Below are 115343 nucleotides of genomic sequence, written 5' to 3' on the forward strand. Positions count from 1 at the left end.
ATAGATAGTCCGGTTTTAGATTGAAGAAGAGGCTTTTGTTGAAAGCCTCTTTTTTTTGTCAAAATATAAGAATCCAACTATCCCAAAAACTGGCCCAATCGCCAATAGGGCCAAAATTTCCTGGATTTCAAGCTTTCCTAGAAGAAAATCTGCTAGCGCAATACTGAAAATAGTCAAGGCAAAGCCGGCGCAATTGACTAAGGTAAGTGCGGTTCCTTTAAACTCAGCTGGGACACTTTGTGCTACTAAAGTTGAAAATTGTGGAGAGTCTGCCGTTACCAGGATTCCCCAAATCAAGAGAAAACTAATCCATATCCAGATAGAACCTTCTGGAATTAGTAAGACTGCAAGACAGCAAATGCCTGATCCTGCCAAAGCAAACAATGCCACTGATCTACTTGAGTATTTTTCGGAAAACCAACCTCCAATCGCACAAGAAATTCCGCCTATACCTATTACTGAAAAGGCGATAAATGAGGTTAGATTTGAGGGATTGCTTCCATCTTGAAAATACAGAATGAGTGCCGGGCAAAATGCCCAAAAGGTGTATAACTCCCACATATGACCAAAGTAGCCTGTGGCAGCACTTTTTAAACTGTCAATCTTGAGAAGGCTAGGAATTAGGTTCCAATCAAATTGGCCCAGAGGTTTTCTGTAGGGTCCATCTGGGACAAAGAATCCAACCATTGCACCGCCAAGAATAGCAAATAAAGAGGTCGACCAGAAAATCAACTTCCATGAGACATTGAAGTCTAAGCTTGCTATCAAATGAGGGGATGCTGTTCCCAAAACCAAGGCTCCCACCAAGAAGCCTAGTGCCATCCCGAGGCCTTTTTCAAAGTAATCAGCCGCTATTTTCATCCCTACGGGATAGATTCCGGCAAGAAAAAATCCCACCAGGAATCTCCCTGAGATCAGCACCCAAAAGCTAGGTGGAATTACAGCCAAAAGTAAGTTGAAGGCCGCTGCCATCACAGCGCTGAAAAAGAAGACATCGGAAGGTTTGTACCGATCCGGGATAGAGAAAATAGCGAAAGTTAAAGTCCCAAGGATAAACCCAAATTGCACAGCAGAGGTGATCCAACCAATGAGATTTTCTTCACCCAAAACTGCACTAAACTGTGGAGCTGCGGCATTTCCAGCAAACCAAAGAGAGGTTCCCAAAAACTGGGCAATGACTATAATCTTCAATGCCTTTCTTTGGCTCATTTCCTTCATACTCCGCTTAGGATGCTACGGATACCATTGATTTCGTCTGCTGAAAATGTAGTATTCTCCACAGCCTTTACATTATCGTCGAGCTGTTCTGGTTTGGATACTCCCACTAAAACCGAAGTGATTCTCGGATCTTTCAAAAGCCAAGCAATCGCCATCTGGGCTAAGGATTGCCCGCGCTTTTCAGCAATTTCATTCAATTGACTAATGAGCTGAATCTTATCTGCCGAAATCTGATCTGTGCTAAGATATCTCCCGTCTTTGGCAGCACGTGAATCTTTTGGTATTCCTTTTAAATATTTACTGGTCAATAATCCTTGTTCCAAGGGAGAAAAGGCAATACTTCCTACTCCTTCATTTCCTAAGACATCCAAAAGTCCATTCTCTACCCATCGGTCTAGCATACTATATCTGGGTTGATGAATCAATAGGGGCGTTCCCAAATCCTTTAAAATCCCGATCGCCTTTTCAGTATCTTCTGCTGAATATTGGCTAATTCCAACATAAAGTGTCTTCCCCTGTCTCACCAAGAGGTCGAGGGCTCCCATGGTTTCTTCAAGCGGTGTCTCAGGATCAGGACGATGATGATAAAAAATATCCACGTAGTCCAAGCCCATGCGCTGAAGACTTTGATCGCAACTTGAAATCAAATATTTCTTCGAACCCCAGTTTCCATAAGGTCCTGGCCACATATCCCAGCCCGCTTTTGAAGAAATGAGCAATTCATCTCGTAGAGATGCAAAATCCTTTTTTAAGATTCTTCCAAAATTCTCCTCTGCAGACCCGAATGGAGGCCCATAGTTATTTGCCAAATCAAAGTGACAAATTCCCAGATCAAATGCTTTGCGAAGGATCTTTCTTCCTAAAGTAAAATCAGCATTATGTCCGAAATTGTGCCACAAACCAAGACTGATTTCAGGTAGTCGAATTCCACTTTTTCCTGATCTTCTGTACTTCATTTGATGGTAGCGATCTGACACTGGTTGATAGGGCAGTAGGGGATTATGTTCGTTGATATCCATGAAATTGAGATTTAGAGTTTATGAAAACCAGAGGTAGCCCGAAAATACAGCAATCAAACTAATCGCCATAAGCAATAGCCAAGATTTCCATAGGTAGGCCACCCAATGATTGTATTTAATATTTGCAGCAGCTAAGATAGCCATAATGGTACCGTTGGTTGGGGTCATCATATCCATGAGCGTTGTGGGATACTGATATGAGAGAACCCCGATCTGACGTGACATTCCCAAGAGATCAATCAATGGAGTCACCAAAGGCATTGTTAAAACAGCCTGTCCTGAGGCACTGGGGACCGGAATATGAATCAATGCCTGAGAGAGGTAAAGTCCTAGAATAGCAACCTGATTTGGGAGTTGTTCCAAGGGTTGAAATAACCCATGGATAATGGGATCAATTGCCATTCCTTGATTCAGAATTAAGTAAATAGCCTGAGCAAGACCGATAATCACCCCGGCAAAAATCATCTCCGAAAAACCTGCTGAGAATGTTCGAGCCGTGCCATTTAGCCCTAATCCTCCCACGAGTCCACAAGCAAAACCAATTACAAAGAATAAGATCCCCATTTGATTGTAATCCCATCCCTGTATGGCGACTCCGTAAACCATAAAGCCAATTCCTGACAACATCAAAGCAAGAATAACGCGATGAGCCCAGGTTATTTGTGGTTTTTGAACTTCTTCTGCTTGTTCATTAACGGACTTGGATTTACCATAACGGATATGATAAAAAACCCATAGGATTAGCGCAACGAGCAAAAACAAAATCCGGAAGACTATCCCTTCAGCTGGATCAACTTGAGCAATATCCATTGCGAGAAGTGAACCAAAGGGATTGAAAGGAGAAAAGGCTGCACCTAAAATGGAAGATCCAACGGAAATGCATACAATCGCCCTCAAATCATACCGGGTCTTATTAGCCAGAAGGATGAGGACTGGCATTAAGCCAATGAATTCCTCGGACATATAAAACACGGCCCCACAAAGTGCGCAGAATATACCCAAAATGTAGAATAGAATTTGTGGATTACTTCGGAAGGTATAGATCAAGGATTCGATTCCGGCCTTCAATGCACCTGTTTTTTCGATGACAAAAAATGCCCCTCCCAGCAGAAGAATAAGAACCAAAACATCAGCCCGGGCTACAATTCCATCAGGAATGGATACCAGCATGTCTACTAAACTGACGTCTACATCGGGAAGAACTTTATAACTTCCAGGTACTACAATTTCTCGTCCTGTATTCTCATCCAAAACTCGCTCGTAGCTTCCTGAAGGGATAAAGTATGTTGCTGCACCCGAGATAAAAATAAAAGAAAGGAGAATAATTATAGGATGCGGAAAAGTAAGCTTCATGTCTTTGTATTAGTAGGCATTATGAGGAGGTCTCTTTTATAAATTCCTGCTTTGGGTTTTTTGACACGTAGTCTTTTGGCAGATGCTTTTTTAAAGCTTTTATAAATAAGTGATAATCCACTGTAATCGTGTGTCTTGGAGTATTCACTTGCTTAAAATGTGGGTTTTCCACTTCCTTTTGGCACAGTTCAGCTATGTTTTCAGGTCTTTGCCACTCACCAGTCAGCTGCCTTGCCATGATCTTACTTTGGAGCTCGGCACCAGGCCAAATGCAGCCCAGTGGCTGAAACATTCCGATAAAAAACAGATTCTCATATTTTTCATGGAACATCTTTAGGTAAAGTGGAACGGGCCCTTTGCTGTAGTCTATAAAATCTTTTTCAAAAAACGGATGGCTGAGCCAATAGCCTGTACAGGCCACAATGGAATCAAACTCTTCTGTTTTCCCATCCTCAAAAATCACTTTCTTTCCATCAAATCGTTCAATATCCATTCGAGGCTTCACTTTGCCATGACGTATTTTATGAAGAAGTTCGTCATTGATGGTAGGGTGCGTTGCGCCGAAAGGCTCTGTAACGGGACGAAGTCCGTAGGCTTCATTATCTCCAATCATTATCTTGAGTAGAACTTGATTTAAACGCATTCTAAGCCATACTGGAAGCCATTTGGTTTGTTCGGCGACCTTGTCGGAAGGTTTTCCAAAAAAGAATTTGGGCACAATTCTATACCCTCTTCTCCAGCTTATTGCTGTTTTTTTGGATACTCTGGAAGTTTCCACTGCCACATCACAGGCAGAGTTTCCTCCACCGATGACCAACACCCGCTTTCCTTCAAAGGGAGCAGCCTTTTTGAAATGGTGGGAATGCAAAAATTCTCCGGTAAATGTTCCAGGATAATCAGGGTATCTTGGTTTCCAATGATGTCCGTTGCAAACGGCTAAATCAGTAAATATTTCTTTGCTTTCTACTCCGTCTTTTTCTGTAGTAATTTCCCAAGTTTGATCATCGATCCACTTGCAGGAGCGCACCATGGTACCAAAACGGATATATGGATAGAGGTTGAATTTTTTGGCGTAAGCTTGAAAATACCCCCTCAATTCATCGTGTGAGGGATAGTCTGAGGTTTCGGGATCAAATTCGTCAAAGGTAAAATCTTCGTATTGAGAAAGGGTTTTGGAGGAAATGATGTGGGTGGTTTCAAAAACGCTGGAATGGCTTTCAGATTCTGAGTAAATCCAATTTCCTCCCACCTCGGTATTTCGATCAAAGGCAACAGCGTCGAGTCCTTGATCCAATAAGTTTTTAAGAGCAGTGATTCCGGATGGGCCTGCACCTATTACTGCAATTTTACGCTTCATTCCATTTACTATTTCAGAGATTACTTTCGAGTAGTTTTCTATCCCATTTTGCCACTTTGGTAGCTGCATGGTAAGTAGAATCTAGAAATTCTAATAGCTTTTTTTGACCATCGGAAGATTTCTGTACCGCTTCATAGGGAAGCATAAATTCACCCAATTGCTCATTCCAATAGGCTTCTTTAGGTTTAACTTTTTCTTCCCTGTAAGCTTCGAGGTTTGGATAGATGTAGGCATAGAAAGAAGGAACAGGGAAATCTGCATTGCCCGGCCAAAAGCCTACACTGTAAAGTTCATGAGAATAGGCTTCCTGCATGATATTCAAGGGCATGTTTGGCATTTGACCTTGAAATTGAGGTGCTTTCTTTCCCGAAAAACGGGTATAAGCCAAATCAAAGGAGCCCCAAAAGAAATGAACAGGGCTACTTTTTCCACAAAATCCTTCACCAAATGCCAGGTATGTACCTTTGATACAGATCAATGCCTTCCAAAGGTTCTTCGCAGCGGCAGGATGATAGGGGAGTCGTTTTGTGTTTTTTTCGAATGGGATGGCTTCAGGAAGCTCATTGGGCTTGGTGTGGATTTTCACATGAATACCCAAATACTCCAGTTTTTCCATTAGTTGCTCATAGAAGCTTGCCACCGTTTGTCCGGCAAGTGCAAATCGATCCTGTCGGCCTGCACTTGTTTTTATTTTCAAATCGTGCCGATTGAAGTCAAATTTGATCTCAAATATGCCGCCCTCATAAGGAATTGGACCTGTGGTGAGTCCTTCTGCATTCACATAGAGCGTCACATGCCAAGAATGGTTTTTCCTCGGTGTTAATTTTAGTCGGACCTTCCCAACGATCTGCGTCCATTGATGAAGTAGCTGAAAAGTAGATTCACTCTCTTTATAATCGAGTACTGGCCACTGCATTCCTTTACCTGCCATAAAAATTCATTTTCACGTAATTTAGGAGAAATACAACAAGGATAAAATTACTTATGATTTAAATAATTTTCCTTTAGGATTTCCATTCCCCTGATCGCTTTTTCTGCAATATGTATGACCTGACTCCCAAAATAAGGGAGGTCTTGAGAAGGGTCTATCAAATAAATTTCGGCTCTTTTTGGCACAAAATCAATCAAACTTGCAGCGGGATAAACTTGCATGGAAGTTCCGATAATCAGAAAAATATCTACCTTCCGAACCAGTTCTATGGCAGGAAACATCATGGGTACAGGCTCACCAAACCATACCACATGAGGCCTTAATTGACTTCCCTTTTTACATTTGTCTCCGATATTTATATCACTGGTATTCAGTTCATAAACTAGTTTTGGGTCAAGTGAACTTTGGGCTTTGAAAAGCTCTCCATGAAGATGTAGCACCTTGGTAGATCCTGCTTGCTCATGAAGGTTGTCAATGTTTTGGGTAATGATGTCAACTTCATAATCTTTCTCCAAGTCTGCCAGTGCGACATGGGCATTATTTGGTTTACAACTCCGAGCTTGAATTCGGCGCTGATTGTAAAAGTCCAGCACCAATTCCATATTCTTTGCCCAACCCTCGGGAGAGGCCACCTCCATCACATCATATCCCTCCCAAAGTCCGCCTGAGTCTCTGAAGGTTTTGATTCCGCTTTCAGCAGAAATACCGGCACCAGACAATACAACAAGTCTTTTTTTCATTGGTCTTTCCAGGAAACTTCCTCTGGAAGGTAATCCAAAGGCATCAAATCTGCTACTTTTTCCCAAGCCATATATCCCTCAAACATCAACCCGAAAGTATCTGAATAGCTCCCATTGACATAAATTTCCAAAGTTTCCGTGATTTGATCAATGATACTAACTTGGGCTCCTCTTTGACTCACATAGGCACTGCCTGTGAAATTTTTTGATTCTTTTTCTCGGGTATAGGTGACTTGAAGAAAGTCTTCAATCTGAAGAAATACCCTGCCCAGACTATCTCTAGAGACAAAATTCTCAGGTTCCAAAGGTTGATTGATGAGCTGTCTGACGGTAGGAGAAAGCGGTTCCTTCATGATCAAATTGGTGATCAGTGAATCTCGCTTATCCTTGTCTGATTCTGTCTTGAGTAGTTCTTTGGCCAAAGCAATCTCCTCATCTGTGGGGCGCTCTGGATTAGGGATTTCTCGAATCAGCCTAAATTCATATCCTTCTTCCTCCGATTTATCATAATAAAGAGACTGCATCAAGTGCTGAATGCTACCATAATAAGCCTCTTTACGGTTTTTCTCCCAGCGTTTTTGTTGGGAACCCGTCGCTGTGGAATCAGAAATAAAGAGCGGATTTCCTCCATAGAGAATTTTACCCTCCTTTGTATTAAGGGTGAATTGGCTCAAAAGATATTCGATTTGGTATCCAAGGTTTTCATTTTGGATTTGAATCATGTCCTTAGCCTTCACTTGCAGTACGTCGGGGTCGGTTTCAGAGTCCATTAAAAGCACCTGCTCGTTCAGGATTGTCGTTTTTTCGGCATTTTCAGAAAGACCAATGAAATGCTGTTTGAATCGTGCAAGGTTTCTATACCAAATGGGGTCTCGTTCCTCCTCAACTTCTACCAATTCTAGGTCTTTTTCCACTGGTATAAGTTCAATTCTATAGCCATTTGGAGCTAAATTGCTGGTATTTATAGCAAATGTGATTGGTTCATAGCCAAGAAGGCGAGCGATTACTTCATAATTTCCACTAGGAATCTCAAGCTCAAATTCACCATCTAGATTTGCAGCTACTCCGTAAGTGGTGTTGGTTAAAAATATGGTGGCATAGGGGATAGGTTCCATGGTATTGGCTTCCACCACTCGCCCATAAAATTTATGCTGTCCCATGGCGAAACCCACACAAAAAAACAGGATGAACGAAAGAAGTATTTCTTTGCTCATCCCGTTCAAATTCCAAAAGCTACTTGGACTATTTCTTCTTTGCGAATCTACCGCCACGCTTTTTAGGTTCTGGCTGATTTTCGATAATATCGATCGTTTCGGCATAGGTTAAGTCCTCGGCAACTTTATCCTTTGGGATTTTATAATTATTCTTTCCAAACTTGATATAAGGTCCCCAACGTCCATTCAAAAGCTGGATTTCTGGATTTTCGTCAAAAGTCTTGATATGCTTTTTGGCATCTGCTTCTCGCTTGTCTTTAATTAACTGAATAGCTTCTTCTTCGGTTACGCTGAGCGGATCAATTTCTTTTGGAAGTGAAACAAAAGATCCATCATGACGCACATAAGGGCCAAATCGACCTATGGCTGCTACAATCTTTTTGTCTTCAAACATTCCTACGTCACGTGGCAATTTGAAGAGCTCCAGAGCATCCTCAATCGTCAAATTCTCAATAAACTGGCCTTTCTTCAGGCTGGCAAACTTTTTATCCTCATCCTCCGCATCTCCGATCTGCACCAGCGGTCCAAATCGACCAAGTCTAGCGGTAATTGGTTTGCCATTTTCTGGGTGATTTCCCAACAATCGGCTCGTGTTGAGATCTTCACGGGCCACAAGTTCAGTTTCCTCGACCCGGTGGTGAAACTTCCCATAAAAGTTGTCGATCATGTCTTGCCAAACCTTCCCGCCATTTGCGATATCGTCAAATTCTTTTTCTACTCGAGCGGTAAAGCTGAAGTCGATCACATTTGGAAAATGCTCCACAAGGAAATCATTCACCACCATGGCAATATTGGTAGGGAAAAGCTTTTGCTTCTCTGCTCCAGTTACTTCGGTCTTGACTTCTTCCGCAAATTTCCCATTGGCGATCACCATTTCGGTGTATTTTCTATCCTTTCCATCTCGAGATTCCTTAATCACGTAATCTCTTTTTTGGATGGTGGAGATGGTAGGAGCATAGGTGGAAGGTCTACCGATTCCAAGCTCTTCTAGTTTCTTTACAAGGGAAGCTTCGGTGTATCTTGGTGCTGGACGAGTAAAGGATTCTCTCCCTTTCATTTCCAGGAGGTTTAACACCTGGCCCAGTGACATTGGCGGCAAAAGCCCTTTTTCTGTCTGATCATCCTCCTCATTTTCGTCGTCGGTATCTTCAAGATAGACCTTAAGGAAGCCATCGAATTTGATTACTTCACCGTTAGCTACTAGATTTTGATCTTGGTTGGAAATGGCAATGGTTACCGTAGTTTTCTCGAGTTGTGCGTCTGCCATCTGTGAGGCTATGGCTCGCTTCCAAATCAATTCGTATAAACGCTGCTCATTCCGATCACCAGAAGCTTGTAGCGTTGAAAAGTCTGTGGGCCTGATGGCTTCATGAGCTTCTTGGGCACTATCTGATTTGCTTTTAAATTTTCTAGGCTGATGATATTGGTCACCATAAGACCCTGTAATCTCTTTTTCAGCGGAACTCATGGCGTCATTGGATAGATTCACACTATCGGTTCGCATATAAGTTATCTTACCCGCCTCGTACAGCTTTTGAGCCACAGACATGGTTTGAGCCACAGAAAAATAAAGTTTTCTACTGGCTTCCTGTTGTAGGGTAGAAGTAGTGAATGGAGGCGCAGGAGTTTTCTTCGCTGGCTTCTTTTCAAGGTTTGCTACGCTAAACTCAGCAGAAAGACAGCCCTTGAGAAACTCCTCAGCCTCCTCCTTGGTCTCAAATTTCTTTGGAAGCTCTGCTTTGAAAGATTTTCCATCTGCTGAAAATTGAGCAGTGATTCGAAAGCTAGATTTCGCTTCGTGCTTCTCAATTTCGCGCTCGCGTTCTACAATGAGTCGAACTGCCACAGATTGAACCCGTCCGGCCGAAAGTCCTGTTTTTATTTTTTTCCAAAGAATAGGAGAGAGCTCAAAACCTACGAGTCTATCCAAGATTCTTCTGGCTTGTTGTGCATTGACTAAATCATAATCAATCCCTCGTGGATTTTCGATGGCTTTGGTAATGGCATTCTTGGTGATTTCCCGAAAGACAATACGCTTGGTGTTTTCATCTTTAAGGTTCAACACCTCTTTTAAATGCCAAGAAATGGCTTCTCCTTCACGGTCATCGTCACTCGCTAGGTAGATGGTCTCGGCATCTTTTACTAGTTTTTTGAGATTTTTGATCACCTCCTTTTTATCGGCAGTGACTTCATAGGTTGGCGCAAATCGATTGGCCTTGTCAATGGCTTTGTCACCCTTTGGCAAATCCCGAACATGTCCATATGAAGATGCTACTTTGTAGTCCTTTCCCAAGTAACCTTCTATGGTTTTTGCTTTGGCGGGGGACTCGACGATGACTAGATTTTTGGACATAAAAAAGGAAATTTAAATGGACTTCTGGGTCACTTGGACAAGTCAAAAATAGACGGCATTGTTTTCTCGTCCAAATATTAAAATTTTATGTCGATTCTTTTGGAGGAGTTTTTGCGCTCTATTCTGATCAAAATCGTATAAAAAACCTGCAATGAAAAAGCTCTTTTTATTAAGACATGGGGAGGCCGGATTTTCGGATGGTATGGATCATGAGCGAAACCTGACTGCTGCTGGGGTAGAGCAACTCAAACGTCTGAGCAGCAAGCTTTCTGAGGAGATCGATGAAATTGATTTACTGCTATGCTCCACTGCTAACCGAACGGTGCAGACTGCGGATTTAATTGCCTCGACAATCCCCATTCATCATAAAGAATTCACAAGAGAGATTTATGAGGGCAATTTAAATGTCTTGATTAATTTATTGTCAAATGTTCCCAAATCGGTGAATTCCTGTCTTTTGGTTGGACATAATCCCATCATTTCCTTGTTGCTTTCGCACCTTTCCGGATTGAGCTATCAAAATATGAGTCCAGGGACCTTTGCTCAATTAGAGATGGTGTTGGATACTTGGGATCTTATCGGAGCCGACACTTTTATTCTAAAAGAAATCAATTCTTGATCTCCCTTTCTCCCTGTTCAAAAAAAGAGGCAGTCTCATAAATGGTTAATGTCAGCCTGAGCGGAGTCGAAGGCTTTTTTAGCTTTCTGGGACACATTTCGATTCCGGATAATTAAAGGATCCAAAGTGTAAAACTTCAATTTTTGGACAACCCCTTTTTAGATTTGCTTTAGAAATTTCAAAAATCCGTGTTTGGACCCTTTAATTTCATTTCTTTGATCCAGATATTTTTATACAAAACACTATATCCTTCAGCCTGAAGCTTGAGTCCGCCTGGAGTATCCGTAATACCCTTTCCGCCATCATTTCCTCCGTCCAAACCGGAATTAGGTCCACCCCAGACTTGCTGAATTTCTTTGTCTTCATGGATTTTTACTCCATTGAAATAAACCGTGGCACGAGGTTTCTCTACCAATTTCCCATCTTTGAATCGGGCAGCTCGAAACATGATATCGTAGGCATTCCATTCTCCTACACCCTTGTACATTTCCTTAGTTGGCAAATGCTCATTAATCAAAGCGGCCATGCCATGAAGTCCATAATCTCCATCCAAAACCTGGATTTCATATCTATTCTGAAGATAAACACCGGAGTTTCCTCCCTCCTCAGTGACCATAAATTCGACATGAGCTCTGAAATCGCGGAATTTATCTTTCGTTACAATATCCGCTGCTCCATATTTTCCGCCTTTACCTGCTGGGTCATTGCTGCTGATGACCGGATCACCTGTAATTGGGTCCTTCGCTTCTGGCCATTTGATCGGCATTTCGGAAGAGAATCTCGGGCCTTCCCAGTATTCCCAATTTTGATCGAGCATGGCTTTAGTCCCATCGAGATATAGTTTTGCACCTTTAATTGGCGGAGTTCCTACTCCCACTTGGGCAAATAGAAGGCTAGAAGTCAGGAGAAATACGAATAATAGTGTAGCTTTTTTCAAAAGAATAGTCTGAGGCATAATGGGTTTTCTTAATGATAATATCATGAATATAAGATAATGGACTTAGAATATTTTGGGGATTCCCTAAATTTAGGAAACAAATCTTTTTGAAATGAAATGGCAAGGTAGACGTCGAAGTCAAAATGTAGAAGATCGCAGAGGTCAAAGCGCTCGTGGCTCTAGCAGTGGGATGAATCCATTGGTATTGATGTCTCTCTTTAAATTTTTGTTTTCTAAAACAGGCCTCGTCGTTGTGGGGATTGTCATTGTTTTATCAATTGTCACCGGGATCAATCCGCTTTCATTTATAGGAAATATGGCTGGGGGCTCCAGTCCACTTTCCAATACGACTGTACCTTACCAGCCCACAGCAGAGGAGGATATGTTAGCCGCGTTTTGTGCAACTATCCTTGCTGATACTGAAGATGTATGGAATAAACTGATCGATAATTACCGGGAACCGACATTGGTTATTTTTACTAATTCTGTTTCCTCGGCATGCGGAATGGCCTCTAGTGCATCGGGTCCATTTTATTGTCCTGCGGACGAAAAACTTTACATCGATCTCAGTTTTTTCCAAGAAATGGAAGACAAACTCAATGCACCTGGAGATTTTGCACAGGCTTATGTCATTGCTCATGAAGTGGGACATCACGTGCAAAATATTCTAGGAATCTCTGGAGAAGTTCAGCAAATGCGTGGAAAAGTAAGCCAAACCGAATACAATGAGTATTCTGTGCGATTAGAACTACAGGCAGATTTCTTAGCAGGAGTTTGGGCTAATCATAGTCAAAGAAGTGCAGCCATGATGGAAAAGGGAGATCTAGAAGAGGCGCTCAATGCGGCCAATGCGATCGGTGATGACCGTCTGCAAAAGCAGGCCACGGGGAGGGTGGTCCCAGATTCTTTCACTCACGGTACGTCGAAACAGCGCATGAAATGGTTTTCCAAAGGTTTCGCAACAGGTGATCTTAAGCAGGGAGATACATTTAGCGCAAAGGATCTCTGAGATAAAGCCAGAAATTAGATGGGGTAGTGAAGGTTTATTTGCATATCGGAATACCAATTGCATGGTTCAGTATTAAATTATGGGTATATCCGCTTTTCCGCCAGTATAGATCTGCAGGTAACAAATAATAAGCTAACTCGAGTTTTTAAGCGACTTCGGTCATCGGTCATCTGTCATCCATTCAGTCAAACAAAGAAAATAAGCCTACTGGCATGATTGCAGAGAGTCATATTAAATTAACTCAATACCAAAGAAACACTCTTGATGCCGAGCGCCAAGGTCACTAGCCAAATGATTACTCCAACAAACATCGCAGATGTGGAAGTTTTGTACTCACCCATATGCTCTTTCTGATAAGCAATCCAAAGAATCCAACCGCTCACTAAAGGTAAAAGAATCCCATTGGCTAGTTGTGCCAAAACAATCAGTTGGATAGGCTTGATTCCCAGCGAGGAGAAGAGAATTCCACACAGCACGACAAGAATCATAATAGTTCGCATAGCTTTGGAAGAGACTTCTTGACTCCATCCTAAGAGGCCACACACCACCAAACCTGTAGCAAGTGGCGCTGTGAGGGAGGAAGTAATCCCTGCACCGATTAGTCCGATCCCCATCATATATTTTGCCCAGCTGCCAAAGACACTTTCCAAACCTTTGGACACATCTACCGCATTGGTGATTTCCTGCCCCATATTTGAAGCGCCTACGATCATGATGGCCATAGACACTAATCCTCCTAAAACCACAGCCACCCAAATATCCAAGCGCATTTTGCCAATTTCATGAGTGCTATTCCATTTCTTTTTTGCCAAACTAGCATAGAGGAAAAGGTTGTAGGGGACCACCGTAGTCCCGACTAAGGAAGCGATGGTCAATAGGTTTTTAGCATTCGGGTTAGGGATGAAACCAGATAAAATCTGACTGAAACTTGGAGCCGTAATAAGTGCGGCAGCGAAAAATGCAAGTGAAAGAATGATGACTAGACCGACGAGCAGACGCTGTAGGATTTGAAAAGAGCCAAACCAAAGCAGGATTAGGGTAAATATTCCGATGGATAAATTGGCCAAATTCAATTCAAATGATCCGATATACTCAGTTTTCAATGACCAAATCACGTCCACACCTAAGGCAGCACCTGTCAGATTTCCAGATTCGTATGCAGCATTTCCAAGGCCAATGGCCAGTAAAACCAAGGGGATAGCGAAAAATTTGTAGAGTGCTTTGTCCTTTTGGAATCGAATTAATTCACTCAGGTCCATTTTGGTAACCATACCTATTCTTCCTGAATTTTCCTGTAGGATAGCAGTGATGAGGATGGAGAGTACCATGGCCCAGATCAGCTCTGTACCAAACTTAGCGCCAGCAAGAGTACAAACAGTGACCGTACCTGGCCCGATAAATGCAGCTGCAATAATGGGCCCTGGCCCGATGGATTGGAAGATTTTCTTTAAGTTCAAGCCTTATGTTTTTGGAAAAATAGAGAATTGACCTAGTTTTCGCATGATGATCGACTCATTTATATTGATCCTTGTTTTATGAAGGTATTTAAAAGAATTTTAAAGGTAGTTGCTTGGCTTTTTTTAGTCTTGATTTTTTTCTTGATCCTACTTTATCGATCAGATCTGTCTCCTGAATACATCGAATCAAAATATAAGACTCCAGAGTCTACGTATGTGAATATCGATGGGCAGAATATTCATGTTCGTTTTATGGGCGAAGGGGAGCCCATATTTCTCCTGCATGGAAGTTTTTCTTCCTTGCATACTTGGGAGCGTTGGCAGCAAGAATTGAGTCCTTACTTTCTGACGATTTCACTTGATTTTCCCGGCCATGGGCTCACGGGACCAAATGAGCTGAAGGCGTACTCGGTGAGTGATTATAGCCTTTTGGTTCAGCGACTCGCAGAGAAACTGGGTTTGGACGAATTTCACTTGGCGGGCAACTCCATGGGGGGAGCTGTGGCCTTGCAAATAGCGAGCGATAGACCAGATTTGGTCAAAAGTCTGAACCTTGTGAATTCGGCGGGTGCTCCCGCTATTAGACCCGAACCAAGACAATTAAATGAAAAAGAGCCCCAAAAGAGTGGTGGTGCGTGGATTTTTAAAGTGGCTCGAAATCCTGTTTTCTCGAAGTTACTGCTCAAGTGTACACCGAAATTCCTTTTCCGAATGAATATGAAAGAAGTATACTTTGACGAATCGAAGATTTCGGATGAGGTGATTGAGCGCTATTTTGAATTGATGCTTCGAGAAGGAAATAGACAGGCAACCTTGGATCGACTTACTGGACCTAGAGGCTCTTCGGTTGACTTTTCTAGGCTGAATATGCCCACCCTGATCACTTGGGGCGAATTTGATCGCTGGATAAATGTTCAGAACGGATATCGGCTTCAGGAGTCCATTCCGGGTTCCAAATTGAAGGTCTTTTCAAATGCCGGGCATGTGCCTATGGAAGAAATTCCGACGGAATCTGTCGCAGAATATTTGGGTTTTTTAGGGGTGGAAATCAGAAACGATTACTTTTCAGCTCCTAAAATGATTACCCATGCCGACTGACATTTTGTTGTATTTCGTCCTTTTCCTTCAGCTTGCCCTGATTATTTTCATTTTTGTTCGAGGTAATTCTAGACGCAGTGAAGATACCCTGAGACAAGAATTAGCTGGTTTTAGAAAAGAAATCTCAGATCAAATGGAACAAGTTCGGGAGTCATTTGCCAAGGGCTTGACGGCTCAGTTTTCACTTGTTTTTGAAAGTTTGGATAGGGCTGCTAACAATCAAAATGAAGCCTTAAAGGATTTTGGAAGGCTTTTTCAAGAGAATATCAAAGAGTTTAATGCATTGCAAAAAGAGCGATTCACGGATTTGACTGCAAGTCAAAAAGAATTACTGTCCAGTACCGAATTGAGGTTGGAAAAAATCCGAGAAACGGTAGATGAGAAACTGCAAAAGACCCTTGAGGCGAGACTAGGGCAGTCTTTTGAAATGGTGAGTAAGCAATTGCAAGCTGTGCAAAAAGGGCTAGGAGAGATGCAAAGTCTTGCCCATGGAGTTGGGGATTTGAAGAAAGTCCTGAGTAATGTAAAGAGTCGAGGGGTACTGGGTGAGTATCAGCTTCAAGCGATCTTGGAAAATGTGTTAAGTCCAGAGCAGTATGAAGTCAATGCCTTGATAGGGACGCATAGTCGAGATCGAGTAGAGTTTGCAATCAAGATGCCAGGAGATCAATTTCCGGTTCTTTTGCCGATCGATGCTAAATTTCCACAAGAACCCTATCTGAGACTCGTAGACGCCTACGAATTGGGGGATCTTGCCGGTATTGCCACCTATCGCCAAGAGCTTTTTCAAGCTATTCGGAAATCAGCGATGGACATTCGTCAAAAGTATGTGCATCCTCCTCATTCCACTGATTTTGGAATACTCTTTCTTCCAATGGAAAGCCTCTATGCCGAGGCTCTTCGTGAGCCCGGTTTTGTACAAAAAATCCAGCAGGAGCATCAAGTAATTATTACAGGACCGACCACTCTTTCAGCGCTATTAAATAGTTTACAAATGGGCTTTAAAACCTTGGCAATACAGAAAAGAAGTTCAGAGGTGTGGCAGATTCTTGGGGCAGTCAAAGGGGAATTTTCAAAATTTGGTGAGCTTTTGGAAAAGACTCAAAAGAAACTCAACGAGGCTAATACCGAGCTGGACAAGCTAGTGGGTACTCGCACGAGAGTAATTCAGAGAAAGCTCAAGGATGTGGAGGAAATGTCTGGCGATGAGGGGAGTAAACTGCTAGATAGTTGAGCTTTAAAAAGATCAATTTTGGTTAATTATTGAATTTTTAGCCAGCTCTAGTGTTTAGGAAAGTATATCAATCAAAAAGAAATGTCTTAAAGACTGATTAACATGTAGAAAGATGTTAATTTTGGCCTTTAATTCACTCATCAAACCTACATGGGGAGAAATATTGTAATTGCGGGTGCTGGGGATATGGGTTACCATCTGGCTGAGCAATTAAGTTACGACAACAAGGATATCATTCTCGTTGATACCGACCGAGAGGTTTTGGATTATGTATCTTCCAAGCTGGATGTATTGACAGTACAAGGGGATGCGAGTTCATTTGAAGTATTACAACGCGCGAATGTAGACAATGCAAGCATGGTGCTGGCTGTCACCACTTCCGAGAAAACCAATCTAGTTACGGCAATTTTAGCCAAGCAATTGGGTGCCAAGCGAGTTATGGCCCGGGTACGGAATCATAGCTACCTTTCCGAAGAAAATATCAAGTACTTTGAAAATGTCGGGATCGATAATTTGATTTCGCCAACGATGCTGTGTAGTCGCGAGATTTTCAACATGATCGAAAACTCGAGTTTTACGGAGGTTTTTGATTTTGGTGGAGGTAAACTTAATATCGTCGGGATTACACTTGACAAATCCAACTCACTGGTGGATCAGCGAATCATGGATACGAAGTCTAATCCTATCTTCGATGACATTCGCATTATCGCCATTCTCAGGGACCAAAAGACCATTATTCCACGAGGAAGTACGATTATTCGTAATAATGACCACGTTTTTTTCATTTCAAACAAAAAGAACACCGAGAGTATCCTCGAATTGCTAGGGCAGAAAAAGGTTCAGGTCAAAAATGTCATGATTATCGGTGGAGATGATATGGCCCTGAATACTGCTTTGAGGCTAGAGGATAAGTTCCGCGTGACCTTAGTCAATAAGGATAAGGAACGCTGTAAGTGGCTTGCTGAGCATCTAAAAAACACCTTGGTCATTACAGGCGACTACAAGAATATTGAGTTGCTCATGGAAGAAGGTTTGGAGCAAATGGATGCCTTCCTCGCACTTACTGATTCTTCCGAGACGAATATTATTACCAGCCTTTCGGCCAAAAATCATGGCGTATACAAAACTATTGCACACGTAGATACTCGCGAGTACATTCATATTTCACATAGTATTGGGGTGGATTCCCTGATCAATAAAAAACTGGTAGCGGCTAACGAAATTTCCCGATACCTCAAAAAAGGAACCGTAGAGGCTGTTTCCGGCATCTATGGTGTGGATGCTGAATTTATCCAGTATAGCGTCTGCAAGAATAACAGACTGACGAAATACCCCTTGCGTGAGCTTCACTTTCCCGATACGGCGATCGTGGCAGGTGTGATTCGCGGTGAAGAAGTCATTATTCCAGATGGTGACTTTATCCTAAATATCAATGATAAAGCCATTGTTTTGGCTTTGCCGCAGGCTAGACTTGCCTTGGAAAAACTTTTCCACTAAGCATGATTCACTTTAAAGAAATTGCCAAAATCATGGGAGCACTTATGGTGCTCATTGGGCTATTGATGCTTCCTGGAGCATTTTTTTCCATTTATTACGGAGAGAGCCCATTTTCTATTTTGGTTTCGGCTTTCATTTCTTTGATTATTGGCTTGATTTTCTTTTTCTCCTTTTCAAAGGATGATCGAAATATCAGAAAGAGAGAAGGTTATTTGATTGTCAGCTTGAGCTGGCTGGTAATGACCATTTTCGGGATGCTGCCCTATCTTTTAAGCAAGGAAATTCCTACTGTTTATGATGCCATTTTCGAGACTCTTTCAGGGTTGACGACTACAGGAGCTTCAATTTTAACAGATATTGAAGCCATGCCGAAGGGATTGCTCTTTTGGAGAAGTATGACCCAATGGATTGGTGGTTTGGGAATTATCGTTTTGACGGTTGCTATTTTCCCACTTTTGGGAATTGGTGGTATTGAGCTATTCGTAGCCGAATCTCCCGGTCCAACTTCAGATAAAGTACACCCTCGAATTTCAGAAACTGCAAAGCGACTTTGGTATGTCTATGTGGGCTTGACGCTCTTGGCGATGCTCTTGTATTGGATAGGGGGAATGACATTTTTCGACGCCATCAATCATGCATTGACCACTTTGGCCACAGGAGGTTTCTCTACCAAAAATGCCAGTATGGCCTATTATGATTCGGCCTTCATTCAGTACACGGCGATATTCTTTATGTTTTTGGCAGGCACGAACTTCACCATTATCTACTTTGGATTGTTGGGTAAGTTTAAGCGGGTTTTCCAGAGTGATGAGTTTAAAACCTATGCTTTTGCGCTGCTAGGAATCGCGGTGATTCTCTATTACCCGATGTTTGCAAAGGGCGGAGCGTCTGCCGAGGAGGCTTTTAGAAACTCTCTTTTTCAGGTAGTATCCTTGGTGACGACTACCGGCTATGTGACGGATGATTATACCCAATATGGAGAAGGAGTAACCTTTATCTGCTTTATGCTATTGTTTTTGGGAGGTTCGGCAGGTTCCACGGCAGGTGGTATCAAATTCGTTCGACACCTGACCTTCATCAAAAACTCTTGGCTTGAGTTTAAGCGTCTCGTGCATCCTAGGGCTATCGTACCACTTCTGATCAATGGCGATCGAGTAACTGGACGAATTATCACCCATATCATGAATTTCCTGTTGATTTACCTCCTCACTTTTGTGTTGGGTGCTTTGGTACTTTCTCTTGCGGGATACGATTTGCAGACTTCTTTGGGAGCGGTGGCGACTACTTTGGGGAATGTGGGACCGGCAATTGGTATGGTAGGTCCAGTGGATAATTTTGCCTTTTTCTCACCTTTTGCTAAGATCTTCCTGTCCTTCATCATGCTTTTGGGAAGATTGGAATTGTTCACCATCCTCATCCTATTTACTCCATTTTTCTGGAGAGCAAATTAATCTTGAATTTCAAAGCCAGCCTGAATCTTAGCTATTCGGTCTTCAATGCTTTCTGAGGAAATAGTTGTTCGGCTGAGTCGATCCACCATGATTGGGAATGAGAAAGGTGTGAATTGCACAGGTCTTTTGACTACGATTTTCTGACGATTGATTTTATTCAAAGCGTCCACGAGTTTATCTTCCTCCATCTGATCATTGATCGCTTCATTCTGTGCTTGTTTGAGGAGGAGATTATCTGGATCATAGGTTTCAAATACTTGAAAAAGCAAGCTGGAATTTGATTGAATATGCTTAAATGTCATGGGTTTACCGGGATATCCTTGAAATACCAATCCAGAGATTCCCGCAATTTCTCTGAATTTCCTTCGAGCCATCTCGCTTTCATTCACGCAGCTCAGAATATCTTCTTTGACATTTTTCACTGTAAATAAATCCTCAGCCAGCAATTCCTCTACATCCATGTACGTGTCCGACAGCAACTCAAAGCCATAGTCATTCATAGCGATACTGAATGACACTGGGTAGCTTACACTGATTCGATAGGCTACCAAGGCACTCATTAATTCATGAATCATTCTGCCCTCAAAGGGGTAGAAAAACAAATGGAAGCCCTCTTTTGATTGATGACTTTCAATCAGAAATGTATTCTGATTTGGAACAATGGACAGTTTGGATTGTAGATCCAAAATAGGAAGTACTTCGCGGACCTCGTCAGATTCTACTTTTCCATTGTTATAGTCCTCAAGAATTTCACGGATTTTGTCTGCGAGTTTGGAGGAAAGAGACATTCTAGCACCCATCCAGCTCACCACATTGCTGGTTTTCTTTTCGGAAACCTTCACAAGGGCGTTCATATCTTTCACTTGCAAAAGTTGCAGACTGCGCCCGGCAAAAAAGAAGCGATCTCCAACTTTCATTTTAGCAATGAAGTATTCTTCAACTGTACCCAAGAAAGCTCCATTTTTAAATTTCACCTTTAGCATGGCTTCAGACACGATGGTACCCATCGAAAGCCTATGCTTCATGGCAATTCGCTTGCTCGTAACTTGATAAAGTCCTCCTTCTAGAATATCTACCTTTTGGAAGTCTTCATAGCTGCCTAGTGAATCTCCTCCTTTGGTGATAAAGTCAAGAATCCATTGCATCTCCGCCCAGGACAGTTTGTCATAGGCATGGGTCTTTTTGAGAATAGGATATATTTCCTCTGGAAAAAATCCGTCTCCCACTGCCAGAGTTACCAGAAACTGTACCAGCACGTCATAGCAAAGGGTAGGGGCTTTTTGAATTTCAAGATCCTTTTCTTCTATGGCATTTCGAAGCGCCGCTGCTTCGATCAGTTCCAGACTATTCGTTGGAACAAAATAAGCTTCAGATGGAAGTCCTGGCTGATGCCCAGCTCTACCAGCACGTTGGATAAATCGGGAAACTCCCTTGGGGCTGCCGATCTGAATGACCCGATCCACTGGGCGAAAATCTACACCCAGATCCAAGCTCGAGGTACAAACCACTAATTTTAATCTTCCTTCATGGAGAGCTTGCTCTACCCATGATCTCACTTTCATGTCCAGTGAGCCATGGTGCATGGCTATCCACCCGGCCCATTCTGGTTTGGCTTCAAGAATTTTTTGATACCAGATTTCAGTTTGGGAGCGCGTATTGGTAAATAAGAGGCCCGTTCGCCCTGCTTCTATGATTGGAATAACCTTGTCCAACATCCGGATGCCCAAGTGGCCGGCCCAGGGATATTTTTCAATTTCGTCAGGGAAAACAGAATGAATCAAAATCTCTTTCTCCAAATTGGCTTTGACAGTGTGCAAGGGGAGGTCGTTGCCCAGAAGGACTTTTCCTGCTTGCTCCAAATTTCCCAAAGTAGCAGAAATGGCCCAGCGCTTGAATTGATTCGGACAAATCGCCTGAATGTAGGCTAAGGCCAGTTGAACTTGGACTCCACGCTTGTTTCCTACCAACTCATGCCACTCATCTACGATCACAGATTTGATGTTGGTAAAGAGCTTTTTATGATCCTTTTGTGAAATAAGGACATGAAGTGTCTCTGGTGTGGTGATCAGGCATTCAGGGGGATTTCGTTTGAGTGCAGCACGGGTTTTGGCATCTGTGTCTCCATTTCGCACGGCCACTTTCCACGGCAATCCTATGGCCTGACATACTTCCTCCATTGCCAGTTGGATATCTTGTGCCAAAGCACGTAATGGTGACACCCAAATGACTTGGATCCCATTTTTTTTGGAACTTTGCCAAGTCTCTGGATGATCACGAATATATTCTAAAATGACTGGGAACCATAGGGCGAAGGTTTTTCCCGAACCTGTAGGCGCATTGAGCAAACCAGATTTTCCATCTAGATAATCAATCCAGGTTTGAATCTGAAAGTCAAAAGGTTTCCATCCTTTACGGGCAAAATACCCTAGACCAATTTTTAAGCGATTATCCTCCATAAAGATTCAAAAGGTCTTTTAAGTCTTGAAGGGTATTGGCCTCCTCTTTGGGTTTGTCTTTTCTCCATCTGGATATTCGTGGAAATCTTAGGGCGATGCCACTTTTATGTCTGGGGCTGGCTTGGATTCCTTCGAATGCAATTTCAAAGACTAATTCGGCCTTGACTGTTCGGACTGGCCCAAAACGCTCTCGGGTATTCTTTTTCACGAAGGAGTCTACCTCCTTCATTTCGGCATCCGTGAGTCCAGAGTATGCTTTTGCAAAGGGAACAAGCTGATCATTATCCCAGACGGCTAAAGTATAATCGCTGTATAAATCTGCTCGACGACCATGGCCTTTTTGGGCATAGATCATCACTCCATCCACTGTCAATGGATCAATTTTCCATTTCCACCATCCTCCTTTTTTTCTACCTACTTCGTAAAAGGATGATTTTTCTTTGAGCATAAACCCTTCGGCAAAATACTTTCTCGATTCCTCCCTGAGTTCGGTCAGATCATCCCAGCTTTCGGATTGAATTTCTTTCGAAAGCGCAAGATTTGGATGTGCAATATCATTGGCTAATTTGCTGAGAATTCCTCGCCTTTCATGCAGTGCTCTCTGCCTGAGATCGGTTGATTCAAATTCGAGCAGGTCATATCCAATCAGACTCACAGGGGCATCATTTAGCAGCTTTTTACCCACAGATTTTCTCCCAATTCTAGTTTGGAGCAAATTAAAGGGCAATGGACTTCCGTCACGATAGGCTATAATTTCCCCATCAATCACTGTTCCGTCCGGCAGGTTTTCAGCCATTTCTACCAACTCAGGAAACTTTTCATTCACCAATTCTTCGCCTCTACTCCAGATAAAAACTTCTCCCTCCCTCTTGATCACTTGCCCTCGAATGCCATCCCATTTCCATTCTACTTGCCAAGCTGATACTTCACCTAAGGTCTGAACCTCCTTTTCCAAGGGATGAGCAAGGAAAAATGGATAGGGTTTGGAAATATTTTCTTTACTCTTCTCCAAGTCGAAAAGCTCGTCAAAACTAACCTGCTCCGGGTCCCAGTTTCCCATCAAGGCATGGGCTACCGTTGATTTGTCCATATTTAGATGTTCGGCTAAAGCACGAGTCATTAGATTTTGACTGACACCAATCCGGAATCCACCAGTAAGGATTTTATTGAAAATAAAGCACTCAGTTTTATCGAGCATGTCCCATGCTTTTTTTACTGCATGCTCTTTTTCTATATCTGATGCGTCTTTAAGGCTTGAAAGGAAATTGATCCACTGGGTTAGGCTTTGTTCTGTTGGATTTTTGGGATGGGGTAAAAGTAGAGAAATCGTTTCTGCCAAATCACCAACGCTATGGTATGATTCATCAAAAAGCCAGTTAGGAATTCCAGAGCTATTTTGACACCATTCTCGAAGTTGTTTGGTACTAATTTGTCGCTTAGGTCTGCGATGTGTAAACAAGGCAATCGCCCATACTTTATCTTCATCTGAGGCCGAATTTAAAAAATGACTCAGCGCTTCCAATTTATCCTTGGTCTTGTTGGATTGGTCTAGTGCTGAAATCAGTCGGGCGAAGTGAAGCATTTCTTTAAAATTACCCTCAATTTTAGATTTTGTTTACTTTTTAGGCAAATTGCATCAGTGACTAAGCACACAGAACAAATTTCCCGCTTAATTCGTTATTTTTCGTGATATGAAAAAATTAATCTACCTCATTCCTTTGGTGCTTTTGATCGTTTCTTGCAATAAAGATTCTGAACAACGAGGATATAAAAATAGTGTTCGATTTGAGCTGTTTCAAAGTAGCGACTTTGAATACACTGGATTTCTAGAAGTTTTTGAGCTTAATGATGGCAAAGTAAGAATGGATATTCAACTGACTGGTGCTAATTCACCTAGTCTTGATTTTCCCGCTCACCTTCATTTTGGTGCTTATGACGCTCCTGTGGCAGAAATTGCTGCTATGCTTAATCCGATAAATGGATCTGACTTGAAGAGTAGCACCATTCTACCAACTTTAGCAGACGGCGAGGTCCTTTCTTTTGAGGATTTCCAATCATTTGATGGGCATATCAAAATTCATCTTGCAGCTGAAGGTCCCGATTATGAGGTTATTTTGGTCTCTGGAAACATTGGATCTAATTACACGGCAGGACTTGGTTTTGATATGGATAAAATCACAACATGCAGTCCAAAATAAAAATCTAAAAGGCAAAAAAAAAAGCAACTCCTCGGAGTTGCTTTTTTTATGTTCTTTAGATATTAATTCAAAGTAACTGGGAATGTGATATCCAAATCTGAAGATCCGCCCGCCTGGACGAAGTTCTCAAAAGAAGGGTTACTAGCACCAGCAAAGCCTTTGTCTAGATCGTGTCTTAGGACAATTCGCATTTCTGAGCTGTTGATCGAGCTGTTTCCTACGACCACTGTTCCGTCTAGTCCTAGCTGTACGTCATTATAGGTATAAGTCATCGGTGCAGAAGAGCCTACGAAAGCAGATCCCAAAAAGAAGAACTGATGCTCATCATCTTCTTCCTCGATTTCTTCAGTGATGTCTTCGTTTTCGATTGAATTGAAGACTTCGATTTGCATTCGATAGGTTTTGTTCTTATCCAGCGAAACCGTCTCGATGGTTGGATTTCCTAACTCGATTCCCTGCGGGTCGCTTGCGGTAAATGTGAAAGTAAGTCCAGTTGGGTTACCACCAGCATCGAGTTCTGTAAATGCTAGAGTTACGTCTGTGATTACTTCCTCATCATTCTCTGGCTCCGGGTCATCACTTTCACAAGAAGCAAAGCCAAACACAAGAGCTGCTAACGCGTAAATCCAAGGTTTTTTGATTGTGTTCATTTGTAGTTTAGTTTAGAATTGGTAATTGATTTTTAAAAGAATATTTCTGCCCATATCATCTGTGAAGTACCTGAATCGATTCATGTATTCCTTGTATGAGGTGTTGAGTGCATTCTGAATTTGAAAGCCTAGATTGAGCTTGTTGTCTACCACTTCAAAGCCTTTTTGAAGACCTAAATTGACTAGTGCATAGCCAGGTGGAGCAGGGGCGAGGTCAAAGTCCGGTTCTCTTTTTTGTCTAGCAACTAGTACATTGCTTAGGGTTAGTTTTGTTCCTTTTGAGAATTCTCCAAAGCGATAGGAGAGCCCCCAATCCATGCGGTCTGATGGAATAAATGGGAAATAGGTATTCTCGCTTGTGTTTTTGGCTCGGATAATGGATCCTTTAAAGTAGCCACTCAGGCGATCGCTAAATTCATGGCTCCCAGAAAGATCCACACCATAAAAGAATGCATCAGCCTGTAAATACTCATACACATTGAATGTTCCTCTTAGGCTTACAAAAATCTCACCTGTAGGATTGAGGTAGATGTAATCATTGATTTGGTTCGCGTATGCGGTCAGTTCAAGCTGGCTTCTGTTCGTTGAAAACTCCAAGGAATTCACCCATTTGAATGATTTCTCTGAGTTCAGATTTTCATCACCAATTTCCACAGCAGCTGCTCCATGATGCAGCCCTTGGCTGAAAAGCTCATTGACATTCGGTGGACGCCAAGCGGAGCCTAGATTTGAGGAGAAGGTCAGAGTAGGGCTCAAGAAATAAACTCCTCCAATAAACGCTGTGAAATTTTGGTAGGATAGCTGAGATTCATCAAGTTCATTATTAATAAAACGTGCCGTGGACAAGTCTCTGAAATCATATCTCAGGCCTCCCTCGATTTCCAAGGGACCTTTGGAAAATGTTTCAATGGCATAAATGCCAAGATTAAGCATGTCGTAATTGGGGATTAGAGGAGTAACCCCTGTACCAGGCACATTGGAATTGGCTTGAGTGATCAGGTTAACGCCAATCGATCCGCTCCATTGCTTTTGGTTGGTATGGTCAACAAAGACGTCCAGCGTATTAGTAAATAGCTCAAGATCTAAGCTTGGTTTTTTGTCACGATCTCCGCGTCGTACGTCAAATTCCTGACGATTGTTGAGCTGAAAGCCGTATTGGAGATTTAGCTTGATGTTTTCGTTTAAGTGATAATGCGACTTAAGCTTTGCCAAGTGATGTGAAACCACCTGCTTGGGATTATCAATTTCGTAGGTAAAACCAGGATTAGTGAAAGGCTTGCCATTCTCTATTATTTCTTCCAGATCTGAAAGGTTCCCAGTATGCGAATCCTTTAGGATACCCAAAGTTGTATTGAAGAAACTGTAATACGCTTCTGCACCAAGTTTGGAATTCGAATAACCCAAAGAGCCCGAAAAATTATATTCACTCAGTCCAGTATTCCCTTGATAGTAGTCCGGAGACTGAATATTACCAGCACGCTTGGCAGATCCCTGCACTCTGTAGCCTAGGCCAGTTATTTTTTCAGAACCACCGATGTGTTCAATCGCCACGTTACCCATTCTGCCATTGCTACCTCCGATAAGGTTTAGGCTCGTGCTTGACTCTTTCTGAGTGGGAAGCTCTTTTGGTGTGACCAAAATGACACCTCCCATCGCTTCAGGGCCAAATCTCACCGTTTCTGCTCCTTTGATCACCGTAATTTCATTTGCTAGGAAAGGATCAATTTCTGGCGCATGTTCGGCACCCCATTGCTGGCCTTCCAGGCGTATTCCATTATTAAGGATCATAATTCTATTGCTGTGAAGTCCATGAATCACAGGTTTGGAAATACTGTTTCCTGTGGAAAAAGTTGTTACACCGGCAATACGCTTAAGACTTTCGCCGAGGTTTTCTCCACGGCTTTCTAATAATGCATCACCGTATAAAGAACTCACCGCTGTGGTAGTTTGCACTTGGTCTTGATGACCGTGAACCTCTACTCCTGACAGCGTCACGGAGCTTTCTTTCATCCGAAAAGTTTTGGAGAAGTTCGCTGAATTAAGTGAAATCACTTCTTCAATATCCTCGTGCCCTAAATACTGTATGGTCAAAAGGTAATCTCCCGGGCAAAGGTCCTTAATGATAAAGTTGCCATTTTCATCTGTGACGGCACCGGTTCTGCTTTCATGAATCCATACATAGGCCCCTAAAATCGGCTCGTTGTCTTCCAGATGAACGAGCTTTCCACGAATTACATTGCTGCAATCCTGGGCCCGCAAAGGAATACTCCTCAGTGCAAAAAGGACGAATAAAAGGATGACCTGTTTGAATTTCACAAAGCAAAAATAGAGAGGTTTAATCCATTATACTAATATTTATGAAACAAAGTTGCATAAATGGATAAATGGTGTTTTAATCATTTATGAGGGCTTTTTATACAAAAAAAGGTTCGAGAATGATTCCCGAACCTTCAATTTTGTTTGCTGGTGATTAACCTAACCAAGCTGACCATGGAATTCTCCAAAGGATCAAAAGCAAGCCTACTCCATAGGCCATGTAGATACTTCTGAACCGTGCTTTTGAAATGCTCAGCTTTTTGGCTCTGATATATCCTACAGAGATAATAATGATCGCCAAAATATTCATAATCGGGTGCTCCAAGGCAACCAGTCTTGCGCCAGCATCTTTCATGGTGCCTTCTGCAGATAGCATCTCAAACCCTAGAGGGCTAATGAAATAAAGTATAATACCAACTAGAAGCTGAATGTGACATAGGATAAAGGCGATCAAAGCAATTTTCCGATCCTTTTCAGAAAACTCGCGACCACTTAAAGCGCCGATAAGGGCATAGATAAATACACCTGCCAAGGCGAGCAAAGCCAAATAGGCAACTCCTGAATGTAAATGTTGAATTCCTGTATACATGTAATTTTGATTTTAAGCTAAACTAATAAGCGGGTGAAATGATTTGCTAAAGTTGATCCTATTCGACAAAAAGAACAAGTCCTTTCAAATATTCTGTTTCCGGATGAAAGATATTTACCGGATGATCTGCTGGCTGACTAAGCTGATGTAGAATGCGAACTGAGCGTCTACTTTCCATCGCAGCGGAGAAAAGGGTATTTCTAAATAACGTTTTGTCTACCACTTGGCTGCAGGAAAAAGTAAACAGAATCCCACCTGGTTTGATTTTTTTCAGAGCTTCCAAATTGAGCCTTTTATAGGCTTGAACGGCATTATGCCTTGATTTCATATTTTTTGCGAAAGCAGGCGGATCCAAAACGATGACATCATAGTCACTCCCGATTTCTCTAATGTATTTGACCACATCTGCTACGATGGAATCATGCGGAGCAGAAATAGCTGGGTTCAATTGGATATTTTCTTCAGTTAGCGCAATTGCCTTTTCAGAAATATCTACAGAATGAACTTCCTTGGCCCCGTTTAGTAAGGACGTCACCGAAAAACCTCCTGAATAGCAAAAGGTATTTAAGACCTTTTTGTCTTGAGAATAGTCTCCAAGCAATTTTCGGTTTTCTCTCTGATCGATGAAAAAGCCTGTTTTTTGACCTTTCTCCCAATCAATCTTATAGCTAGCACCGTATTCCTGCACTAGATCTGTAAGTGGTTTTCCATGAAGCCATTCGTTGCCTCCAGACTCATAAGATTTTGGAAGTGTCTCGAAGCTTTTATCATAAACAGCCGAAAGACTAGAACCTAGGTTGGATTGCAATGCTTCAGATATCGCTAATCGGTGAACATGCATTGCGGTATCATGGCATTGTATCACTGCTGTACCATTATAAAAATCTACGATCAGACCAGGTAGTCCGTCGCCCTCTCCATGCACAAGTCTGAACACGTTGGTATGAGGATTGTCAAATAGACCTAGATTTTTGCGCAGCTGAATAGCACTATGAAGCTTATCATTCCAAAATTCCTGATCGATGGCCCGATCTATAAAACTGATGACTCGCACCATGATCGAACCCTGAGCGAAATGTCCTATTCCTAAAAATTCATCCCTTGAGGAAAGAACTTTAACCAGACAGCCTGCTTCTAGTTCTGAAGTAGAAGATGCTATAGCTCCTGAAAAGACCCAGTGGTGCCTACGCTTCAGGGAAATTTCTTTCCCCTTTTTTAGTTTAATCACTGGGTAATTGCTCAGGCTCATCTTGATCAAGGATTAGGAGTACATTTCAGCACGGATACTTTTTACTTGCTCACTTTCCAAGTAGTCGTCGTATGGCATTCTGCGATCAATTGTCCCTTTAGGAGTAAGCTCAATGATTCGGTTTACAGAGGATTGCACGAAGGCATGGTCATAAGATGACATGAGCACCGTACCCGTAAAATCAACAACTGCGTTGTTGAAAGCGGTAATTGACTCTAGGTCAAGGTGATTCGTTGGCTCATCCATTACCAATAGATTTGGGTTCTGGAGCATCATTCTAGAAATCATGCAGCGCACTTTTTCTCCTCCTGAGAGTACGGATGATTTTTTAAAAGTTTCTTCGCCGGTAAATAGCATTCTGCCTAAGAAGGTTCTGACATATGCTTCTTCCTGATTGGTTGAGTATTGGCTTAGCCAGTCAATTAGATTCAAATCAGAGCTGAAGTAACTTGAATTGTCATTAGGCAAATAGGCTTTATTGATGGTTACACCCCATTTCATACTTCCTTTTTGTACAGGGATTTCACCCATAATGGTTTGGAAGAATTTATTGACCGCCTGCTTGGTTTTGGAGATGAAGGCGATTTTATCACCCTTATCCACCATCAGGTTTACATCGGTGAAATAGGTGACTCCATCCTCGATCAGCTCAAGGTTCTCAGTCATGAAGATTTGATCTCCTGCCTCACGTTCAGGCTTGAAAATAATGCCAGGGTATTTTCTAGTAGAAGGCTCAATATCATCCACATTAAGCTTTTCCAACATCTTTCTTCTAGAAGTGGCTTGTTTGGATTTGGCGACATTGGCTGAGAATCTATCAATAAAAGCCTGAAGTTCTTTTCGTTTTTCTTCAGCTTTTTTGTTCTGATCGGATCTTTGCTTGAGGGCCAGCTGTGAAGACTCGTACCAAAAGGTATAGTTACCAGAGTAGATTTTGATTTTACCAAAATCAATATCCACAATATGAGTAGAAACTGAGTCCAAAAAGTGTCTATCGTGAGATACTACAATGACCAGATTTTTGAAATTCACCAAGAAATCCTCCAGCCAAACGATTGTTTCCGCATCTAGGTCGTTGGTAGGTTCATCCAAAACCAGGATATCAGGATTTCCGAAAAGTGCTTGTGCAAGTAATACTCGGACCTTTTGGTTACCTGCCAATTGATTCATTGGGAGGTAATGCAGATCCTCGGAGATACCAAGGCCAGACAATAAAGCAGCAGCGTCTGACTCAGCATTCCAACCGTCCATTTCAGCAAATTCGGCTTCAAGTTCAGAGGCTTTGATCCCGTCTTCCTCGCTAAAGTCCTCCTTCATATAAAGGGCATCCTTTTCGGACATGATGGAGTACAGCTTCTTGTGTCCCATCAGCACCACTTTCAAAACCTCTACTTCGTCAAACTCGAAGTGATTTTGCTTTAGCACAGCCATTCGCTGACCAGGAGTGATGTTGATTGCTCCAGAAGTTGCATCAAGTTCGCCTGCAATTATTTTTAGGAAAGTGGATTTACCGGCTCCGTTGGCTCCAATTACTCCATAGCAATTGCCTGGAGTGAATTTTAGATTTACCTCTTCGAACAGGGTTCGCTTGCCAAATTTGAGGGATAAATTATCTACTGAAATCATGTCTTAATCTTGGTATTTTTCGAAGGCGCAAAGATAAGGATTTAATTCGGTCTGATGAACTGCATTTCGGATTGTAATCGGGTATTTTCCGAGGGTTTTGACGTTTTTTACCTAATATTTAAATGAGGTTGTCTATATTAAAAACTTCAAATTTATAGCCCTTTGATGAAAAGAGTTCTACTCGCATTTCTTTGCTTTTTTTCCTTGCTAGGTTTACATAATCGCGCATTTGGTCAACTTTCTACAGCAGGTAAAGAATTTTGGGTTGCCTTCATGGATAATAATCGAATCCTACCTGATGCACCTGATCAAGCGGTCATAGTGATTTCGGCAAATGAAGATGCAGTAGGGACGATCGAATACTTGGGCAGGACGATTGATTTCGATATTCAACAAGGCCAGCAATTCGCTCATACTGTTTTGTCAACAGATGTGGATCTCTTACATCGTGTGAGCGGGAATGTAGAAAACAAAGGGGTCTATATTTTGTCCAGCGGCAAAATTGCCGTTTATGCCTTTAATGAACGGTTTAGAAGTGCAGATGGTACGGTGGTTTTACCGATTGGTGCTCTGGGAAAGGATTACCTCGTCACCTCACACTATGAAATCTTAACTGCTCCAGTTAATTATAATGGGAACATCAATGATGAGAGTGCGCTACTTGTAGTGGCTACCGAGGATAATACCCAAGTGGAAATCACCTCCAGTGTTGCGACGCTGAGTGGAAATAATCCGGGTGTTCCTTTTACTATCAACCTGAATAGAGGCCAAAGCTATCAGCTAAAAGCAAAAGCCGATCTCACCGGCTCCAGAGTACGTGTGGTCGGTGACAATGCGGCAGATTGTAAAAAAATTGCAGTCTTCGGTGGAAATAAATGGACTTCAGTAGGAGACTGCGGAGCTGCAAACGATAATTTATTCCAACAAACATATCCTACCACCACTTGGGGGACTTCATTTGTCCATGTTGCTTTGGCGGGGAGAACCTCAGGAGAATTGGTTAAGGTTTTGGCTTCTGAAGACAATACCGAGGTTTTTGTGGATGGTACAAGTCGTGGAACGGTGGATGCAGGAGAATTTCTAACCTTCGATTTTGGAATAAACCAATCCGCATCCATTCGTACAAGTAAGCCTAGTGCTGTTACGGTTTTTGCAAAAAGCCAAGAATGCAATCAGGCTTCCGCTCCTAATTATGAAAATGGAGACCCATTTATGATCACTTACAGCCCAAGTGAACAACTATTGAAAAGCATCCGATTTAATGCTTTGAGTCTACCTTCTATTGTAACGCATTATGTCAATGTGGTGGTACGAACAGATGCCGCAAATCTGACTATTCTTGATGGGCAGAATATGGGTGGGAGATTCAATGTTCTCGCGAGTGACCCTGAATTTTCGTACGCTAGAATAAATATTTCACAAGGAATTCATCAATTATCCAACCCAGAAGGCTTCACAGCCTATGTTTATGGTTTTGGTTTCTTGGAATCTTATGGTTTTGCGGTTGGTGCAGCTTTGGATAATCTAAACTTTGAGACTAATTCCGAATATGAATTTGAGGTAAAAGGGGAAAATGTAGCTTGTCTTAACCAAGAAGCAAATTGGTCTATTTCTTCTGATAATCCCGATTTCACCTATTTCGTGTGGGACTTCGGTGATGGAAGTGATCCTGTGGTGGGGCAGGACGTCACTCATATTTATGACACTCCTGGAGAGTATGAAATAAGTGTTACTGCAGCCCTAAGCGCAAATACTTGCGATGAGCAAGAGGAGATCACTTTTGAAACTCAAGTGCTGGAACTTTCTGCAGAATTAGAGGGTGAGACCAGCGTTTGTCCAGATGTGGAGCAAATAGTTTACAAGATAACAGAAGCAGAGAATATCGCCACGGTAGAGTTTTCTGTAGAGGGAGGTACCATACTGGAAAATTATGGAGATTCGGTGTTGGTGGCTTGGGGACCAGCCAATCCTGATGCTCATGTCATTGCCACTCCTTTTGGAGAGAATGGTTGCCCAGGGGAAGAAATAATCCTTGAAGTGGTAATCAATAATCAGCTGGAAGCATCTTTGCCCGAAGGGCCACTAGATATTTGCTTTGATCCAAATGTCACTCAAATTTACATTGCACCAAATGCTCTAAGTGGACGTGGATACGAATGGCAAATCACGGGTGGACAGATTGTTTCTGGAGATGGGACAAGTGAAATTGAAGTGATTTGGGACCAACCTGGTGTGACGGGTGGAGTGAGCTATACGGTATTTAGCTTGGTAGATGAACAATGTGAGGGAACTTCGGAAATAATTGAAGTTAATGTTGCTAATTTATTTGAAGTCAATGTTTTAAATCAAAATAATTTAGGCTGTAGTGGAGACATAAATGGTCAAATTGAATTGGAAGTTATTGGAGGAGTTGCACCTTACACCTACACTTGGTCACACGATCCATCTTTAAACCAAGAATTGGCTACTGGACTTGCAGCTGGATTCTATACAGTGACTATCACCGATGATCTGGGTTGTGAGCGCGTTCTCGAGGATATAGAAGTTGTAGAACCGGATCCTTTAGCTATTGCTTCAATCGCATTTGAGGGTACCAGCTGTTTTGGAAAGCCAGATGGATCCTTGGATTTGTCCATAAGCGGTGGAGTAGGTCCTTATTCCATAGATTTCCGGGATGGACTCAGTTTCTCAGGAAGTTTATCATTAGATGATTTGCCTCAGGGAGTTTATGTATGGGAATTGATCGATGCGAATGGATGTAGTCTTCCAATATCCTTTGAGATTACTTCACCTGCACCACTAGAGGTTGACGTAAGGTTGCAAAAACCAGCTTGCCCTGGAGGTAGTAATGGTGAATTACTAGCTTTTCCTTCTGGAGGGAACACTCCGTTAGTCTATTCTTGGGATTATGAATCGACTCCAGGAAATCAATTAATTGGTGTGCCAAAAGGAAAGTATAACATCTCAGTCACGGACTCCTTCGGTTGCGTCAGTGTCGGGGTAGGAGAAGTATTAGAATCAGCTCCAGAAGTTAGACTTCCAACAGGATATTACCCTGATCGTGATCAAGATTTGTTCAAAGGAATTTCCAATTGTGAAATATTGATGGATATTTGGATCTACAATCGCTGGGGGGAGGTGATATATTTTGGAAATGAAGGTTGGGATGGCATGATTTCTGGTGAAGAAGCTCCAAGCGGTACCTATACTTATAAAGTTCAGTACAGTTTCCCTATTAATGATGAAGTACAAGTAGAAAACAAAACAGGAGCTTTTGCTCTTATAAGATAAAAATCACCCCAATCACCTTAATTAATTTCATGTTCGATTCTTAAATGTCACACACTAAAAGATTATTTTTAGTCTTTTTCGTGTGTTTTATCTTTTTGCTGAGCTTTCAGATAAATGCTCAGGTAAGCACGTTTGGTAAGGAGTTTTATTTTGGGTTAATGGAAAATAACCTAAAATCAAACAGTATAGACAGGGCAGTTATATCTATAACCGCTCAAGAGGAGAGTACTGGGTTTATTCAATACCTAGATCAGACCATAAATTTTTCCTTGGCTGCTAATGAGATTTTTACTCATGAGATTATTTCATCCAGTAGGGATATTTTACATAGAAATTCAGGAGTCATTGAGAAAAAGGGGGTGCTTGTTTCCTCTTCTGGGAGAATTTCGGTTCATGCTTTTAATTTAAGGAACACGAGCTCGGATGCCTCTGTTATTTTGCCAATTAATGCTTTAGGAAAGGAGTATATTGTCACCGCTCATTTCAATGACATGTCCTTAAGTCCAGATAATTTCGAAAGCACGCTTTTGATTGTTGCAGCAGAGGACCAAACCCGCGTTGAAATTGTTCCTTCAAAGAATACCATTGATGGGAAAATTGCGGGGACCCCTTTTGAAATTATTCTTGACAAACAGGAAAGTTATCAGCTTAAAGCTCGAGGAGACTTAACAGGTTCTCAAGTGAATGTGCTTGGTGCAGATGAGGATAATTGCAAAAGAATTGCCGTATTTGGCGGAAATAAGATGACTCAGGCAGGGTCTTGTAATGGAACATCCGACCATCTTTTTCAGCAATCTTATCCGGTTAGTTTTTGGGGAAAATCATTTGTACACATTCCATTTTTAGATCGAACTTCAGGTGAATTGGTAAAAGTATTGGCTTCAGAAAATGGCACTGTAATAAGTGTGAATGGACAAACTGAGCAGACATTGAATGCAGGGCAGTTCATTACTTTTGACTTTGATGCATCGATAGTAAGAACTATAGAAGGTACTAATCCGATTAGTGTGACTGCTATTTCCAAAAGCCAAGATTGTGATGAGGCTTCATTGGGTTTGGGTGATCCAACCATGATAGCATATAATCCGAACAATCATCTAATCAAGAAAATTGTCTTTAACTCTCTGCAATCTTTTGGTTTTGTTAGACACTATGTCAACATTATAGTTCCTACCGATGCTGTTTCGGAGACTTTTTTAAATGGAAAACCCATTGGGAATGATTTTACATCTATCCCTGGTAATCCAAATTTGAAATATGCAAGTATCCCAGTTTCAAGTGGGAGTAACACTCTTATTAACCCTAATGGATTGATCGCATACGCATATGGATATGGGTTTAAAAACTCATATGGTTTTTCTGCTGGTGCGAGCTTTGAAGATTCCGATTTTGAAGTAATAAGTTCCTATGATTTTGAAGTAGAAGGAGATAGAATTGCTTGCCTAAATCAGGAAGGAGTATGGGAATTATTTCCAGAAAATCCTGCCTATACTGAGTTTTTATGGGATTTTGGGGACGGAAGTCCAATAAAAAACGGGAAATCTGTTACTCACCAATACGAGAAAGAGGGAGAATTTGTGGTAAAAATTCATGCCTTGTCAGGTGATGCTGGCTGTCCCTTAGAGAATGATTTTGAATTTGAGGTAACTGTTCAAAATTCAGAATTTGAAATTATTGGGAATCTCGAGGTCTGTCCTGGAAGTGTTGAGACATATGAGCTGGGAAATTCTTCAAACGTAGCATCTCTTGAATGGGATGAAATAATTGGTGGAGAAATTCTTGAGGCGACTGATCAATCCATAAAGATTAAATGGAATGATGTAGGTGATGATACAGGTATTTCTGTTGTAGGGATTTCAACAAATGGTTGTAAGTCTTCGGTTAAGTATCTTGAAGTTGAAATTGGAGCACAGTCTATTGATCAATTTCCAGATGGGCCGAATGAAATTTGTGTTTTAAATAACAAAGAGTACATGTATAGGCTACCTGAAGATCTATTAGGAAGTGATAGGCAATTAGAATGGGTAGTAGAAGGGGGAGTAATTTCCCAAGGCGAGTTCTCTGAAACTGTCTTTGTTATATGGGATGAGGAAGAAACTGAAAGGTCCATCGCATTTAAGTTTTTGCAGAATAGCGGGAATTGTGGGGAAATTTCTCAAAAATTAGAAATCACCTTCAATCCTAATGTGATTTTTGAAAACGCTTTAATTCTAGGCGAGGAAGAAGTTTGTTTGGGTGCAGAAGTGACATATGAATTCACTTCTGATACACCTTTCTCCTCCTTGGATTGGACTAATATTAGGGGAGGAGTTTTAATAGAGGCTCAGGGTAACTCTTCTGTAATTAGATGGACTGAATCAGTAGAGAAAATGGGATTTGATTTGGTTCCCTATACCGAAGACGGTTGTCTAGGAGAATCTGTGTCCTTTTTAGTTTCTATTAAACAATCAGAAGAAGTAGAACCGCCGATTGGCTCTGCTATAGTTTGTGGCCCTGGCTCTAACGAATTTAGCTATCAATTACCCTCAGATTCAACACCAGGAGAAATTGTTTGGGAAGTTGATGGGGGTGAAATAATTGGATCTGCTACGGAGGTTGAAGTTGTTGTGCAATGGTACCAAGATGAGTCTAGCAAATCAATTTCTTATTTCATTATGCCGGCTGAGGCTACGAGCTGTCCTCAATTTTCTAAACCTTTGGAAATTCAGACATTAGAGCAAATCGAGGTAATAAAAATAGAAGACATAAAACCATCATGTCCCGGAAATGCAGATGGAAGTATTGAGATTTTCGTAGAAGGTGGTTCTGGGAATTTTGAATACCAATGGAAATTATTTCCAGATATTACATCACCGAAGCTTGATGCTATTGGAGCTGGTGAATATGAAGTAACGGTGTTTGATGCCGATGGCTGTGGTTTTGCAGTATTTACCATTTCTTTAAGTGATCCTCCGGGTATGCAGCTTCAAGAGGATTTGGTAATAATTCCCACAAGTTGTTATGGAGCTGGGGATGGAGGTTTTAAGGCAAATATTTCGGGAGGAACACCACCTTTTAAAATACTTGGAATGGATGTCACAAGTGATGGTAATTCTGTTATTGTTCGAGGCTTGTCTGAGGGTGATTTTTCATTGTTTATAGAAGATTCAAATGGTTGTATTCTTCCAGTGGAAGGTGTGATTTCGAGTCCTAAGGAATTAGAGGTAAGATTTGTAGAGGTAAGCGAAAGCTGTCCAGGAGGAAATTTTGGCGGACTTGCCATAGAAGTCGTAGGCGGAGAAGCTCCTTATCAATATTTTTGGGAACCTGATTTTAGTATAAATGCTCTCTCTGCAACATCGCCCTTGTCTACCAATAACAACTCGATTAGCAATATGCCCTCTGGGGAATATGCTGTGATCGTTACGGATAGAAATGGATGTAGGGTAAGGGCAGTTGGAAGAATTCCAGAAACTGCTCCTCAGGTAAGAATGCCAACAGGTTTCAATCCTCAAGACGGCGTTTATTATCCTGTATCAAATTGTAATTTGGAATATAACTTACAGATACATAGCCGTTGGGGGAATATTGTTTATTCTGGAAATTCAGGTTGGGATGGACAGATTGAAGGAATTGATGCACCGATTGGAACATACTCATACCAGATCAGTTATCAATATTTAATGGATGATCAATGGATAACTGAAAATAAATCTGGAGTTTTTACCTTAATTAGGTGAAGAAAAAGATTTATATGGCAGAGAGATGGCTTCGAGGGACTTTAAATACATAATTTCATTTTTCCTTTTATTACTTTTTTTGGGTCAACAAAAGCTATTTGCCCAACTCACTACGATTGGTAAAGAATTTTATGTCGGTTTTATGGAAAATAACCGTACAGCCAACCGTGTCGACGTGGCAAAAGTGATTATCACCGCCAGCGAAGATGTTACAGGTTTTATTAAGACTCCTACACGCACTATCAATTTCGAAATAGCCCAAGGCGAGCAATTTGTTCAGGAGTTTTCCAGCGATAGCGAAGACATCATCCACAGAACGTCCGGTGAAATTGAATTCAAATCACTCTACATCAATACCACGGGAAATGTCACTGTTCATGCCTTTAATGAACGACAGCGAAGTGCAGATGGGACGGTGGTGTTACCAGTGACCGCATTGGGAAAGGAATATTATGCAATGGCCCACTATGATGTTTTTGGCCCAGATCAGGAGCCCGGATCGAATACAAATTACGAAAGCACCTTACTGGTGGTGGCCACGGAAGATGATACCGACCTCGAGATTGTCACGAGCTTTCGCACAGTCAATACCATTCCGGCCGGTGCTCCCATTAATATCACTTTGGATGCTGGGGAAACCTATCAGATCAAGGCGCTAGGAGATCTAACGGGCACTCGAGTCAGAGTTTTAAATGGAGCAGATGGGGATTGTAAGAATGTGGCTGTTTTTGGAGGAAATAAGATGACTAGCGCAGGAGATTGCGGTACCACTGGCGATCATATGTTTCAGCAGGCTTATCCAACTTTTGCCTGGGGCAAAGAATTTGTCCACATCCCGATGGCAGGAAGAACCTCAGGAGAAATCGTTAAAATCTTAGCTTCAACTGATAATACCCAAGTCAGTGTGAATGGACAGGTAATTGGCAATTTGGATGAGGGGGAGTTTATCAAAACCGAATTCGCTCGTGATGAGGTAGCAGTTATTGAAACTTCAAAACCTTCTTCAGTTGCTTTTATCGCAAAAAGCCAAGGCTGCAATGTACAATCTGGGACTTTAGCGAGTTTTGGAGATCCCTCACTTACTGTCTACAGCCCAAATAATCAGAGAATTACAGATATACTTTTTTCATCAGTTCGGGTAGTTGGGATTGTGATTCACTATGCTAACGTATTGGTGCCGGCCGGCTCAGCAAATCAAACCTTACTAAACGGTCTGCCAGTTGGAGACCAGTTCCAGCCAGTCCCGGGAAATTCCGATTTTGAATATGCTCGTCTCGTGGTCAGGGAGGGAGCTAATCGACTGAGCAACCCAGAGGGCCTGATTGGATATGCCTATGGTTCAGGTTTTATAGAATCTTATGCCTATTCCGTGGGAACAGCGCTAGAACGAATCCAATACGAAACGGAAACGAATTATGAGTTTGAAGTAGAAGGGGATAAGATCGCCTGCTACAATCAAGAAGGAATATGGAGAATCACGCCTGAAAATCCAGATTATGCGATTTTCACCTGGGATTTTGGAGATGGCTCTGCATTGGAGAATGGGCAGGAATTGTCTCATACATTTGAGGAATCTGGAGTTTTTCAGGTAAAAGTATTTGCATCTACAGGTGAAGATCGCTGCGATCGTGAAGAAGAGTTTACTTTTGAAGTTGAAGTGCTTGAGGTTTTGGCTGAGCTTAGTGGGCCAACATCGGTTTGTCCGCAGATAGATGAGTTTACCTATGAATTGGTGGATCGATCTAATTTTGCAAGCGCGATTTGGGAAATTGAAGGTGGTGAAATCCTTTCAGAAACAGACTCCACGCTTACCGTACGCTGGGGCGAGGCATCAACCACTGCCTTTGTTTCGGCAATACCTTTGACAGAAGCGGGTTGTTACGGTGAGGGACTTAGACTAGATGTGGTGATAGCAGACACGTTGGATCCAGATGCTCCACTTGGTCCAACAGCTGTTTGTGGTGGAGAATCTATCGGTTTGGTTTATTCCGTTCCTTTCCCTAGCGCGGATAGAGCATACTCTTGGGAAATTGTTGGGGGAACGATTGTTTCTGGTCAGGATACCGAATCCATCACAGTAGATTGGGATCTCTCAAGCCCTATTCGGCAACTGTTTTACAACGAATCAGGTCTTACCAATGCTTCCTGCCTGGGAGTTTCAGAATCCGTTTCATTTGAGGTTTTGCCTCCGCTTTCTATCAGCTCTTCATTTGATAATGCCTCCTGTCCCGAAGATCGAAATGGGTTTATAGAGATTTTGGTAACTGGTGGATCTGAGGAATATGATTTCACATGGTCACACGATGCTGGATTGGAGACCAATCTTGCTCAGGGTTTGGATGCTGGGGTTTACGAAGTGATCGTGAGTGATGCGTCTGGCTGTGCTGTGGAGGTTTTGACTTTCGAGCTTCAGGATCCGGCTCCGATCGAAATTTTAAGAACTCCGGAGATCATACCTGCGACTTGTAATACCTTATCAGATGGGCAAGTGGTTGTGGAAATGTCTGGTGGTACAGGTCAGCTCCAGGTTTTTGACTTTCCTTCTGATTGGGATGGAAGATTCCTCACTATTAGTGGGATTCCGGTTGGTGACTTTTCTCTTTTTATTCAGGATGAATCCGGCTGTGGAGTACCGCTAGCTGGAACGATGACAGCTCCCGAACCCATGTCTTTGTCTTTTGAAGTTGGCAGTCCAAGCTGTCCTGAGGCGGTGGATGGTGAGCTAACTGTCCTTGTAGAGGGAGGAACAGCTCCTTACACCTATTTATGGGAAAATGGATCTCAGGAAGCCTTGGCTAGTGGCTTAAGTTCTGGCCCAGTTCAAGTCACAGTAATTGATTCGAATGGGTGTGAAGTTACTGGCACAGGTGAAGTGCCTCTTGGTACCCCTCAGGTAAGACTTCCTACTGGGTTTATTCCTAGTGATGGCCCATATGGTCCCATAGTGACTTGCGGCGTAGCTTATCAATTGATGATTTGGAATCGTTGGGGGCAGCTGATGTATTCAGGTTCGGAGGGATGGGATGGACTTTTTGAAGGAAATGAAGCAGGAATTGGGGTCTATAGCTACACTTTAGATTACACCTACCAGACCTCAGGGGAAATATTCAATGAAACCAAGAGAGGAACATTTACTTTGGTACGATAAATTCAAATTATTCATTTGCCATATCCATAGTTTAGATAGTTTTGTGCAAACACTTTTTTCATGAAGAAAATACTCATTACCGGAGGAGCCGGATATATAGGATCACATACAGCTGTGGAGCTAGTTAAAGCAGGGCTTCAACCTGTCATTATCGATGACCTTTCTAATTCCAATCGTCAAGTCCTTGAGCGACTCAAAGAGCTCACAGGGCAGGATATCCCATTTTTTGAGGGAGACTGTGGTGATCAAGCGCTATTAAATCAAATTTTTGGGCTTCACAGGATATCAGGGATTATTCATTTCGCAGCTTATAAAGCAGTGGGAGAAAGCACTGAAAATCCTCTGAAATACTACCAAAACAATGTGGGGAGCTTGATGACGATTCTCTCTTTTATGAAAGAAAAGGGCATCAAGGATTTGGTTTTTTCTTCCTCTTGTACGGTGTATGGCCAGCCAGATGTATTGCCCGTAACTGAAAGCACTCCCAGAAAAGATGCTGAAAGTCCCTATGGAAATACCAAGAAAATTTGTGAAGACATCTTGGTGGACATGGTCAAAAGCGAGGCTGGACTTCGAGTGATTTCTTTGCGTTACTTCAATCCTGTTGGGGCACATTCCTCGGCAAAAATAGGGGAGCTGCCTCTTGGTACTCCAAATAATCTAGTACCCTTCGTCACACAAACTGCAGCTGGAATTCGTGAAAAATTAACAGTTTTCGGTGGAGATTACGATACTCCTGATGGCACTTGCATTAGAGATTATATTCATGTCGTGGATTTGGCTGATGCACATTTGAGGGCGATTGAATATTTGGGTGAGCAGGAAATGAATTTTTATGATGTTTTCAACGTGGGAACTGGAACTGGAAATTCGGTCCTTGAAGTGATTCAAAGTTTCGAAAAGGTTTCAGGACAAAAACTAAATTACGAAATAGGCCCAAGGAGACCCGGAGACGTAATTCAGGTATGGGCAGATACTCAGAAGATCAACAAGGTCCTAGGCTGGTATCCGAAGTTAAGCTTGGACGAATCCATGCGCGACAGCTGGAATTGGCAACTGGCGATAGGGGATAAATAGTAGGCAGGCGCAGTAGCAGAAGTCGGAAGTAATAACCACAGGTTCCTACTTTTTTAAGGGCTATACCAAGGTTCCTAGGGGAGGCACCTTAAACTTTAAACTTCACAATTCAATACCCTGCCGCCTGTCCGTCCTTTCGAGACTCTGTGGCTCCATAGTAGACCTTATTGATAGGATCAAATCCAATGGCTTGGTATCCACCATAGGCGCCAACACTAAATTGAACTCTGTGTCCCTTCATTTCCAAAGCCCGAATGACTTCATAGCTAAATCCGCTTTCCAGATTTAAGGCACCTCCATTTGTCATCATAGATCCAGTGGGTTGAGAAGATCCTGTATGTCTCATACGAGGAGCATCTCCTGCCTCTTGCAAGTTCATTCCGAAGTCTATGACATTCACCAGTATTTGCGTATGTCCTTGTGGTTGTACTGCACCACCCATCAAACCAAAGCTCATAAATGGTTCGCCATCTTTGGTCACGAAAGCTGGAATAATGGTATGAAAAGGTCTTTTGCCTTTGGCGAGTGAATTAAAATGATCTGGGTCTTGGACATTGAACATTTGACCTCGGTTTTGCATCACAAATCCTAGTCCGTCTGGTACCATTCCTGAACCGAATTCATCATAGATGCTTTGGATAAAGGAAACCATATTTCCATCCTTATCAGCCACAGTAAGGTAAGTGGTGTTTCCTTTTTCTATGTCTCCTGCAGGGTATTCATCTGCAGCCTGATTCATGTCGATTAATTTTCTGCGCTCTGCAGCATATTCTTTTGAGATCAAATAATCCACTGGAATCTCATTGAAAGCGGGATCGGCATAGAACTTTGCCCGATCTTCATAGGCTAGTTTTTTGGCTTCAGTAAGCACATGCAGGTATTCCGCACTTCCAAAACCCATTGCAGCTAAGTCATAACCTTCTAGGATGTTTAGCATTTGTAAGGCTGCTATTCCTTGTCCATTTGGGGGCAATTCCCAAACATCATAGCCACGATAATTGGTACTTACAGGCTCTACCCACTCTCCCTCATGTTTTGCTAAGTCTTCATAGCTCAGATATCCTTCATGTTTTTTCATAAAGGCATCCATGGTTTGGGCGATTTCACCTTTATAAAAGACATCTCTGCCTTGCTTTGCAATCATATCATAAGTTCTCGCGAGGTCAGGGTTTTTGAATACCTCACCCTTTTGCGGGGTGCTTTTCCCGTTGGGCATATAGGTTTGACGGAAGCCAGGAATATCCTGCATTCTAGGCCAGTCGTCATTCATTTGCCAGGCAATCACTTCTGAAACTGGGAAGCCATTGTTTCCATAATCAATCGCTGGTTGCAAGATTTCCTGCATGGATAGTTTTCCGAATTTCTCGTGCATTGCAAACCAACCATCCACTGTACCCGGTACGGTGATTGGAAGTGGGCCTAAGAAAGGAGCGTATTTTAAGCCTTTTTCCTTGTAGACTTCCATGGTCAGACTCTCTGGCGCTCGACCACTGCCATTGAAGCCATAAAGTTTCTTGCTTTTGGCATCCCAAACAATGGCAAACACATCTCCTCCGATACCACAGGCATGCGGCTCAACTAGGCCAAGCATTGCGTTAGCCGCAATAGCAGCATCCATTGCACTGCCTCCCTTTTTCAGAATATCTAGAGCAGCTTGTGTTGCAAGAGGCTGGGAAGTAGCTGCCATACCGTTTTGACCTAGTACTTCTGAGCGTGTAGCGAAATTTTTACCTGTTACGCGATCCTGAGCAAAGGTGTGAATGCTCAAAATTGCGAGTATGCTAATAAGTAGAGTCCTTTTCATAAGAAGTTTTTGAATCTAGCTTCGAGTCTAGTGAATTGAAATCTTTGATGCAATTGATACTTGATGTGTGGATCAAAAAAATATTGAACCTAAAACAGAAAAGTCCCGAATATCTTCGGGACTTTAAGCGCCATGGATCCCGAGGTATCGGGAAACCCGCGACCTTCCCGAGAATCGGGACAGGCATTCTAATCTTTGGATTGGTTTATAATGTGTTCGGATAGAAATACCCTGCTTTTCTGCGCTTTAAGGAATCGCTCTCGTACGATCGCCTCTTTTATAGAGTCAAACCTTTGTGTATACTTCAATTTCCAAGGTTGCTTCATTGCCGTGTAACCCTTATGAGGCTTATTATGCTTGGCAAGTCGGATTTTAGGGTCGGTGGAACTGCCGAAGTAAAATGTGCCATCTTTCTTGGACTCGATAAAATAGACGAAATATTCCATGGTTTAAAAAATATTTAAAACAAAAAAGTCCCGAATCTCTTCGGGACTTTAAGCGGAATGGACGGGACTCGAACCCGCGACCTCCTGCGTGACAGGCAGGCATTCTAACCAGCTGAACTACCACTCCAATGTCTTTTGATCGTTGCAGATCTTTTTCCTTCTCGTTTGAAGTGATGCAAAGGTAGGTATTTGCGCTTTTTGTGCAATAGGTTGATCTAAAATTTTTTTCACTCTATGCCTATCTGATTCTCTCTCAGATAGATAATTTTCTTTTTTTATTCATTATGAAGCTTTCTTTTGGAAAGTTTTTCTTGCCTAGATATTGCTTATCTTTGTTCCTTCCAAAATTGATAGAAATGGTATTAGAATTCGAACAGCCCATTATTGATTTAGAGCAAAAGCTCAAAGAGATGAAGGAATTAGCTAAAGGAAGAAATGTCGATTTATCTTCCGATATTGATTCATTAGAAGAGAAAATTCTATCCTTGAAAAAAGATACGTTTAAAAACTTGACCCGTTGGCAGAGAGTTCAATTGTCTAGGCACGCGGATCGACCTTATGCTCTGGATTATATCTATGAAATCACCAATGATTTTATAGAACTTCATGGAGACCGTACCGTGAAAGATGATCGTGCAATGATCGGGGGGTTAGGAGATATCGATGGCCGAACTGTCATGTTTATCGGTCAGCAAAAGGGTAGAAATACAAAACAAAGACAAGACCGAAACTTTGGGATGGCCAATCCTGAAGGTTATAGAAAGGCACTTCGATTGATGAAAATGGCCGAAAAATTCGGTAAGCCTATCGTTACCTTGATTGATACTCCAGGAGCTTTTCCTGGATTAGAGGCTGAAGAGCGTGGTCAAGGTGAAGCTATCGCAAGAAATCTGAAAGAGATGTTCATGTTGAAGGTCCCAGTGATTTGCATCATTATAGGTGAAGGAGCATCCGGGGGAGCCTTGGGTATAGCTATTGGTGATAAAGTTTTTATGCTTGAAAATACTTGGTATTCAGTGATTTCACCTGAATCTTGTTCGTCAATTCTATGGAGATCGTGGGATTACAAAGAGCAAGCTGCCGAGGCACTGAAATTGACCGCCATGGATATGGAAAAAAATGGCTTGATCGATGGAATAATCCCAGAGCCACTAGGCGGAGCGCATAAAGATCTCAAGCAAATGTCTGCTACTTTGAAGGAATTTATCAATGCTTCCTTGAAGGAATTAGATAAGCTGAAGCCTGAGAAGCGAATCGACAAACGAATAGATAAATTCTGCTCCATGGGAGTGGTTGTTGAATAAACTACTGCCCGGATGTTCTCATTCGGGCTTTTTTATTTTATATGGAATTACACGTAGTAAATACCGGTTTTTTCAAACTGGACGGTGGCGCAATGTTTGGAGTGGTACCCAAATCTCTCTGGACTAGAACGAATCCTGCTGATGACAATAATCTCTGTACTTGGGCTATGCGTTCCTTGCTTTTGGTCGATGGGGATAGAATCACATTGATTGATAATGGAATAGGAGACAAGCAAGACGCAAAATTCTTTTCTCATTATTATTTGCATGGAGATGATTCCTTGAAGAAAAATCTTCACCGACTCGGGATTGATTTTGGCGATATAACAGACAATTTTCTGACACATCTTCATTTTGATCATTGTGGAGGCGGTGTGCGATATGGCAAGGATAGTCAGTCCTTTGAGATGACTTTCCTGAATGCTACTTACTGGTCAAATGCTGATCATTGGAAATGGGCGACTGAGCCCAATCCCCGGGAGAAGGCCAGCTTTCTGAAGGAGAATATTCTTCCAATGCAGGATAGTTGTCAACTCAAAATGATTGACTTGGATTCAAATTCAGAGAGATTAGGCTTTCAGGTAATCACAGCTGATGGTCATACCGACAAGCAAATGTTGCCCAAAATTCAATATAAGGGTCATACGGTGGTATTTATGGCGGATTTGCTTCCTTCCGTAGGTCATATTCCCTTGCCTTATGTGATGGGTTACGATACTAGACCCTTGCTGACTTTGAAAGAGAAAGCGGATTTTTTGGAAGAAGCTGCGAGGAAAAAATATATTTTATTTCTTGAGCATGATGCAGTCAATGAATGCTGCACAGTGAAAATGACAGAAAAAGGCGTGCGATTGGATCAAACCTTCAAACTGAATGAAATCTAATCTAAAAATAGGCATTGCACTCTCGGGCGGTGGTGTCCGTGGTATCTCTCATTTGGGTGTCTTAAAAGCTTTGAATGAGGCCGGAATTTTTCCAAATCGAGTAAGTGGAAGTTCTGCAGGAGCCATAGCAGGAGCGATGTACTGCGCAGGGTATAAGCCTGAAGAAATCCTTCGGATCATAGTAGATACTAATTATTTCAAGTTTTTGCGTCCAGCGATTTCTTGGAAGGGGCTTCTCAAAATGGATCAAATGGAAAAGCTTTTTGGGCTTTATCTCAAAGAAAATGATTTTGCGAAGCTGAAAATTCCGCTCACGGTAGCCGCTACAGATATTCAAAAAGGCAAACCAGTTTATTTTTCTGAAGGTGAAATCATCAAAGCCGTGATGGCATCATCCTGTATTCCTGGGATGTTTGAGCCTATTTTTCACGATGAAAAATATTTGGTAGATGGAGGAGTACTCAATAATCTTCCGGTTGAGCCGCTGGATGGGGTGTGCGATTACATCATTGGTGTGAATTGCAATCATTTGCCAGAGGAGACCAACATTACAAACATGAAGAATCTCATCGAGCGAACAGTGATCATGAGTATGAATTATAATGTTTACTCGCGTGAATCTAAATGTGATTTTTTCGTTGAGGCTCATGGTTTAGGAAAATACGGTGTGCTAGACATTCGTAAGGCACCTCAATTATTCAAGGCTGGATACGACCGTATGATTCAGTATATGGAGGAAAATCCAAAAATGCAGGAATTACTAGTTGCGGAATCCAAATCAGAAGTTCTATGAAAAAACTACTAGCGAAATTTGTGTTTTGGATCTCAGGTTGGTCATTCAATGGCACATGGCCAAAAGATCTGAGGAAAGCGGTTTTAATAGCTATTCCTCATACTTCTAATTGGGATTTGGTCTATGCTTTGGCAGGCTTTTACCTAATGGAAGTACCAGTAAAATATACTATCAAACAGGAAATGATGGTGGGTCCTTTGGGTTGGTTTCTCAAGCAATTAGGGGGAATCGGAATTGATCGAAAGCGAATTCCTGGAGGAAAGCGCCAAACTTATACTCAGGCGATGATTAATATGCTGGATGAGGCTGATGATCTGGTGATCATGGTGACTCCTGAAGGTACTCGCAGCCAAGTGAAAAAATGGAAAACGGGATTCTATCACATTGCATTAGGAGCTAATGTACCGGTAGTGATTGGGTATTTGGATTATGAGAAAAAGGAAGCCGGTCTTGGGCCATTATTTAAATTGACAGGAGATTTGGATGCTCAAGTCGAGGAAATGAAAGCTTTTGGACGTTCGGTAACGCCAAGGCATCCCGAAAAAGGAATTTTGTAATCTCTAGAAATGAAAAAGCTGCAGTCCTACTTCATTTTTATCTTAAGTGCATTGTTTTCATGCACAGGTGCGGATGAAGGTAGCTTTGATAGTTTGACTGGTTGGGATATCGAAAAAGAATCATTTGATGCCTCTGTCGAAGAACAGGCCAAAGAGCTAGACATTCCTGGTTTATCCCTTGTAGTGATCAATGATGGGGTTCAAGTCCATCGGGTTAATTATGGTTTTGCAGATGTAGCCCATCAAGTTCCAGTTTCGGATCAAACCATTTTTGAGGCAGCGTCTATTTCTAAACCTGTATTTGCATACCTCGTGATGAAGTTTGTGGATGAAGGAAAACTGGATTTAGATAGACCTCTTTATCAGTATTATCCTCATCCCGATTTAGAAAATGAGCCTTGGAGCAAACTGCTCACCGCTCGATTAATTCTCAGTCATCAGTCTGGTTTACCCAATTGGAGAGAGGATGACCCTGATCAGATTTTGCGTTTTGAATTTGAGCCGGGTACTGCATATGGATATTCTGGAGAGGCTTATCAATATCTGGCAGAAGTGCTACGTGAAATAGAAAATACAGATTGGGATGGATTGGAGGCTGCTTTTCAAGCGAAAGTAGCGCAGCCATTGGGTATGGAGCATACTGTTTTTATTCAAAATGAGTATACACGAATCAACAAGGCTCAGCCTTATGATTTAGAAGGGAATTTGATTGATTGGGAAAACGATTACTGGTTCCAAAAGAACGATAGTGTTTTTGTCGCGCCTGCTTCGGTTCATTCAGAGCCTGGGGACTTCGGAAAGTGGATGACTGCCATTATGAACAAGGAAGGTCTCTCCGAGGAAGCATTTGAAAGTATGTTGACTCGACAAGTTGACATTCCGGATGCACCGTTTAAATCAGCCTACACTTTGGGTTTTGTTAATCTTGAGGTTCCAGGCTTTGATATCATCATGCATACCGGTAACAATGAGGGCTTTACCAGTTATTTTTTGATGGATACTACCAAAAAATGGGGATATGTCTTGTTCACCAATTCAGAGTATGGAGAAGAACTTGGCTTATTGTTGCTTCTCCAATTGGTCACAGGCCCCAAGATCAAAGTGTTATTTGCCTTAGCTGGGATTTTACTTTTGGGAATGACTATTGGTATTTTTTATGGGATCTATCGATTGATCAAATTTGTCTTAACCTGAGCTTTCGCAAAGCAAAAGGCTCGTGTAATTAATTTACTATGGCTTGAGTACAAGCCTATTCTCTGAAGATTTTTCTATGTCAGACCGATTCATAAGTTGTGATCTGTACTTTCCTTTAGCGAATAAATTCGCTTGATCCTTATAGAATGGGCTGAATCGATTCCCTGATTGACCCGTAGGTAAAACTGACAGAGAAGATTCCACATTTTCAAAATCTAATAAAATCCGCATTGCAGGACCTGAGGTGACGGTATAAACTCCTTCTCCATTGAGACGGAAGGCTAATTTATTCACAGCTTCGGCATTGGCCTCGAGCGGGTAGGTTTCCACATTGAAAAGTTTATCCAAAGGCTTCTGAGCTCCGAGCGGATGTGGGTGAACAGAAATGATCGCTTTTTGCCATTCCCATTTTTTCCAGTTCTCTCCAAATTGTGTTTCCAATTCGGCAAGAGTCTGATTCAAGGCAGCTTGAATAATTTCGTCTTTGCTTTCTATGGCTTCCGTATTTCTATCGTCCCACCATAGATTTGCTGGATCATTTAAGAAAAGCGGAGTACTTCTGATCATGGTAAAGGTCTCCAAGTAAGTTTCAAAAGCTTCCATTCCCAACTCATCAGACATCGAAAGGCGAAGGGTATGATAGAGCCACTTGTAATAGACAGTTGGAGCCATATCTTGCAAATTATGAGTGCCTTGCCAGTTTGATATTTCTTCAGAAAGTCCTTCAAACTCACTGAAATTATCGCTAGATACTGCCTTCAATAGGACTTGTACATTTTTTGGGTGGGTAGTGTTTATTGTCTCTAACTGGAGTGTTTTTAGATCCTCTACCGTCCAGTCATTTCTTGAGGCGATGGTCTCAGCTATTCTTTGATAACGATCTCCAGGATAATAGTAACCAGGGACCAAGGTTCCATTGGAAAGTGTGTCTGTCTGATTGTTGGCAGAGACCACATATCCCCAAGGTGGATTGATACTTTGTGGGTTTTCTGTAAAGGGAAGCCAGCCGGCAGGTTGATCATCTGGATCGCTTCCATTTCTGAAAATCTTACTGTTGGATGCAGGATTACGCTCTGGAAGCCTTGCTGCAGCCCACCAAGCAATATTTCCTTCAGCATCCCCATACATTATATTCAGTCCTGGCGCATGGATTAGCGCCGCAGCTTGGGCCACGTCATCTATGGATTTGGCATGTGCCATCTTGTAGGTTGCTTCTAGTGCACGGGTTGGTTCCTGAGTATAAACCCACCAGGAGGAAACTGGATTTTCGGTGCTTGCAGCAATTTCCGGTACCACTGGATTTAAAATCGGACCATGAATTGTCTCTTTGATTTCAAATTCTTGTGCATCTGCTTCTTTGACTTGGATGGTCTCAATTCTTGAACTTATGGGGCTGCCTTGGTTTCCAATCATTATTTCATTCGAATTGGAAGGGTTGAGTTTTTCCAGGAAAAAGTCTTGGTCATCATTCTCAAACATGGTTAACCCAATGCTGTGAAATTCGGTATGGCCGACTAAACCAAAAGGCAAACCTGCCAAATGATTCCCATAAAAACGGAATCCTGGATACTCAATATGGGCCTCATACCAAACCGAAGGAGAGGAGAAGCCAATGTGGGTATCATTTGCAAAAAGTACCTTTCCACTCGCTGATTTGGATCCTGCTATGACCCAAGAGTTTGAACCTTCCAAAAGTGGGACGGGTAGCTTGTCGAGCATGGCGATAATTGATTTGCTTTGTGTGCTATCCAAATCCGTTTTCTCAGGATAGAAATTGGGAATAAATACATGCTCTGGAAGGGTATTTACCGATATGCTTTTCAAATAATCAGGGCCAAGTTCTTTAGAAATTTTGGTGAGCATAGGGTCAGTTTTCACGGCCATGGCAAAAGTAAAGGCCATGTAGCCTGTGATGGCATGTACATCATTAATGGTAAACTCTCGAGGGGTTTCTCCAAGCAAGCTGTACTCCATAGGAAGGTTTCCTTCCTGAATAAATTGGTTTACTCCCGCTATGTAGGCTTCAGCAGCTAATTTCCATGGTGATTGTGGCTGGTTTTGCCAATACTCGGTACTTTCAAGCGCATGCTTTGGGATGCCAAGAGTTCTAAAAAACTGATCAATTTCAAGTAAGTCCGCGCCAAGAAACTCTGCAAGTGTTCCTGTTCCCACTCTTCGCATCATCTCCAGCTGAAATAAGCGATCTTGAGCATGGACATAGCCCAGAGTTTTATAGGCATCTGTTTCATTAGAGGCGTAGATGTGTGGAACTCCATATTCGTCAAAAAGTACCTCAACTTCCTCGTCAAGTCCTTGGAGAGAGATGTCTCCCTTATATTGAGGGCTGTGGGCAGAGATAAAAATAAGCATACCGACAACGGCTATCAGGGCGAGGGATCCCAAGATGAGGACTACATTTTTCATAAAGTAACTTCTTGTTGAAATTGACTAATTAAATATAAATCAATTAGATAAAGGATCGTTAATTGCTTCTAAAATAATCTTGCACGCATCCTGAATCTGCTCTTCAGTGATGATCAACGGAGGCGCAATCCGCATAGAATCATCACAGAATAAAAACCAATCGGTAATGACTCCCAGCTCAATCGCACGATCAATAATCGGCTTGAGCACTTCAAAAGACTCAAATTCCACTGCCATCATCAGTCCTTTGTTTCGGATGGATTTGATTTTCGGATGGACCAAAAGCTTCTTAAACAAATTGGCCTTGGATTCAACCTGATCTATAAGATTTTCTTCCTGAAGAATCTGAATGGTGGCTAATGATGCAGCGCAACTTACAGGATGTCCTCCAAATGTGGTGATATGTCCAAGCAAAGGGTTATTTGCAAAAGATTTCATCACTTCTTTTTTTGCGATAAATGCTCCTATCGGCATTCCGCCTCCCATTCCTTTGGCACAGCATACGACATCAGGTTCCATTCCAAAGTGCTCAAATGCCCAAAATTTGCCTGTACGCCCAAATCCACATTGGATTTCGTCGCAGATCAAAAGTGTGCCTGTCTCGTCGCATCTTTTTCTTAGCGCTTGAAAATAGGTAGAGCAAGCCACCATAATGCCCGCTTCGCCCTGTATAGTTTCAATAATGACAGCTGCAGTATCTTCATTGATTTTTTCCAAGTCGGTAAAACCTCCATAAACTATATGCCCGATTCCAGGAAGCAAAGGACGATATGCACGCTTAAAAATCTCATTTCCTCCCACGCTCAAGGCCCCATGGCTACTCCCGTGATAGGCATTGACACAGGAAATGATGTTTGGCCTTCCAGTATATCTTTTGGCTAGCTTTATCGCACCTTCGATGGCTTCTGAGCCGCTATTGACCAGATAGACATTGTCTAGAGCCTCCGGCAAAGTATCCACTAAGGCCTTTGCTAATTGAGATTGTGGAGTCTGAACATACTCTCCATACACCATGAGATGCATATACTGGTCAAGTTGTGCCTTCGTGGCTTCCACTACCTTTGGATGTCTATGGCCCACATTGCTGACTCCTATACCAGCGATAAGATCCAGGTATTTTTTCCCTTCAGGCCCATACATATATACACCTTCAGCTTTTTCAATTTCTATGAGAAGGGGAAAGTCTGTTGTTTGAGCTAGATGCTGCAAAAATAGCTGCCTAGGATTCATTTGACTGAGGTTCAATAATTCGAAAATCGATAGAAAATCCCAAGTGGAAGCTTTTTATTTTGGGAGTCATTTAAGTAAAGCTCTCCTTGTTCTGGGTTGGTGACGCTTTTAAAATTTGTTTGAATGAGATTGGCTGCAATCAGAGAGGAAAAGCTCAGTGAGTACATATTTAGGAGCAAAAAGTGTTGCTTTGGATCCAATATCTCACTGCAAACTTTCAGCATTTCATTTATTTGTTCCTCAAGGACCCATTTTTCACCTCCAGGTCCTCTGCCATAAGCTGGAGGATCAAGAATGATTCCTTGGTAGGTGTTGCCCCTTCTTGCTTCACGCTTGATAAATTTCATTGCGTCATCGATCATCCATCGAATCCCGTCAAGGCCTGAATCTTCCATATTATGCTTGGTCCAAGTCACCACTTGCTTTACAGAATCTAAGTGGGTCACATCCGCACCTGCAGCCTTTGCAGCCAAACTGGAGGCTCCAGTGTAGGCAAAAAGATTGAGGACTTTTGGACTATTCATCTTTGAGCTTTTTACTCTTTCATAGATGTAATCCCAATTCACCGCCTGCTCCGGAAAAAGACCGATATGCTTGAAAGATGTCTGTGCGAGGTTCAATCTCATTTTTAGCCCGGCAGAGTTTTCATAGCCAATTTGCCAATTGTGGGGCATATTGCTTGGGCTCTGCCAAAAACCTTTTTCTGGATTCTTTTTATCCTTTGCAAAGTAGGAGTCTGTTTGGCTTTTCCATTCCTCTTCAGAAAGACTCTTATCCCAAATAGCCTGAGGCTCAGGTCTTCGCAGGACAAACTTCCCAAAGCGTTCCAATTTTTCAAACCCTCCAGTATCGATCAATTCATAATCTTGCCAAGGTCCGGGGGTTAGTAATTGAATGGGATTCGTCATTTTTTAGGGTGCTTTGGCTACAAAAGTAGGAAAAATCAATCAAGGATTCGCTTCACTTCTGTCTCACTGAATTGCCAGAGTTTTTCTGCCAATTCAAGATCATTTGCCTTGCTACTCACTGAAGCGAACTTCTTCCGCTGATAGTATCCTCCATTGGTCAACTTGGATGATGGCGTGTTTGCTAGGTATAAAGTCGTTTCTGCTCCTTTTTTGGGAGAGATGAAAAATAGCTTTGAAAAGCCAATAATCGCCTTTTCTATGGACCCTGAGCTATTCCCAAAGGAAGTATTCACTGCACCAGGATGTAGCGCATAGGCTTGAAGGTTTTGTTCTGAATACTTTTTCCTCAATAGTTTGGTGAAAAGAATATTGTACAACTTTACCGAAGCATAGGATGCGAAGGAGCTTGTGGATTTATTTAAACCTAGATCGCTTGGATTTGCTTTTCCGATTTGGTGTACTTTGGAGCTGACGCTGATGACTTTCCCCAGATCTTTGGGAAGCAAATGTATGAGGTGCTTAGTCAGCAAAAAGTGCCCCAAATGATTCACAACAAAAGATTCGTCCAGCCCTTCTACTGTTTTCTTTTTAGGAGGAAACATCCCACCCGCATTATTAATGATGATATCTATGGATTGATATTTGGAAGAAATATCTTTTGTGGCTTCATTCACGCTTTTCAAATCTGCAAGATCCATCTGTACTAAATAAACACGTTCGTTAGCGCCAAACCCTTCCAATAAATCGATGGCCTTTTTCATGTTTCTTACCGGCAGGATCATCTGATGCCCATCTTTCCAAAGGGACTTAAAAGTTTCCCAGCCAATGCCTGAGGTAGCTCCTGTTAATAGAATATTCATTTGTTAAAATTATTTATGGGGGTGTAAGTCATTTGAAATCAAACTTCTAAATGGATTCTGTAAATTTCAGCTAACAAAGGTTCGATTGAATTCTTATTTTTAGATTTATTTTAGGCTCCATTAGGTAGTTTATTACCCATATTATAAGTCACCAATGCCCGAAAAGTTTATCGATGTAGAGAAAGCTATCCATTCCAAAAACCCAAAGCTTTTGAAATGGATGCCAAGCTTCGTGCTTTCCTATATTAAGCGTGTCACCCACGAAAAGTGGCTTAATGATACTATGGAAAAGATCCATATCTATCAGGGGCAGGATTTTGTGAATGCGGTGATTGAGGAATTTCGTATTGATGTGGAGCTCAAGGGTGCTGAACATATCCCAAAAGAGGGAGGAGTAATAATTGCATCTAATCATCCTTTGGGCGCTTTGGATGGTGTTGCACTGATTTATGCGGTTTCTAAGATTCGTCCTGATATCAGGTTTCTGGTCAATGATGTATTGATGCAATTCAAGAATTTCCAGCCCTTTTTTGTACCGGTGAATAAGTTTGGCAAGAACTCCTCAGAAGCCATGCAGAATATCGACGAGGTGTTTGCAGAGGACTTTGTGATCATGATATTTCCGGCAGGACTGGTGTCAAGAAAATCTCCGGATGGTAAGATCCGAGATTTACAATGGAAAAAGACCTTTATCAACAAATCGAAGAAATATCAAAAAAGTATTATTCCCTGTTTCACATCGGGAAATAATTCGCCTTTCTTTTATAATTTGGCTAATTGGAGGAAGAAGCTGGGAGTGAAGGCAAACCTTGAAATGTTCTACTTGGCAGACGAAATGTATCAGCAACAGGGAAAGAAGATCACCATTACACTTGGTGAGCCTGTATCGCATACAGTATTTGATGACTCAAAGACTGAAGGGCAGTGGGCAGACTATATGAAAGACAAGGTCTATGAAATAGGCGAAAAAGCATGAAAAACGAAGTGGAAATAATTGCTCCAGTGGATCGGGAATTGCTCAAATCAGAGCTGACGAAAGAAAGGTTTTTGCGCTATACCAATAATGGAGACAATCTTGTCTATCTGGTCAATTACCATAATGCGCCAAATGTGGTCAGAGAAATCGGAAGACTCCGCGAACTCACTTTTAGAAATGCAGGCGGTGGAACAGGCTTAGCCTTGGATCTGGATGATAATGATACTTGTGAAAATTGCTATGATCAGCTGCTCACCTGGAATCCGGAGGACGAGGAAATCGTCGCTGGATACAGATTGATTCATTGCAAAAATTCCATTGACGAGAATGGTAAGATCAATCTTTCAACGGTTCATCTTTTTGATTTTTCTGAAAGCTTCATCAAAAATTACCTGCCCAAAACCATAGAGCTTGGTCGCTCTTTTGTGCAGCCCATGTATCAGCCAAGTATTGACAACAGGAAGGGGATTTTTAGTTTGGATAATCTTTGGGATGGCTTGGGTGCAGTGGTGCTGATGAATCCAGATGTGAAATTTCTCTTTGGAAAAGTCACCATGTACCCTCATTTTAATGAAGATGCGCGAGATTTACTTTTGGTTTTTTTAAACCATTATTTCCCTGATCCAGAAAACCTAGTAAGGCCTAAACCTAATTTGTTTTTGGGATATAAAACGGATATTATTTCTCGGCCTAACCCATTTGATGGTCTGGAATATAAAGAGGGGTATAAGTTTTTGAATTCCCAAGTTCGAGCTTTAGGAGAAAATATCCCTCCTTTGATCAATACGTACATGAATCTCTCACCAAGCATGATGACCTTTGGTACGGCCATGAATGATGAATTTGGAGAAGTGGAAGAAACAGGGATTATGATCCGGCTGGATGATATTTACGAGAGTAAAAAACATCGGCATATGGATACATTTGATCGGGACAGACATTACGGCAGCCGAGATGACAAAGGATAAAACACTGATTGTAGGGGCTACTCCAAATCCTACTCGATACGCCTTTACTGCAGCTGATTTTCTTCAAAGAGCGGGAAAGCCCTTTATTCCGCTGTCTATCAAAAAGGGGCATGTTTTAGGAGAGGAAATTTTAGACTTACGGCAAAAGCCTTATTTCGAGGATATTCATACAATCACACTATATCTGAATGCCGGTCATCAGAAAGAATGGGAGGAGTACTTGCTTTCCCTTGAACCAAAGCGGATTATTTTTAACCCTGGAGCCGAAAATCCCAGACTAGCTCAAAAGGCGCAAAATGCAGGGATCGAAACCTTAAATGCATGTACGCTGGTAATGATCAATTCTGGTCAGTATTAGCCTGACTTTTCAGAAATCGGTCCATATATAAAATATGCGGGAAAGAAATCACAGAAATCAGCACGAAAAACATCAAAATCACTTCTTCTGGCGACAAATTTCTTTGCGCAAAAAATAGGATCAAGGAAATTCCAATCAGACTAAGAAGGGTAAAAGGGATCAGCTGCACTCCGAATTTTTTTAAGCTAGCGAATTGAGGATATTTTTTGAGAAAATTATACTCCTCCACCATGCTAGGGAAGGCATGCCAAAACCCGAAATAAATCACAAAACTCAGCATTAGCGGGCTGAAATAGAGTGCAATGGGAAGCAATAAAAGATCGATGAGATCATTCTTATTGAACTTCACCTTAGCGATATATTGCATTAGAATTGTGACTACAAAGAAGCCAGTAATCAAATATGGTTGAATAGTAGCGAGTGACAAAATATCAATGACTGCCGCCAGGATTTCTTGGGTAAATTCAAAATCCCCTAAAAGAATGACTGAGAGGAAAAACATCCCCCGTGAAACAAAGAGAATTTGGTGAATTAATTTTCCATCGGCTCTACGGATAAAATGAGTCTGGCCAAAGTGAAAGGCCGACATTAGGATGAAGGCTGCCAAAGAGAAAATTGGAAAAATCCACCAAAACAGAAGGTACAAGCCAATCAAGGCAATGTGTTTGACTAAAAAAACTGAAAGGGATTTTGGATTAATTGCTGGATCGGAAGTGAGGTGGTCAATCGCGCCATGCGGAATACCGACGAACAACATGACCAAAATAAAAACAACCCATTGAAAATCTGGCCACATCATCATAGTCGCCATGGAAAGAAGGAGTAGAGCTATACCTAAGATTTTAACCTGATTTTCAATGCTTTTCATAGCTCATGAGACTTTCTATGAATACCCCAAATTTCAATTTAGAGAGTAAGGAAACCTCTTCCTGAAATGCAGTTTCTTCGCTCAGGAACTTCAGGATTTTGGAGACTTTGACACTACGAAACATATCCATGAATACTTCCTGAAGTCTTGCAGGTTGTTTTGAAGCGATATTGAGCAAGATATTGTCATAGAAAGAAAATCTCGTAGATTTTCTAACCTTGGAAAGGGGATGGATGCCCTGCTCGATATCAGATACTATTTGCTCACAATGCTTTTGAATCGTGTGAAAAGTATAACCTGTAGATGCTTTGGTCCAACCGGCTCTGGTCCCAATGGGAATTATGTGTCCATTGCTCGAGCTTTTCTTAAGCTTAGTAGTCATGGGTATCACCCCATCCTCCCTGTAGCTTACTTGGTATGCGACATTTGGAAATTTCTTAGCTAAATATTTCTGAAGTTCTTTATCTAAGGTTTGAAGTGACACTCCTCCCTTAGTATAAGTTGTGAACTCCACAAGTGCACTCTTTTCAGAAAAAGGAAGGACATAAATAAATTCGAAAGCATTTGAATTACTACCCGAAAAATCCATAAAAGTCATGGCTTCGGAGTCAAATACAGGTTTATCCATTTCAACCCTCCAGCCACTGAATATTTGTTTTAATGTATTGGGATCAAAATCAGTGTCAGAATTTAATCTAGAATCAAAAACCCAATCAGCTGTGTAGACTTGGCCTGTAGCAGTGGTAACTTTAGCATTACTCCAAGACTCAGAGATTTGAACAACATTGTCTTCAAGCTTACTTACGTTTGGGTGTAGGGAGATGGTTTTCTCCATCCAATCAAAAAAATCAAAAGAATTGATGTGATAGTATCTTAAGTCATCAAAGCCTAGATTGAGTTTTTCATCTTTGCCTTGAAGTGTAAATTTTGACCAGGATTTCTCTGCTCCCGGTGGGTGAATATTCAGGGGTTGGGTGTTCCAATAACACCAGGTTTTGGGCTTTGGATTTGAAAATGTAGGATCGATTAAAAGGATCTTTTTGTGTTTCAAGGAGCTATTTAGGAATTGAAACATCAAGCTCATTCCTGCGCATCCTGCACCTGCAATAATATAGTCGAAGTCCTTCATTTTAGTAAAAAAAGTCGCCCTCCTCAAGGGAGAGCGACTGATTTAATTTAGGCTGTTGCTTTTCTCATCTTGGCAGTCTCAGCGATTGCCACAGAATAGATCACCAAACCGAAGCCAATCTTATTGATTGCATCTGCAAGGTTGTAGAACAAGTCAATAGAACTTACTTCAAATACTCCTGATAGCAAGTTTCCTGGCAATACCATGTATCCGATTGGGTAGATAGACCAACCAAGAGTAATGAAGATTTTCAACAAGAACATTGCTTTGCTTAGAGCCTCACTGTTTGATTCTTTGGCTAGCTTCGCTACATCACCTGCAAACACCTCATATACAATGTACAGATACCCTAGGGTAGAAATAATTCCCCACATGATGTTGTTGTCAATACCGGAAGTCTCTCCGATATATCCTGTCACCAGCATTACAAGCGATGCGATGATCAACTTAGTAAGAGTAGAACCTTTGGCACCAAACGGCTTGGTCAGCAAATAGAACTCCACGCACATCAAAGGCACTGTCAAAGTCCAATCCACATATCTGAATGCTGTGGGGCTTTGGCCTGTCATGAGATAGAAGTCTCTCATGTAATAATAATGGACAGCAGCAATACCTGTAATCAGACCTGACACGAGTAAAGACATCTTCCATTTTCCGTCGACCGAACCTCTTTCTACGAAGAAGAATACGGCAGAAGCAAACATTGCCATGTACCCAATAAAGAAGGTGATGGCAACGGGATCGAGATTGATAATTCGGTCTAAATTGACCAAATCTGCACTAAGGGTTAATTTCATGGTTTATTTGTTTTGGTGTAAGATTTTACCATTACAAATGAAACCGAATATAATTTGTTTATAGAAAAAGATGAAAAATTAAACAAATGGTATAAGTGACATAAATACAGGTTTATACGGTAACTAAAAGTAAACGAAAAAATAGGTATTATTCTGATAAAAAGGCTCGATGTAAAATATTATTTGGATTATCGAGAAGGGGGCCTTGATATTCAGTTGTTGAATTAGTCGAGATAAAGGGGTTAAATACCCGCTTTTTTTATTATCTTGCTAGCTATTAGAAAACTTAAAAAATCACCTTTTAGAGCCAGTATTAAGGCATTTTCCTTAAACTTATGAGCGAAGAAAAAGCAAATAACCCAGCTGATTATGGAGCGGGTAATATTCAGGTATTAGAAGGCCTGGAAGCGGTACGGAAACGTCCGGCCATGTACATTGGAGATATTGGGATTAAAGGCCTTCACCATTTGATTTGGGAAGTAGTCGATAACTCTATTGATGAGGCACTTGCTGGTCACTGCGATACCATCAAAGTGACGATCAATGAGAATAATTCCATCACAGTTGAGGATAACGGTAGGGGAATCCCCACCGATATGCATAAAAAAGAAAAGCGTTCGGCGCTAGAGGTTGTATTGACGGTGTTGCACGCCGGTGGTAAATTTGATAAAGACACGTACAAAGTTTCTGGTGGTCTTCACGGAGTGGGGGTTTCATGTGTGAATGCACTCTCGACTGATTTGAAGGCGACCGTACATAGAAATGGTGTCATTGTAGAGCAGGAATTTAAAATAGGAGTACCTCAGTATCCAGCTCGCGAAGTTGGCAAGACAGATAAGCGTGGTACGATTATTCACTTCCAGCCTGACGCCAGTATTTTCACCACAACAGAATATAAATACGAAACGATTGCCAATCGTCTTCGAGAGATGTCCTTCCTAAATGCAGGCATTCGCATCTTTTTGACTGACCTTCGTGAAAAAGAGGAAGACGGAAGCTACAAGTCTGATGAGTTTTTCTCCGAAGGAGGTTTGGTCGAGTTTGTAGAATACTTGGATTCAAGTAGAGAAAAAATCATTGCCGAACCGATTTATATCGAATCATTGGATGGGGAGGTTCCAGTTCAGGTGGCAATGAGCTACAATAACTCCTACACTGAAAATGTGGTATCCTATGTGAATACCATCAATACCTACGAAGGCGGGACCCACGTGACAGGTTTCAGACGTGCTTTGACTCGTACGTTGAAGTCCTATGCAGACAAATCTGGCATGCTGGACAAAATCAAAATAGATGTAGCTGGTGATGATTTCCGTGAGGGATTGACCGCAGTGATTTCTGTGAAAGTCGCCGAACCTCAATTTGAGGGTCAGACAAAAACCAAACTTGGTAACTCCGAAGTTTCTGGATCAGTAGATTCAGCTGTATCGGAAACCTTGCAGTTTTGGCTTGAAGAGCACCCGCGTGAAGCGAAGATCATTGTTGGAAAAGTGATTTTGGCAGCTCAAGCAAGACATGCTGCTCGAAAGGCTAGAGAAATGGTGCAGCGTAAGAACGTGCTTGGTGGTGGTGGCTTACCTGGTAAACTTGCCGACTGCGCCAATAGCGATCCAACTGTTTGTGAGCTATACCTAGTGGAGGGTGACTCTGCAGGTGGATCTGCAAAACAAGGTCGTGATAGAGATTTTCAAGCAATTTTGCCACTAAAAGGAAAAATCCTTAATGTGGAGAAAGCGCATGAGCATAAGATCTATGACAATGACGAAATAAAGAATATCCTTACAGCGTTGGGAGTTAAGTTTGGTACGGCAGAGGATGATAAAGAGCTTGATTTGTCTGGCTTGAGATATCACAAAATCATCATTATGACGGATGCTGATATCGATGGATCCCATATTAGGACTTTGATATTAACGCTATTCTTCCGCTACATGCGCAACCTGATAGAGAAAGGCTACATCTATATCGCACTTCCACCACTATACCTTTTGAAGAAAGGTAAGGACGAGCGCTACTGCTGGACCGAAGAAGAAAGAGCTGCCTTAATCAAGGAAATGGCCAAAGACGGTAGAGAAGATAGTGTAGGAATTCAGCGATATAAAGGTCTTGGTGAGATGAACCCTGAGCAACTTTGGACCACGACGATGGACCCAAGTGTAAGGACCATTAAACAAGTGAATATTGATTCGGCCGCAGAAGCGGATCACTTATTCAGTACACTCATGGGCGATGAGGTAGCACCGCGGAGGGAGTTCATTGAACGAAACGCGAAATATGCCAAAATCGACACATAAATAATTTGGGGCTTTAAGCCCCTTTTTTTTCGATGAATTTTCTTTTTTCCAAAATCCGATCATACCTCGATAGAATAATGGCGACGTTTTCAAAAAAATATGAGTCTATAATTCAAAAAAGCGATTTAATCAGCCGAGACCTCAGCTGGCTGCAGTTTAATCAGCGTGTTCTAGATCAGTCCAAAAAGGATTTTCGAACCATTTTTGACAAGTTGAAATTTCTTGCAATCACAGCATCGAATTTGGATGAATTTTTCATGATTCGAGTTGGGTCCCTGTATAATTACCTTGACTACGATCGTGAGCGGATAGATTATTCAGGTTTGCGAGAGGAGCCCTTTAAAGAGCGATTGATGCAGGATTGCCAAGCTTTCCATCAGGATCAACACGATCATTTCACGGAAGTTATTTTGCCTGGCCTGCAGCGTGAAGGGGTGACTATTTGTAACCTGACCTTATTAAGCGCATCTGAGAAGGCATTGGTAAAAGACTATTTCGACAATGCGATCTACCCCATGCTCACGCCCATGGTTTATGATGCATATCGAACCTTTCCTATTTTGATGAATAAGCTTTTGGTTTTTGGAGTGGTAACCAATAGCCCAGGGGAGAAAAAAAGTATGCGCAGACAAAGCTTTGTGCAGATTCCTGCAAATATTCCGAGGTTTTTTGAGGTGGAACGTGGAGACGACATTTTGCTTTTAGTACCTATTGAGGAAATCATTCGAGAGTATGTGGTGACCCTTTTTCGAAATGTAGAAATCGAGTCCATTAGTTTATTTAGGATTACCAGAAATGGAGATTTCACTTTGGAAGAGAGTGAAGATATGGAGGAGAGCTTTCTTGAAGAGGTTAAGAGAAAACTCATGGAGCGCAAAACGGGAAGGGTTGTGAGAATAGAGGTAGAAGAAGGCTACAGCAAGTGGATGGTCAAGGCGCTAATTGAGCGCTGGAAGCTAGGAGAGGAGTCGGTATTTAAAGTAAAGCGAAAAAGCATGCTAGACTTTACTGGCCTTTGGCAAATCGTGGGTAACAAGCGTTTTCGTGAAAAATTAAGCCAGATTCCTTTGCCTGTAAAGCCTTTGTCGTATCCTGAGGAAGGAAAGGTGGATATTTTTGAAACATTGGATAAAAAGGATGTACTCCTTCACCACCCTTATAATAATATTGATGCTATTCTCCGGCTTATCGATAAGGCTGCCGATGATCCCTATGTCATGGCGATCAAAATGACCATTTATCGCCTTGCCAAGGATAGTAGAATTACCAAGGCATTGCTTAGAGCAGCGGAAAATGGAAAACACGTTTCGGTGCTTTTTGAGGTCAAAGCAAGATTTGATGAAGAGAATAATATTCGGGAGGCCAAAAAGCTTCAAGAAGCAGGGTGTTTTGTGATCTATGGAATTTCAAACTTGAAAACCCACACTAAACTTCTTTTGATAGTGAAGAAAGAAGGGCCAAAAATCACTCGATACGTCCACTTAGGGTCTGGAAATTACAACGAGGATACTGCTCGACTCTACACTGACATTGGGCTTTTGACCACAGATGAAACTCTAGCAAATGACGTTACCGAATTCTTCAACGTAATCACAGGTCACAGTATTCCTTCAAGTTATCAAAACCTGATTACTGCTCCTCGGGACATGCGAAATCAATTGATAAAATTTATTGAGCAGGAAGCTGAAAATGCCTCCAATGGACTTCCGGCAGGAGTATTTATCAAAGTTAATTCTCTAGAAGATACGATTATCATTGATGCTCTCTACCGTGCTTCACAGGCAGGGGTTACCATTAAATTGGTGGTTCGCGGAATCTGCTGTCTGAGACCTGGTCGAGTAGGCTTGAGTGAAAATATCGAGGTGATATCCATTGTGGGAGATCTTCTCGAGCATAGCCGAATCTACCACTTCCATAATAATGGAAATTCCAGAACCTATTCTGGAAGTGCAGACATGATGGTGAGAAGTTTTGACAAGCGACTTGAATCCCTATTTAAGGTAGAGTCCGAATTGCTTGAGCGCCAACTGATGAATATCCTTCATTACAATCTGAAAGACAATTTCAATGCCTATGTGATGAATGAGGATGGAACCTATACAGCAAAAGCGCCGAAGGAAGGCGAAGAGGAGTTTAATGTCCATAAGGAGTTTTTCCATTTGGATGCAGCAGAAGTGATGAAAGTAAAGCTAATTTAAAGAGAGGTTGAAGGGTGTTTTTGCCTGATTTGGCTTGATCCTTCCATTTAATTCATAAAATGCCTCATTTTTATCTTGCTATTTTTCATATTTGTTCTTTATCAAAAGATATAATTGTATGAAAAGAATTTTTACCACAATTCTCATCGGTTGTACATTTTTTTCCTTTGCGCTAGCACAGGAAGAAGCTCCGAAGGATACCACGTACTGGCTTAAGGAAACAGCAGGTGGATTAAATCTTAATCAGTCATCATTTAGTGGAAACTGGACGGGAGGAGGAGTGAACTCTATTGCACTTGGAATCTATTTGAACGGGAGAGCTAACTATGCCAAGGATAAGTGGTCTTGGGATAATCAAATGGACTTTATCTATGGCATTGTAAAAAACCAAGGAGAGTCCACGCGTAAGTCCAATGACCGGATTTTCTTGGATACAAAAGTTGGTTATAAAATTAATGACAAGTGGAACTACTTCGTTTCGCTCAATTTCCTTTCACAGTTTGCGGCGGGCTATGAGTTTTCGGATACAGATCGGACTTTGATTTCAAATTTTATGAATCCGGGTTATTTGACTTCTGCAATCGGGGTGGAATATAAGCCCAATGATGATTTCAGCTTGAGGATGTCCCCATTTTCTCCTAGATGGACTTTCGTCACGGATACGGATCTTTATTTGAATGTTCCAGCGAATTATGGAGTAGAAATAGGAGAGACGGTCCGAACAGAGTTGGCGGCCTTCAGTTTGTTGATGGATTACAACAAGAAGATTTCAGACAATGTCACTTTCATCATGCGCTATCAGATGTACGCGAATTATGAAAATTTTGCTTTTGATGCAATTGACCATAGATTAGACTTGGCTTTGACCGCGAAGGTTTCGAACCTAATCAATGTCTCTTTGACTAGTTTGATGATTTATGACTTGGATCAGGACAGTAAAGTACAATTTAGCCAAGGTTTAGCCCTCGGAATTGCATTTAAGCGAAGCACATTTCCTGAAAAGAAATAAAAAAAATCCAATTTTTTATTTGGTCTTTTGATTCTTTATTATTTATATTATTTTTGAATTCATTGTGGTAGTTAAATAATAGTTGGTTTAGTTTTCAAATAAAGGGCAGGAGATCTTCTCCTGCTTTTTTATTATACCCACTTAGAATAATTCAATAAAAAAAGGCTCATCTAAAAGATGAGCCTTTGTACACTCGGAAGGATTCGAACCCTCAACCCTCGGAGCCGAAATCCGATATTCTATCCAGTTGAACTACGAGTGCTTATTTTTATTTTATCCTTCTAGGACGGCCTGAACTTTCTCAGCAGCTTCCTTCAGAGTGATAGCAGATTGAACTTTCAAACCTGATTCGTCAATGATCTTTGCGCCCTCTTCAGCGTTCGTGCCCTGAAGTCTTACGATGATTGGAACTCGAATGTCACCGATTGATTTGTAAGCTTCAACCACACCATTTGCGATTCTGTCACATCTTACGATTCCGCCGAAGACGTTAATCAATATTGCTTTTACGTTTGGATCTTGAAGAATGATTCGGAAACCAGCCTCAACAGTCGTCGCATTGGCTCCTCCTCCTACGTCCAGGAAGTTAGCTGGTTCACCACCAGAAAGCTTGATCATGTCCATGGTAGCCATTGCAAGGCCTGCTCCATTTACCATGCAGCCTACGTTTCCATCCAATTTCACATAGTTCAAGCCTGATTTTCCAGCCTCTACTTCCAAAGGATCCTCTTCAGCTAAATCTCTCAACTCAGCTAAGTTTGGATGTCTGTAAAGTGCATTGTCGTCCAAGTTTACTTTGGCATCTACTGCAAGGATTTTGTCATCAGAAGTTTTCAACACAGGATTGATCTCGAATTGAGAAGAATCAGTTGCTTCGTATGCTTTGTAAAGCGCAGCAATGAACTTAGTCATTTCCTTAAATGCCTGACCAGAAAGTCCAAGTTTGAAAGCTACCTTTCTGATTTGGAAACCTTGAAGACCTGCTTTTGGATCGATCCACTCTTTAATGATTTTCTCAGGGGTCTTTTCTGCAACCTCCTCGATATCCATTCCACCTTCTGTAGAAGCCATGATCACATTTTGACCTGAAGCTCTATCCAAAAGGATGGAGAGATAATATTCTTTTGGCTCGGAAGCTCCTGGATAATACACATCCTCAGCAACCAAGATCTTATTTACTACTTTTCCTTCTGGGCCAGTTTGGTGTGTCACCAAAGTTCCACCCAATATATTTTTTGCCTTTTCAGCAACGTCTTCTAATTTTTTGGCAAGGACCACACCGTTCGAACCGGTCTGATTAATTTTACCTTTACCTCGGCCACCGGCATGAATCTGGGCTTTGATCACATACCATGAAGTACCTGTCTGTGCGTTCAGTTTTACAGCGGCCTCGTGGGCTGCCTCAGGAGTATCGGCCACAATGCCCTCCTGAATTTTAACTCCGTAACCTTTTAATACTTCCTTTGCCTGATATTCGTGAATATTCATCCTCTGGTAAATTTTTGTGCGAAGTTAAGCCCTATGTGTCGATATATCAACTCTGGTTTTCTTCTTTTTTCTGAAAAAAAACCGTACTTCCTTCGTATTGTCTGATTTATTCTAATTTTACCTTTTTAAGAAAATTGTACCATGCTGATAGCCAAAGGAATCCATAAATCATATGGAAGTCTTCATGTTTTAAAGGGAGTAGACCTCGAAATATATGAAAGGGAAATAGTATCCATTGTAGGTTCGTCAGGAGCCGGGAAAAGCACTTTACTTCACATTCTTGGTACTTTGGACCTGCCAGATACAGGCTCTGTCACGATGGCTGGCAAAAATCTCAGTCAGCTTAAGAAGGATGAATTGGCAGATTTTAGAAATTCACAGCTTGGATTTATTTTTCAATTTCACAATCTCCTTCCTGAGTTTACTGCCCAGGAAAATATTCAAATACCAGGAATGATTCGCAAAACTCCTCTGCCAGCATTAGAAAAGCGCGCTGGCGAATTAGCGGAGCTTCTTGGAATCAGTCACAGACTGGATGCAAAACCCTCTGAAATGTCCGGGGGAGAGCAGCAGCGGGTAGCCGTAGCTCGTGCTCTGATCAATTCGCCCAAAGTAGTTCTAGCGGACGAACCTAGTGGCAATCTGGATACTACCAATGCGGAAGCTCTACATGAGCTCTTTTTCAAACTTCGGGACGAACTCCAGCAGACCTTTGTGATCGTTACACATAACGAGTCTCTTGCCGACCTTTCAGATCGAAAGGTGTCTATGAAGGATGGATTGATAATCTAGCCTCTACACTTTCAGTTTTGAAAGCATACTCTCGATATGGCCTTTTGATTCAAACATTTCTGAAAATACTGCTGCAATTTCGTGATTTGCATCAATGAGATAAGTCACGCGTTTTGGCATCCGAATCAGTGGGATCAAAGCATCATAAGCTTTGCAAACTCTGCCGTCTAGGTCTGATAGCAGATCAAATGGAAGTTTGTGCTGCTTCTTAAATTTCATATGCGAATCCATTTTGTCTCGGCTCACTCCGAACACTGGAATATCCAAATCCCTAAACGCTTCGAATTGATCCCGAAACTCACAGGCCTCGGCTGTACAGCCTGGAGTAAAATCCTTTGGATAAAAATATAATATGAAGGCTTTTCCTTTGAGGTCCTTGGACATGCTTACCTTTTCGCCTGATGTTGAGGATAAGGAAAAATCTGGCGCTTTTTGGCCGATGGATAATGACATAGTTTTTTATTTTCTCTAACAGTGGCTGAATTTAAAAGTTTACTCAGCAATTTCTTTTCTTCTTTGCTGAACTTTATCACATTCGATCCCATTTACCTCTGAAACCACCAATTAATTGAAACTCACCAGCGTCCAGTCCATGATTTTGGCGGGGATCTTTTTTGCTTTGATGAATGTCTCTGTAAAATTTATCCCTCACATACCGGCAATTGAAATAATTCTTTTTCGATCGATTTTTAGTCTGGTTTTCAGTTACGCCTTTTTGAAAAGCCAAAAAATCTATGTTTTTGGAAACAACAAAAAGCTTTTGGTAATCCGAGGTGTAGTTGGTTCCATAGGTCTGATTACATTTTTTTATACACTCCAAAAAATTCCCTTGGCAAGTGCCGTGACTATTCAATATCTCTCTCCGATTTTCACCACGATTTTGGGGATCTTTTTGGTGAAGGAAAAAGTCAAACCTATTCAATTTTTGTTTTTTGGATTGGCCTTTGTTGGGGTTGTTGTGGTGCAGGGCTTTGATGCCCGAGTTGATTTGCTTTATGCAGGCATAGGGATTACATCGGCTTTATTTTCTGGATTGGCTTACAATGTGATCCGAAAGCTGAAAAATACAGAGCATCCTTTGGTGATTATTTTTTATTTTCCTCTTGTCACATTGCCTATCGCCACAGTCATTTGTCTTTTCAATTGGGTTAATCCTACGGGTTGGGATTGGGCCCTTTTATTATGGATCGGAATCTGTACTCAGTTGGCGCAGTATTTTATGACTATTGCCTATCAAAATGCCAACGTATCTAAAGTATCGAGTCTTACCTACCTGGGGATGATATATGCATTGGTATTTGGATTCATTTTCTTCGATGAGACTTTCACAGTAGGATCTTATGTTGGGATGGGGCTAGTAGTCACTGGAATCCTATTAAATATGAGAGTGAAGTAGATTCAAGATTTGAATTGAAGCCCAAGGCCTGTAACTTAGTATTTACAAATCCTACCCATGAAGATTACCAAAGACCTCTATCAAAGTTCACTCACTTTACTGACTGATTATTACCAGCTCACCATGGCTTATGCGTACTGGAAGTCAGGCAAGGGAGAAGAAGAGGCGGTTTTCAATCTTTTTTTTCGGAAGCATCCATTTCAAGGTGGTTTTACTTTAGCCGCAGGTCTAGAATATGTGATTGATTTTTGTGAAAATTTCAAATTTACGGATAAGGACATCGCTTTTCTCCAGGGGATGAAAAATCAGGATGGAGAACCTACCTTCGAAAAGGGGTTTTTAAAGTATTTGACTGATCTGAATTTCACCTGTGATATCGATGCTGTGGAAGAGGGGACGGTTGTTTTTCCCAATGAACCGCTGGTTCGAGTAAAGGGTCCTTTGATCCAATGTCAACTACTAGAAACGGCACTACTTAATATACTCAACTTCCAAAGTCTCATTGCTACCAAGGCTGCTCGAATCAATCTTGCAGCGAAGGGTGAGCCTGTTTTGGAGTTTGGGCTCAGAAGAGCTCAAGGAATAGACGGTGCCTTGGCGGCATCTCGTGCTGCTTACATAGGAGGATGTGCATCCACAAGTAATGTCATGGCGGGTAAACTCTTTGGAATTCCTGTCTCAGGCACTCATGCGCATAGTTGGATCATGGCTTTCCCAAGTGAACTGGAAGCATTTGAGGCCTATGCTGATGCTTTCCCAGATCAGACCTTATTTCTAGTGGATACTTACGATACTCTGAATGGAGTCAGAAACGCTATCAAGGTGGGGCAAATGCTTCGAGAGAAAGGCAAGGAAATGCTTGGAATCCGTTTAGACTCTGGGGATTTGGCCTATTTCTCAAATGAAGCCCGAAAAATGCTAGATGAAGCTGGGTTTACGAATGCAAAGATTGTTGCTTCTAATGATCTGGATGAACAAATCATCACTTCTCTGAAGAATCAGGAGGCCTCTATAAATGTGTGGGGCGTGGGTACCAAACTTGTTACTGCTTATGATCAGCCAGCCTTAGGAGCTGTTTACAAACTTTCGGCAATACAAACAGACAAAGGAAACTGGGAGCCAAAAATCAAACTCTCTCAGCAGTCCTTAAAAATTAATATTCCTGGCTATCATAACTTCAAGCGTTTTTATTCCCGAGGTAAAGCTGTGGCCGATATGATTTACTTGGAGGGTCAAGAATTTTCAGAACAAAGTCTAGTGATTATTGACCCGATAGATCAAACTCGTCGAAAGCGGATCATGCCTGCATTTTATCAAGAGGAAGAACTTTTGGTCAAAATTTTCAAAAAGGGCAAGCGTCAGTATAAGGTTCCTACTTTAGAACAGGTGCGTGAACGGGTGGCCAATCAGTTAGAGTCTTTGGATAAAACTCATAAGCGTCTTGTGAACCCCCATTTATACCCGGTGGGCTTAGAAGAAAACCTTCATCACCTACGAATGGAATTGATCTTATCAGCTAAAGAAAACAATGATGGACATTAATCAGGAAAGTGATGTTTTGCTTTTGGTCGATATCCAAAATGACTTTTTGCCCGGCGGAGCTCTTGCTGTGCATGCGGGAGATTTGATTTTGCCGGTGGTCAATGCGCTTCAAGCTAAGTTTGACTTGATTGTAGCCACTCAAGATTTTCACCCTGCCAATCATGAAAGCTTTGCTGCTAATCATAAAGGCAAAAAGATAGGTGAGCAGATTCTATTGGATGGATTACCCCAGATTCTTTGGCCTGTTCACTGCGTGAATGGAACTGATGGGGCGGAGTTCTCAAAAGATCTTCACAAAGACTCATGGAGAGGAATTATCCAAAAAGGCAAAAACCCAAAGTTAGATTCCTATTCAGGTTTCTTTGATAATGCAAAGAGAGAGGATACTGGACTAAATCAGCTTCTACGTGGGTTAGGAGTGAAGCGAGTTTTTGTAGTCGGGCTGGCATTGGACTACTGCGTGAAGTTTACTGCATTGGATGCACAAGAATTGGGCTTCGAAACTTTTTTAATTACCGATGGGACCAAAGCGGTCAATCTGAATGAAAATGATGGTGCAAAAGCACTAGAAGAGATACAAGCTGCTGGAGTAAAGCTTCTCCAAAGCCAAGATTTAAATAAAAGACATGTTTGATTACAACCCAGAGAAGGATTATCCTAAACAGACTGAAAGTCGTGTTGTGATCCGATTTCAAGATTGCGACCCGCTTAGGCACTTGAATAATGCCAAATACTTCGATTACTTTTTCAATGCTCGTGAGGATCAGGTGCCAAAGCTCTATGGATTAGAGGTCATTGATTTGATTCGTACTTTCAAAGCAGCTTGGGTAGTGTACAATCACAATATCAGTTATGTACGATCCGCCATGGTTGGGGAGTGGGTTCGTATTATGAGTCGCGTGATTTGGCACAATCACAATACCATTGTGGTAGAGTACGTCATGACTGATGACTCCAAAAAGCAACTGAAAACTGTGCTTTGGTCTACGATGCGCTATGTGACTTTAGCCGAAGGCAAATCCACAGATCATGTTGGTGCGGTGGCAGATTTTCTTAAAGCAACATCCCTGAATCTCGATATTAGCAAAATGAACATCAAAGAGCGCGTGAAGGAACTGGCAAACCAGCTGAAAGAAAATTGACATTTGTCAAAAGAATGTGTGCTAGCGGACAAGCTGTGTACAAAAGCGTACAGAACTCTCAGATAATGTTTTTGTTATCAGGTACTTGTGAAAAAAAATAAAAATTAAAATCTCTTAATATTCACATTAAAATGCAACCTGCATTTTACCCGATTTAGGCCAAAACTGTACGGTACTGTGACAAGCGAACGCCCATTTGCACGCTTTTTTGACAGGTTTTCACATTTTTTTAACTCCTAACAATAGATTATTTCGTTTTCAAGTAATCTTTAAATGAAAATTTCTTTACTGAAAATTTATTTTTGAGCTCTTAGTTTTTTGTTGGTATGCCAATCGCATAAGGATATGGCAGAACACTAAACCAACAAATACTATGAAAACTTTAATGACTATCGCACTTGCAGGCTGTATCTCTTTCGCCAGCTTCGCTAACAACAACAATGATGAGCTAATGGAGCTAAGCGCTGTAAAGACAAACTACAAACATGTAAATGTCCTACTTAAGGAAGGTGTGGGAGATGCAAAAATCACAATCTTTGACGATGAAGGTAATCGTCTCCATCAAAGAAAAGTAAAGCAAAAAAATGATGATTTAGTAATCCCTTACAACTTGGAGAGCCTTCCATGCGGTGAATATAAAGTGGAGATTGCTACTGAGGACGAGCGTGTTGTGTACACGATCAATACTGTGAATAAAGCTATCCCTGTTGAAGAACTTCCTTTGATGGCCCATGGTAAGAAAACTGACGAAAATACCATAAGTCTATCTGTGGTTGGACTGACCGAGCCAGGGGTTGATGTGACCATCAGGTACGAAAATAACGATCAGATATTGCATCAGGAGACTATCGACACTCCTGAAGGATTCAAGAAGGACTTTACCTTCTCTGGTGTAGATGCTGAAGATGTTTACTTCGAACTCAAAGATGCACTAGGCCGAACTAAAACTATCCACATTTAATTCGCTCAAACCTAGTCTAACCCTCACTCCTTTCAGAGTGAGGGTTTTTTTATGGCTTGATAATATGCACTGTAAGCAAGGCGGCCTCTCGTTCTAAGTCTTGATCCAGATATAATTTTGCAATGGTAAGCACCTGATTCTTTTCTTTTTCCGGCAGGGCATCAAAGCCCACATAAGCTCCCAGGATTCCCCCCGCTAGTGCTGCGGTAGTATCATTGTCTCTTCCGTAATTCGTTAAGAATGTTAAAGTGCCTATTAAATCAAAATCAGAATAAAACATGGCGGTAAGAGTTTGTAAAAAAATCTCACCGGCATGAAAAGGCATATCTTGAAGCTTCTTATCCAACTCAGTAAAGGCAAAATTCAAAGCCTCACTTTCTGAGCTCATTCGATCGCCCAAACTATCAATAGATCGAGATTCCAAAGCGATGCGTTCCGCTTCTCGAACCCAGACTGCGGCAGATCTTCCCACCAGCCTACTTTTGGTATAGGCATAAGGATCTACTTCCAAACTAGCTTTCAAACTATCGGTAGTGGCGGTTTTTGACATAGCTGCAGAGCTCATTGCTGCCGCAAGCGCAGAGATATCTTTGGCATATCCGATATCATAAATACTGAGCTTAAATGCCTCGGTATAAGCTTTTTCAGGGTGGCCAGGGAAAAATACACCCAAGGTTGGAGTATAAAGTAAGCCCGCGCAGACCATTTCTCCACCGTAGAATTTACCTAATGAATCAGCGTAGGCTGTTAGGTCGTTTCTTATGAATGGCCCACTTACTTTATGCCATTCGCTTAGCCAATTCAAACGAAGGTCCATTTCCATCAAAACTATGGAGTCTGGATTTTCTATCTGCTCATAGGTCTGAACGTAATTTGTGTATTGCTTAGAAATATGAGCAGCAAAATCTTTGGGATCTAAAGTGTTTTTGGATTGAGTTTGAAGAAATCTTGCTGTCAAGATTTTCCAGCGGGTATCGTCAGTAGTGCCTCCTGCAGGAAGATCAGGTAGCCAAGTTCCCTCAGGTGAAGCTTCGCGGACCATGCTATCTAGGTCCACTACAAATCCATAAGTGCTTTGAATTTGCTCTCGAGACCACATTTCGGTTGGTGCTCCCATGGCGTCCCCGATGGCAGATCCCACCATCATGCCAAGAATTTTATCGTAAAGCTCGATTTCTGTCAGGTTTGTTCCGGGTACAATTTCTTGTTGGAATTCAGGTATTTCGATTTCTTTTTCTGCACATCTGAAGAATGCCAGAATGGAAATTAACCCAAAGAGTAGAGTTTTTCTCATCCGCCTAAAATCATTGATTTACCCATTTCCAGCAATTTTTTGCGCTTTTCTAGATCAAAGTCCAAGGGAAGTTGTGCTATTCCAATCAATCGACGAAGAAGCTCAACCCCTGCATATTGCTTTTGAAGATTTACATCATAATCATGAACGTAACCTTTAAAGATGTTCTGAATTTCTTCAGCTGTATTTCCCCCAAAGATCAAATGAGCCATAAAAATCCCCAAATCGAATTCTCGATCTCCATAAAACCCAAATTCAGGATCAATGACTTTGGTGCCTTGGCTACTCTTTAGCCAGCTTCCTGGGTAATAGTCCCCATGCAGCAAAGTATCGCCTTGTGATAGATAGCGCTCACCAAGACTATGGACTTTTGATTTCAGAGCTTCATCTTGTTTATAGCTGATGGACAAATCTTGTAAGCCCGGCAGGACTTGGTCCAGATCAAAGCCATTCTCTGGGTTAAAGGGAAAGTTGAAAATGTGTTCATGATTTAGCTCACGCATGCCCTTGTTTTTCGGAAAATTGGGAGCTTCAATCTTATGGAGGTAATTGAGATATTTAATCAGATCTTTTGCCTCCTTTGGGCTTAGTTTATTATTTTCTTTATATAAAAATGAATAATCTGACCCCTCACCAAAATCCTCTAGAATAAGGATATGCTCCTCTTTAAAGTAGTTTAAGACTTGAGGCGAATAACTTTGTATATGAGGGTTTTGTGAAACTAGTTTTAAGAATTGGTATTCCGTATCTATCCTTTCTATTGGAGCTGGGATTTGAGGAAATTTCTGAACATATGGAAAGGATCTTTTGAGAATGATGCTGCGCTGATTGGTCTTTACTCGATAGACCGCGTTCATATTTCCTTCACCGGCTTTTGTTATTGATTCTAGCTTTTCACCTGGATTCCAAAAGGAAAGGGACAAGACAAGAGTCTCTACCTGTTCACCTATTATTTGCATTTGTTCATTTTTTATCGCCTGGCAATATTAATCAAAACCGCTTAAGGAAAGTAATGCATACTTGAAAAGGGTCAGCTACCCAACCAAAGAAAATTTGGCGATTTGGGCGTGTTTTGTGGGCTATTTAAGTATTTTTGAATTGACTAAACCAAAACTATAAACCCAAATGTTTGGACTACCTAGAACACAATATACTGCAGATCATGAGCTATTTCGCGAAAGCGTTCGTGCTTTTGTAGCGAAAGAAATAGCCCCCTACAATGCCCAATGGGAGAATGAAAAAATGGTCTCTCGGGAATCTTGGAAGAAGCTTGGAGAAAATGGATTTCTCGGGATTCAGGCTCCAGAGGAATTCGGAGGAATGAATATTCAAGACTTTCGTTTTAGCGCAATACTTATCGAAGAACTAGGCTTGAGTGGATGCTCAGGCCCAGCTATCGGTTATCCATTGCACAGCGACATCGTCATGCCTTATATTTTGCATTATGGGACAGATGAGGCTAAGCAGAAGTACTTGCCAAAAATGATTTCGGGTGACTACATAGGTGCTGTGGCCATGACTGAACCCGGCGCTGGGAGTGATTTGCAAGGTATGCGTACATCTGCAGAGGATATGGGGGACCATTACTTGGTCAATGGTTCCAAAACCTTTATCACCAATGGCTACTTGTCTGATGTGGTGGTGGTCGCCGTGAAGACGGAACAAAGAAGAAGCTCTAAAGCAATCAGTTTGCTCTTGATCGATCGAGAGATGGAGGGCTTTACCAAAGGCGTTCCTTTTGAAAAAGTGGGTCTTCATGCTCAAGATACTTGTGAGTTGTTTTTTGACAATGTCAAAGTACCGAAGTCAAACCTATTAGGCGAAGTGGGGCATGGCTTCAATTACCTGATGACTGAGCTCGCGCAAGAAAGACTCGTCGTAGCATTAGCAGCCGTAGCTCTTGGAGAATATATGCTTCAAGCTACCGTAGACTATGTGAAGCAGCGCAAGGCCTTTCAAAAAAATCTCTCTGAATTTCAGAATACCCGCTTTAAACTCGCTGAAATGACCGCTGCCCTTGAGCAGGGACGTATCTATTGTGATCAATTGGTGATGCTACATAATGAAGGCAAGCTAGACTCTGCTATGGCGTCTGCAGCCAAATACAATATGACGGAACTTCAATGTAAAGTGGCAGATGAATGTGTGCAACTTCATGGTGGGTATGGCTACATGTGGGAATATGGTGTAGCGCGTGCCTATGCAGATGCTCGAGTACAGCGGATTTATGCAGGTACCAATGAGATCATGAAGGAGTTGATCGCAAGAAAAATTCTGAAGTAGGGAAATTAGAATTGTATAAAAGCAATTTTAATAGTTACTTAAGAGCCAATTTACACCCAAAAGACCAACCTAATGAAAGACCATAGCTGGTATGCCCACTATCCGGCATCCGTTCCAAATAATGTAGACGTTACGGCCTATTCAAATATTTCAGATTTTTTTAATGAAAGCATCCAAAAGTATGGTGATTTACCTGCTTTTGAATGTATGGGAAAAAGCATCAGTTTTCGGCAATTGGATGAAATGAGTGCCCAGTTTGGTGCTTATCTGCAGCATGAGCTGAAGCTTAAGAAAGGTGCGAGAGTGGCCCTCCAAATGCCCAATATCCTTCAATATCCAGTAGCGATGTTTGGAGTACTTCGGGCCGGTATGGTGGTGGTGAATACCAATCCCCTTTACACACCAAAGGAGATGAAGCATCAGTTTAATGACTCAGGCGCTGATGTGGTGGTGATCGTAGCCAATTTTGCCAATCATCTTGAGGCCATCCTTCCGGAGATCAATGCCAAGCATGTGGTCGTAACAGAATTGGGAGATATGCTTGGTGGACTGAAAGGAACTATCGTGAACCTTGTGGTGAAGCACGTGAAGAAAATGGTTCCTGCCTTTTCTATTCCAAGCGCGGTTTCCTTCAAGCAGGCTTTGGCCAAAGGCCAAAAACACAAATTAAGAGAGGAAAAGCTCACTTTAGATGATGCGGCCTACCTACAATACACCGGTGGAACTACTGGGGTATCCAAGGGCGCCGAACTCACGCATGGCAATATTGTGGCCAACATGCAGCAAATCTCTGCTTGGATGAAGCCCAAACTGAAAGAGCGTGAGGAAATCATGATCACAGCGCTTCCTTTATACCACATTTTTGCATTGACGGTAAACTGTCTCTGCATGCTGAAAATTGGGGCCAAAAACGTCTTGATCACCAATCCTCGGGATATGCCGGGCTTTGTGAAGGAATTAAGTAAGCACAAGTTTTCGGTGTTTACTGGTGTAAATACCCTGTTCAATGGCCTTTTGAATAACCCAGATTTCAAAAATCTAGACTTCTCTGCTCTGAAAGTGGCAGTGGGAGGAGGCATGGCAGTGCAGAAATCAACAGCTGAAAAATGGAATTCTGTGACAGGAACTCCTTTGGCCGAAGGCTATGGACTTACCGAAACCTCTCCTGTAGCAGTATGTAATCCAATTGATGGTACGGAGCGAATCGGAACGATTGGGCTCCCTGTACCCAATACTGAGGTGATGATCGCTGATGATGAAGGGAATCCATTGCCACTTGGAGAAAGAGGTGAGATTCTGATCAAAGGACCTCAAGTGATGAAGGGCTATTGGAATAGACCTGAGGAGACAGCCAATGTGATGCATGGAGAATGGTTTAAATCAGGGGATATCGGTATCATGGATGCTGATGGATTCGTTAAAATTGTGGATAGAAAAAAGGAAATGATTCTGGTTTCCGGCTTTAATGTTTATCCAAATGAGGTGGAAGACGCCGTTGCCTCTTGTCCAGGTGTGCTAGAAGTGGGTGTGATTGGAATGCCGGATGACAAAACAACCGAGAAAGTGGTGGCCTATGTGGTGAAAAATGATAACAACCTAACCGATAAGGATATTATTTCTCATTGTAGAGAGTCCTTGACCAATTATAAAGTGCCTAGAGAAGTGTACTTCACCAATGAATTACCCAAATCAAACGTGGGTAAAATTTTGCGGAGAATTATCAAAGAAAACCATATTGCGCAAGGAGGGAAGTAAGTAGAGTATAAGCCACGACACTAGTTGTGGCTTTGTTTTTTGTTCTTGTATAAATTCTACTTAAATAGATTTTTCATTTTAAATTTTAATCAATGTTGAGTCCATTAGAAAAGAAAAGAATTTTTGAAATAGACCGTGTCAAATTGCCCATTGTATTCGACTCAAATAAAATTTTAGAAGAAATTCGCAAACTAAATTTAGAGACCTTTGAATATTACGACGTGCTTCCACTGCGAGCACCGGCGTATTTGGTTGATACAAGCTTACCTTTTCCGGCACCAGTTGGAGACTATGCCGATGGTTCTTGGACTGAGTGGATGGATACAAAAACTTTTCAAGGATGTCCTTATATAAATGAAGTTGTAAATACATTCAAACAGCACACTACCGTAAACCTAGTTCGAATTCTTAGACTATCTGGGAATTCTGTTGTAAAGGAGCACACAGATCCAACTTTGGCTCTTGAAGAAGAAAAGTCAATGATTCGCTTAACAATTCCAGTTACACATAATCCGGAGTGTCAATTTATTCTGAATGGAAGGCTTGTTGATATGAAGCCTGGGGAATGTTGGTATTTAAAATTAAATGACCCACATAAGGTCATAAATGAAGGAAATTCAGAAAGAATAAATTTAACAATCGATTTGATTCCAAATAAGTGGATAGTGGATCTGATCTATAAATCAATTGGTTAAAACCTAAATTTTATGAAATTTAAACTAATAGCTTTTTCTGCTCTGCTTGCTTTGCTTTCAATATCTTCTTGTAGAGATGAGGATATAGGCCCTTTGCTGATCTGCGGGGTGTATGATCCTGTACTTGAGTTGACCTGGCTTGCACAGAAAACCGCTCAAATCAACCAGGCTGGAAATGGTTCTGATATCTATTTATCCGCTGGGGTCTATCAGGGTCAGAGTGTCATCATAGAGAAGAACTGCTGCATTAGCTGCGGCTCGGTTTTCGTGGTTTATGCTTGCGATGGACAGGTTTTAGGCTTCTTAGGAACAGGTGGAATTGATCCAGCTTCTATTGAAGATGAAACCATTATTTGGAGAGGAGCCAACTTCACTTGCGGAGTCTAAAAACTTCCAATAAGATCTAGCTAAGGTCTACTCTTATAATGAATGGCGCATTGGTTTTCTGATGCGCTTTTTTTGTGCTCAATTTATTTCGACTAGATACCGCCTCTTATCCCAATCAATTGTCAACCTATTGATATTGCAATGAGCTTATTGAAAAAATGGTCTATCTTGTTTTGATCAAAAATTAAGACATGAAAAATTCTATACGCATTACTTTTTCCTTCTTTTTCCTTTTGGGAACCTTATCTGTTTCACTAGCGCAACAAACCCTCTTCACGAGCGAGGATGCGATAAATGTCAAGAGCTTAACGGGTCAGGTGCTTTCACCTGATGGAAGTCACCTAGCTGGACTGATCATGGATGGGCGATCTCGTTTCGGTACGGATCATTTTAGATTTCAAGATCCTAGCTACCTCAATGTACGAGGTGGTGAACTAGTGATCATTAACACTGAAAATGGAGCTGAGCTTAGACCTTTTGATCAGATTGCACAAGTGACCTCTTTAACTTGGTCTCCCAATAGTACTGAGCTTGCTTTTTTAGAGGAAAAAGGAGGAAAGCTACGGCTGATGATTTACGATACAGGCAAGAAAAAGCTTAAAGAAGTTACAGTATCAGGAAACCCCTTACTCGCTGATGCCAATCTTGCATGGACGGCTGATGGCAAATCCCTCCTGGTGCATACTCGAAAATCAGATTGGATGGATCGAGCCATGGCACTTTATAAGGAAGCCACAAAAGGCCCAACTGTGGTCTATGATGGATCCAAACCTTTTCTGAAGTGGGAGGAAATTAGAAATACCAATAGTCTAACTGAAGTTCATCGAGTTGCAATTTCCAATGGAAAGGCAGAGAAGCTTTTGGAAGAGTCCAATTATGGGGGATTAGAAGTGAGTAAGGATGGGCAATATTTGATTTTTGAGGAGCGATTTCCATTAAAGACTTCTTACGAAAGAAATACCGGTACAGAGTTTCAGGTGTCTTATTTGGACTTGAATACGCTGGATTCGGCCAAGAATATTTATCCAAGAAATGAAAAAAGACGCTCCTATGAGTGGAGCGAAAGCAAAACCAAGTATGCCTGGGTAGACTCGGGCTATGTTTACTTTCAAGTCCTAGGCGATGAGGAAGTAAGGAATTGGACCAAAGGAAAGGCCTATTCGGATGAAGAAAAGAAAAAGGAAGTAAAATTTTCTATTGAGGCTTGGAGTCCACAAGAAGATCAATTGATGCTCAGCTCGGATAAAGGCTATTGGATTGCAGATGCCGGTGGGGAAGGCCTTGAAATGATTCTAGAAATTCCCGAGGAAAAAGATAAAACCTACGATTTACGGCTGGTGAATTGGTCTCAGGATCAGCGTTACCTCTATTTTAGCTATTCCAGCACAGAAAAATGGGAGAGAGGATTTCAGCGCTTTGATCTAGAAAACAAGGAGATGGAAGACCTCTTAATTGATGGTAATCTTTATTCTAATCTCAATTTTTCAGATGATGGAAGCATTGTCACGCTAAATTTCTCAGACGGAAATATGCCAGATAATGTGATGGTCACAGATGCCGAATTTTCATCTATGAAAGCCTTGACCGATCTGAACCCTTGGATCAGTGAAAAAAAGCTTACCCGATCCGAATTGATCAGCTATCGTGATGTAGACGGAAAGGAATTGAAAGGAATTTTATACTATCCTGTGGATTACGATTCTACTAAAACGTATCCTTTGGTCTGTGAGATTTATGAGACTTTTTATTCAAATGGATTCAATCGAAATATGAATGTAGTAACCAGTAAGGGTTATTTTGGACTGAGACCATCGGTTGATTTAGAGATTGGATATCCTGGGGAAGCTTGGGTCAAAGGCATTACTTCGGCGATTAATATGCTGGTGGAAGAGGGAAAAGTGGACAATGATAAAGTCGGCGTTCACGGCGTGAGTTACGGCGGCTATGCAGCTTCTCTTCTAATCACCCAAACGGATCGATTTGCCGCAGCCATCAATATTTCTGGAAAAGTCAATATCATCAGTTTCTTGGGTGATAGCCCTAAAATAGGAACTCGTAATTATGCGGCTGCTGAAGTAGGCCAAGACCGAATTGGAGGTTCCCTATGGGATGATCCGTTGAAATACTTTGCTACGACGGCGGTTCTTCATGCCGACCGAATTAAAACTCCACATTTGATCCTGACTGGTGAGGGTGACTGGAATGTTCCAGGTACAAACTCTCGAGAAATGTATTACGCCATGAGAAGATTAGGAAAAGAGGTAATCTGGGTAAACTATATGAACGGAGGCCATGGCGCCGGCTGGGCAAGTGATGAAAGTGATTATCTGGATCAGTGGAGCCGTATTTTTGATTTTTATGAAACGCAGTTTAACAAAGAGGAAACTGAAGATTTAGAGAATTGAGAATTTAAAATTGGGGAATAGATTAAAGGAATTAGGGATTTGGGAGTCACTATTCCTTTGCGTTATTCTTTGCGGTAAAAGAAAAATCTAACAAGAAAAAATTCACAATAGTATGAAGCTTCGACATAGCTTAAAATCCTTTCAAGAACTTACCCTGGATGAGCTTTACGCCATTCTTCGGCTGCGTGCTGAGGTATTCGTAGTGGAGCAAGATTGCCCGTATCAAGACCTAGACAACAAAGACCAAAAGTGCTTTCATGTGATGCTATATGAAGGGGATCAGTTGCTTGGATACAGTAGATTGGTTCCGGCAGGATTGTCTTACAAAGAAACAGCAATAGGCCGCGTGATCAGTGCCAAATCTCATCGGGGCAAGGGCTTAGGAAAAGAGTTGATGGAACTTGCCATTCGATATTGTACTGAAATCTGGGGTAATGGCCCCATTCGACTTAGTGCCCAAGTTTATGCGAAGGACTTTTACGCCTCCTTAGGTTTTGTAGCAGAAGGAGAGGAGTATTTGGAGGATAATATTCCGCATATTGAGATGGTTCGGAGGAAAGCAATTTAGGAACTATTCCTCTTGAGCCTAGAGTCATATCGATTGCCCGATTTTACCTTAGTATTTTTAACTTCCATAGCAATAGCAAAAAAATAGTACGATAATAAAACTCAATCGATTTTTATTACTGATCAACCTTCTGGCTTAGATTTATTTTCATTGACTAACATTTCTTCTTTTTTGAAAATTGCATACTTTTAGAAAACCCTTAAAAGTAAAGTCAGAAGAATATGTCTCAAAATGAGTGAACCTTTTGAAAACTAAAAGGTTTTATTTCAAATCATCCTTAACCTTTAATTTAAATTTATGCTTTCACCAAAGAATTTTCACTGGAAAGGACTTTTTGTGTTTCTCCTTTCATTCGCAATTGCGTCTTGTTCCGGTATGGAAGAGCCCAATTCTCCAGATTTACAGAGTAATCTGAATTCCATTCCTGAAATTTTGAAAACTATGGAAAATGGGGACAATACGGGGTCGGAGAATTTTAGAAAAAGTGCTGGAAACACCTATGCGACTTTCAATGCTGCTTTGGCCAAATCAGGGCTTAATTCTGTATTTGCACAAGAAGAACTTACAGTTTTTGCTCCAAATGACGCAGCATTCGCTGAGTTAGATTTGAATCCAGGCAATATCGGTGATTTGGAGGGATTGTCAGATATCCTCTTGTATCATGTCATCTCAGGTTCCGTTTTCGAAGCCGACTTGACCAATGGAATGGTACCTACGCTTTCTGGAGAATCTGTTGAGATTAGTCTGGTCAATGGTCCAATGGTCAATGATGCAAACATTGTTTTGACGGATAAAAAGGCTAGAAATGGAGTGATTCATGGAATTGACAAAGTTTTATTAGGTCCGATCGGTCCTCCAGCAGACCCATCGATCTTGGAGATTATTGAATTTGATCCACGTTTTTCAAGATTAAATTTTGCCATAAACTTATTACCTGCACTTCAAGCTGATTTAGCTGCCCTATCAAATGCAACCCTATTCGCTCCAGATGACGCTGCGTTCGACGCTGTTAATTTGTCAGAAGAAATCATCCGAAACTCCATTGAAATTTTTGGAAGGGCAGCTATAGTTGAAAATAGATTAAGATATCATTTATTCGATGGTGGTACAGTCCTTTCCACTGACTTGGTTGATGGTCAGATCACCATGAGCCAAGGTGGATTGGTAACTGTTTTGGCGAGCAACCCTTCATTATTAGATGAAAATAATAATCCTGCAGAAATTACAGATGTAGATGTTGTGGCATCCAATGGTGTTATCCACATAATCAATAAGGTCTTAACACCTCTTTAATTTCACCAACCAAAGTGTAAAGCCTGTGAAGTAATTCACAGGCTTTTTTGTTTAGAAAAGCTCTTTAGATCTAAGAACCCAAGTTTATGCGAAGGGCTTTTACACCTCCTTAGGTTTTGTGGCAGAAGGAGAGGAGTATCTGGAGGATTATATTCCTCATATAGAGATGGTGAGGGTTTGAGTTAAGGGTTAAAGGTTGAAGGTTAAATATTTTAAAGTTTAAGAGTTTAAAGTTTAAAAAGCTATGGCGAGCTATTTGGATTAATGCCGTCATTGCGTCTGTCCCGATTATTTCGGGGAGCCTGAGGTACGAAGGCGTGGAAATCTGTTTGAGTTTACTACTAACAATGAACAGATTTCTCCCTACGGTCGAAATGACTGTACCGATTCGAATACTGCTCTCTCTCATTCTCCATTCCCAAATTTTAAATTCCTCCTTCCACCTCCCTCCATCCTGGCCCCTCGCTAAATTTGTCCACTGGACAAATTCTTAACGCTCGGTCCTCCCCATTTACCCACTTCTAAGTCTCTCAGTCCACTTTTTAGTGTATTACTTTTAATGAATACTATTTAAATTATTGAAAATCAATAAAATATGAATTAAAGTGTGCCTAACGCTGTTCTCTTAATACCGGGACAAACTGTCCTGGGGTAAACCCAAGCTCCTCATGAGTAATCCTGAAGATCAGCATTTCAAAATCGGCCAAACCGTTTTCACCAAAGTCGCCCCAACTGTGAAAATGCTGGTGAGAAAGTACTATGCAAATATCTACTACTGCACCTTCTCAGATGACCCAAACAAGAAGGAATTGGCGCTATTCGAACGCGAAATAATTCATTGAAACTCACTTGGAGTGAGGATAAGCCCTAGCTCCAATTACAGTAAAAACAACCTTATGAAAATTACAAGAAGTTGGCGTGAACAAAAAGTAATGCTCAAACGACGGTTCTCAAACCTACTGGATTTAGATTTTGAATACCAGGAAGGGGAGCGGGAGCGAATGATGGAGCGACTCTCTTTGAAACTAGAAAAATCAAGAGATGAACTCGAGTCGATTTTTGCCGAACTGCAAACTTATTGAAAAGATATAACAGCTTTGAAAACAACTATGCTTCCTTAGGATAGGGTAGGATAAGCTTTAACCTACACCCTAATGAAACATATTAAATTCAAAAAATCAGCGAATGCTGAATTCTCAAAAACTCTCCATAAGAGAGTAAACGATCACTTTAAGGTCAGCCAGACCAAAAAGTATGGAGGACGTCCGATGGTTATCAAAACCATTTTTATGCTCTCCTTATTCTTCATTCCACTGGGCTTTATAGGCTCGGGACTGGTCAGTAGTGTCTGGCTACTCTTCACCTTGTATATCCTGAGTGGGCTGGGAATGGCAGGGATAGGAATGGGCGTCATGCACGATGCCATTCACGGATCTTATTCCAAAAACCCAACAGTCAACAAATATCTAGGCTACACCATGAATCTGATTGGTGCCAATGCGAGTGTGTGGAGAGTGCAACATAACGTTCTTCACCATACCTATACCAATATTGATCATGGAGATGATGATATCAATGCTCCGTTCTTCTTGCGTTTTTCTCCGAATGCTAAGCGCTATTGGATTCATAGATTCCAGCACTTCTATATCTGGTTTTTCTACGGTTTGTCTACGATCTCGTGGATCACTACCAAAGACTTTGTCAGAGCGCTTCGATACCGAAAAATGGGCTTATTAAAGGGGGATTTTAAAAAGGTGCTGATGAAAATTTCCGGATGGAAAGTGCTCTATTACTCCTATGCCTTGGTTTTGCCTTTGATTATGGTGCCATTATCAGCTTGGATTATTGTGTTGGCCTTTTTGTCCATGCATTTTGTCACCGGACTTTTGATCAGTTTGGTATTTCAGACGGCACATATTCTGGAGGAGACTTCTTTTCCACAGGCTGACGAAGAGGGAATTATTTCGGACTCTTGGGTTACCCATCAACTGGCAACTACCAGTAATTATGCTCCAAAAAGCCGAATTTTCTCTTGGTTGATCGGAGGGTTAAACTTCCAAGTGGAGCATCATTTGTTTCCCAATATCAGTCATGTACACTATAGAAAAATCTCCAAGATCGTGTCACAAACTGCAAAAGAATTCAAAATCCCTTACTTGGTAAACCCGACCTTTTTCTCCGCACTGGGAGATCATGTCAAGATGCTACGGCAATTAGGCAGGGCATAGGAGCAAAGCTGCTTTCCCTTGGATAGAATTGAATCTCAATCAGTTAACTTATAATTGGTTGGGATTTCTTATATTCAGTCTAAAACTCATAAGTCATGTCACAACAATTATTTTTAACTCTGGAAAGTGGACGAAATGGAAGAATCGAAGGCTCGGTTACCCAAGCCGGATTTGAAGATCTAATTGAAGTTTTTTCCACCTCCCATGAAGTCTCCACAGATGCTACACTTTCAGGTCGACGCGCAAGAAGTAGAAATCAACATGGAGCATTTACCATCTCAAAGGGGGTAGACAAAGCAAGTGTGCTGCTCTATGACTCTTGGCATACAAACGACCGGATCAATCTCCTTAAGCTTGAATATTACAAGACCGCTCATCAGGGAACCTTGGAGCTGTTTTATACTGTGGAACTAGAAAACGCCAGAATTACCTCCATCAAGCAGCAATTAGCAAATCCTCTGCTTTCACCTCTGGCAACAATTGAGGAGGTTTCATTTGCCTATATGGAGATCAAGTGGATCTTTGCCGATCCTAGCCTAGAAACCGCCAGCCGAGTAGATATTGGGGCGTAGATTTTTTGAGTTCAAAGTTTAAAAGCCTCATCGATCTTGCTCGTCTTTGTGCCGACCTTGCGCCTGTCCCGATTATTTCGGGGAGCCTGGCGCTAGGAAGGTGCGGCAATCTGTTTGAGGTGACTACTAACACTAAACAGATTGCTTCGCTCCGCTCGCAATGACGTAGGCCGAACCGGTTAGGCACAACTTTAAATTGGAATCTGCGGGGAGGTTGTCATGGCAGCGGGCCGGCGTGGGCCTTGTGCGAGGAAGCTTTGCCATGACTTGACCTTTTGGTGCTTTTGGGTCAAGCCAAAAGCACATTAAAAAAAGAGCTATTGTCACTTTTGAGGCCAAAAGTAACCAAAAGCCTTCGCCGTAAACTCCCTTTCAAATTGTACCAATTTGATTTTTCCGGAATGGTTCTCCGCTAAAATTCACTGGATTCCCGAAGCAAGTTCGGGACTAAGTGAATTTTTTCACGCTTTGCCCCAGTCCGTCAAAACCAGGGATTTTAAGGGCGGTTAGTGTCATCTACCAAAGGTAGCAGTCCTATAATTTACCGTCATTGCGATCCTGACGTTAGGAAGGCGTGGTAATCTGTTCCGGTCTTACGTCATAGCGATCCTGAGGCACGAAGGCGTCGCAATCTGTTTGAGGTGACTACTAATATTGGACAGATTGCTTCGCTCCGCTCGCAATGACGATTTGAATTACATCACTGCTCTCCCTCATTTTCCATTTATTAATTTTAAAGTTTAAATTCCCTATTGTCAAATCCCCCCCGCTCAACCTGGCTCTTCGCTCAATTGATTCACTGAAATGGCATTAGAAGGGTATTCTGGCCTTTAAGCTTGCAAGTACCCTTTGTCTAATTAATTATTTAGCATCTGCCATAGCATTGATCAATCTACTATTTGCCTCTTTAAGAACTTGCATTGCATCTGAATAGTACTTCTGTTCATCAATGGCGAGAGTAAGGGTAGCACGGTTGTAACTTCCGAGATCTGTTTGGTCAGAAACGGTTAACTCTCCTGCTGGACCCTCCGCACCGATATGTTCATTAATCTTGATTTCAGCTTTTTTTGCTTTGGAAAGATAGATATCTGCTCCCGATCTCCACCATACTTGTAGTGCTGGATAGAAGGTCACATCGGTTTGATTGTAGATTTTCCCTAAAAAATCATTCTCATCCACCATTGCTTTAGCTGCTAAATAGCCTGATCCTAGAAGGTAGGAGATACTGATGGGTTGTGAATCAGATTCTTTAGCCGCAATTCCCAATAAGGGGAGTTGGTCATTGCACATACAAGGATCACCATTGGCTGAGACCGTGATGCTGGTCAGCTTTCCATAGGCTTGGTAATGGTCACAGTCCTCTTTAAAATTTCCAGTAGATGGATAATACCTCTTCATTGATTCTGGATAGTTTTCATATCCATCAAACTTACTCACAGGAAGGCCTTTTGCCTCAGCCTTTGCTATAAAGTCTGCATAGGCGTCATCTGTGATCTTTTGCATTAGCTCTTGTGTGAGACCTGTTGTGTTTACTTGCAGAGCGGACTTTGCTCCAGCGAAGTTATCTCTAGACTGAGTTGAAGCGGATTTAAACTCTGAAGTCATAAAAGAAACCGTAAACTGAGCTACTTTTAATTCATCAATATTTTTCATGGCTTTTTCACCATCCAAATAAAGTTGCTGAGCGTTGGATAGGGTGCAGAGTAGGAAGAAAACTAATCCTAAAACCAACCCGCGGGGACTAAAATGGGTAGATGTTGAGTGATTCATCATTGTTTGGGTTTTGTGATGATCGACCTTGCACCGTTTCAAATCTTCGAGTTGAGGTGCTTTCAGCCGAAGGATTTATTTAAGATTTTCATTTTACTATTTTTTTCGAAATTTTGGAATAGGGCATTTGCCGTATTTTCTCCAAATCTCACAGGCCGTTTAGTGTCAACTACCAAAGGAAGCAGTCTTTTCATTTTATCGTAATTGCGCCTGTCCCGATTATTTCGGGGAGCCTGAGGCACGAAGGCGTGGCAATCTGTTTTGGTCTTACGTCATTGCGAGCCTGACGCTAGGAAGGCGTGGCAATCTATTTGAGTTTACTACCAGGTTTGATGAGATTTCTCCCTCCGGTCGAAATGACGGAAGCAAAACCGTTTTAGCACTATTATGAATTGAAATCTGCGGGGAGGCTGTAATGGCAGCTGGCCGGCGTGGGTCTTGAGGGAGGAAGTCCCGATAGCTATCGGGACCATGACTTGATTTTTTCTCTCCCGCTCAGCCTGGCTCTTCGCTAAATTGATTCACTGAATCAATTTTTAACGCTTAGCCCTAGTTCAAGCCAAAAGCACATTAAAAAAAGAGCTATTGTCACTTTTGAGGCCAAAAGTAACCAAAAGCCTTCGCCGTAAACTCCCTTTCAAATTGTGCCAATTTGATTTTTCCGGAATGGTTTTCCGCTAAAATACACTGGATTCCCGAAGCAAGTTTGGGACTAAGTGAATTTCTTCACGCTTCGCCCCAGTCCGTCAAAACCAGGGATTTTAAGGGCGGTCATTCGGATCGCAATTTGGTCTTAAACCGAAAACATGTATAGCACTTTTATCAATTGGAATCTGCGGGCGGGAGGTCATGGCAGCGGGCCGGCGTAGGCCCAGCGGGGAGAAGCTTTGCCATGACTTGACCTTTTGGTGCTTTTGGGTCAAGCCAAAAGCACATTAAAAAAAAGAGCTATTGTCACTTTTGAGGCCAAAAGTAACCAAAAGCCTTCGCCGTAAACTCCCTTTCAAATTGTACCAATTTGATTTTTCCGGAATGGTTCGCCGCTAAAATTCACTGGATTCCCAAAGCAAGTTTGGGACTAAGTGAATTTCTTCACGCTTCGCACCAGTCCGTCAAAACCAGGGATTTTAAGGGCGGTCATTCGGATCGCAATTTGGTCTTAAACCGAAAACATGTATAGCACTTTTATCAATTGGAATCTGCGGGCGGGAGGTCATGGCAGCGGGCCGGCGTNCAACCTGGCTCTTCGCTAAATTGATTCACTGAATCAATTTTTAACGCTCAGCCCTGCATCAAGGCAAAAGGACAAATAAGCAAACTACTAACCTTACTTCCCCCTTAAAATACCCTGATCCAAAACCTAAATCGGCTGGTCTAAATAATCATTGATATTCTTCAATAAGGCTTTCGTGGGATCTAACAACTGTAAATTCACGTCGATGACGCTAAGCTTCCAGCCTCTGAGTTGATAGATATAATTTATAAACTCCAGATCTTTTTGCAAGGCGACATAATCGAGAGGTACGGCCTGGGCCCGATCCAGACTCACCCTAAAATTTTTTTTCATTTCACTAGCTTTTTCTGCATAACTCTGAAGTGAGACATCCCTGACCAAATTTGAGCTATTTGGGTAATTGTATCCAAATAAATCGATGATCTCAGATCGTAAGGTTTCGGATTGAATAAGCTCAAAACCCAATGATTTTAGCGTTTCATAGGCTGAGGTGTTGACTGTTACTTGTTCGAGGTAAATCAATCGTCTAAAATAATGTCCCAAGCTATCCTCATAGGGTTTTCCATTTTCGAGATGATCTAGAAGAATGTCGATTTGATTGATATAATCGGATTGGAGGCTCATATTTTGCTCAAACACTTCCACATTTTTGCTCAGATTCAAACTGATTGCTTTGAGTATTTGCTGTTCCTTGATGATTGTCTTTCGATCCTCATTCCAGCCATTAATGGCCAAAGCCAGCAAAATCCCAATCACCACCAAAACAATCTCCCCAACCCCATAGATCAGATACCTGGTGAATTTATTTTGAAGGAGTAATTTCTGACGGATTTTTCTAAAAAATTGGAGCATAGCTGAGGGCTTTGGAAATTGATTCAACAGAGAAAAGCAATAGAAGTACTGTGACTTATTCTTACATCAATAGAAAGATAAGCTTTCATGGGCTTATCTCATAGTATGAAGAGGATCGGGATAAAGAAGCTTTGCCTTGATAGAAGGCAAGTGAAAACAAACTAAATTAAACTCTTCAAATCCATAACCCCCTACAAATAAAACCCTTACATAAAAAAATATTTACCTAAACCTTGTTTATTCAAAATAACTCCCTTAACTTTTAGTACTGTTTTAAATTATTTTTCACTTAAACTACTTTTTGTTATGGAAAACAAGGTTTCCATCGAGATCCCAAAGGCGGATCTCCAGGCGGTAAAAGACGCCATCGCTGTGTTACAGGCTAAGCTGAGCCCGTATCTGATCGCACTCACTCCCAAGCAGCGCAAAACGCTATTTAAAATGGGTGAGTCCTCCAAACCTTTCGTGGAGAAAGTACTGGAGTACGCTGTTTCCAATCCCGAATTTCTGCCGGCATTTGCTGAGGAACCAGAAATGCAGCGAGACTGGAAGGCGCATCATGACCTAAATCCTTGCTACAACGCGCTCAATCAGATTGTGAGTAATCTGAATGACACCGTGCTGCTGCTGGGAGCAGATCTGATGAAACCATCCAATGCCTACTATGCGTCGGTACAGATGGGTGTGAAAATGGACGTACCCAATGCCAAGCCGATCTATGAAGATCTAAAGGTGCGGTACGAACAAAGGCCCAGAAGGGACAATGATGAAGAAGAAGAGGATTGATTCTTCTCCAATCTAGTGTAAATCAAATACCGTCTGCTTGCTAAGCAGACGGTATTTTTTTGTGGTCTTGGATCGTGATTCAGCTTTTGAGGATACCTACTCTCCATACCCGTTCTGAACCTCTAAATAGTCGTTCTTAACCACGATATAGTCATTCTGAACCTCTCCATACTCGTTCTAAACCTCTAAATACCCGTTCTGAACCTCTCAATACTGGTTCCGAACCCCTCCATACTCGTTCTGAACCTCGAGATAGTCGTTCTGAAGCTCTCCATACCCGTTCAGATCCTCTAAATACCCGTTCTGAACCTCGAGATAGTCGTTCCGGACCTCTCCATACTCCTTCTGAACCTCTCCATAATCGTTCTGCATCTCGAAATACTCGTTCTGAACCTGGAGATAGTCGTTCAGAGCCTCTCCACAGTTGTTCTGAAGTTCTTTATAGTTGTTTAAAACTTAAAGGGGATCGTTCTGAAGATTAATAGAGAAAAGTAGATGGGAGGTGGGGATGGAGGGATTTCTAAAAAACAAAAGGCATTGATAAAAATTTATACTGAAGTGGGCTTGTAGGGCATAGATTTCAATTTTATAAATTGTCTAAAAAAGGAGATAAACAATTATAAAATTTGTCCATTGAGGTTAAAAACCACTTATGAACTTCAATCTCTCTTTCTTTGTCACCCCATTTTCCAGGAAGAGCGTCATGCGTTGCTTTTGGCATTTCAAATTTTATTCTTGTGGCTTTTTTTCCTTTTAATTCTTGCCAAATTATTTCGCTAGGAAAGCAACTTTCAATTTGAGCTTTATATTCCAGCATTCTGTTGAAATAAATCTTCTCTGAATCCCCTGGAAAATAAAGTTCAACTCTAAAAAATTTTGAGCCGATGCAATAATTGAAATTTCCTTTGCCTCGTCCAAAACCTAAATACCACCGAGATGAAGCAGAAACGTTATCCAAATAATGTAGATTATTAGATTGGAGTAGATCTTTTAAATTCTGCCAAAATTCTATTAGATACTGATTTGTCTCCTTGACCTTTTTTGAAATTTCTTTCTCTTCTTTTTCCTTTTCCCGAATGTTTATAATGAAGTCTTTTGTCTCAGGCAAAGGAATTATTTGTTCTACTTGTAAAAACACATCCTCACCGAGGGAATAAGGAACAGCCCTAAAACATTGTATATCTATGTCATGCTCTCGTAGCCAAAGCACCGTTGCAGTAACTTCCTTTCGAAAACTGTTTGCTACAAGAAATACTCGTTGATCATTCTGATTTAGGACTAGATTATTTTCATCGACATCCAGAAATTCTAATATTTTGGTTTTAGCATTTTCGTGATTTCCTTGTTTATCTAAGTATTTTTGAAATATTTCAAGGATTTGTGGGATGGTCAATGTTGAGCAATAAGAAGCATATTTTAGTGATTGCCAAACTACATCTCTGCCCGTATCATCTAATTTGTTTTCTATGATAACTAGGTTTCCATCCTTGTCTAAAGCAAGTAAGTCAAGTCGTTCAGAGGTGTTTGAAAATCCATCAAATTCTTTTTGAATAATTAAAAGCTCATCTTCTAGGACTTCAGGATTTTTTGAAATCCACTCCTGTAAATGTTGTCGTTCTCTTATTTTTAAATCCTTGAAAAATCGTTTTTCAAGCTGGATTAAGCTGTTCTCTTTCAAATTCACTTTATACATAATTTCTTAATGTCTAATTGAGATTACCGTTCACTAGGGTTTAAGATAGGAGGAATTAATTGTAGAGAGACGACACTATTAAATTTTTCAGAGATTTGAATTGTTTTATGCTAAGGAAAGAAACTTGATTCGGAGGCTTGAAAACTGTAGTTTTCGCCCTTAGTTCGGGCTTGATAATTCCGAATAAGGGCAAATAAATCACTAAAAAGTGTAATCTGAACATTCTTTCTTTACATACCAAGAAATCCTTTTTTTCTTAAATGAATAAATAGTTTTAGTAAAAGACCAAAATTTCCTTTATTTAGGTAAAAGTTAGTTTTAAGAAATGTCTGAAGAAAAAAAAAACTCCCAGAGAAACCCAAAATGGCACCGAGATGAAATAATTCTTGCCTTGGATCTTTATTTTCAACTAACACCTGGACAAATTAATCATTCAAATCCGGCAATTATTGAACTCTCCCAAGTTTTAAATAAGCTGCCTATTTTTCAAATTAGGCCTGATAAGGTCAAATTTCGTAACCCAAATGGGACAAGCTTAAAACTCAGTAATTTTTTGGCAATTGATCCAGAATATCATGGGAAAGGAATGAAATCTTTTAGTCGTTTGGATAAGGAATTGTTTATTGAATTTCAGAATAGGAAGTCTGAGTTAAAAAGAATCGCAAATACCATTAGGTCTGCTGTTTCAAATACTGAACTAAGTTTGAAACTCTTTGAAATTCAAGATGAGGTTGAGGAAGATCAAATGGAATTTAAGGAGGGAAGAGTTTTATATAAATTACATAAATACAAGGAACGAAATTCAAAGCTGGTTCTTGCCAAAAAATCATGGCATTTTAAAAAATATGGCTCACTTGACTGTGAGGCATGCAATTTCAATTTTCAAGTGAAGTATGGTGATCTAGGTAAAAATTTTATTGAGTGTCATCATCAAATTCCTCTTTATCAATACAATGGAATTCAAGAAACTCGATTAGAAGATCTTGCTCTTGTATGCTCAAATTGCCACCGAATGTTGCATAGAGGGATGGATATTTTAAATGTTGGAGATCTGAGGAAATTGGTAAACTTTTAAATCGTTCGCCTTTTTAAAATTTAACAAATGCATCGATTTAGTGATTTAGTTTCCAATGTAGTTAGCTCTACTTTACATGATATTAATAGAAGGCACTTAAAAATCAGTGAAGAACTTCAGACTAAAGCCAATACTTCGCTTATCATTGGGTTGAAGACACTCAAAATGCAAAAAGCTATCCTAGTTACAGGTATGTTTTCAATGTTTGAAGCAGAATTACAAAAAGAGCTATCATGTGAAAATGGATTCAAAGAATGTAAAAAATTCCTACTTGAAATAGGAAACAATAAGTTGGTTTCTCAATTACAGATATCACTCGATGCTATAAATGTACTTAAGCATGGTAAAGGAAGGAGTTACAATAGACTTGTAGAGAAGAGTAAAGACCTTCCATTTGTGATTAAATTACCAAACCAGGATTTCTTTTTTGAAGGGGATGTAAGCGAAATTAAAACGTTAATTGAGGTTGATGACGATTTTATCAATTATTGTTTATCAATTATTTCAGATGTGGATTCTGCAATTTTAAATAAAAAGTAATTTAATCTGCCGATTATAATTTCTTTACTGAATATCTAGGTTCAGGAATTAAAGTAAAATCAATTCCACAAATTAAGAAATATATATCCATTTCAATTTCTCCAATTTTGGTGATTCTAACTAAAGGCATTCCTTCTTGCAAAGCATTGTAACAATGAGTACTTGATACTTTTAATTTAGACCATGCTAAACCTGAATCAACAGTAGATTTGACTTCATATTTTTTTATTTCTCCATTAAGAAGAATTACTTTTAAATCAATCTTCGAAGAATTTACTTCGAATTTACATCCTGGATACTTTCTTTTAAAAAATTCCTTTACCATTAATATTCCCAATTGACCTACATGAGAGTTTTTACCGAGATTAGGATATTTTTTTAAGCATTCATCCAAAAAATCTTTACTTATCTTAAAAGTTTCCTTTGTCATTTTTTATAATCTATTTCAAAACATTCAGTAAATCATCATAGTCTTTTATATACTTCATGGTTTCAAAATTCAATTCATTTAAATTAATTATTGTTTTATTATTTAATGGGTCAACATTTTTACATTTTATTATAGAAAGTTGTTCTTCAAATAAAATCGGCCCAATGTAGGCATATTTATCTGGTTTTAAGAAAACAAGAACTGTTGGAATAATTTCATTGATTGTTGGGAGCTTATTTAAATTAAATGTTGCTAGTTGAATTTTACTATTGGCAATAAACTGAGTCAATCTTTGATAATCTGTAGTCTCTCTCTTTTTCCAATCAAAATTTAATCCCAAAAAAGATTCAAAGGCGTATTCTGCTCTTATTGCTTCAGTAAGTTGATCCAGATACAGTTGGCCTTCAAAACGATCCCTTAAACCTCCAACATCACGTAATTTGAGGTGTGATAAAGCTAATTTTTGAATTTTGGAATTCAAAAATCGTGGAGTTTCTACGCGTGAAAAGTATTTTTGAATTGATGAAATTGCAACGATGGACATTTATTTAGAAATCATCAATGTTAAAATTTGGATTAGAAATGAATTGTTCATACGCATCAAATTTTGCAATATCTATAGAATAATCTTCATCATTTTTTTTGGTTATGATTACGCTATCAAAACCCAAAATCTCTAGTTTTTCTATAGTAGCGAGTTCCCCATATTCTAATTCTAAAATAGTACGTAAAAGCCAATCCGAAAGCGCCTTGTTAGGGTTTGTCATTAGCGCTTTAGAATTTTCTTGACAAACCTTGGCCACTAGTTCATCTCCTGTTGGTGTATAAAGGTTAAATGTCTGATCTCGGTTGGGGAAAAATCCAGGAAATTGCCGGTGTATTTCAATTGGGATAGGTATATAAATTTCATCCAAATCACGTTCTCTTCCTCCCGCATTCCATTGATTCAGTCCACTTTTTTCAAAAACAAACTTGCTCCCTCGAGATTTTCCATACAGTGGTAAAATCACATAATTAATTCCTCGCGCTATTTTGGGTTTATCTTCAACTTTTGCCATCTCTGGCAAGAAATTGAGTAATAGCTCGAATGGATCGTCTAATACATCTACTTCAAAAGTTATTGCGTCGGTGGGAATTTGAAATTTTCTAAAAAGAGTGCTTTTTGAATAATTGAAATTATAGAAATTAATCTCGTCATTAAATGATAAACCTGTTGGTTTATGCTGTACATCTTTTATTCTAGATACATCAATTTCTTTATAGGAATCTTCAAACAAAGAAATTGAACCGGGTTGCCTTGCCACTATATGGTATAAGTCATTATCCAATTCGTAGGTTCTTTTTGCTACCTTAATTCTTTGATTTCTATATTCACATAATTTTTCTGCTAATCTCTTTCCCGAATAGTTTCTTAATTCGTTTGATAAGGAGTTAAATTCAGCAATTTTTTCCGAACTGGAACCACTTTTACAAGTGAAGGTTTTTAATCCTACACCCCGTCCATTAAATTTTGCGTCAAAGGCTGTATCTGATCTTGATAGATTCTCAGCATTGAAACTTTTGCAAAAAATATTCTCTGCAACTCGATAGTTTATATATGGGATATCGCTCTCGCTAAATAAGCCGGATAATTTCGCAACGGCTTTAATTAGTCTTATGTAATTACCATTTTTTTCTAAATCTATTTTGGCAAAAAGACTCATAGGATATCTAAGATTCGCTCCCCAATTCGTTGAATAAGGGGAACTGTAACAGAATTTCCAGCCTGTTTGTAAAGATGACTGTTTGCAATATTTGGCAGAATGTATGTGTCTATTGGGTATCCTTGAAAGCCAAAACACTCTTCTGGTGTTAATTTTCTTATTCCAAAATTATCCCTAATGATTGGAACATTATGTCCACCAGCACCCATGTTAGCCGTTAAGGTTGGGCAAACATTGCTTTTATTCTCTCTAACATAAACCCTTCTCCATTGATAGATTGTATCATTATTATTCATGGTTTCATCTAGCTGTTGAAAGTATTGATGTTCAGGGTGATAATAATACTTAGGATCCATTTGATCATTTTGAATTATATCATGAATAGATCTGGTCAAAGGAATTGGTTCTGGAAATCTAAATCCTCTCCAATTTGGTACCAATGCCTTATTGACTGCTACAATAAAAATTCTTTCTCTGTTTTGTGGAATATTCGCATGAGTCATAGAGTTTAAAACTTCGTCATATACCTCATACTGTAAATCTATTAACATTTCCTTTATCTTACCAAAAGTTCTTGTTTTGTCATGAGAGCGTAGGTTTTTTACATTCTCTAAGAATAATACTTTTGGTCTATGCTTTCTGGCAATTTTTTCAATATCAAAGAATAAATTACCTCTGCTATCCTCAAAGCCTTTTTGGTATCCTGCAATAGAAAAAGCTTGACAGGGAAAACCTCCACATAAAATATCAAAATCATCTGGTATAAAATCTTTTGTAATTCGTTTTGTAATATCTCCAAAAGGTACATCACCAAAATTTGCACTATAAGTTTTCTTTGCGTGTTCATCCCATTCGCTGGTGAAAACGCACTTGCCTCCTAAATTTTGAAGAGCAAGTCTAAAGCCTCCTATACCAGCAAATAAATCTATAAACTTAAAAGACGGCTTTTCTGGAGCCTTAAATGGCACGGTGTTCTCAAAATCAATAAGTAAGCCCTGTAAGGCATCTTCAGCGACCTCCTTGCTTATATAGTTATCAGGTTCTTTTTTCTCTAAAAACTTTTTGATTTGGTTAAGGGCCTCTGTTTTAAAGAATTTGGATTCAGGGTTCTCCGAATTATGTAAATAATGAGTTAAAGCAGCTTCTCCATCGTTTAAGGGCTGTATTGTTCTGATTTTATATTTTTCACCCAAAACATTTTCTATAGTTATTTCCTCCTTGAACTTCATTTCTTCTTTTTTAAGCAAACTTATACTTTTACTTTTTCTGATTTTTGCTTCTGACACTTAATGGCAACTTTTAATCCCTCCTAAGCCAACTCCCTTAAATCCACAGGCACCACTCTAGAAACTCCCGCTTCGATCATGGTAATGCCATAAATAATATCCGTGCTGGCCATGGTGCGCTTATTATGCGTCACGATAATAAACTGACTCTCGTCGCTAAACTTCTGGATAATGGTATTGAACTTATCGATATTGGCATCGTCCAGCGGGGCATCCACCTCATCAAAAATACAGAAAGGCGCAGGCTTCAGCAGATAGATGGAGAAGAGTAGGGAAGTGGCCGTCAAGGTCTTTTCCCCTCCGGAGAGCTGATTGATGGTCAGGGGTCGCTTGCCCTTTGGCTTGGCCATAATCTCAATCTTACTTTCCAGGGGATTGTCTGGATCCACCAGAGTCAGATCGCAATCGTCCTGCTCGGTAAAGAGGGAGCGGAAGACTTTGATAAAGTTTCCTTTGATCTTCTCAAAGGCATCGAGGAAGGTCTCTTTGGCCACCTGATCGATCTCACCTATGGTATTGAGTAGGGATTGCTTGGCTTTTTCCAGATCCTCTTTTTGGCCGGAGATAAAGTCATAGCGCTCCTTGATCTCATCGTAGGCCTCCATGGCCATGGGGTTGATGGGACCGATGCGCTCGAGCTTCTCCTTTTGCTTTTGGATCAGGGCATGGAGGTTTTCCTCCGTAAAGTCCGCAAACTCGGGATCCAGTGCAGGGTTTTCTTCCACCAGTTCGTCCAGATCCAGCTCAAACTCCACATTGAGCCGCTCCTTCATGGAGGTCATCTTCAGCTTGATCTCATTGATATGCTGCTCCAGGGTATGGATGATCTCATCGTGGCTTTCCTTGGACTTTTGCAGGGAACGAATCTTTTGATCCGTCTCATCGATCAGTCCTCGGGAGGCATAGTAGTCCTTTTCGGCTTCCTGCACCCCAGCTTCGATGCCTTCCTTCTCGGCATAGAGCTCGATCAGTTCATCGTCCTTGATCTCATTGGTATCGAGCAGACTTTTGATTTCCCCATCTAGAGATCCCAGTTCCGACTGTGACTTGCTGATGCGCTCTTTGGAGTTTTCATAGGCCGACTGCTTAAATTCAATCTCCTGAGTCAGGCTATTGACCCGATTGAGGGCCTGATGATAGCCTATGTTTTCCTGATTGTAGGCTTGGGATTTTTCGGATAAAAGTCGGTTTTCCTCCTCCAGGGAGAGGTTGAGTTCCTCGAGTTCGACAGCGATCCCTTCAAAGCTTTCCTTTTCCACCTCCAGCTGTGGAGTGATGGAAATCAGGCTTTCCTCCAGTTCCTCGATTCGTGCGAAAATATCCTCTCGCTTATTGGCATTGCTACTGAGGAGTTCTGCCAGTTGCTCCTTTTTGGTCTTGATGGAAATGTAATTCTGGTTGAGCTCATTGTAGCGATTTTGCTCCGACTCCAGGGCAGACTTGTAGTTGGACTCCTTGAGTTTGATCAGATCAGAAAGCTTTTGATCCAGATTATTTCGGATGGAGCTTACCTTTTTATTAAGCTCCTTGATCAGCTTTTCGAGTTTTTCCAGGTTTTTGGCTCGGCCTATTCTTTTTCCTTCGAAAAGCCCCACAGAACCACCCGTCATGCTAAACTTCCGCTGGGTGTACTTGCCGCTTTCGGAGATAAAGATGGCTTCTTTGTCCTGCGGAAAATCCTTATGATCCCCCTTGACGATGTAGACATTGTCCAGAATGTGGTTGATCAATCGGCCGTATTTCTCATCGTATTCGATAATCTCAGTGGCTGCGATCGCATTCGCGAAAAGCTTGTTTTGGGTAGGCTTAAAGCGATCAAACTGCTCTAGAATAAAGAAATTGGCTTTTCCCTTGGCCGAATCAGCTAGCAGCTGAATGGCTTTGATGGCCTGATCCTGAGTATCCACCACATAGTAATTCATGTAGCCCTCGAGGTAGTTTTCTATGGTCACTCGATACGCCTCGTCCGTGGTGAGAAGGTCGGAGAGCAGGGGAATGTCCTTGCCCCAAGTGGAGTTTTTCTTCAGAAACTTGATGGCCTCGGGAAATCCCTCGAGGTTTTCCACTAGGGACTTGGTGAGGTTGTATTCGTTTTGCTTGGAGTCTAGCTTGCGCGAAGTTTGCGTGAGCTCCTCCTTGATTAGATCGATCACCTTATTGGTTTCCTCGATCTTCTGATCCTGATCTTCTTGTTGGGCTTTGAGCTTTTGGTAGCTAGCTTGCGCCTCGTCCAGTTCGGTTTTGAGGGAAATCAGTTTGGACTCAAAATCCACCAAGCTCGCCTCCTGACTGCTATCGTCTGAGGAAGTACGCTCCAGTTCTTGCTTGAGGGTGGAAAGCTGAATCTGCTTGATCTCCAAGTCCTTGCTCAGTTGGTACACTAGCTCCTTTTGCTTGGTATGCAGTTCGGATTGCGCTTTTTGCTTTAGAACTTTCTCCTCCTGAATAGCTTTTTGCGCTTCGTAAATTTCCTTTAGCTCGGTGACGATGGCCTCTTTTTCTGCAAAGAGCTTTTCGGCGCTTTCTTTTTCCTGCTGCAGTGATCGAACAGAAAATCCCGCACGGTCATTGGACTTGCGATCGCTATCGATCTGCTCACGCAATTGCTGGGATCGGTCTTCGAGAAATCGTAGTCGCTCGTTTTTGATTTTCTTTTCCGACTCAAAAGTTCGGATCTTATTTACATGCTCGTTGAGTGCCCTTTGCCGTGAGGCGAGAAGCTTTTCCTTATTGATTAGGCTCGTTTTCAAATCCGTAAGCTGTGCCTCTTGATCGGCGATTTGGCTTTGGATTTGAATCTTTTGATCTCCTTGTTCGGCGATTTTCTGGGTAGAGCTAGCCAGCGAAGCCGTGTGTTTTTCTATGCTTTTCTTGGCGTAGTTGATACTCGCCAGTCGGTATTCCTTCTTGATCTCAAAGTACTTGGAGGCCTGCTTGGCTTGCTTTTCCAGGCTTTTGAGGTTCTTTTCTATTTCATAGAGGAGATCTTCCACGCGATCCAGATCGGCATCGGTATCTTCCAGCTTGCGCAAAGTTTCTTTCTTGCGGTTTTTGAATTTGGAGATTCCAGCGGCTTCTTCGAAAAGGTCTCGACGGGAGTTGTTTTTATCATTGAGCAGTTCATCAATCATCTTGAGCTCGATGATCGCGTAGCTATTGGAGTTGATCCCCGTGTCCATAAAGAGGTTGGTGATGTCTTTTAGACGGCAGGTGACTCCATTGATTTGGTATTCGCTTTCCCCGCTTCTATAGTAGCGACGGGTGATGGTAACATGCGTATATTCGGTGGGAAGGAGGTTTTTGGTGTTTTCGAAAGTCAGGGAAACCTCAGCGAGGTTGGAAGGCTTTCTGTTTTTGGTGCCATTGAAAATGACATTTTCCATCTTATCCGATCGGAGCATTCTGGACTTTTGCTCACCCAAAACCCAGCGAATGGCATCCACTACATTGGATTTGCCACAGCCATTTGGTCCAACAACACCGGTAATGCCCTTATCAAAATTGATGACCATTTTGTCACCAAAACTCTTAAACCCCTTGATTTCTAACTTACTAAGCAGCATGCTTTATTTTCCTTGCGAATGGACAAACAAATTAAGTTGAATTGGGAGATTTGCAAAGGAATATTGGATTGAGTTGGGAAGTTTGGGAGTGGGGAATGGGGAGGACCGAGCGTTAAGAATTTGTCCAGTGGACAAATTTAGCGAGGGGCCAGGATGGAGGGGGGTAGAGAATGGAGAATTGGTATTAGGGAATGGGAGAGCAGTGATGTAATTCAAATATTCATTGCGAGCGTAGCGAAGCAATCTATTCATTGTAAGTAGTCACCTCAACAGATTGCCACGCCATCGTACCTCAGGCTCGCAATGACGTAAGACCGGAATGGAGCAGTAATGTAATTCAAATCGTCATTGCGAGCGTAGCGAAGCAATCTGTCCCGTGTTAGAGTAATCTTCAAACAGATTGCCACGCCTTCGTGCCTCAGGCTCGCAATGACGTAAGACCAAAACACATTGCCACGTCGTTCCTCCTCGCAATGACGTAAATGTTCAAACTGCAGACCGTCAACTGTCGACCGTGGTCCGTTGACCATAAACCTCTCCTTCACCTTAACACAAAAAACCCCAACCAATTATTCATTCCTCACCATTATCCACTATCTTAACACCATGGATTTAGGAAATATAGTTTACATCCTTGCTGTAATCGCATACTTCATCTATTCAGCGACGCAGTCGAATAAAAAGAAACGCCAGGCTCAAGAGGCTGCAGGTGAGACTGAGACGGAAAGCGAGCCAGACAGAGGGGTGACTTTTGAAGATCTCCTAAAGGAAATCCGTGAAGCTCAAAAACCAAAAACAGCCCCGCAGCAAAAGCCAATACCTCAAGCTCGGCCTGAAGTGCAATCCCGACCAGTGGTGGCACCGAAGCCTGCACCAGAACCTGTTCGCACAAAGCGCTACGAGTCATATGATGATGAAATCACCCATTATGAAGGGGCGTATTTAGAAGATGCCTATGAGCGGGTGAAAAAAGAGGAGGAGCGAATTGCTAAAGTAGCAGCAAGCATTCCAAGCCAAAAACCTCTGGCTTATGCGACCAAAAGTAAATCTGTCAATCGCTACGCGGCCTTATTAAAAAATCCTCAAAGTGTCAAAGACGCGATAGTTTTAGGGGAAATTCTCAATAGAAGACATTTTTAATAGTGGTTTGATAAACAAAATCGATCCGATATCGATTTTGACTTCGTATATCATAACCACTATGCAAAAGACAAAAACAACAACTACCGCAGGTCAGCTGACCGAGTCCCGAAGAAAGTTTATTGAGAAGGCAGGAAGTGGAGCAGTGCTCGCACTTTTTGGGGCGGCCTTTTTTACTTCATGTTCAAGTGATGGGGATACAGATCCCACGCAGCCTCCTGGAGGTGGTGCAGACACGGGGATCACTATTTCCGGAAACACTATCCGAGTGAATCTAGGTATTCAAGCAGCATTAAATAATAATGGATCTTGGCTCTTGATTCCTGATGCACAGACTTTGGTCGCAAATGTAGGTGGAAGCTTTATTGCTTTGACTTCGGTTTGTACACATTCAGCTTGTGATAGAAACTGGACCTATAGCTCTGAGGAATTTACCTGTACTTGTCACAATTCGAAATTTAGTACATCTGGAAGCGTACTTAGAGGCCCTGCGACGCAGCCTTTGACACCTTTCTCTACTTCCGTGGCAGGTGAGATTTTGACCATTACCAAGTAATGCGTCTCCTCGTTTTATTCCTTTTTCTGGTCGCTTCGCCTGTTTTTGCGCAGAAGTACGTGACGGAAAAAGGGCAGACCATCTTTATTTCGGAAGCCCCTCTCAGTTCATTTGAAGGAGTGTCAAAAAATCTAAATGGTTTGATCGACTTGGATCAAAACCTCTTGGATTTTTATCTAGACCTCAATACTCTGGAGACAGGAATAGGGCTGCGTGATCGACATATGCGGGAAAATTACCTCGAAACAGAGCAATTTCCCTTTGCTGAGTTTACGGGTAAGTTGCAACTCCTTCCTGACTTGAAGTTAAATGCACCTGTGGAAGTGAAAGCCATTGGAACATTCAAAATACACGGAGTGGAGAAAGAAATCGAGGTTTTTGGTACACTGACCAAAGTGGCCGAGAATCAAGTGCAGTTGGATGCAAGCTTTGAAGTATTGCTCAGTGATTACAGCATTCCACTTCCCAAGCTGGTATTTTATGAGCTAGCAGAAAATCAAAAAGTGACCCTTAACGCCATCTTAACCCAAAAGAAATGAAGCGAATCATCCTCTCTCTGTTAGTACTGTTGGTGAGTATCAGCACGCTATATGCTCAGCTTGAGCGCAAACTGGTTAATGAAAATCTTCCTGTAGAATTGACTTTCCATGCTCCCCGACATATCAATTTATTGACTGTGGAGCCTTTGGATCGGAAAAGCATGCACTTTGCTATTATGCACACTTTCGGTCCTTTAGATGGTGGTGTGGAAAATCTTTTTGGTCTGGATAATGGAGCGAATATTCAATTTAGCTTTGAATTCGCCCTTTCAGATAAGGTATCCTTAGGAGTGGCTCGTGCGAGCATGGACAAGTTTTATCATGTGTTTGGTCGATACCATATTTTGGAGCAAACGCAAAATGACAAAATGCCAATCTCCGTAAGCTTTGCGGGTGGGGCAGGAGTGAATTCTTCCAATTATGATAATTTACCTGAGGCACCGCCAAATTTCGCTGAGCGCTCCAGCTATTTTGGGCAATTGATGTTGGCGAGACGATTTAGCCCGAAATTGAGTATTCAACTTTCTCCTATGTTTTCTTATTTCGTAGATCCCCGATCTGTCTATCAAATCGAAGGAGACCAGAATTTTTACTTTGCACTTGGAATGAGTGGCAAGTTTAAAGTAACAGATCGATCATCCTTGACTTTGCAGTGGATTCCTAATTTGAATTCTGACCTGAGTAATAACATTGGGATTGGTTGGGATATAGAGGCTGGAGGACATGTGTTCCAAATGTATTTTGTGACTTCTCAAGCGCTCAATGAGCAGTATTTACTCGCTGGAGGAAATGGTAGCAATCCCGGAGAGGAATTCCGTCTAGGCTTTAATGTCAACCGGATTTTTGCCACGGGCAGAAAGAAAGCCAAGTAAGAAGCTACTCTAGTTTCCGGCTCAATTTTCTATACCAAATTCTGTCTTCCCGGTACTCTTCTATGACTTCGTAGCCATTGATCTTAATCCACAGCTCAAGCCTGTTTACATCCTCTTGTTCCTTGGGGTAGGCATGCGCATAATACTCGTAGATCATCACGCGAACTTCACTCGGAGGAAAGTGCTGAAGGACTTTGACTTCTTCTATGGGAAAAAGTAAGTCTTGTTGATCCTTTTTCTCTGGGAGAAGGATTTCCTTACTGAAAGTCAGGAAGTTATTGGTAATAATTAGAGAAGAGTCATCGGCGGTAGTAAGTTCCTCAAGAGTCGCGAGCAGAGTATCATATTTTTTTAATCTCTGCTGATATGGGATCGCGATTAAGGCAGGAATCAGTAATACTCCGGCGAGTAAAGTGATTCGGGTTTTGGGGTTTTTCAGATAAAGCAAAGGGATAAAAGCGACATTGAAAGCAGCCATTTTCCAATCCAAAAGCACCAAAGCAATCAATGTCCCAAGGATAAAGAAGCCAGCGATAAAATGCTTCCATCCTGTAGAATCTATCCAATCAGGAATTCCTTTGACTAAGCAAAAAGAAAGGATGGGAACCAGGATAATCAGGTGACGAGGATTGAGGTAAATCGGGTTGTAAATCTCCAAGGTGGAACTCATAAACCAGAATCCTACCAGCAAGCAAAGCAATGCCAAAGCGAACTCTAAGCTTCCAGCTTTCTTGGCTTTCAGCCCAAACCATATTCCAGGAAAGCTGAGCACGATCCATGGCCAATAGGCTCTTTCCACGAAAGTGGTAAAGGGAAGAATGGTCAAGCGTCTGAGAATGGATGTCCAGCCTTTATCTGCGTAGGTGAATTCGGAAATATAATGCCCGGCATTGATAGACTGAATTCGGTACAATGGGTCACCGAATTTATACCAAAAGAAACCCAAATACAGACATCCAAAAAGAAGTCCGAAAGCGATTAATGTGCTATAAAATTGAAGGTTTGAGCGCTCATTTTTCCAGTCTAGAATGAAAAGTAAAATCGGAAATGGAGCTAAAAAGATAATCGTCTCCTTGGTGATAAACCCTAAAAAAAGTGCAGCAACTAATCCAAAAGCTGCTAAAATGGGCTTTTTGTGACGATAAATAGAAGCAATAGGAACTAAACTGACCCATAAGACCAAGGCGCTATCTGGATAGACTTTGCTGATAAAATGAAGGAAATATACTTGTCCACAAAACCAAAGTGTGAAAAGCCATTTTTGGTTCGAAGAGCTAAAATATCGCAGTAAGAGCGTGAAGGTGAGAACGTAGCATAGCAGCGAAAAAAGGGAGAAAATACGGGGATGAAATCCGAATACATACCCAAAGAAACCAAAGGGAACATAGGCTCCCCAGCGGCTGGAAAAATGGTAGTCATCCAATTCCATACTACCTTCCCAAAAGCTTTTTCCTGAAAGGATGTAATACACATCATCGCTAAAAGTGATCCCATCAAAGCCAATGAGCCAATAGGCCCCCAAGAATAGGAGACCGAAATAAATGCTAGGAGATTGGAGGATGGAATGATGCTGAAGGTTGGCGGACCGCATGAAGTAAAAGTAAGTCAATTCTTACGGAAGTGTAAAAGATTTTCTTCCAATAATTCAGTGTCATTTACTGTCAATCGTAAGGGCTGCTTTAGGATTTTCTCTAAATTCGAACAGAATCTAAATGCATCCAAAATGGCACAAGCGAGCAAAATTGAGCAACAGAAAATATTACGAGTCTTCAAGTTGATTAACCTTCTACAAAGTAATGTGGGAAAACCTGTTCACCGCTTGGCAGAGTATCTTCAGACAGACGAGCGGACGGTTTATCGTTATTTTAAGTTGCTGGAGGCTTTGGGTTTTGAGATTGTGAAGGAGTTTAGCAAATACAAATTACTTTCCAGCCCATCCATGATGCCAGGTTCTGCTTTGGGAGGATTATCCAAGGAAGAGAATGAATGGCTCGAAGAGCAGCTCAAGCATGCCCCAAAGGCAAATCTGTATCGAGATGCAATCTTGACCAAGCTTCAAACCAAGTCTGAAGTCAAGCAGGGAAGTCAGGAGCTGTTTAAGGCAAATCTGACCAAGATGGTGGATACCATCTCAGCAGCTATGCAAAGCAAGAAGCAAATCTGGCTCAAAGATTACTACTCACTCAGTAGCGACTCTACCAAGGATAGGCTGGTGGAGCCTGTGGGATTTACTGCTGATTATTCAGCAATTCATGCCTTTGAGGTAGAAAGTGAGAATATGAAAATATTCAAAATCGAGCGGATCGGTGAGTTGGTGGTGAGTCAGCAGGACATGCTATTTCAATCAAAGCACGAAATGCCCGAGACTTCTCTTTTTGGTTTTAGTGGCAAAAACAAATTTTTGGTCAAGCTAAAAATGAGTAAAAGAGCCTACCAGCTCATGCAGGAGGAGCATCCCAATGCTCGGCCTCTGATGTATATCAAAAACCGAAATCATTACTATTTCAATGGAGAAGTCCCTCAATTGCCCGGTATAGCCCGATTTATTTTGGGTTTGCCTGGAGAGGTCAAAGTAGAGGAGGGAGAGGAGCTCAAAGCTTATTTAGCTTCGCAAATAGAAAAATTTACGCTCTAAACGAGGAGAGTAATTGAACGTACAAAGCTTTAATAATGAGAGGAATAGGTTTTTTTAATCTACTTTTTGTAAATTCCTAGACTCATTTTTAAACCCATATTATTATGAAACTTTTATCTAGACACCTTTTAGGTTTTTTACTCGTCTCAGTCCTTTTCTACTCATGCCAACAAGAAGAGGATATTTCTTCACCACTTCCACCGCCTCAGGCTGAGCAATCTACGATTATTCCGCAGTCTGAGATTGATCAGTTGATTCTCAAATCTCTGAACGAAACGGGGGATTTTATCTGGATGGATCAGAGTGACGAGCTGATTTGGAGTGCTTTGGTGCAAAGTGACTCGATTTTGACGATTGGCTATCAGCCTGCCACTTCTGATAACATTAATTCTCGAATCGGAACAGAGGCTTTGGATTCTCAGCCTTGGACGGATGCAGCATCCAAGGTGATTGCTCAGGTTTCAGAGACAATTCAAACTAAGGGAGGTACTCAGTACAGACTGAGCAATGAGCTTGCAGAAATTCATCCCGATTTGCCTTACCTAGAAATGAAAATTGCCGATCTGGAAGTTTTGAAAAATTTGAGACTGATGGATGAAGTAAGATATTTCGAGCCTTTGAGCTATGAGTTCAATCTAGACTTATTGAATAAAGTAGAGGAAGCACGGATATTTAGCGACTCGGGTTGTTCCAATGATCCAAATCCAAATATTTCTCCGAATGACTTTAGTGTGATTACGCCTGCAGCGAAAGCCTCCTGGAATTATGATCAAATGGGAATTTCTCAAGCCTGGGGAGCAAGTACTGGTGCAGGAGTGACAGTAGGAGTGATTGATACAGGTGTATCACCCAATCAGCCTATGCTAGGCTCAGGATTTTCTAGTGGAGCATCTATTAATACTAGACAAATTACCCGTTTTGGAACCTACAAAACCGGTTTTTGGTGGTGGAAAAGATATGACGGCCCAAATGATCAATGCGGACACGGCACTGCCATGGCTGGTGTCATTGCTTCCCCTAGAAATACCGTGGGTAATGCAGTAGGCGTAGCATATGATGCTAATCTGGTATCTGTGAGAGGTACCAGTGATGTGATCGTTAACTCAGGAAATGAAAAAGATGGAGTTTCAGAAGCACTAGTTTTGCTCGGTAATCGATCAGATGTTAAAATCATCAGCATGTCTATTGGTGATGTTTTCTCTAATTCAAAAGTGGCTGATGCTGTTCGCTATGCATATAATCGAGGTAAATTGATCTTTGCAGCTGCAGGTACCTCTACTTTCTTTACGAATTGGGTAGGCGTGATCTTCCCTGCTAATATGTCTGAAACAGTTGCCGTGACGGGTGTGAAGGAAGGCAATGGATATCAGCGATGCGATACCTGTCATTCTGGTGGTCAAGTTGAATTCACAGTAGTTATGGAGCGAGCTGGAACAGAGACCAAACCGCTGACTACTGCGCTTTCAAGTGATACTCCTTCTACGGTTGGAGGTTCATCGGTTGCTACGGCCACAGCTTCAGGAATCGCTGCGTTGATTTGGTCAGCCAATCCAAGTTGGGATCGCAATCAGGTTTTACAAAGAATGAGAGAAACTTCTGATCTTTTCCCAAATAAAAACTCTCAATATGGCTATGGTAATCTGAATGCCGCTGCTGCTCTTGGAGTCTTCTGATCAGGCGATAGTCTTCAATTAATCTTTTTAAAAACAAAATGCCCCCAAAAAGAATCACTCTTCTTGGGGGCATTTTTATGTAAATGTTGGTTTCAGATTATTTCAGCATCGAATTAAGCTTTTCAATCTTATTTCCCAAGTCAGTGATGGCTTTGGCATATCGAGTATCCCATTCTTCCAGTCTATCTGTTGACTTGGTTTCTACCTCATATCGAATACCAGGTAAGATCCAGCTGGCGTAACCGCTAAATGGATCTGTGCTGACATATAGTGACTTATACCAGCTTCCGAAGTACATTCCTTTAGGATCGATCCAGCTTTTTTCTAGTGCCAAAAGACCTTTATTTAGCTTCTCGATCTGCTTATCAGAAAGCTTATTCGCCATAAGGGCTGCATCAAGATTGGCTTGATAAATTGAGGCCTTACTTTCCAAAATCAGAATAGCTTCATGTGCCTGATCGAAACGATTGAAGCTTGGATCCATTTCTTTGACCATTTTCTCAGCGTTTTCAAAATGAATCAACAAGTCCGTGGCATAGCGCTGTACATCGTATGGGATGACCTCAGCATTCGCCAAACGCAAACTGAGAATCCCGATTACCTTGGCAACAGTTCCACCCATTTTAAAGCTTGGGTCCACGAATTTGCTGTAGTAATTGAAGTTGTCATAGTTGGAATGATAGGCCGTAGGACCGCCTGTACCACCACTTAAACTTGGAACGCCCACGTGCATATAGAATGCGATGTGATCTGATCCACCACCTAAATTCCCGATGGTTGGTGCTAATGCACCACCTTTCCATACCTCAAAAACTGTCTTTGAACTGTCTGGATATTCTACTTCCTTGGAAGCATCAGTGATTAGGCTTTTCAACGTAGGAGCGGAGGAGACCCTGAAGTTTCTCCCCGAGACCCCACCATCAAAATTCATATAAGTTACCGCCTTGGCTCCAAGTTCCTTTTTAAAATGTTCCACCCATTCGGTAGAACCTATTACTCCTTGCTCCTCAGCATCCCAATGTCCGATCAGGATGGATCTCCCTAAAGTTTCACCACTTTTGATCAATTCGCCTACACCTTCGGCAAGTGTTAGCATCATGGCTGTTCCTGAATTTGGATCCGTTGCTCCAAAGCTCCAAGCATCATAGTGGCTTCCTAGAATAATCCATTCGTCTGGGTTAGTACTGCCCTTAAATTGGCCTATGACGTTATTGGCACGAATAAAATCAATTGGCTGCTCTACTTTCACACGAACTTTTAGACTTTCTCCTCCAGTAACTTTGTACTCTAAGTCTAAGCCTCCTTGCCAGCTATCTGGAGCTTTTTCTCCTTCCATTCTGGATAGAATTTCCTTCGCAGCGCCATAACCTATTGGGCTCACTGGGATAGTGTGGAAGTCCACATCTTTAGGGTCGAGTCGTTTTACTTTTTTGTTTCCATCCAGTGGAAGAGCCGGTTTAAAAGGTGTCAAAGGATCACCTGTATAGTCCAGGGTAAGTAATGAGCCTCTTTGGATCGTAGTTTCATTGAAGAAAGGGCCATCTGGGTAGACTACTCCTCTCTTGAAGCCTGAGTCATTTGGATCGGTGAAAATGATCAAACCGACAGCACCATATTGCTCAGCAAATTTGGCTTTGAAACCTCTAAAGTTCCCTCCATATCGCGCGATGGCTACTTTTCCAGTCAAATCAACACCCATTTCGGCAAGCTTCTCGAAATCTGCTTTTACTCCGTAATTCACGTAAACCACCTCGGCAGTTACATCTCCAGAACCAGAGTAAGCATTAAAGCCTTTGTGAAGTCTTGGGTCAGTAGAAAACTCGTCTCCTTCGATTGGTCCTTCCTGCTGAGAAAGGGTTATAGTTTCATCACCGATTATCTGAAGGAGAGACTCACCTGGATCATTTGGGAGATAGACATCATAGGGATAAAAGGTAACTTCCATTCCCGCATCTGCCATCACCTTGCGCATGTATTGTGCCACTGCCTCGTTTTCAGGTGTGCCCGCGATATGTGGTGCCTTGGTCAATTCTTTTAAATGGACCTTAAATCGGTCTGATGGGACGGCTTTGAGGTACTTTTGCTCCAAAGATTTCTGGGCATCCACCGAGGAAGCTTTGAATCCGTCCAGCCCTTGGGCGAGTAGGGAGGCCCCAAAGGAAACGGTTAGCAAGCCAGTAAAAATTAGTTTTTTCATAGGTTCTTAGTTTTGAATGAGGGTTGATACGGAAAGTACATTTTCCGATGGAGTATTGATGATTCGTTTGGTTCGTAAATATCGGTTTAGCTCGTATTCGTCATAAAGTGGACTCTCAGGATCAAAACTCGATATTCTGACTCTACCCCTAGAATGGATAAACTGATTGTTTCCGATCCACATCCCGACATGTACTACTCGTTCTTTTATGTCGTCCGTTGCTTTTTGCCCGAAGAAGAGCAGATCACCAACCTCTAACTTATTCCAATTTTTATCTACATCTACTTCATTTCCCTCGTTGACTTGCTGGGAAGCATCGCGTGGGATGATTTGGCCATTGAGGTAAAAAATCGTTTTGGTGAAACCAGAGCAATCAATTCCTTTGATGGATGTGCCTCCCCAGAGGTAAGGCGCTCCCATCATTTCTTTTGCTGTAGCAATTAGCTTCTCAGGGCTTGTCTCTCTAGAGGCAATCCATTCTTCCCAAGGCGTGGCTTTGGACTTTTCAATAATCCCTGCACGGCCATCAGGCAACTGCACGAGATAGGAGGTGTTGGTTTCTTCTGTCAAGTTCAAAATATCTCCGGCAACGAGGTCTGAAATTCGTTCGGTTTGTGACTCGTCTGCCCAAACGAATCCTGAAAAATCTGTAAAAACTACCTTGGCAGATCTATACCAAGATTCGAGCTCAGCTTCAGTCATGAGCTTAATGCCGGCCGCATCTACCCAAGAAATATAATCATCGGGAGTTTGGACTCGATACCAACTGTCTTCCTTTTCGAGGACGGTTAAGGGCGTACCCATAAGTGCTTGGGTAGCGAGTTCAGCGGAGTGCTTGGGTTGACTTCGTATGTTTGCCACAGAAATTGTGACCAAAGCACGGGTTTTACCTTCAAGATCTGCATGCGGTAGTTTGATCACTTGATTCTCAAAGGAAATATCCATTTCCTCAAGCTCCTGAATCAATTGCTCAAAACCTTCAATTTGATCGGTTTTGCCACTTAGTACTCCATTTTCAAAGTTGAGTTCCCAAATAGCAACCCGTTTGTCTGGGGCCACTTGAGATCGAATTTCTTCGATTTTTTCGGATACGATTTTTTGGCTTTGATTATTAACACAGGAAAAAAGGAAGACCAGTGCAATAAGGGAAAATAGGGCTGGGATTCTGTTCATCGTTGAAATATACTACAAAGAAAAACCACAAGAAACCCTTCAGTGATGAAGGATTTACTTGTGGTCTCTCAATAATTTGAAAATTACTTATTCAGTCCTGGATCTCTTTCCAAGAACTCCTGATACAATCTGATGTGTCTATTGGATAAAGGAATTCTATATCCTTCGATAAACACATGCATGATGTCACTGCTAGTTTCGAAAGGATCACCTGTAGCCACGACAAGATTAGCCACTTTTCCTTCCTCAATCGATCCGTATTTGTCAGCTAAACCAAAGATTTCAGCAGGAACGATAGTCACCGCTTTCAAGGCTTCTTCTTTACCCATTCCATAGGCCGCTGCATAAGCCGCATGGAAAGGAAGGTTTCTCACGTTTTCTGTCTCGTTGGTTCGGATTGCCACCTTCACACCAGCTGCGAGCATTTTACCTGGATTGGCATAAGCTGCATCATAGCGATCGGAGTCACGAGTTGGTAAATCCTGAACTGGTCCAGTGATTACAGGAATGCCAGAGGCTGCGATTTCATCAGCCACTCTCCAGCCTTCATCCACACCCATTAAGATCACATTCACGTCCTTGTCTTTCACCCATTCGATAGCATTTTTGATATCGCCTGCCGCATTTACTTCGATCAGCAAAGGAAGTTCTTTGGCAATTACCTTCGCGAGTTGCTCCATTTCTGGATAGTACTGAAGGGTGGCGCCCTGTCCTTTCAAACTGTTGAAGTTTTTGGCATTTTCCCAGATCTCATTAGCATCCTTAAGGGCTTTCTCATTATCCTTTTTGATATCATCATCAGATCGTCGATCAAATCTACCTCTACGGGCAGAGCTTGGGAAGTTCATGACAACTCCTTTGAAACCTGCATACATTTGATCTGGCGTGTAGCCATTTAGGTTGATCAAAGCTGCTGTTCCAGGGAATAATCCTCCATCTGGCTTCGTCAAAACTGTGGTTACGCCAGAAACCCGGGTTACTGGAATTGCCTCAGAATTTGGATTGATGGTGGTAAGGATTTGCATATTTGGAGTGACATTTCCGATTTCGCGGTTGTCTACAGTTTCAGCAACAGAACTTACTTCCACAGCTCCTAGGCTTGTACCTCCATCGATCATTCCAGGGTAAATAAACATTCCTGTAAGATCAACGACTTCAGCTCCAGCCTCAGAAAGGTTGGTTCCAACACCTGCTATCATTCCGTCTTTGATCAAAACAGAAGTATTTTCAAGCGTTCCGTTTGTTACCGTTACCACCGTGGCATTCTTCAATAAGAAAGTCCCGGTACGTGGTTTTATAAATTCGCCATCAATCTGCGCCACGGCCATAAAAGGCAGCATAGCTAAAAGGAAGGCGAAAATGTTTTTATTCATTCTTTTCATTTCTTCTCTTGATTGATGATTAATGGTTGTGATTAAATAGTGCATTGGCAGTCTCTAGGAAAAACTCCGTATCCTGCATACATCGATGATTTTCTTCCGAAAGGAAAATAGGCTCTACCATTTCAGTAGCGCTTACCATCAATCGCTGATCGTCCTTGTCCTCCTTGATGTCGAAATACTTCACTCCATCGACAAAAGTCATTTGAGGTACAGCATAAACAGAGAGTGGATGCTCATTAAAGATGACCAAATCACCTTGCTTTCCTTCCTCGATAGATCCCACCTTATCAGCTATGCCTAATTGACGAGCTGGGTTGATGGTAATCAAGGACAAGGCCTCCTCTTCAGTCAATCCTCCATAACGCTGGGTCTTAGCCGCCTCATGATAAAGGTGACGAATCAATTCTGCAGAATCAGAGTTGATGGAAGTTACTGCTCCATTCTTAGTTAAAATAGCTGCATTAAAAGCAGTAGAGTAATACACCTCAAACTTGTATGCCCACCAATCTGCAAAGACAGAGGCACCCATGGTATACTCAGCGATCTCTGGAGCCACTTTAAAGCCTTCATTTGTGTGCTGGAATACTAGCTTAGAAATCCCGAAATCCTTGGCCACATTGATTAGCATGTAGATTTCATCTGCACGGTAAGAGTGACAATGGATAATGATCTTTCCGTCTAGGATGTCTACCAGTGTTTGGAGACGCTCATTGTATTTTGGAGGAACGCTTGTGCCATTGGAAGCATTAGCATTGTAATCAGCCCAAGCTTTTTTGTACTGAAGTGCTTCATTGAAGCCATTGCGAATGACAGCTTCCACACCCATTCGTGTTCTAGGCTGAATGCCATTTCCACGACCATGCACTCGAGTTGGGTTTTCACCCAAAGCAAACTTAATCGTACGTGGAGCATCCTTCATGATGATATCTTCAGGATTCTTGGTTCCCCATCTGTGCTTCAGAGTGGCATTTTGTCCACCAATCACATTGGCAGAGCCATGCATTGCATGAGAGATAGTCACTCCACCCGCAAGGGCTCTGTAGATTCCGATGCTAGTTGGATTTACCACGTCCTTCATTTGAACTTCAGCGGTAATAGGGGAGGTAGCTTCATTTACCACGTCCAATCCAACGTGAGAGTGCGCATCAATTATACCTGGCATCAAATATTTGCCCGCGGCATCGATTACTTCCACACCATTTGGTGCTTTTAGGTCTTGACCAATCTTTTTGATCAGGCCATCCTGTACCAGTACGTCAGTGTCTTCAAGTGTACCACCTGTCACTGTTAATACTGTTGCGTTTTGTATTAGTACGCTTCCTTTGGGAGTTTGAGCCAAAGACAAGTGGCTAATAAGTCCCAGCAAAACCGCAATAATGATTTGTGTCTTTTTCATAATTACTTGATTGTGGTTTGGGAAGGATTAAGTGTGGCAGTCAGAGGGAAAGAACCAAATTGTCCTAAGCTCATGCTACCATCCATAGTATTGCCGGTGATGTCACCACTGACTTCTATATCGATAGACATACCTTGCGCATTCACCTGAAATGTAAAACTTAGGCTGTTGCCATTCAATTCAATATTGGAAATAGGCGCGCTTGCTTTTCCTGATCCTGATGGATCATCGTAGGTGATGGTTCCTTCGTACTCATCTCCCGACTTGGAGATGGTGATAGTTCCTTCTCCGCTTCCAGCAGGGCTTTCTGTTTCATAGTCCCATACTCCTTCGATCTGAACATCAGATGAAGCCCCATTGGCTGATTTAGCCTTTTTGGATTTGGTTTCGTAGTCAAAAATATATCCATCGACTACCACATGCTTGATTTGGCTGTCCTCCTCAAATAGAGGACCTGTGGCGATGACCATGTTGGCCATTTTACCTTGAGCCAAAGTTCCAGCGACTTTCGATAATCCAAGCATATTTGCTGGGTTGGTCGTTAATGCAGCCATTGCGCCTGCTTCGGAAAGTCCATTTTCCATCATGGTTTTCAAAGCACTCATGACATCGTTTGCTTTGATATCGCTTGCAGAAAATGCAAATGGAATTCCAGCTTCTTCAAGTTTGGCGGCTTGAGAAACAGCCTCTTGATAGGCCTGCTTTACTCGCTCCAGTTGCATTTTAGCGTCCTCGCTAGCATCATCCATTTCTTTTTTAGAAGCCTTGTCATCAGGCACTTCCAATTTGATCAAAACTCCAGCTCCGCTTGCTTTAATTTCTGGAATCACGTCAGCATAATTTTCTAAGTCTGTCAAGATCAATTTGAAGCCTAGTTCTTTTTGTAGCTTCAATACTCGTCTGATCTCAAACTCATCATCTGCAGAGAAAAGGACTGGCACCTCGCCAGAGATCACATCCATCATCGCTTGATTAGTATCAGTGATTTCAGGTCTACGAGCACCTGTTGAAGAATTGTACTTGGCTGCATGAGTTTTCGTGAGCTCAGCATTTTTATATACATCTCTGAATTTTGCCATTACGCCGGCAGCTGTACCTGGATACATGCCTCGAGCACTTCTAAAACTTGTAGCCAAGGCAGTGTTTTCAGCGATTAGGTTAGAATGATCTGGATTTCCCAAAACCATAATAGCTGACTTACCAGCGATCATGCCTCCGTCTGGGGACACTTGCACTACAG

General features: G+C 41.6%; 93 protein-coding genes, 2 tRNA genes and 1 pseudogene (2 of these 96 running past the window's edge). 50 read left to right on the forward strand and 46 right to left on the reverse strand.

Annotated features, from left to right (window positions below):
• Positions 1 to 4 carry the final stretch of a hypothetical protein gene (locus ACFOSV_RS12295; RefSeq protein ID WP_377906312.1) on the forward strand. It extends 788 nt beyond the left edge of the window, so the window shows 4 of its 792 coding nt (coding positions 789-792); its start codon lies off the left edge, out of view; the stop codon is at positions 2 to 4.
• Between the two features lie 11 nt (positions 5 to 15).
• Here ACFOSV_RS12295 and ACFOSV_RS12300 read toward each other — a convergent pair whose 3' ends face one another.
• Genes ACFOSV_RS12300 through topA form a run of 8 tightly spaced genes read right to left on the reverse strand, consistent with a single transcriptional unit; the run spans position 16 to position 10185 of the window.
• On the reverse strand, positions 16 to 1209 hold the full coding sequence (locus ACFOSV_RS12300) for an MFS transporter (protein ID WP_377906313.1): 1194 nt from the start codon (positions 1207 to 1209) through the stop codon (positions 16 to 18).
• A 5-nt stretch (positions 1210 to 1214) separates the two neighbouring features.
• Positions 1215 to 2237: an L-glyceraldehyde 3-phosphate reductase gene (gene mgrA, locus ACFOSV_RS12305; RefSeq protein WP_377906314.1), complete on the reverse strand. Its 1023-nt coding sequence runs from the start codon at positions 2235 to 2237 to the stop codon at positions 1215 to 1217.
• 18 nt (positions 2238 to 2255) lie between these two features.
• On the reverse strand, positions 2256 to 3590 hold the full coding sequence (locus tag ACFOSV_RS12310) for a YfcC family protein (RefSeq protein WP_377906315.1): 1335 nt from the start codon (positions 3588 to 3590) through the stop codon (positions 2256 to 2258).
• Between the two features lie 19 nt (positions 3591 to 3609).
• Complete coding sequence (locus ACFOSV_RS12315) at positions 3610 to 5016, reverse strand: flavin-containing monooxygenase (RefSeq protein ID WP_377906316.1); 1407 nt, start codon at positions 5014 to 5016, stop codon at positions 3610 to 3612.
• Positions 4961 to 5878, reverse strand: coding sequence for a DUF5996 family protein (locus ACFOSV_RS12320; RefSeq protein ID WP_377906317.1), 918 nt, complete (start codon positions 5876 to 5878; stop codon positions 4961 to 4963). Before ACFOSV_RS12320 ends, ACFOSV_RS12315 begins: the two co-directional genes overlap by 56 nt.
• Positions 5879 to 5925: 47 nt before the next feature.
• On the reverse strand, positions 5926 to 6618 hold the full coding sequence (locus ACFOSV_RS12325; RefSeq protein ID WP_377906318.1) for an SIR2 family NAD-dependent protein deacylase: 693 nt from the start codon (positions 6616 to 6618) through the stop codon (positions 5926 to 5928).
• Positions 6615 to 7889, reverse strand: a complete 1275-nt coding sequence (locus ACFOSV_RS12330) for a carboxypeptidase-like regulatory domain-containing protein (RefSeq protein WP_377906319.1) — start codon at positions 7887 to 7889, stop codon at positions 6615 to 6617. The genes ACFOSV_RS12325 and ACFOSV_RS12330 overlap by 4 nt, the downstream gene beginning before the upstream one ends.
• A complete protein-coding gene (topA, locus tag ACFOSV_RS12335) occupies positions 7861 to 10185 on the reverse strand; it encodes a type I DNA topoisomerase (RefSeq protein ID WP_377906320.1) in 2325 nt (774 codons plus the stop codon). Before topA ends, ACFOSV_RS12330 begins: the two co-directional genes overlap by 29 nt.
• A 151-nt stretch (positions 10186 to 10336) precedes the next feature.
• On the opposite strand from topA, the gene ACFOSV_RS12340 reads away from it, so the two are divergent.
• Entirely contained in the window at positions 10337 to 10804 is a 468-nt protein-coding gene (locus ACFOSV_RS12340) for a SixA phosphatase family protein (RefSeq protein WP_377906321.1), read from the forward strand.
• A 178-nt stretch (positions 10805 to 10982) separates the two neighbouring features.
• On the opposite strand, the gene ACFOSV_RS12345 is transcribed toward ACFOSV_RS12340, so the two are convergent.
• Complete coding sequence (locus tag ACFOSV_RS12345) at positions 10983 to 11786, reverse strand: 3-keto-disaccharide hydrolase (RefSeq protein WP_377906322.1); 804 nt, start codon at positions 11784 to 11786, stop codon at positions 10983 to 10985.
• Positions 11787 to 11853: 67 nt separating this feature from the next.
• Between ACFOSV_RS12345 and ypfJ the strand changes: the two genes are divergently transcribed.
• A complete protein-coding gene (gene ypfJ, locus ACFOSV_RS12350) occupies positions 11854 to 12750 on the forward strand; it encodes a KPN_02809 family neutral zinc metallopeptidase (RefSeq protein WP_377906323.1) in 897 nt (298 codons plus the stop codon).
• 236 nt (positions 12751 to 12986) lie between these two features.
• Here ypfJ and ACFOSV_RS12355 read toward each other — a convergent pair whose 3' ends face one another.
• Positions 12987 to 14207 carry an NRAMP family divalent metal transporter gene (locus ACFOSV_RS12355; RefSeq protein WP_377906324.1) on the reverse strand — a complete coding sequence of 407 codons (1221 nt, stop codon included), beginning with the start codon at positions 14205 to 14207 and terminating at the stop codon, positions 12987 to 12989.
• A 78-nt stretch (positions 14208 to 14285) separates the two neighbouring features.
• On the opposite strand from ACFOSV_RS12355, the gene ACFOSV_RS12360 reads away from it, so the two are divergent.
• From ACFOSV_RS12360 to ACFOSV_RS12375, 4 genes are all read left to right on the forward strand, one after another.
• The gene (locus ACFOSV_RS12360; protein ID WP_377906325.1) at positions 14286 to 15305 is read left to right on the forward strand and encodes an alpha/beta fold hydrolase; all 1020 of its coding nucleotides are present in this window, start codon (positions 14286 to 14288) and stop codon (positions 15303 to 15305) included.
• Entirely contained in the window at positions 15295 to 16539 is a 1245-nt protein-coding gene (locus ACFOSV_RS12365; protein WP_377906326.1) for a DNA recombination protein RmuC, read from the forward strand. Before ACFOSV_RS12360 ends, ACFOSV_RS12365 begins: the two co-directional genes overlap by 11 nt.
• Positions 16540 to 16689: 150 nt before the next feature.
• The gene (gene trkA, locus ACFOSV_RS12370; protein WP_377906327.1) at positions 16690 to 18036 is read left to right on the forward strand and encodes a Trk system potassium transporter TrkA; all 1347 of its coding nucleotides are present in this window, start codon (positions 16690 to 16692) and stop codon (positions 18034 to 18036) included.
• 2 nt (positions 18037 to 18038) lie between these two features.
• Positions 18039 to 19487 carry a TrkH family potassium uptake protein gene (locus ACFOSV_RS12375; RefSeq protein WP_377906328.1) on the forward strand — a complete coding sequence of 483 codons (1449 nt, stop codon included), beginning with the start codon at positions 18039 to 18041 and terminating at the stop codon, positions 19485 to 19487.
• Here ACFOSV_RS12375 and ACFOSV_RS12380 read toward each other — a convergent pair.
• Both ACFOSV_RS12380 and ACFOSV_RS12385 read right to left on the reverse strand, forming a co-directional pair.
• Positions 19484 to 21943 (reverse strand): ligase-associated DNA damage response DEXH box helicase, encoded by a 2460-nt coding sequence (locus tag ACFOSV_RS12380; protein WP_377906329.1) that lies wholly within the window; start codon positions 21941 to 21943, stop codon positions 19484 to 19486. The two genes, ACFOSV_RS12375 and ACFOSV_RS12380, sit on opposite strands and share 4 nt — an antisense overlap.
• Positions 21933 to 23525 (reverse strand): ATP-dependent DNA ligase, encoded by a 1593-nt coding sequence (locus tag ACFOSV_RS12385; protein ID WP_377906330.1) that lies wholly within the window; start codon positions 23523 to 23525, stop codon positions 21933 to 21935. The genes ACFOSV_RS12380 and ACFOSV_RS12385 overlap by 11 nt, the downstream gene beginning before the upstream one ends.
• A gap of 109 nt (positions 23526 to 23634) precedes the next feature.
• Here ACFOSV_RS12385 and ACFOSV_RS12390 point away from each other — a divergent pair, with 109 nt between their 5' ends.
• Positions 23635 to 24141 carry a hypothetical protein gene (locus tag ACFOSV_RS12390; protein WP_377906331.1) on the forward strand — a complete coding sequence of 169 codons (507 nt, stop codon included), beginning with the start codon at positions 23635 to 23637 and terminating at the stop codon, positions 24139 to 24141.
• 62 nt (positions 24142 to 24203) lie between these two features.
• Here ACFOSV_RS12390 and ACFOSV_RS12395 read toward each other — a convergent pair whose 3' ends face one another.
• The 5 genes from ACFOSV_RS12395 to ACFOSV_RS12415 form a co-directional block, all read right to left on the reverse strand.
• Positions 24204 to 24791 carry a hypothetical protein gene (locus tag ACFOSV_RS12395; protein WP_377906332.1) on the reverse strand — a complete coding sequence of 196 codons (588 nt, stop codon included), beginning with the start codon at positions 24789 to 24791 and terminating at the stop codon, positions 24204 to 24206.
• A gap of 12 nt (positions 24792 to 24803) precedes the next feature.
• Complete coding sequence (locus ACFOSV_RS12400) at positions 24804 to 27107, reverse strand: TonB-dependent receptor (protein WP_377906333.1); 2304 nt, start codon at positions 27105 to 27107, stop codon at positions 24804 to 24806.
• Positions 27108 to 27261: 154 nt separating this feature from the next.
• The gene (locus tag ACFOSV_RS12405) at positions 27262 to 27696 is read right to left on the reverse strand and encodes a hypothetical protein (protein ID WP_377906334.1); all 435 of its coding nucleotides are present in this window, start codon (positions 27694 to 27696) and stop codon (positions 27262 to 27264) included.
• 58 nt (positions 27697 to 27754) lie between these two features.
• The gene (locus tag ACFOSV_RS12410; protein WP_377907305.1) at positions 27755 to 28939 is read right to left on the reverse strand and encodes a class I SAM-dependent rRNA methyltransferase; all 1185 of its coding nucleotides are present in this window, start codon (positions 28937 to 28939) and stop codon (positions 27755 to 27757) included.
• 18 nt (positions 28940 to 28957) lie between these two features.
• On the reverse strand, positions 28958 to 30571 hold the full coding sequence (locus ACFOSV_RS12415; protein WP_377906335.1) for an ABC-F family ATP-binding cassette domain-containing protein: 1614 nt from the start codon (positions 30569 to 30571) through the stop codon (positions 28958 to 28960).
• Between the two features lie 165 nt (positions 30572 to 30736).
• Between ACFOSV_RS12415 and ACFOSV_RS12420 the strand changes: the two genes are divergently transcribed.
• The 4 genes from ACFOSV_RS12420 to galE all read left to right on the forward strand — a co-directional run bounded on the left by ACFOSV_RS12420 (position 30737) and on the right by galE (position 41806).
• A complete protein-coding gene (locus tag ACFOSV_RS12420) occupies positions 30737 to 33862 on the forward strand; it encodes a PKD domain-containing protein (protein ID WP_377906336.1) in 3126 nt (1041 codons plus the stop codon).
• A 158-nt stretch (positions 33863 to 34020) separates the two neighbouring features.
• Complete coding sequence (locus ACFOSV_RS12425; protein WP_377906337.1) at positions 34021 to 37581, forward strand: PKD domain-containing protein; 3561 nt, start codon at positions 34021 to 34023, stop codon at positions 37579 to 37581.
• 79 nt (positions 37582 to 37660) lie between these two features.
• Positions 37661 to 40729 (forward strand): PKD domain-containing protein, encoded by a 3069-nt coding sequence (locus ACFOSV_RS12430; protein ID WP_377906338.1) that lies wholly within the window; start codon positions 37661 to 37663, stop codon positions 40727 to 40729.
• A gap of 60 nt (positions 40730 to 40789) precedes the next feature.
• Positions 40790 to 41806 (forward strand): UDP-glucose 4-epimerase GalE, encoded by a 1017-nt coding sequence (galE, locus tag ACFOSV_RS12435; protein WP_377906339.1) that lies wholly within the window; start codon positions 40790 to 40792, stop codon positions 41804 to 41806.
• A gap of 109 nt (positions 41807 to 41915) precedes the next feature.
• Here galE and ggt read toward each other — a convergent pair whose 3' ends face one another.
• The 3 genes from ggt to ACFOSV_RS12450 all read right to left on the reverse strand — a co-directional run bounded on the left by ggt (position 41916) and on the right by ACFOSV_RS12450 (position 44183).
• Complete coding sequence (gene ggt / locus ACFOSV_RS12440; RefSeq protein WP_377906340.1) at positions 41916 to 43610, reverse strand: gamma-glutamyltransferase; 1695 nt, start codon at positions 43608 to 43610, stop codon at positions 41916 to 41918.
• A gap of 188 nt (positions 43611 to 43798) precedes the next feature.
• Positions 43799 to 44056: a GIY-YIG nuclease family protein gene (locus tag ACFOSV_RS12445; protein ID WP_377906341.1), complete on the reverse strand. Its 258-nt coding sequence runs from the start codon at positions 44054 to 44056 to the stop codon at positions 43799 to 43801.
• Between the two features lie 53 nt (positions 44057 to 44109).
• Positions 44110 to 44183, reverse strand: a tRNA-Asp gene (locus ACFOSV_RS12450).
• Between the two features lie 229 nt (positions 44184 to 44412).
• Here ACFOSV_RS12450 and ACFOSV_RS12455 point away from each other — a divergent pair.
• The 5 genes from ACFOSV_RS12455 to ACFOSV_RS12475 are packed head-to-tail and all read left to right on the forward strand — an operon-like array spanning position 44413 to position 48788.
• Positions 44413 to 45360: an acetyl-CoA carboxylase carboxyltransferase subunit alpha gene (locus ACFOSV_RS12455; RefSeq protein WP_377906342.1), complete on the forward strand. Its 948-nt coding sequence runs from the start codon at positions 44413 to 44415 to the stop codon at positions 45358 to 45360.
• A 41-nt stretch (positions 45361 to 45401) separates the two neighbouring features.
• Positions 45402 to 46244, forward strand: a complete 843-nt coding sequence (locus tag ACFOSV_RS12460; protein WP_377906343.1) for an MBL fold metallo-hydrolase — start codon at positions 45402 to 45404, stop codon at positions 46242 to 46244.
• Positions 46234 to 47037: a patatin-like phospholipase family protein gene (locus ACFOSV_RS12465; RefSeq protein ID WP_377906344.1), complete on the forward strand. Its 804-nt coding sequence runs from the start codon at positions 46234 to 46236 to the stop codon at positions 47035 to 47037. Before ACFOSV_RS12460 ends, ACFOSV_RS12465 begins: the two co-directional genes overlap by 11 nt.
• The gene (locus tag ACFOSV_RS12470; RefSeq protein WP_377906345.1) at positions 47034 to 47594 is read left to right on the forward strand and encodes a 1-acyl-sn-glycerol-3-phosphate acyltransferase; all 561 of its coding nucleotides are present in this window, start codon (positions 47034 to 47036) and stop codon (positions 47592 to 47594) included. The genes ACFOSV_RS12465 and ACFOSV_RS12470 overlap by 4 nt, the downstream gene beginning before the upstream one ends.
• Positions 47595 to 47603: 9 nt before the next feature.
• The gene (locus ACFOSV_RS12475) at positions 47604 to 48788 is read left to right on the forward strand and encodes a serine hydrolase domain-containing protein (protein ID WP_377906346.1); all 1185 of its coding nucleotides are present in this window, start codon (positions 47604 to 47606) and stop codon (positions 48786 to 48788) included.
• A gap of 36 nt (positions 48789 to 48824) precedes the next feature.
• Here the strand turns inward: ACFOSV_RS12475 and ACFOSV_RS12480 are convergent, their stop codons facing one another.
• From ACFOSV_RS12480 to ACFOSV_RS12495, 4 genes are read right to left on the reverse strand one after another with little or no spacing between them, the layout of a single operon-like run.
• Positions 48825 to 51212 carry a penicillin acylase family protein gene (locus ACFOSV_RS12480; RefSeq protein WP_377906347.1) on the reverse strand — a complete coding sequence of 796 codons (2388 nt, stop codon included), beginning with the start codon at positions 51210 to 51212 and terminating at the stop codon, positions 48825 to 48827.
• Between the two features lie 39 nt (positions 51213 to 51251).
• Positions 51252 to 52442 (reverse strand): aspartate aminotransferase family protein, encoded by a 1191-nt coding sequence (locus ACFOSV_RS12485; protein WP_377906348.1) that lies wholly within the window; start codon positions 52440 to 52442, stop codon positions 51252 to 51254.
• A gap of 11 nt (positions 52443 to 52453) precedes the next feature.
• Positions 52454 to 53350: a class I SAM-dependent methyltransferase gene (locus tag ACFOSV_RS12490; protein ID WP_377906349.1), complete on the reverse strand. Its 897-nt coding sequence runs from the start codon at positions 53348 to 53350 to the stop codon at positions 52454 to 52456.
• 35 nt (positions 53351 to 53385) lie between these two features.
• Positions 53386 to 54210, reverse strand: a complete 825-nt coding sequence (locus ACFOSV_RS12495) for an SDR family NAD(P)-dependent oxidoreductase (RefSeq protein ID WP_377906350.1) — start codon at positions 54208 to 54210, stop codon at positions 53386 to 53388.
• A gap of 154 nt (positions 54211 to 54364) precedes the next feature.
• On the opposite strand from ACFOSV_RS12495, the gene ACFOSV_RS12500 reads away from it, so the two are divergent.
• From ACFOSV_RS12500 to ACFOSV_RS12510, 3 genes are read left to right on the forward strand one after another with little or no spacing between them, the layout of a single operon-like run.
• On the forward strand, positions 54365 to 55186 hold the full coding sequence (locus ACFOSV_RS12500) for a 1-acyl-sn-glycerol-3-phosphate acyltransferase (protein WP_377906351.1): 822 nt from the start codon (positions 54365 to 54367) through the stop codon (positions 55184 to 55186).
• Positions 55183 to 56154: a GNAT family N-acetyltransferase gene (locus ACFOSV_RS12505; RefSeq protein ID WP_377906352.1), complete on the forward strand. Its 972-nt coding sequence runs from the start codon at positions 55183 to 55185 to the stop codon at positions 56152 to 56154. The genes ACFOSV_RS12500 and ACFOSV_RS12505 overlap by 4 nt, the downstream gene beginning before the upstream one ends.
• Entirely contained in the window at positions 56141 to 56512 is a 372-nt protein-coding gene (locus tag ACFOSV_RS12510) for a CoA-binding protein (protein ID WP_377906353.1), read from the forward strand. Before ACFOSV_RS12505 ends, ACFOSV_RS12510 begins: the two co-directional genes overlap by 14 nt.
• Here the strand turns inward: ACFOSV_RS12510 and ACFOSV_RS12515 are convergent.
• Genes ACFOSV_RS12515 through ACFOSV_RS12525 form a run of 3 tightly spaced genes read right to left on the reverse strand, consistent with a single transcriptional unit; the run spans position 56493 to position 59306 of the window.
• A complete protein-coding gene (locus ACFOSV_RS12515; protein ID WP_377906354.1) occupies positions 56493 to 57380 on the reverse strand; it encodes a Brp/Blh family beta-carotene 15,15'-dioxygenase in 888 nt (295 codons plus the stop codon). The two genes, ACFOSV_RS12510 and ACFOSV_RS12515, sit on opposite strands and share 20 nt — an antisense overlap.
• Positions 57367 to 58509, reverse strand: coding sequence for a lycopene cyclase family protein (locus ACFOSV_RS12520; protein ID WP_377906355.1), 1143 nt, complete (start codon positions 58507 to 58509; stop codon positions 57367 to 57369). The genes ACFOSV_RS12515 and ACFOSV_RS12520 overlap by 14 nt, the downstream gene beginning before the upstream one ends.
• A 47-nt stretch (positions 58510 to 58556) precedes the next feature.
• The gene (locus ACFOSV_RS12525) at positions 58557 to 59306 is read right to left on the reverse strand and encodes a bacteriorhodopsin (protein WP_377906356.1); all 750 of its coding nucleotides are present in this window, start codon (positions 59304 to 59306) and stop codon (positions 58557 to 58559) included.
• Between the two features lie 335 nt (positions 59307 to 59641).
• Between ACFOSV_RS12525 and gyrB the strand changes: the two genes are divergently transcribed.
• The 3 genes from gyrB (at position 59642) to ACFOSV_RS12540 (ending at position 64807) form a co-directional block, all read left to right on the forward strand.
• Positions 59642 to 61600, forward strand: coding sequence for a DNA topoisomerase (ATP-hydrolyzing) subunit B (gene gyrB, locus ACFOSV_RS12530; protein ID WP_377906357.1), 1959 nt, complete (start codon positions 59642 to 59644; stop codon positions 61598 to 61600).
• 77 nt (positions 61601 to 61677) lie between these two features.
• On the forward strand, positions 61678 to 63798 hold the full coding sequence (gene ppk1, locus ACFOSV_RS12535; protein ID WP_377907306.1) for a polyphosphate kinase 1: 2121 nt from the start codon (positions 61678 to 61680) through the stop codon (positions 63796 to 63798).
• Between the two features lie 118 nt (positions 63799 to 63916).
• Positions 63917 to 64807 carry a DUF3078 domain-containing protein gene (locus ACFOSV_RS12540; RefSeq protein ID WP_377906358.1) on the forward strand — a complete coding sequence of 297 codons (891 nt, stop codon included), beginning with the start codon at positions 63917 to 63919 and terminating at the stop codon, positions 64805 to 64807.
• 188 nt (positions 64808 to 64995) lie between these two features.
• Here the strand turns inward: ACFOSV_RS12540 and ACFOSV_RS12545 are convergent.
• Both ACFOSV_RS12545 and sucC read right to left on the reverse strand, forming a co-directional pair.
• Positions 64996 to 65069: transfer RNA gene (locus tag ACFOSV_RS12545), tRNA-Arg, on the reverse strand.
• An 11-nt stretch (positions 65070 to 65080) separates the two neighbouring features.
• Positions 65081 to 66295, reverse strand: coding sequence for an ADP-forming succinate--CoA ligase subunit beta (sucC, locus tag ACFOSV_RS12550; protein ID WP_377906359.1), 1215 nt, complete (start codon positions 66293 to 66295; stop codon positions 65081 to 65083).
• A 141-nt stretch (positions 66296 to 66436) separates the two neighbouring features.
• On the opposite strand from sucC, the gene ACFOSV_RS12555 reads away from it, so the two are divergent.
• Complete coding sequence (locus ACFOSV_RS12555) at positions 66437 to 67087, forward strand: ABC transporter ATP-binding protein (RefSeq protein WP_377906360.1); 651 nt, start codon at positions 66437 to 66439, stop codon at positions 67085 to 67087.
• A gap of 3 nt (positions 67088 to 67090) precedes the next feature.
• On the opposite strand, the gene ACFOSV_RS12560 is transcribed toward ACFOSV_RS12555, so the two are convergent.
• Positions 67091 to 67540 (reverse strand): peroxiredoxin, encoded by a 450-nt coding sequence (locus ACFOSV_RS12560; protein ID WP_377906361.1) that lies wholly within the window; start codon positions 67538 to 67540, stop codon positions 67091 to 67093.
• Between the two features lie 139 nt (positions 67541 to 67679).
• On the opposite strand from ACFOSV_RS12560, the gene ACFOSV_RS12565 reads away from it, so the two are divergent.
• The 5 genes from ACFOSV_RS12565 to ACFOSV_RS12585 all read left to right on the forward strand — a co-directional run bounded on the left by ACFOSV_RS12565 (position 67680) and on the right by ACFOSV_RS12585 (position 72128).
• Positions 67680 to 68483, forward strand: coding sequence for a DMT family transporter (locus ACFOSV_RS12565; RefSeq protein WP_377907307.1), 804 nt, complete (start codon positions 67680 to 67682; stop codon positions 68481 to 68483).
• Between the two features lie 57 nt (positions 68484 to 68540).
• Positions 68541 to 70025 (forward strand): nicotinate phosphoribosyltransferase, encoded by a 1485-nt coding sequence (locus tag ACFOSV_RS12570; RefSeq protein WP_377906362.1) that lies wholly within the window; start codon positions 68541 to 68543, stop codon positions 70023 to 70025.
• Complete coding sequence (gene pncA, locus ACFOSV_RS12575) at positions 70012 to 70659, forward strand: bifunctional nicotinamidase/pyrazinamidase (RefSeq protein ID WP_377906363.1); 648 nt, start codon at positions 70012 to 70014, stop codon at positions 70657 to 70659. Before ACFOSV_RS12570 ends, pncA begins: the two co-directional genes overlap by 14 nt.
• Entirely contained in the window at positions 70652 to 71167 is a 516-nt protein-coding gene (locus ACFOSV_RS12580) for an acyl-CoA thioesterase (RefSeq protein ID WP_377906364.1), read from the forward strand. Before pncA ends, ACFOSV_RS12580 begins: the two co-directional genes overlap by 8 nt.
• Before the next feature lie 373 nt (positions 71168 to 71540).
• Positions 71541 to 72128 carry a hypothetical protein gene (locus ACFOSV_RS12585; RefSeq protein WP_377906365.1) on the forward strand — a complete coding sequence of 196 codons (588 nt, stop codon included), beginning with the start codon at positions 71541 to 71543 and terminating at the stop codon, positions 72126 to 72128.
• 49 nt (positions 72129 to 72177) lie between these two features.
• Here ACFOSV_RS12585 and ACFOSV_RS12590 read toward each other — a convergent pair whose 3' ends face one another.
• Both ACFOSV_RS12590 and ACFOSV_RS12595 read right to left on the reverse strand, forming a co-directional pair.
• The gene (locus ACFOSV_RS12590) at positions 72178 to 73422 is read right to left on the reverse strand and encodes an ADP-ribosylglycohydrolase family protein (protein ID WP_377906366.1); all 1245 of its coding nucleotides are present in this window, start codon (positions 73420 to 73422) and stop codon (positions 72178 to 72180) included.
• Positions 73419 to 74381, reverse strand: a complete 963-nt coding sequence (locus ACFOSV_RS12595) for a phosphotransferase (protein WP_377906367.1) — start codon at positions 74379 to 74381, stop codon at positions 73419 to 73421. The genes ACFOSV_RS12590 and ACFOSV_RS12595 overlap by 4 nt, the downstream gene beginning before the upstream one ends.
• Before the next feature lie 166 nt (positions 74382 to 74547).
• On the opposite strand from ACFOSV_RS12595, the gene ACFOSV_RS12600 reads away from it, so the two are divergent.
• The 12 genes and pseudogenes from ACFOSV_RS12600 to tssD all read left to right on the forward strand — a co-directional run bounded on the left by ACFOSV_RS12600 (position 74548) and on the right by tssD (position 85608).
• On the forward strand, positions 74548 to 75705 hold the full coding sequence (locus tag ACFOSV_RS12600; protein ID WP_377906368.1) for an acyl-CoA dehydrogenase family protein: 1158 nt from the start codon (positions 74548 to 74550) through the stop codon (positions 75703 to 75705).
• A gap of 72 nt (positions 75706 to 75777) precedes the next feature.
• Complete coding sequence (locus tag ACFOSV_RS12605) at positions 75778 to 77460, forward strand: AMP-binding protein (RefSeq protein ID WP_377906369.1); 1683 nt, start codon at positions 75778 to 75780, stop codon at positions 77458 to 77460.
• A 92-nt stretch (positions 77461 to 77552) separates the two neighbouring features.
• Positions 77553 to 78155, forward strand: a complete 603-nt coding sequence (locus ACFOSV_RS12610; RefSeq protein ID WP_377906370.1) for an aspartyl/asparaginyl beta-hydroxylase domain-containing protein — start codon at positions 77553 to 77555, stop codon at positions 78153 to 78155.
• A gap of 12 nt (positions 78156 to 78167) precedes the next feature.
• Positions 78168 to 78542, forward strand: a complete 375-nt coding sequence (locus ACFOSV_RS12615) for a hypothetical protein (RefSeq protein WP_377906371.1) — start codon at positions 78168 to 78170, stop codon at positions 78540 to 78542.
• Between the two features lie 191 nt (positions 78543 to 78733).
• A complete protein-coding gene (locus tag ACFOSV_RS12620) occupies positions 78734 to 80947 on the forward strand; it encodes an alpha/beta hydrolase family protein (RefSeq protein WP_377906372.1) in 2214 nt (737 codons plus the stop codon).
• 112 nt (positions 80948 to 81059) lie between these two features.
• Positions 81060 to 81515 carry a GNAT family N-acetyltransferase gene (locus ACFOSV_RS12625; protein WP_377906373.1) on the forward strand — a complete coding sequence of 152 codons (456 nt, stop codon included), beginning with the start codon at positions 81060 to 81062 and terminating at the stop codon, positions 81513 to 81515.
• Positions 81516 to 81812: 297 nt separating this feature from the next.
• Positions 81813 to 82808: a fasciclin domain-containing protein gene (locus tag ACFOSV_RS12630; RefSeq protein WP_377906374.1), complete on the forward strand. Its 996-nt coding sequence runs from the start codon at positions 81813 to 81815 to the stop codon at positions 82806 to 82808.
• Between the two features lie 73 nt (positions 82809 to 82881).
• Positions 82882 to 82989, forward strand: a pseudogene (locus ACFOSV_RS12635) (GNAT family N-acetyltransferase); the annotation flags it as partial.
• Between the two features lie 487 nt (positions 82990 to 83476).
• Positions 83477 to 83650, forward strand: coding sequence for a hypothetical protein (locus ACFOSV_RS12640; protein ID WP_377906375.1), 174 nt, complete (start codon positions 83477 to 83479; stop codon positions 83648 to 83650).
• Positions 83651 to 83704: 54 nt separating this feature from the next.
• Complete coding sequence (locus ACFOSV_RS12645; RefSeq protein WP_377906376.1) at positions 83705 to 83890, forward strand: hypothetical protein; 186 nt, start codon at positions 83705 to 83707, stop codon at positions 83888 to 83890.
• A 72-nt stretch (positions 83891 to 83962) separates the two neighbouring features.
• Positions 83963 to 85036 carry a fatty acid desaturase family protein gene (locus ACFOSV_RS12650; RefSeq protein ID WP_377906377.1) on the forward strand — a complete coding sequence of 358 codons (1074 nt, stop codon included), beginning with the start codon at positions 83963 to 83965 and terminating at the stop codon, positions 85034 to 85036.
• 95 nt (positions 85037 to 85131) lie between these two features.
• The gene (gene tssD, locus ACFOSV_RS12655; RefSeq protein WP_377906378.1) at positions 85132 to 85608 is read left to right on the forward strand and encodes a type VI secretion system tube protein TssD; all 477 of its coding nucleotides are present in this window, start codon (positions 85132 to 85134) and stop codon (positions 85606 to 85608) included.
• A gap of 861 nt (positions 85609 to 86469) precedes the next feature.
• Here the strand turns inward: tssD and ACFOSV_RS12660 are convergent.
• Together ACFOSV_RS12660 and ACFOSV_RS12665 are read right to left on the reverse strand one after the other, a co-directional pair.
• Positions 86470 to 87381, reverse strand: a complete 912-nt coding sequence (locus ACFOSV_RS12660) for a hypothetical protein (RefSeq protein WP_377906379.1) — start codon at positions 87379 to 87381, stop codon at positions 86470 to 86472.
• A gap of 1357 nt (positions 87382 to 88738) precedes the next feature.
• Positions 88739 to 89464: a DUF6090 family protein gene (locus ACFOSV_RS12665; RefSeq protein ID WP_377906380.1), complete on the reverse strand. Its 726-nt coding sequence runs from the start codon at positions 89462 to 89464 to the stop codon at positions 88739 to 88741.
• Between the two features lie 372 nt (positions 89465 to 89836).
• On the opposite strand from ACFOSV_RS12665, the gene ACFOSV_RS12670 reads away from it, so the two are divergent.
• Positions 89837 to 90250, forward strand: a complete 414-nt coding sequence (locus tag ACFOSV_RS12670; RefSeq protein WP_377906381.1) for a hypothetical protein — start codon at positions 89837 to 89839, stop codon at positions 90248 to 90250.
• Between the two features lie 586 nt (positions 90251 to 90836).
• Here ACFOSV_RS12670 and ACFOSV_RS12675 read toward each other — a convergent pair.
• Positions 90837 to 91943 (reverse strand): DUF4268 domain-containing protein, encoded by a 1107-nt coding sequence (locus ACFOSV_RS12675; RefSeq protein WP_377906382.1) that lies wholly within the window; start codon positions 91941 to 91943, stop codon positions 90837 to 90839.
• A gap of 325 nt (positions 91944 to 92268) precedes the next feature.
• Between ACFOSV_RS12675 and ACFOSV_RS12680 the strand changes: the two genes are divergently transcribed.
• Together ACFOSV_RS12680 and ACFOSV_RS12685 are read left to right on the forward strand one after the other, a co-directional pair.
• Positions 92269 to 93018 carry an HNH endonuclease gene (locus tag ACFOSV_RS12680; RefSeq protein ID WP_377906383.1) on the forward strand — a complete coding sequence of 250 codons (750 nt, stop codon included), beginning with the start codon at positions 92269 to 92271 and terminating at the stop codon, positions 93016 to 93018.
• A 27-nt stretch (positions 93019 to 93045) separates the two neighbouring features.
• On the forward strand, positions 93046 to 93558 hold the full coding sequence (locus ACFOSV_RS12685; RefSeq protein WP_377906384.1) for a hypothetical protein: 513 nt from the start codon (positions 93046 to 93048) through the stop codon (positions 93556 to 93558).
• Positions 93559 to 93571: 13 nt separating this feature from the next.
• Here the strand turns inward: ACFOSV_RS12685 and ACFOSV_RS12690 are convergent, their stop codons facing one another.
• From ACFOSV_RS12690 to smc, 5 genes are read right to left on the reverse strand one after another with little or no spacing between them, the layout of a single operon-like run.
• Complete coding sequence (locus ACFOSV_RS12690; RefSeq protein WP_377906385.1) at positions 93572 to 93988, reverse strand: hypothetical protein; 417 nt, start codon at positions 93986 to 93988, stop codon at positions 93572 to 93574.
• Positions 93989 to 93998: 10 nt separating this feature from the next.
• A complete protein-coding gene (locus ACFOSV_RS12695; RefSeq protein ID WP_377906386.1) occupies positions 93999 to 94532 on the reverse strand; it encodes a hypothetical protein in 534 nt (177 codons plus the stop codon).
• A gap of 4 nt (positions 94533 to 94536) precedes the next feature.
• On the reverse strand, positions 94537 to 95691 hold the full coding sequence (locus ACFOSV_RS12700) for a hypothetical protein (protein WP_377906387.1): 1155 nt from the start codon (positions 95689 to 95691) through the stop codon (positions 94537 to 94539).
• Positions 95688 to 96977 carry a DNA cytosine methyltransferase gene (gene dcm / locus ACFOSV_RS12705; protein ID WP_377906388.1) on the reverse strand — a complete coding sequence of 430 codons (1290 nt, stop codon included), beginning with the start codon at positions 96975 to 96977 and terminating at the stop codon, positions 95688 to 95690. Before dcm ends, ACFOSV_RS12700 begins: the two co-directional genes overlap by 4 nt.
• 23 nt (positions 96978 to 97000) lie before the next feature.
• Complete coding sequence (smc, locus tag ACFOSV_RS12710; RefSeq protein WP_377906389.1) at positions 97001 to 100540, reverse strand: chromosome segregation protein SMC; 3540 nt, start codon at positions 100538 to 100540, stop codon at positions 97001 to 97003.
• Positions 100541 to 101146: 606 nt separating this feature from the next.
• On the opposite strand from smc, the gene ACFOSV_RS12715 reads away from it, so the two are divergent.
• The 4 genes from ACFOSV_RS12715 to ACFOSV_RS12730 all read left to right on the forward strand — a co-directional run bounded on the left by ACFOSV_RS12715 (position 101147) and on the right by ACFOSV_RS12730 (position 103647).
• Positions 101147 to 101680, forward strand: a complete 534-nt coding sequence (locus ACFOSV_RS12715; RefSeq protein ID WP_377906390.1) for a hypothetical protein — start codon at positions 101147 to 101149, stop codon at positions 101678 to 101680.
• Between the two features lie 61 nt (positions 101681 to 101741).
• The gene (locus ACFOSV_RS12720) at positions 101742 to 102236 is read left to right on the forward strand and encodes a ubiquinol-cytochrome c reductase iron-sulfur subunit (RefSeq protein ID WP_377906391.1); all 495 of its coding nucleotides are present in this window, start codon (positions 101742 to 101744) and stop codon (positions 102234 to 102236) included.
• A complete protein-coding gene (locus ACFOSV_RS12725) occupies positions 102236 to 102775 on the forward strand; it encodes a YceI family protein (protein ID WP_377906392.1) in 540 nt (179 codons plus the stop codon). Before ACFOSV_RS12720 ends, ACFOSV_RS12725 begins: the two co-directional genes overlap by 1 nt.
• Positions 102772 to 103647, forward strand: coding sequence for a DUF5777 family beta-barrel protein (locus ACFOSV_RS12730; RefSeq protein WP_377906393.1), 876 nt, complete (start codon positions 102772 to 102774; stop codon positions 103645 to 103647). The genes ACFOSV_RS12725 and ACFOSV_RS12730 overlap by 4 nt, the downstream gene beginning before the upstream one ends.
• A gap of 4 nt (positions 103648 to 103651) precedes the next feature.
• Here ACFOSV_RS12730 and ACFOSV_RS12735 read toward each other — a convergent pair whose 3' ends face one another.
• Positions 103652 to 105238, reverse strand: coding sequence for a hypothetical protein (locus tag ACFOSV_RS12735; RefSeq protein ID WP_377906394.1), 1587 nt, complete (start codon positions 105236 to 105238; stop codon positions 103652 to 103654).
• Positions 105239 to 105370: 132 nt separating this feature from the next.
• Here ACFOSV_RS12735 and ACFOSV_RS12740 point away from each other — a divergent pair, with 132 nt between their 5' ends.
• Positions 105371 to 106282 carry a helix-turn-helix transcriptional regulator gene (locus tag ACFOSV_RS12740; RefSeq protein WP_377906395.1) on the forward strand — a complete coding sequence of 304 codons (912 nt, stop codon included), beginning with the start codon at positions 105371 to 105373 and terminating at the stop codon, positions 106280 to 106282.
• Positions 106283 to 106386: 104 nt separating this feature from the next.
• Positions 106387 to 107955, forward strand: coding sequence for a S8 family peptidase (locus tag ACFOSV_RS12745; RefSeq protein WP_377906396.1), 1569 nt, complete (start codon positions 106387 to 106389; stop codon positions 107953 to 107955).
• Positions 107956 to 108052: 97 nt separating this feature from the next.
• Here ACFOSV_RS12745 and ACFOSV_RS12750 read toward each other — a convergent pair whose 3' ends face one another.
• The 5 genes from ACFOSV_RS12750 to ACFOSV_RS12770 all read right to left on the reverse strand — a co-directional run.
• Positions 108053 to 110152 (reverse strand): M28 family peptidase, encoded by a 2100-nt coding sequence (locus ACFOSV_RS12750; protein ID WP_377906397.1) that lies wholly within the window; start codon positions 110150 to 110152, stop codon positions 108053 to 108055.
• A 6-nt stretch (positions 110153 to 110158) separates the two neighbouring features.
• Positions 110159 to 111325: a C40 family peptidase gene (locus ACFOSV_RS12755; RefSeq protein WP_377906398.1), complete on the reverse strand. Its 1167-nt coding sequence runs from the start codon at positions 111323 to 111325 to the stop codon at positions 110159 to 110161.
• Positions 111326 to 111408: 83 nt separating this feature from the next.
• The gene (locus ACFOSV_RS12760) at positions 111409 to 112707 is read right to left on the reverse strand and encodes an amidohydrolase family protein (protein WP_377906399.1); all 1299 of its coding nucleotides are present in this window, start codon (positions 112705 to 112707) and stop codon (positions 111409 to 111411) included.
• Positions 112708 to 112726: 19 nt separating this feature from the next.
• Positions 112727 to 114103 (reverse strand): amidohydrolase, encoded by a 1377-nt coding sequence (locus ACFOSV_RS12765; protein ID WP_377906400.1) that lies wholly within the window; start codon positions 114101 to 114103, stop codon positions 112727 to 112729.
• Between the two features lie 2 nt (positions 114104 to 114105).
• Positions 114106 to 115343, reverse strand: the 3' portion of a protein-coding gene (locus ACFOSV_RS12770; RefSeq protein ID WP_377906401.1) for an amidohydrolase family protein. It continues 457 nt past the right edge of the window; only the last 1238 of its 1695 coding nucleotides appear in the window; the start codon falls outside the window, past its right edge — the gene reads right to left on this strand; it ends in the stop codon at positions 114106 to 114108.

This window comes from Algoriphagus namhaensis, assembly GCF_042649705.1.
Lineage (GTDB): Bacteria > Bacteroidota > Bacteroidia > Cytophagales > Cyclobacteriaceae > Algoriphagus > Algoriphagus namhaensis.

Coding starts and splice junctions, on each gene's coding strand:
- ACFOSV_RS12590 (WP_377906366.1), bottom strand. CDS start 73,422: ATGAGAAAAACTCTACTCTTTGGGTTAATTTCCATTCTGGCATTCTTC.
- smc (WP_377906389.1), bottom strand. CDS start 100,540: ATGCTGCTTAGTAAGTTAGAAATCAAGGGGTTTAAGAGTTTTGGTGAC.
- ACFOSV_RS12625 (WP_377906373.1), top strand. CDS start 81,060: ATGAAGCTTCGACATAGCTTAAAATCCTTTCAAGAACTTACCCTGGAT.
- ACFOSV_RS12620 (WP_377906372.1), top strand. CDS start 78,734: ATGAAAAATTCTATACGCATTACTTTTTCCTTCTTTTTCCTTTTGGGA.
- ACFOSV_RS12605 (WP_377906369.1), top strand. CDS start 75,778: ATGAAAGACCATAGCTGGTATGCCCACTATCCGGCATCCGTTCCAAAT.
- tssD (WP_377906378.1), top strand. CDS start 85,132: ATGTCACAACAATTATTTTTAACTCTGGAAAGTGGACGAAATGGAAGA.
- ACFOSV_RS12560 (WP_377906361.1), bottom strand. CDS start 67,540: ATGTCATTATCCATCGGCCAAAAAGCGCCAGATTTTTCCTTATCCTCA.
- ACFOSV_RS12365 (WP_377906326.1), top strand. CDS start 15,295: ATGCCGACTGACATTTTGTTGTATTTCGTCCTTTTCCTTCAGCTTGCC.
- ACFOSV_RS12480 (WP_377906347.1), bottom strand. CDS start 51,212: ATGAAAAATGTAGTCCTCATCTTGGGATCCCTCGCCCTGATAGCCGTT.
- ACFOSV_RS12395 (WP_377906332.1), bottom strand. CDS start 24,791: ATGAACACAATCAAAAAACCTTGGATTTACGCGTTAGCAGCTCTTGTG.
- ACFOSV_RS12310 (WP_377906315.1), bottom strand. CDS start 3,590: ATGAAGCTTACTTTTCCGCATCCTATAATTATTCTCCTTTCTTTTATT.
- ACFOSV_RS12420 (WP_377906336.1), top strand. CDS start 30,737: ATGAAAAGAGTTCTACTCGCATTTCTTTGCTTTTTTTCCTTGCTAGGT.
- ACFOSV_RS12445 (WP_377906341.1), bottom strand. CDS start 44,056: ATGGAATATTTCGTCTATTTTATCGAGTCCAAGAAAGATGGCACATTT.
- ACFOSV_RS12300 (WP_377906313.1), bottom strand. CDS start 1,209: ATGAGCCAAAGAAAGGCATTGAAGATTATAGTCATTGCCCAGTTTTTG.
- trkA (WP_377906327.1), top strand. CDS start 16,690: ATGGGGAGAAATATTGTAATTGCGGGTGCTGGGGATATGGGTTACCAT.
- ACFOSV_RS12455 (WP_377906342.1), top strand. CDS start 44,413: ATGGTATTAGAATTCGAACAGCCCATTATTGATTTAGAGCAAAAGCTC.
- ACFOSV_RS12490 (WP_377906349.1), bottom strand. CDS start 53,350: ATGACGAATCCCATTCAATTACTAACCCCCGGACCTTGGCAAGATTAT.
- ACFOSV_RS12750 (WP_377906397.1), bottom strand. CDS start 110,152: ATGAAAAAACTAATTTTTACTGGCTTGCTAACCGTTTCCTTTGGGGCC.
- ACFOSV_RS12540 (WP_377906358.1), top strand. CDS start 63,917: ATGAAAAGAATTTTTACCACAATTCTCATCGGTTGTACATTTTTTTCC.
- ACFOSV_RS12325 (WP_377906318.1), bottom strand. CDS start 6,618: ATGAAAAAAAGACTTGTTGTATTGTCTGGTGCCGGTATTTCTGCTGAA.
- ACFOSV_RS12405 (WP_377906334.1), bottom strand. CDS start 27,696: ATGTATACAGGAATTCAACATTTACATTCAGGAGTTGCCTATTTGGCT.
- ACFOSV_RS12595 (WP_377906367.1), bottom strand. CDS start 74,381: ATGCAAATAATAGGTGAACAGGTAGAGACTCTTGTCTTGTCCCTTTCC.
- ACFOSV_RS12735 (WP_377906394.1), bottom strand. CDS start 105,238: ATGCGGTCCGCCAACCTTCAGCATCATTCCATCCTCCAATCTCCTAGC.
- ACFOSV_RS12390 (WP_377906331.1), top strand. CDS start 23,635: ATGAAAAAATTAATCTACCTCATTCCTTTGGTGCTTTTGATCGTTTCT.
- ACFOSV_RS12610 (WP_377906370.1), top strand. CDS start 77,553: ATGTTGAGTCCATTAGAAAAGAAAAGAATTTTTGAAATAGACCGTGTC.
- ACFOSV_RS12685 (WP_377906384.1), top strand. CDS start 93,046: ATGCATCGATTTAGTGATTTAGTTTCCAATGTAGTTAGCTCTACTTTA.
- ACFOSV_RS12765 (WP_377906400.1), bottom strand. CDS start 114,103: ATGAAAAAGACACAAATCATTATTGCGGTTTTGCTGGGACTTATTAGC.
- ACFOSV_RS12585 (WP_377906365.1), top strand. CDS start 71,541: ATGAAAACTTTAATGACTATCGCACTTGCAGGCTGTATCTCTTTCGCC.
- ACFOSV_RS12465 (WP_377906344.1), top strand. CDS start 46,234: ATGAAATCTAATCTAAAAATAGGCATTGCACTCTCGGGCGGTGGTGTC.
- ACFOSV_RS12415 (WP_377906335.1), bottom strand. CDS start 30,571: ATGATTTCAGTAGATAATTTATCCCTCAAATTTGGCAAGCGAACCCTG.
- ACFOSV_RS12745 (WP_377906396.1), top strand. CDS start 106,387: ATGAAACTTTTATCTAGACACCTTTTAGGTTTTTTACTCGTCTCAGTC.
- ACFOSV_RS12570 (WP_377906362.1), top strand. CDS start 68,541: ATGAAGATTACCAAAGACCTCTATCAAAGTTCACTCACTTTACTGACT.
- ACFOSV_RS12470 (WP_377906345.1), top strand. CDS start 47,034: ATGAAAAAACTACTAGCGAAATTTGTGTTTTGGATCTCAGGTTGGTCA.
- ACFOSV_RS12720 (WP_377906391.1), top strand. CDS start 101,742: ATGCAAAAGACAAAAACAACAACTACCGCAGGTCAGCTGACCGAGTCC.
- ACFOSV_RS12495 (WP_377906350.1), bottom strand. CDS start 54,210: ATGAATATTCTATTAACAGGAGCTACCTCAGGCATTGGCTGGGAAACT.
- ACFOSV_RS12475 (WP_377906346.1), top strand. CDS start 47,604: ATGAAAAAGCTGCAGTCCTACTTCATTTTTATCTTAAGTGCATTGTTT.
- ACFOSV_RS12700 (WP_377906387.1), bottom strand. CDS start 95,691: ATGAGTCTTTTTGCCAAAATAGATTTAGAAAAAAATGGTAATTACATA.
- ACFOSV_RS12555 (WP_377906360.1), top strand. CDS start 66,437: ATGCTGATAGCCAAAGGAATCCATAAATCATATGGAAGTCTTCATGTT.
- ACFOSV_RS12730 (WP_377906393.1), top strand. CDS start 102,772: ATGAAGCGAATCATCCTCTCTCTGTTAGTACTGTTGGTGAGTATCAGC.
- ACFOSV_RS12580 (WP_377906364.1), top strand. CDS start 70,652: ATGTTTGATTACAACCCAGAGAAGGATTATCCTAAACAGACTGAAAGT.
- ACFOSV_RS12340 (WP_377906321.1), top strand. CDS start 10,337: ATGAAAAAGCTCTTTTTATTAAGACATGGGGAGGCCGGATTTTCGGAT.
- ACFOSV_RS12760 (WP_377906399.1), bottom strand. CDS start 112,707: ATGAAAAGAATGAATAAAAACATTTTCGCCTTCCTTTTAGCTATGCTG.
- ACFOSV_RS12505 (WP_377906352.1), top strand. CDS start 55,183: ATGAAAAACGAAGTGGAAATAATTGCTCCAGTGGATCGGGAATTGCTC.
- ACFOSV_RS12360 (WP_377906325.1), top strand. CDS start 14,286: ATGAAGGTATTTAAAAGAATTTTAAAGGTAGTTGCTTGGCTTTTTTTA.
- ACFOSV_RS12375 (WP_377906328.1), top strand. CDS start 18,039: ATGATTCACTTTAAAGAAATTGCCAAAATCATGGGAGCACTTATGGTG.
- ACFOSV_RS12525 (WP_377906356.1), bottom strand. CDS start 59,306: ATGAAATTAACCCTTAGTGCAGATTTGGTCAATTTAGACCGAATTATC.
- ACFOSV_RS12660 (WP_377906379.1), bottom strand. CDS start 87,381: ATGATGAATCACTCAACATCTACCCATTTTAGTCCCCGCGGGTTGGTT.
- ACFOSV_RS12600 (WP_377906368.1), top strand. CDS start 74,548: ATGTTTGGACTACCTAGAACACAATATACTGCAGATCATGAGCTATTT.
- ACFOSV_RS12690 (WP_377906385.1), bottom strand. CDS start 93,988: ATGACAAAGGAAACTTTTAAGATAAGTAAAGATTTTTTGGATGAATGC.
- ACFOSV_RS12485 (WP_377906348.1), bottom strand. CDS start 52,442: ATGAATCCTAGGCAGCTATTTTTGCAGCATCTAGCTCAAACAACAGAC.
- ACFOSV_RS12520 (WP_377906355.1), bottom strand. CDS start 58,509: ATGAAGGACTTCGACTATATTATTGCAGGTGCAGGATGCGCAGGAATG.
- ACFOSV_RS12500 (WP_377906351.1), top strand. CDS start 54,365: ATGCCCGAAAAGTTTATCGATGTAGAGAAAGCTATCCATTCCAAAAAC.
- ACFOSV_RS12315 (WP_377906316.1), bottom strand. CDS start 5,016: ATGCAGCTACCAAAGTGGCAAAATGGGATAGAAAACTACTCGAAAGTA.
- ACFOSV_RS12665 (WP_377906380.1), bottom strand. CDS start 89,464: ATGCTCCAATTTTTTAGAAAAATCCGTCAGAAATTACTCCTTCAAAAT.
- ACFOSV_RS12345 (WP_377906322.1), bottom strand. CDS start 11,786: ATGATATTATCATTAAGAAAACCCATTATGCCTCAGACTATTCTTTTG.
- ACFOSV_RS12725 (WP_377906392.1), top strand. CDS start 102,236: ATGCGTCTCCTCGTTTTATTCCTTTTTCTGGTCGCTTCGCCTGTTTTT.
- ppk1 (WP_377907306.1), top strand. CDS start 61,678: ATGGCGACGTTTTCAAAAAAATATGAGTCTATAATTCAAAAAAGCGAT.
- pncA (WP_377906363.1), top strand. CDS start 70,012: ATGATGGACATTAATCAGGAAAGTGATGTTTTGCTTTTGGTCGATATC.
- ACFOSV_RS12645 (WP_377906376.1), top strand. CDS start 83,705: ATGAAAATTACAAGAAGTTGGCGTGAACAAAAAGTAATGCTCAAACGA.
- ACFOSV_RS12320 (WP_377906317.1), bottom strand. CDS start 5,878: ATGGCAGGTAAAGGAATGCAGTGGCCAGTACTCGATTATAAAGAGAGT.
- ypfJ (WP_377906323.1), top strand. CDS start 11,854: ATGAAATGGCAAGGTAGACGTCGAAGTCAAAATGTAGAAGATCGCAGA.
- ACFOSV_RS12740 (WP_377906395.1), top strand. CDS start 105,371: ATGGCACAAGCGAGCAAAATTGAGCAACAGAAAATATTACGAGTCTTC.
- mgrA (WP_377906314.1), bottom strand. CDS start 2,237: ATGGATATCAACGAACATAATCCCCTACTGCCCTATCAACCAGTGTCA.
- ACFOSV_RS12460 (WP_377906343.1), top strand. CDS start 45,402: ATGGAATTACACGTAGTAAATACCGGTTTTTTCAAACTGGACGGTGGC.
- ACFOSV_RS12515 (WP_377906354.1), bottom strand. CDS start 57,380: ATGAAAAGCATTGAAAATCAGGTTAAAATCTTAGGTATAGCTCTACTC.
- ACFOSV_RS12695 (WP_377906386.1), bottom strand. CDS start 94,532: ATGTCCATCGTTGCAATTTCATCAATTCAAAAATACTTTTCACGCGTA.
- ACFOSV_RS12615 (WP_377906371.1), top strand. CDS start 78,168: ATGAAATTTAAACTAATAGCTTTTTCTGCTCTGCTTGCTTTGCTTTCA.
- ACFOSV_RS12650 (WP_377906377.1), top strand. CDS start 83,963: ATGAAACATATTAAATTCAAAAAATCAGCGAATGCTGAATTCTCAAAA.
- ACFOSV_RS12640 (WP_377906375.1), top strand. CDS start 83,477: ATGAGTAATCCTGAAGATCAGCATTTCAAAATCGGCCAAACCGTTTTC.
- ACFOSV_RS12510 (WP_377906353.1), top strand. CDS start 56,141: ATGACAAAGGATAAAACACTGATTGTAGGGGCTACTCCAAATCCTACT.
- ACFOSV_RS12425 (WP_377906337.1), top strand. CDS start 34,021: ATGGAAAATAACCTAAAATCAAACAGTATAGACAGGGCAGTTATATCT.
- ACFOSV_RS12565 (WP_377907307.1), top strand. CDS start 67,680: ATGATTTTGGCGGGGATCTTTTTTGCTTTGATGAATGTCTCTGTAAAA.
- ggt (WP_377906340.1), bottom strand. CDS start 43,610: ATGAAAAGGACTCTACTTATTAGCATACTCGCAATTTTGAGCATTCAC.
- ACFOSV_RS12675 (WP_377906382.1), bottom strand. CDS start 91,943: ATGTATAAAGTGAATTTGAAAGAGAACAGCTTAATCCAGCTTGAAAAA.
- topA (WP_377906320.1), bottom strand. CDS start 10,185: ATGTCCAAAAATCTAGTCATCGTCGAGTCCCCCGCCAAAGCAAAAACC.
- ACFOSV_RS12715 (WP_377906390.1), top strand. CDS start 101,147: ATGGATTTAGGAAATATAGTTTACATCCTTGCTGTAATCGCATACTTC.
- sucC (WP_377906359.1), bottom strand. CDS start 66,295: ATGAATATTCACGAATATCAGGCAAAGGAAGTATTAAAAGGTTACGGA.
- ACFOSV_RS12755 (WP_377906398.1), bottom strand. CDS start 111,325: ATGAACAGAATCCCAGCCCTATTTTCCCTTATTGCACTGGTCTTCCTT.
- gyrB (WP_377906357.1), top strand. CDS start 59,642: ATGAGCGAAGAAAAAGCAAATAACCCAGCTGATTATGGAGCGGGTAAT.
- ACFOSV_RS12680 (WP_377906383.1), top strand. CDS start 92,269: ATGTCTGAAGAAAAAAAAAACTCCCAGAGAAACCCAAAATGGCACCGA.
- ACFOSV_RS12380 (WP_377906329.1), bottom strand. CDS start 21,943: ATGGAGGATAATCGCTTAAAAATTGGTCTAGGGTATTTTGCCCGTAAA.
- ACFOSV_RS12630 (WP_377906374.1), top strand. CDS start 81,813: ATGCTTTCACCAAAGAATTTTCACTGGAAAGGACTTTTTGTGTTTCTC.
- galE (WP_377906339.1), top strand. CDS start 40,790: ATGAAGAAAATACTCATTACCGGAGGAGCCGGATATATAGGATCACAT.
- ACFOSV_RS12385 (WP_377906330.1), bottom strand. CDS start 23,525: ATGCTTCACTTCGCCCGACTGATTTCAGCACTAGACCAATCCAACAAG.